The sequence below is a fragment of the Roseivirga sp. E12 genome, assembly GCF_017592825.1.
Taxonomy (GTDB): Bacteria; Bacteroidota; Bacteroidia; order Cytophagales; family Cyclobacteriaceae; genus Roseivirga.
Genome location: NZ_JAGFMD010000008.1, coordinates 1 through 114,526 on the forward strand (window position 1 = coordinate 1; position 114,526 = coordinate 114,526).

Annotated in this window: 127 protein-coding genes, 4 tRNA genes and 1 pseudogene (1 of these 132 cut by a window edge); 47 read left to right on the forward strand and 85 right to left on the reverse strand. The window is 41.1% G+C overall.

Annotated features, from left to right (window positions below; all coding sequences use genetic code 11):
- The 3 genes from J4E76_RS16100 to J4E76_RS16110 all read right to left on the reverse strand — a co-directional run.
- The coding region (locus J4E76_RS16100; RefSeq protein ID WP_208505824.1) for a hypothetical protein at positions 1-362 on the reverse strand (362 nt) is incomplete at its 3' end.
- A 201-nt stretch (positions 363-563) separates the two neighbouring features.
- Positions 564-1,448 carry a LysM peptidoglycan-binding domain-containing protein gene (locus tag J4E76_RS16105; protein WP_208505825.1) on the reverse strand — a complete coding sequence of 295 codons (885 nt, stop codon included), beginning with the start codon at positions 1,446-1,448 and terminating at the stop codon, positions 564-566.
- On the reverse strand, positions 1,438-2,205 hold the full coding sequence (locus tag J4E76_RS16110; protein ID WP_208505826.1) for a DUF4905 domain-containing protein: 768 nt from the start codon (positions 2,203-2,205) through the stop codon (positions 1,438-1,440). The genes J4E76_RS16105 and J4E76_RS16110 overlap by 11 nt, the downstream gene beginning before the upstream one ends.
- Before the next feature lie 52 nt (positions 2,206-2,257).
- Here J4E76_RS16110 and J4E76_RS16115 point away from each other — a divergent pair, with 52 nt between their 5' ends.
- From J4E76_RS16115 to J4E76_RS16175, 13 genes are all read left to right on the forward strand, one after another.
- Complete coding sequence (locus tag J4E76_RS16115) at positions 2,258-3,637, forward strand: nodulation protein NfeD (RefSeq protein WP_370592817.1); 1,380 nt, start codon at positions 2,258-2,260, stop codon at positions 3,635-3,637.
- Positions 3,637-4,893: an aminotransferase class I/II-fold pyridoxal phosphate-dependent enzyme gene (locus tag J4E76_RS16120; RefSeq protein WP_208505827.1), complete on the forward strand. Its 1,257-nt coding sequence runs from the start codon at positions 3,637-3,639 to the stop codon at positions 4,891-4,893. Before J4E76_RS16115 ends, J4E76_RS16120 begins: the two co-directional genes overlap by 1 nt.
- Complete coding sequence (locus J4E76_RS16125; RefSeq protein WP_208505828.1) at positions 4,893-5,264, forward strand: cyanoglobin; 372 nt, start codon at positions 4,893-4,895, stop codon at positions 5,262-5,264. The genes J4E76_RS16120 and J4E76_RS16125 overlap by 1 nt, the downstream gene beginning before the upstream one ends.
- Positions 5,265-5,287: 23 nt before the next feature.
- Positions 5,288-6,031, forward strand: coding sequence for a 1-acyl-sn-glycerol-3-phosphate acyltransferase (locus tag J4E76_RS16130; protein ID WP_208505829.1), 744 nt, complete (start codon positions 5,288-5,290; stop codon positions 6,029-6,031).
- Positions 6,021-6,317 (forward strand): Asp-tRNA(Asn)/Glu-tRNA(Gln) amidotransferase subunit GatC, encoded by a 297-nt coding sequence (gene gatC / locus J4E76_RS16135; RefSeq protein ID WP_208505830.1) that lies wholly within the window; start codon positions 6,021-6,023, stop codon positions 6,315-6,317. The genes J4E76_RS16130 and gatC overlap by 11 nt, the downstream gene beginning before the upstream one ends.
- Positions 6,318-6,348: 31 nt before the next feature.
- Positions 6,349-8,907 (forward strand): hypothetical protein, encoded by a 2,559-nt coding sequence (locus J4E76_RS16140; RefSeq protein WP_208505831.1) that lies wholly within the window; start codon positions 6,349-6,351, stop codon positions 8,905-8,907.
- A 164-nt stretch (positions 8,908-9,071) separates the two neighbouring features.
- Complete coding sequence (locus J4E76_RS16145; protein WP_208505832.1) at positions 9,072-9,806, forward strand: ABC transporter ATP-binding protein; 735 nt, start codon at positions 9,072-9,074, stop codon at positions 9,804-9,806.
- Positions 9,807-9,808: 2 nt separating this feature from the next.
- Complete coding sequence (locus J4E76_RS16150) at positions 9,809-10,366, forward strand: cob(I)yrinic acid a,c-diamide adenosyltransferase (RefSeq protein WP_208505833.1); 558 nt, start codon at positions 9,809-9,811, stop codon at positions 10,364-10,366.
- Positions 10,367-10,558: 192 nt separating this feature from the next.
- On the forward strand, positions 10,559-11,623 hold the full coding sequence (locus J4E76_RS16155) for a branched-chain amino acid aminotransferase (RefSeq protein WP_208505834.1): 1,065 nt from the start codon (positions 10,559-10,561) through the stop codon (positions 11,621-11,623).
- A 39-nt stretch (positions 11,624-11,662) separates the two neighbouring features.
- Positions 11,663-12,169 carry a hypothetical protein gene (locus J4E76_RS16160; protein WP_208505835.1) on the forward strand — a complete coding sequence of 169 codons (507 nt, stop codon included), beginning with the start codon at positions 11,663-11,665 and terminating at the stop codon, positions 12,167-12,169.
- Positions 12,170-12,265: 96 nt separating this feature from the next.
- Positions 12,266-13,343, forward strand: a protein-coding gene (prfB, locus tag J4E76_RS16165) for a peptide chain release factor 2 (protein WP_208505836.1) whose coding sequence is annotated in 2 segments (ribosomal slippage) — positions 12,266-12,325 and positions 12,327-13,343 — 1,077 coding nt in all. Because the reading frame shifts where the segments join, the coding sequence is not laid out codon by codon here.
- Between the two features lie 3 nt (positions 13,344-13,346).
- Positions 13,347-14,552 carry an MFS transporter gene (locus tag J4E76_RS16170; protein ID WP_208505837.1) on the forward strand — a complete coding sequence of 402 codons (1,206 nt, stop codon included), beginning with the start codon at positions 13,347-13,349 and terminating at the stop codon, positions 14,550-14,552.
- Positions 14,539-15,225: a lysoplasmalogenase gene (locus J4E76_RS16175; RefSeq protein ID WP_208505838.1), complete on the forward strand. Its 687-nt coding sequence runs from the start codon at positions 14,539-14,541 to the stop codon at positions 15,223-15,225. Before J4E76_RS16170 ends, J4E76_RS16175 begins: the two co-directional genes overlap by 14 nt.
- Positions 15,226-15,242: 17 nt before the next feature.
- Here the strand turns inward: J4E76_RS16175 and J4E76_RS16180 are convergent, their stop codons facing one another.
- The 3 genes from J4E76_RS16180 to J4E76_RS16190 are packed head-to-tail and all read right to left on the reverse strand — an operon-like array spanning position 15,243 to position 17,902.
- Complete coding sequence (locus tag J4E76_RS16180) at positions 15,243-15,932, reverse strand: head GIN domain-containing protein (protein ID WP_208505839.1); 690 nt, start codon at positions 15,930-15,932, stop codon at positions 15,243-15,245.
- A gap of 23 nt (positions 15,933-15,955) precedes the next feature.
- Complete coding sequence (locus tag J4E76_RS16185; protein ID WP_208505840.1) at positions 15,956-17,350, reverse strand: MATE family efflux transporter; 1,395 nt, start codon at positions 17,348-17,350, stop codon at positions 15,956-15,958.
- 3 nt (positions 17,351-17,353) lie between these two features.
- Positions 17,354-17,902: an NUDIX hydrolase gene (locus J4E76_RS16190; protein WP_208505841.1), complete on the reverse strand. Its 549-nt coding sequence runs from the start codon at positions 17,900-17,902 to the stop codon at positions 17,354-17,356.
- 60 nt (positions 17,903-17,962) lie between these two features.
- Here J4E76_RS16190 and J4E76_RS16195 point away from each other — a divergent pair, with 60 nt between their 5' ends.
- Positions 17,963-18,559 (forward strand): ribonuclease HII, encoded by a 597-nt coding sequence (locus tag J4E76_RS16195; protein ID WP_208505842.1) that lies wholly within the window; start codon positions 17,963-17,965, stop codon positions 18,557-18,559.
- Between the two features lie 55 nt (positions 18,560-18,614).
- On the opposite strand, the gene J4E76_RS16200 is transcribed toward J4E76_RS16195, so the two are convergent.
- A complete protein-coding gene (locus J4E76_RS16200; RefSeq protein ID WP_208505843.1) occupies positions 18,615-19,082 on the reverse strand; it encodes a nuclear transport factor 2 family protein in 468 nt (155 codons plus the stop codon).
- A 111-nt stretch (positions 19,083-19,193) separates the two neighbouring features.
- A complete protein-coding gene (locus J4E76_RS16205; RefSeq protein WP_208505844.1) occupies positions 19,194-21,575 on the reverse strand; it encodes an ABC transporter permease in 2,382 nt (793 codons plus the stop codon).
- Between the two features lie 182 nt (positions 21,576-21,757).
- Here J4E76_RS16205 and gcvT point away from each other — a divergent pair, with 182 nt between their 5' ends.
- Both gcvT and J4E76_RS16215 read left to right on the forward strand, forming a co-directional pair.
- On the forward strand, positions 21,758-22,843 hold the full coding sequence (gene gcvT, locus J4E76_RS16210; RefSeq protein ID WP_208505845.1) for a glycine cleavage system aminomethyltransferase GcvT: 1,086 nt from the start codon (positions 21,758-21,760) through the stop codon (positions 22,841-22,843).
- Positions 22,843-23,541 (forward strand): 2-phosphosulfolactate phosphatase, encoded by a 699-nt coding sequence (locus tag J4E76_RS16215; RefSeq protein WP_208505846.1) that lies wholly within the window; start codon positions 22,843-22,845, stop codon positions 23,539-23,541. Before gcvT ends, J4E76_RS16215 begins: the two co-directional genes overlap by 1 nt.
- Here J4E76_RS16215 and J4E76_RS16220 read toward each other — a convergent pair.
- From J4E76_RS16220 to dtd, 5 genes are all read right to left on the reverse strand, one after another.
- Positions 23,538-24,314, reverse strand: a complete 777-nt coding sequence (locus J4E76_RS16220; protein ID WP_208505847.1) for an aspartyl/asparaginyl beta-hydroxylase domain-containing protein — start codon at positions 24,312-24,314, stop codon at positions 23,538-23,540. The two genes, J4E76_RS16215 and J4E76_RS16220, sit on opposite strands and share 4 nt — an antisense overlap.
- 110 nt (positions 24,315-24,424) lie before the next feature.
- The gene (locus J4E76_RS16225; protein WP_208505848.1) at positions 24,425-25,285 is read right to left on the reverse strand and encodes a DUF6263 family protein; all 861 of its coding nucleotides are present in this window, start codon (positions 25,283-25,285) and stop codon (positions 24,425-24,427) included.
- Positions 25,286-25,302: 17 nt separating this feature from the next.
- Positions 25,303-26,160, reverse strand: coding sequence for a DUF6263 family protein (locus J4E76_RS16230; protein WP_208505849.1), 858 nt, complete (start codon positions 26,158-26,160; stop codon positions 25,303-25,305).
- 9 nt (positions 26,161-26,169) lie between these two features.
- Positions 26,170-26,511 (reverse strand): nucleotide pyrophosphohydrolase, encoded by a 342-nt coding sequence (locus J4E76_RS16235; RefSeq protein ID WP_208505850.1) that lies wholly within the window; start codon positions 26,509-26,511, stop codon positions 26,170-26,172.
- Entirely contained in the window at positions 26,511-26,963 is a 453-nt protein-coding gene (gene dtd, locus J4E76_RS16240; protein WP_208505851.1) for a D-aminoacyl-tRNA deacylase, read from the reverse strand. The genes J4E76_RS16235 and dtd overlap by 1 nt, the downstream gene beginning before the upstream one ends.
- Positions 26,964-27,184: 221 nt before the next feature.
- Between dtd and J4E76_RS16245 the strand changes: the two genes are divergently transcribed.
- Both J4E76_RS16245 and J4E76_RS16250 read left to right on the forward strand, forming a co-directional pair.
- Complete coding sequence (locus tag J4E76_RS16245) at positions 27,185-28,363, forward strand: hypothetical protein (RefSeq protein WP_208505852.1); 1,179 nt, start codon at positions 27,185-27,187, stop codon at positions 28,361-28,363.
- Between the two features lie 57 nt (positions 28,364-28,420).
- Positions 28,421-30,250 (forward strand): Xaa-Pro dipeptidyl-peptidase, encoded by a 1,830-nt coding sequence (locus J4E76_RS16250; RefSeq protein WP_208505853.1) that lies wholly within the window; start codon positions 28,421-28,423, stop codon positions 30,248-30,250.
- Positions 30,251-30,348: 98 nt separating this feature from the next.
- Here the strand turns inward: J4E76_RS16250 and J4E76_RS16255 are convergent, their stop codons facing one another.
- From J4E76_RS16255 to J4E76_RS16270, 4 genes are read right to left on the reverse strand one after another with little or no spacing between them, the layout of a single operon-like run.
- Positions 30,349-30,999 carry an NAD(P)H-binding protein gene (locus J4E76_RS16255; RefSeq protein WP_208505854.1) on the reverse strand — a complete coding sequence of 217 codons (651 nt, stop codon included), beginning with the start codon at positions 30,997-30,999 and terminating at the stop codon, positions 30,349-30,351.
- On the reverse strand, positions 30,957-31,592 hold the full coding sequence (locus J4E76_RS16260; RefSeq protein WP_208505855.1) for a thioredoxin family protein: 636 nt from the start codon (positions 31,590-31,592) through the stop codon (positions 30,957-30,959). Before J4E76_RS16260 ends, J4E76_RS16255 begins: the two co-directional genes overlap by 43 nt.
- A 41-nt stretch (positions 31,593-31,633) precedes the next feature.
- Positions 31,634-32,050: a YkvA family protein gene (locus tag J4E76_RS16265; protein WP_208505856.1), complete on the reverse strand. Its 417-nt coding sequence runs from the start codon at positions 32,048-32,050 to the stop codon at positions 31,634-31,636.
- Between the two features lie 10 nt (positions 32,051-32,060).
- Positions 32,061-32,582 carry a hypothetical protein gene (locus J4E76_RS16270; protein WP_208505857.1) on the reverse strand — a complete coding sequence of 174 codons (522 nt, stop codon included), beginning with the start codon at positions 32,580-32,582 and terminating at the stop codon, positions 32,061-32,063.
- A gap of 107 nt (positions 32,583-32,689) precedes the next feature.
- Here J4E76_RS16270 and J4E76_RS16275 point away from each other — a divergent pair, with 107 nt between their 5' ends.
- The 3 genes from J4E76_RS16275 to J4E76_RS16285 are packed head-to-tail and all read left to right on the forward strand — an operon-like array spanning position 32,690 to position 34,425.
- Complete coding sequence (locus J4E76_RS16275) at positions 32,690-33,004, forward strand: iron-sulfur cluster assembly accessory protein (RefSeq protein ID WP_208505858.1); 315 nt, start codon at positions 32,690-32,692, stop codon at positions 33,002-33,004.
- A complete protein-coding gene (locus J4E76_RS16280; protein WP_208505859.1) occupies positions 33,001-33,891 on the forward strand; it encodes a RimK family alpha-L-glutamate ligase in 891 nt (296 codons plus the stop codon). The genes J4E76_RS16275 and J4E76_RS16280 overlap by 4 nt, the downstream gene beginning before the upstream one ends.
- A gap of 36 nt (positions 33,892-33,927) precedes the next feature.
- Positions 33,928-34,425, forward strand: coding sequence for a hypothetical protein (locus J4E76_RS16285; protein ID WP_208505860.1), 498 nt, complete (start codon positions 33,928-33,930; stop codon positions 34,423-34,425).
- Here J4E76_RS16285 and J4E76_RS16290 read toward each other — a convergent pair.
- From J4E76_RS16290 to J4E76_RS16305, 4 genes are read right to left on the reverse strand one after another with little or no spacing between them, the layout of a single operon-like run.
- Positions 34,422-36,305 carry an AAA domain-containing protein gene (locus tag J4E76_RS16290; RefSeq protein ID WP_208505861.1) on the reverse strand — a complete coding sequence of 628 codons (1,884 nt, stop codon included), beginning with the start codon at positions 36,303-36,305 and terminating at the stop codon, positions 34,422-34,424. The two genes, J4E76_RS16285 and J4E76_RS16290, sit on opposite strands and share 4 nt — an antisense overlap.
- A gap of 22 nt (positions 36,306-36,327) precedes the next feature.
- On the reverse strand, positions 36,328-36,690 hold the full coding sequence (gene folB / locus J4E76_RS16295) for a dihydroneopterin aldolase (RefSeq protein WP_208505862.1): 363 nt from the start codon (positions 36,688-36,690) through the stop codon (positions 36,328-36,330).
- Position 36,691: 1 nt separating this feature from the next.
- Positions 36,692-37,576, reverse strand: a complete 885-nt coding sequence (locus J4E76_RS16300; protein ID WP_208505863.1) for a DivIVA domain-containing protein — start codon at positions 37,574-37,576, stop codon at positions 36,692-36,694.
- Positions 37,577-37,588: 12 nt separating this feature from the next.
- Complete coding sequence (locus tag J4E76_RS16305; protein WP_208505864.1) at positions 37,589-38,500, reverse strand: WD40 repeat domain-containing protein; 912 nt, start codon at positions 38,498-38,500, stop codon at positions 37,589-37,591.
- A gap of 71 nt (positions 38,501-38,571) precedes the next feature.
- Between J4E76_RS16305 and J4E76_RS16310 the strand changes: the two genes are divergently transcribed.
- Positions 38,572-39,195, forward strand: coding sequence for a 4'-phosphopantetheinyl transferase superfamily protein (locus J4E76_RS16310; protein WP_208505865.1), 624 nt, complete (start codon positions 38,572-38,574; stop codon positions 39,193-39,195).
- A 2-nt stretch (positions 39,196-39,197) separates the two neighbouring features.
- On the opposite strand, the gene J4E76_RS16315 is transcribed toward J4E76_RS16310, so the two are convergent.
- The 4 genes from J4E76_RS16315 to J4E76_RS16330 form a co-directional block, all read right to left on the reverse strand.
- A complete protein-coding gene (locus tag J4E76_RS16315; RefSeq protein ID WP_236017516.1) occupies positions 39,198-40,058 on the reverse strand; it encodes a transglutaminase-like domain-containing protein in 861 nt (286 codons plus the stop codon).
- 2 nt (positions 40,059-40,060) lie between these two features.
- Positions 40,061-41,689, reverse strand: a complete 1,629-nt coding sequence (locus J4E76_RS16320; protein ID WP_208505866.1) for an acyl-CoA carboxylase subunit beta — start codon at positions 41,687-41,689, stop codon at positions 40,061-40,063.
- 95 nt (positions 41,690-41,784) lie between these two features.
- On the reverse strand, positions 41,785-42,759 hold the full coding sequence (locus tag J4E76_RS16325) for an MlaD family protein (RefSeq protein WP_208505867.1): 975 nt from the start codon (positions 42,757-42,759) through the stop codon (positions 41,785-41,787).
- A 4-nt stretch (positions 42,760-42,763) separates the two neighbouring features.
- Positions 42,764-43,603 (reverse strand): N-acetylmuramoyl-L-alanine amidase, encoded by an 840-nt coding sequence (locus J4E76_RS16330; protein WP_236017517.1) that lies wholly within the window; start codon positions 43,601-43,603, stop codon positions 42,764-42,766.
- Between the two features lie 91 nt (positions 43,604-43,694).
- Here J4E76_RS16330 and J4E76_RS16335 point away from each other — a divergent pair, with 91 nt between their 5' ends.
- Complete coding sequence (locus tag J4E76_RS16335) at positions 43,695-46,388, forward strand: putative LPS assembly protein LptD (protein WP_208505868.1); 2,694 nt, start codon at positions 43,695-43,697, stop codon at positions 46,386-46,388.
- On the opposite strand, the gene lysS is transcribed toward J4E76_RS16335, so the two are convergent.
- Complete coding sequence (gene lysS / locus J4E76_RS16340) at positions 46,385-48,094, reverse strand: lysine--tRNA ligase (protein ID WP_208505869.1); 1,710 nt, start codon at positions 48,092-48,094, stop codon at positions 46,385-46,387. The genes J4E76_RS16335 and lysS overlap by 4 nt on opposite strands.
- A 149-nt stretch (positions 48,095-48,243) precedes the next feature.
- On the opposite strand from lysS, the gene J4E76_RS16345 reads away from it, so the two are divergent.
- The gene (locus J4E76_RS16345; RefSeq protein WP_208505870.1) at positions 48,244-48,603 is read left to right on the forward strand and encodes a BlaI/MecI/CopY family transcriptional regulator; all 360 of its coding nucleotides are present in this window, start codon (positions 48,244-48,246) and stop codon (positions 48,601-48,603) included.
- Positions 48,596-49,885, forward strand: a complete 1,290-nt coding sequence (locus J4E76_RS16350) for a M56 family metallopeptidase (protein ID WP_208505871.1) — start codon at positions 48,596-48,598, stop codon at positions 49,883-49,885. Before J4E76_RS16345 ends, J4E76_RS16350 begins: the two co-directional genes overlap by 8 nt.
- Positions 49,886-49,952: 67 nt before the next feature.
- On the opposite strand, the gene J4E76_RS16355 is transcribed toward J4E76_RS16350, so the two are convergent.
- Positions 49,953-51,131 carry a proline dehydrogenase family protein gene (locus tag J4E76_RS16355; protein ID WP_208505872.1) on the reverse strand — a complete coding sequence of 393 codons (1,179 nt, stop codon included), beginning with the start codon at positions 51,129-51,131 and terminating at the stop codon, positions 49,953-49,955.
- Positions 51,132-51,212: 81 nt separating this feature from the next.
- Here J4E76_RS16355 and J4E76_RS16360 point away from each other — a divergent pair, with 81 nt between their 5' ends.
- The 8 genes from J4E76_RS16360 to J4E76_RS16395 all read left to right on the forward strand — a co-directional run bounded on the left by J4E76_RS16360 (position 51,213) and on the right by J4E76_RS16395 (position 59,764).
- On the forward strand, positions 51,213-52,313 hold the full coding sequence (locus J4E76_RS16360; RefSeq protein ID WP_208505873.1) for a chorismate mutase: 1,101 nt from the start codon (positions 51,213-51,215) through the stop codon (positions 52,311-52,313).
- Positions 52,306-52,845, forward strand: coding sequence for a prephenate dehydratase domain-containing protein (locus J4E76_RS16365; RefSeq protein ID WP_208505874.1), 540 nt, complete (start codon positions 52,306-52,308; stop codon positions 52,843-52,845). Before J4E76_RS16360 ends, J4E76_RS16365 begins: the two co-directional genes overlap by 8 nt.
- 208 nt (positions 52,846-53,053) lie before the next feature.
- Positions 53,054-54,133 (forward strand): bifunctional 3-deoxy-7-phosphoheptulonate synthase/chorismate mutase type II, encoded by a 1,080-nt coding sequence (locus J4E76_RS16370; RefSeq protein ID WP_208505875.1) that lies wholly within the window; start codon positions 53,054-53,056, stop codon positions 54,131-54,133.
- 6 nt (positions 54,134-54,139) lie between these two features.
- Positions 54,140-55,174, forward strand: a complete 1,035-nt coding sequence (aroB, locus tag J4E76_RS16375) for a 3-dehydroquinate synthase (RefSeq protein ID WP_208505876.1) — start codon at positions 54,140-54,142, stop codon at positions 55,172-55,174.
- A gap of 1 nt (position 55,175) precedes the next feature.
- On the forward strand, positions 55,176-56,390 hold the full coding sequence (locus J4E76_RS16380) for a 3-phosphoshikimate 1-carboxyvinyltransferase (protein ID WP_208505877.1): 1,215 nt from the start codon (positions 55,176-55,178) through the stop codon (positions 56,388-56,390).
- 94 nt (positions 56,391-56,484) lie between these two features.
- Complete coding sequence (locus J4E76_RS16385) at positions 56,485-58,236, forward strand: ABC transporter ATP-binding protein (protein WP_208505878.1); 1,752 nt, start codon at positions 56,485-56,487, stop codon at positions 58,234-58,236.
- A 3-nt stretch (positions 58,237-58,239) separates the two neighbouring features.
- Positions 58,240-58,815 (forward strand): GDP-mannose pyrophosphatase NudK, encoded by a 576-nt coding sequence (nudK, locus tag J4E76_RS16390; RefSeq protein WP_208505879.1) that lies wholly within the window; start codon positions 58,240-58,242, stop codon positions 58,813-58,815.
- Between the two features lie 442 nt (positions 58,816-59,257).
- Positions 59,258-59,764 carry a hypothetical protein gene (locus tag J4E76_RS16395; RefSeq protein ID WP_208505880.1) on the forward strand — a complete coding sequence of 169 codons (507 nt, stop codon included), beginning with the start codon at positions 59,258-59,260 and terminating at the stop codon, positions 59,762-59,764.
- Positions 59,765-59,811: 47 nt separating this feature from the next.
- Here the strand turns inward: J4E76_RS16395 and J4E76_RS16400 are convergent, their stop codons facing one another.
- The 3 genes from J4E76_RS16400 to J4E76_RS16410 are packed head-to-tail and all read right to left on the reverse strand — an operon-like array spanning position 59,812 to position 63,260.
- A complete protein-coding gene (locus J4E76_RS16400) occupies positions 59,812-60,552 on the reverse strand; it encodes a helical backbone metal receptor (protein WP_236017519.1) in 741 nt (246 codons plus the stop codon).
- Positions 60,553-60,601: 49 nt separating this feature from the next.
- On the reverse strand, positions 60,602-61,672 hold the full coding sequence (locus tag J4E76_RS16405; protein ID WP_208505882.1) for a M42 family metallopeptidase: 1,071 nt from the start codon (positions 61,670-61,672) through the stop codon (positions 60,602-60,604).
- A 1-nt stretch (position 61,673) separates the two neighbouring features.
- A complete protein-coding gene (locus tag J4E76_RS16410) occupies positions 61,674-63,260 on the reverse strand; it encodes an acyl-CoA carboxylase subunit beta (RefSeq protein WP_208505883.1) in 1,587 nt (528 codons plus the stop codon).
- Positions 63,261-63,398: 138 nt separating this feature from the next.
- Here J4E76_RS16410 and J4E76_RS16415 point away from each other — a divergent pair, with 138 nt between their 5' ends.
- Entirely contained in the window at positions 63,399-64,340 is a 942-nt protein-coding gene (locus J4E76_RS16415) for an exopolyphosphatase (RefSeq protein ID WP_236017520.1), read from the forward strand.
- A 4-nt stretch (positions 64,341-64,344) separates the two neighbouring features.
- Positions 64,345-65,424, forward strand: coding sequence for an Ldh family oxidoreductase (locus J4E76_RS16420; RefSeq protein ID WP_208505884.1), 1,080 nt, complete (start codon positions 64,345-64,347; stop codon positions 65,422-65,424).
- Here the strand turns inward: J4E76_RS16420 and J4E76_RS16425 are convergent.
- The 55 genes from J4E76_RS16425 to J4E76_RS16695 all read right to left on the reverse strand — a co-directional run bounded on the left by J4E76_RS16425 (position 65,414) and on the right by J4E76_RS16695 (position 103,459).
- The gene (locus J4E76_RS16425; protein WP_236017521.1) at positions 65,414-65,980 is read right to left on the reverse strand and encodes a hypothetical protein; all 567 of its coding nucleotides are present in this window, start codon (positions 65,978-65,980) and stop codon (positions 65,414-65,416) included. The genes J4E76_RS16420 and J4E76_RS16425 overlap by 11 nt on opposite strands.
- Positions 65,981-66,036: 56 nt before the next feature.
- Positions 66,037-66,336, reverse strand: a complete 300-nt coding sequence (locus J4E76_RS16430) for a septum formation initiator family protein (RefSeq protein WP_208505885.1) — start codon at positions 66,334-66,336, stop codon at positions 66,037-66,039.
- A 47-nt stretch (positions 66,337-66,383) separates the two neighbouring features.
- A complete protein-coding gene (locus J4E76_RS16435) occupies positions 66,384-66,968 on the reverse strand; it encodes a hypothetical protein (RefSeq protein ID WP_208505886.1) in 585 nt (194 codons plus the stop codon).
- Between the two features lie 150 nt (positions 66,969-67,118).
- Positions 67,119-68,405: a phosphopyruvate hydratase gene (gene eno, locus J4E76_RS16440; RefSeq protein WP_208505887.1), complete on the reverse strand. Its 1,287-nt coding sequence runs from the start codon at positions 68,403-68,405 to the stop codon at positions 67,119-67,121.
- Between the two features lie 12 nt (positions 68,406-68,417).
- On the reverse strand, positions 68,418-69,530 hold the full coding sequence (gene carA, locus J4E76_RS16445) for a glutamine-hydrolyzing carbamoyl-phosphate synthase small subunit (RefSeq protein ID WP_208505888.1): 1,113 nt from the start codon (positions 69,528-69,530) through the stop codon (positions 68,418-68,420).
- Positions 69,531-69,676: 146 nt separating this feature from the next.
- Complete coding sequence (gene rplQ, locus J4E76_RS16450; RefSeq protein WP_208505889.1) at positions 69,677-70,330, reverse strand: 50S ribosomal protein L17; 654 nt, start codon at positions 70,328-70,330, stop codon at positions 69,677-69,679.
- 5 nt (positions 70,331-70,335) lie between these two features.
- A complete protein-coding gene (locus J4E76_RS16455) occupies positions 70,336-71,325 on the reverse strand; it encodes a DNA-directed RNA polymerase subunit alpha (protein WP_208505890.1) in 990 nt (329 codons plus the stop codon).
- Between the two features lie 31 nt (positions 71,326-71,356).
- On the reverse strand, positions 71,357-71,962 hold the full coding sequence (gene rpsD / locus J4E76_RS16460) for a 30S ribosomal protein S4 (RefSeq protein WP_208505891.1): 606 nt from the start codon (positions 71,960-71,962) through the stop codon (positions 71,357-71,359).
- A gap of 18 nt (positions 71,963-71,980) precedes the next feature.
- Positions 71,981-72,373 carry a 30S ribosomal protein S11 gene (rpsK, locus tag J4E76_RS16465; RefSeq protein ID WP_069844020.1) on the reverse strand — a complete coding sequence of 131 codons (393 nt, stop codon included), beginning with the start codon at positions 72,371-72,373 and terminating at the stop codon, positions 71,981-71,983.
- Positions 72,374-72,397: 24 nt separating this feature from the next.
- A complete protein-coding gene (gene rpsM, locus J4E76_RS16470; RefSeq protein ID WP_069844019.1) occupies positions 72,398-72,775 on the reverse strand; it encodes a 30S ribosomal protein S13 in 378 nt (125 codons plus the stop codon).
- A gap of 2 nt (positions 72,776-72,777) precedes the next feature.
- Positions 72,778-72,894, reverse strand: a complete 117-nt coding sequence (gene ykgO / locus J4E76_RS16475) for a type B 50S ribosomal protein L36 (RefSeq protein ID WP_045460160.1) — start codon at positions 72,892-72,894, stop codon at positions 72,778-72,780.
- A 6-nt stretch (positions 72,895-72,900) separates the two neighbouring features.
- Positions 72,901-73,119, reverse strand: a complete 219-nt coding sequence (gene infA / locus J4E76_RS16480; RefSeq protein WP_069844018.1) for a translation initiation factor IF-1 — start codon at positions 73,117-73,119, stop codon at positions 72,901-72,903.
- 1 nt (position 73,120) lies between these two features.
- The gene (gene map, locus J4E76_RS16485; RefSeq protein ID WP_208505892.1) at positions 73,121-73,894 is read right to left on the reverse strand and encodes a type I methionyl aminopeptidase; all 774 of its coding nucleotides are present in this window, start codon (positions 73,892-73,894) and stop codon (positions 73,121-73,123) included.
- Positions 73,894-75,222: a preprotein translocase subunit SecY gene (gene secY, locus J4E76_RS16490; protein ID WP_208505893.1), complete on the reverse strand. Its 1,329-nt coding sequence runs from the start codon at positions 75,220-75,222 to the stop codon at positions 73,894-73,896. The genes map and secY overlap by 1 nt, the downstream gene beginning before the upstream one ends.
- A 4-nt stretch (positions 75,223-75,226) precedes the next feature.
- A complete protein-coding gene (gene rplO / locus J4E76_RS16495; RefSeq protein ID WP_208505894.1) occupies positions 75,227-75,673 on the reverse strand; it encodes a 50S ribosomal protein L15 in 447 nt (148 codons plus the stop codon).
- Position 75,674: 1 nt separating this feature from the next.
- A complete protein-coding gene (gene rpmD, locus J4E76_RS16500; protein ID WP_208505895.1) occupies positions 75,675-75,854 on the reverse strand; it encodes a 50S ribosomal protein L30 in 180 nt (59 codons plus the stop codon).
- 6 nt (positions 75,855-75,860) lie between these two features.
- Positions 75,861-76,376, reverse strand: coding sequence for a 30S ribosomal protein S5 (gene rpsE, locus J4E76_RS16505; RefSeq protein WP_208505896.1), 516 nt, complete (start codon positions 76,374-76,376; stop codon positions 75,861-75,863).
- A gap of 5 nt (positions 76,377-76,381) precedes the next feature.
- Complete coding sequence (gene rplR, locus J4E76_RS16510; RefSeq protein ID WP_208505897.1) at positions 76,382-76,726, reverse strand: 50S ribosomal protein L18; 345 nt, start codon at positions 76,724-76,726, stop codon at positions 76,382-76,384.
- A gap of 6 nt (positions 76,727-76,732) precedes the next feature.
- A complete protein-coding gene (gene rplF / locus J4E76_RS16515) occupies positions 76,733-77,287 on the reverse strand; it encodes a 50S ribosomal protein L6 (RefSeq protein ID WP_208505898.1) in 555 nt (184 codons plus the stop codon).
- 13 nt (positions 77,288-77,300) lie between these two features.
- A complete protein-coding gene (gene rpsH, locus J4E76_RS16520; protein WP_208505899.1) occupies positions 77,301-77,696 on the reverse strand; it encodes a 30S ribosomal protein S8 in 396 nt (131 codons plus the stop codon).
- A gap of 153 nt (positions 77,697-77,849) precedes the next feature.
- Positions 77,850-78,119: a 30S ribosomal protein S14 gene (gene rpsN, locus J4E76_RS16525; protein WP_208505900.1), complete on the reverse strand. Its 270-nt coding sequence runs from the start codon at positions 78,117-78,119 to the stop codon at positions 77,850-77,852.
- A gap of 2 nt (positions 78,120-78,121) precedes the next feature.
- On the reverse strand, positions 78,122-78,685 hold the full coding sequence (gene rplE, locus J4E76_RS16530; protein WP_208505901.1) for a 50S ribosomal protein L5: 564 nt from the start codon (positions 78,683-78,685) through the stop codon (positions 78,122-78,124).
- Positions 78,678-79,016 carry a 50S ribosomal protein L24 gene (gene rplX / locus J4E76_RS16535; RefSeq protein ID WP_208505902.1) on the reverse strand — a complete coding sequence of 113 codons (339 nt, stop codon included), beginning with the start codon at positions 79,014-79,016 and terminating at the stop codon, positions 78,678-78,680. Before rplX ends, rplE begins: the two co-directional genes overlap by 8 nt.
- A 2-nt stretch (positions 79,017-79,018) precedes the next feature.
- The gene (rplN, locus tag J4E76_RS16540) at positions 79,019-79,387 is read right to left on the reverse strand and encodes a 50S ribosomal protein L14 (protein WP_208505903.1); all 369 of its coding nucleotides are present in this window, start codon (positions 79,385-79,387) and stop codon (positions 79,019-79,021) included.
- A gap of 2 nt (positions 79,388-79,389) precedes the next feature.
- A complete protein-coding gene (gene rpsQ, locus J4E76_RS16545; protein WP_069844403.1) occupies positions 79,390-79,647 on the reverse strand; it encodes a 30S ribosomal protein S17 in 258 nt (85 codons plus the stop codon).
- Between the two features lie 7 nt (positions 79,648-79,654).
- A complete protein-coding gene (gene rpmC, locus J4E76_RS16550; RefSeq protein WP_208505904.1) occupies positions 79,655-79,849 on the reverse strand; it encodes a 50S ribosomal protein L29 in 195 nt (64 codons plus the stop codon).
- A gap of 2 nt (positions 79,850-79,851) precedes the next feature.
- On the reverse strand, positions 79,852-80,274 hold the full coding sequence (gene rplP, locus J4E76_RS16555; protein WP_208505905.1) for a 50S ribosomal protein L16: 423 nt from the start codon (positions 80,272-80,274) through the stop codon (positions 79,852-79,854).
- A 24-nt stretch (positions 80,275-80,298) separates the two neighbouring features.
- Positions 80,299-81,027, reverse strand: a complete 729-nt coding sequence (gene rpsC, locus J4E76_RS16560) for a 30S ribosomal protein S3 (protein WP_208505906.1) — start codon at positions 81,025-81,027, stop codon at positions 80,299-80,301.
- Positions 81,028-81,030: 3 nt separating this feature from the next.
- Positions 81,031-81,429: a 50S ribosomal protein L22 gene (gene rplV / locus J4E76_RS16565; RefSeq protein WP_208505907.1), complete on the reverse strand. Its 399-nt coding sequence runs from the start codon at positions 81,427-81,429 to the stop codon at positions 81,031-81,033.
- A complete protein-coding gene (rpsS, locus tag J4E76_RS16570; protein WP_208505908.1) occupies positions 81,429-81,704 on the reverse strand; it encodes a 30S ribosomal protein S19 in 276 nt (91 codons plus the stop codon). Before rpsS ends, rplV begins: the two co-directional genes overlap by 1 nt.
- Positions 81,705-81,710: 6 nt before the next feature.
- On the reverse strand, positions 81,711-82,535 hold the full coding sequence (gene rplB / locus J4E76_RS16575) for a 50S ribosomal protein L2 (protein WP_208505909.1): 825 nt from the start codon (positions 82,533-82,535) through the stop codon (positions 81,711-81,713).
- A gap of 10 nt (positions 82,536-82,545) precedes the next feature.
- Complete coding sequence (gene rplW, locus J4E76_RS16580) at positions 82,546-82,833, reverse strand: 50S ribosomal protein L23 (protein WP_208505910.1); 288 nt, start codon at positions 82,831-82,833, stop codon at positions 82,546-82,548.
- Positions 82,834-82,838: 5 nt separating this feature from the next.
- The gene (gene rplD / locus J4E76_RS16585) at positions 82,839-83,465 is read right to left on the reverse strand and encodes a 50S ribosomal protein L4 (protein WP_208505911.1); all 627 of its coding nucleotides are present in this window, start codon (positions 83,463-83,465) and stop codon (positions 82,839-82,841) included.
- Between the two features lie 4 nt (positions 83,466-83,469).
- The gene (rplC, locus tag J4E76_RS16590; protein ID WP_208505912.1) at positions 83,470-84,102 is read right to left on the reverse strand and encodes a 50S ribosomal protein L3; all 633 of its coding nucleotides are present in this window, start codon (positions 84,100-84,102) and stop codon (positions 83,470-83,472) included.
- 131 nt (positions 84,103-84,233) lie between these two features.
- Positions 84,234-84,881, reverse strand: a complete 648-nt coding sequence (locus J4E76_RS16595; RefSeq protein ID WP_208505913.1) for a hypothetical protein — start codon at positions 84,879-84,881, stop codon at positions 84,234-84,236.
- On the reverse strand, positions 84,871-85,872 hold the full coding sequence (locus J4E76_RS16600; protein ID WP_236017522.1) for a DUF4221 family protein: 1,002 nt from the start codon (positions 85,870-85,872) through the stop codon (positions 84,871-84,873). The genes J4E76_RS16595 and J4E76_RS16600 overlap by 11 nt, the downstream gene beginning before the upstream one ends.
- A 122-nt stretch (positions 85,873-85,994) precedes the next feature.
- Positions 85,995-86,288 carry a hypothetical protein gene (locus J4E76_RS16605; RefSeq protein WP_208505915.1) on the reverse strand — a complete coding sequence of 98 codons (294 nt, stop codon included), beginning with the start codon at positions 86,286-86,288 and terminating at the stop codon, positions 85,995-85,997.
- A gap of 109 nt (positions 86,289-86,397) precedes the next feature.
- On the reverse strand, positions 86,398-86,703 hold the full coding sequence (gene rpsJ / locus J4E76_RS16610; protein WP_069835034.1) for a 30S ribosomal protein S10: 306 nt from the start codon (positions 86,701-86,703) through the stop codon (positions 86,398-86,400).
- An 18-nt stretch (positions 86,704-86,721) separates the two neighbouring features.
- Entirely contained in the window at positions 86,722-88,821 is a 2,100-nt protein-coding gene (fusA, locus tag J4E76_RS16615) for an elongation factor G (protein ID WP_208505916.1), read from the reverse strand.
- 13 nt (positions 88,822-88,834) lie between these two features.
- Positions 88,835-89,302 (reverse strand): 30S ribosomal protein S7, encoded by a 468-nt coding sequence (rpsG, locus tag J4E76_RS16620; protein WP_208505917.1) that lies wholly within the window; start codon positions 89,300-89,302, stop codon positions 88,835-88,837.
- A 14-nt stretch (positions 89,303-89,316) separates the two neighbouring features.
- Complete coding sequence (gene rpsL / locus J4E76_RS16625; protein WP_069843994.1) at positions 89,317-89,697, reverse strand: 30S ribosomal protein S12; 381 nt, start codon at positions 89,695-89,697, stop codon at positions 89,317-89,319.
- A 197-nt stretch (positions 89,698-89,894) separates the two neighbouring features.
- A complete protein-coding gene (locus J4E76_RS16630; RefSeq protein WP_208505918.1) occupies positions 89,895-90,218 on the reverse strand; it encodes a DUF3467 domain-containing protein in 324 nt (107 codons plus the stop codon).
- Between the two features lie 4 nt (positions 90,219-90,222).
- Entirely contained in the window at positions 90,223-94,533 is a 4,311-nt protein-coding gene (gene rpoC / locus J4E76_RS16635; protein ID WP_208505919.1) for a DNA-directed RNA polymerase subunit beta', read from the reverse strand.
- A gap of 50 nt (positions 94,534-94,583) precedes the next feature.
- The gene (gene rpoB, locus J4E76_RS16640) at positions 94,584-98,459 is read right to left on the reverse strand and encodes a DNA-directed RNA polymerase subunit beta (protein WP_236017523.1); all 3,876 of its coding nucleotides are present in this window, start codon (positions 98,457-98,459) and stop codon (positions 94,584-94,586) included.
- Between the two features lie 153 nt (positions 98,460-98,612).
- Positions 98,613-98,993 carry a 50S ribosomal protein L7/L12 gene (rplL, locus tag J4E76_RS16645; RefSeq protein ID WP_208505920.1) on the reverse strand — a complete coding sequence of 127 codons (381 nt, stop codon included), beginning with the start codon at positions 98,991-98,993 and terminating at the stop codon, positions 98,613-98,615.
- Between the two features lie 40 nt (positions 98,994-99,033).
- Complete coding sequence (gene rplJ, locus J4E76_RS16650; RefSeq protein WP_208505921.1) at positions 99,034-99,567, reverse strand: 50S ribosomal protein L10; 534 nt, start codon at positions 99,565-99,567, stop codon at positions 99,034-99,036.
- Positions 99,568-99,569: 2 nt separating this feature from the next.
- Positions 99,570-100,268: a 50S ribosomal protein L1 gene (gene rplA / locus J4E76_RS16655; RefSeq protein WP_208505922.1), complete on the reverse strand. Its 699-nt coding sequence runs from the start codon at positions 100,266-100,268 to the stop codon at positions 99,570-99,572.
- Between the two features lie 12 nt (positions 100,269-100,280).
- Positions 100,281-100,724 (reverse strand): 50S ribosomal protein L11, encoded by a 444-nt coding sequence (gene rplK, locus J4E76_RS16660; RefSeq protein ID WP_208505923.1) that lies wholly within the window; start codon positions 100,722-100,724, stop codon positions 100,281-100,283.
- 1 nt (position 100,725) lies between these two features.
- Positions 100,726-101,283: a transcription termination/antitermination protein NusG gene (gene nusG, locus J4E76_RS16665; RefSeq protein WP_069843987.1), complete on the reverse strand. Its 558-nt coding sequence runs from the start codon at positions 101,281-101,283 to the stop codon at positions 100,726-100,728.
- 14 nt (positions 101,284-101,297) lie between these two features.
- Positions 101,298-101,486, reverse strand: a complete 189-nt coding sequence (secE, locus tag J4E76_RS16670; protein ID WP_069843986.1) for a preprotein translocase subunit SecE — start codon at positions 101,484-101,486, stop codon at positions 101,298-101,300.
- Positions 101,487-101,507: 21 nt separating this feature from the next.
- A tRNA-Trp gene (locus J4E76_RS16675) sits at positions 101,508-101,580 on the reverse strand.
- Positions 101,581-101,793: 213 nt separating this feature from the next.
- Complete coding sequence (gene tuf, locus J4E76_RS16680; RefSeq protein ID WP_208505924.1) at positions 101,794-102,981, reverse strand: elongation factor Tu; 1,188 nt, start codon at positions 102,979-102,981, stop codon at positions 101,794-101,796.
- Positions 102,982-103,066: 85 nt separating this feature from the next.
- Positions 103,067-103,138: transfer RNA gene (locus J4E76_RS16685), tRNA-Thr, on the reverse strand.
- Positions 103,139-103,218: 80 nt separating this feature from the next.
- A tRNA-Gly gene (locus tag J4E76_RS16690) sits at positions 103,219-103,291 on the reverse strand.
- Between the two features lie 85 nt (positions 103,292-103,376).
- Positions 103,377-103,459, reverse strand: a tRNA-Tyr gene (locus tag J4E76_RS16695).
- A gap of 307 nt (positions 103,460-103,766) precedes the next feature.
- Between J4E76_RS16695 and J4E76_RS16700 the strand changes: the two genes are divergently transcribed.
- The 12 genes and pseudogenes from J4E76_RS16700 to J4E76_RS16750 all read left to right on the forward strand — a co-directional run.
- Positions 103,767-104,264 (forward strand): acetyl-CoA carboxylase biotin carboxyl carrier protein subunit, encoded by a 498-nt coding sequence (locus tag J4E76_RS16700; RefSeq protein ID WP_208505925.1) that lies wholly within the window; start codon positions 103,767-103,769, stop codon positions 104,262-104,264.
- 9 nt (positions 104,265-104,273) lie between these two features.
- Positions 104,274-104,981 (forward strand): UMP kinase, encoded by a 708-nt coding sequence (pyrH, locus tag J4E76_RS16705; RefSeq protein ID WP_208505926.1) that lies wholly within the window; start codon positions 104,274-104,276, stop codon positions 104,979-104,981.
- Between the two features lie 5 nt (positions 104,982-104,986).
- Positions 104,987-105,547, forward strand: coding sequence for a ribosome recycling factor (gene frr, locus J4E76_RS16710; protein WP_208505927.1), 561 nt, complete (start codon positions 104,987-104,989; stop codon positions 105,545-105,547).
- Between the two features lie 231 nt (positions 105,548-105,778).
- Entirely contained in the window at positions 105,779-106,111 is a 333-nt protein-coding gene (locus J4E76_RS16715; RefSeq protein WP_208505928.1) for a PadR family transcriptional regulator, read from the forward strand.
- The gene (locus J4E76_RS16720) at positions 106,108-108,732 is read left to right on the forward strand and encodes an ABC transporter permease (RefSeq protein ID WP_208505929.1); all 2,625 of its coding nucleotides are present in this window, start codon (positions 106,108-106,110) and stop codon (positions 108,730-108,732) included. The genes J4E76_RS16715 and J4E76_RS16720 overlap by 4 nt, the downstream gene beginning before the upstream one ends.
- Before the next feature lie 156 nt (positions 108,733-108,888).
- Positions 108,889-109,230 carry a PadR family transcriptional regulator gene (locus J4E76_RS16725; RefSeq protein ID WP_208505930.1) on the forward strand — a complete coding sequence of 114 codons (342 nt, stop codon included), beginning with the start codon at positions 108,889-108,891 and terminating at the stop codon, positions 109,228-109,230.
- Positions 109,227-111,902, forward strand: coding sequence for an ABC transporter permease (locus tag J4E76_RS16730; protein ID WP_208505931.1), 2,676 nt, complete (start codon positions 109,227-109,229; stop codon positions 111,900-111,902). Before J4E76_RS16725 ends, J4E76_RS16730 begins: the two co-directional genes overlap by 4 nt.
- A 116-nt stretch (positions 111,903-112,018) precedes the next feature.
- Positions 112,019-112,897, forward strand: a complete 879-nt coding sequence (locus tag J4E76_RS16735) for an RNA polymerase sigma factor (protein ID WP_208505932.1) — start codon at positions 112,019-112,021, stop codon at positions 112,895-112,897.
- Between the two features lie 45 nt (positions 112,898-112,942).
- A complete protein-coding gene (locus J4E76_RS16740; RefSeq protein WP_208505933.1) occupies positions 112,943-113,482 on the forward strand; it encodes an SRPBCC family protein in 540 nt (179 codons plus the stop codon).
- 141 nt (positions 113,483-113,623) lie between these two features.
- Positions 113,624-113,956, forward strand: coding sequence for a PadR family transcriptional regulator (locus tag J4E76_RS16745; RefSeq protein ID WP_208505934.1), 333 nt, complete (start codon positions 113,624-113,626; stop codon positions 113,954-113,956).
- Positions 113,917-114,147: pseudogene (locus J4E76_RS21220) on the forward strand (permease prefix domain 2-containing transporter); the annotation flags it as partial. The gene J4E76_RS16745 and the pseudogene J4E76_RS21220, both read left to right, overlap by 40 nt.
- Before the next feature lie 42 nt (positions 114,148-114,189).
- A protein-coding gene (locus J4E76_RS16750; RefSeq protein WP_208505935.1) for an ABC transporter permease crosses the window boundary here: on the forward strand, positions 114,190-114,526 show its beginning. It continues 2,036 nt past the right edge of the window; the window shows 337 of its 2,373 coding nt (coding positions 1-337); the start codon lies at positions 114,190-114,192; the stop codon falls past the right edge of the window.

Consider the following 114,526-nt stretch of genomic DNA (forward strand, 5'->3'; position numbering starts at 1 on the left):
TTGCCATGAACGTGATTTGTGCTACTCACCTCAGTGCCTTGATCATCGAATAAGGCTAGTCTATGGTATTGTCCATAACCTTCAGAACCATACGTCTTAACCTCTATCTCAACCGCTCCACTTGATGGAGCAATAAACTTAAACCATACGTTAGCATTGGGATCAGTAGACCAATTCGAGGGTCGAACACCATCTCCAGTGGCATCGATTGTGGTAAACTCAGCATTTACAGAGCGATATTCTCCATTGGAATCAAAAGTGATCAGATGAGCATTTACTTTATTGTCATTCGAAGGGGCCTGAAATGCTTTCAAACTAAAGGTGGTAAAAAGAATACAGGCGATGAATAAGCAACCTTTCATTTGTATGATTATTTAATGATATTATATATATAAATATACTCTTCATTTATTAAATCAGCAATGATTTAACACTAATCTACTCTAATTAAGTAATCACAGAGTCTGTATATCTATTTCACCTGATTTATAAAAGAATATTGATTACAACGACTCTCTTTCGATGACTAGAGTCTAAAGTAATTCGTAATCAAAATGAGTCATTTACTGAAAGTAGCTCAGCTCAACTCTGAAGCGTTTATCAATGGCCTTTAGATGATCATATGCCTTTTGATTGAGCTTGATGATCACCTTCTCATCAGTTACACTAGGCATGGCCCCAACAACCCTCACATAGACCGTGAGGTCATTCATTAAGTTTTTGACTTTGATCACAGTGCCCACTTTTGCCGTTCTATGTAGCGCGAAAAATTTGGTAGTAGGCTCTTCTTCATCAATCACTTCTGCTAAACCCTCCACCTTAAAAGGCTGCAACTTGGTGCCTCCATAGTCCTCAGGCTCTGGAGTTGCAACTGTTTCGGTTTTTGTAGTATCTACCACAACCACGGGTATCGGCTCAGTATCAGATGCTGTATTCACCGTAACAGGCACTACTACTTTTGCTGTCTCATTATCAGGTGTTGCGTCAACTTCACTTTGAACTTTCACCAATAACTCCTGCCCTAGAGAAAGCGAATTGGAGGAGAGGTTGTTCCAAGTTTTCAAATCCGTGATACTGACGTTATACTGTTTGGCTATCGCAAAGAGTGTTTCACCCGGAGCAACTTGGTGTGTCGCAGTGTTAGTGACAGTCAGTTTTAGTTCCTTCTTTTCAGTAGGTAGAGTACCCCCGAAAGGTATTTTTAGCGTTTGCCCTACTTGAAGACCATTAGATAATTCTGGATTGGCCTGATTGATTTCTGTGACTGTCGTTTGATACCTTTTGGCCAATGAAAAGAGTGTCTGCTTGGTCAATACTTTGTGTACCACAAACACTTGGTCACCTTTTTTCTCAATACCCAAAGAGTCGGTTTGGGCGAAACCCGTGGATGTTATCAAGAGAAAAATTACAAATACTCCGAAATACTTCTTCATATGCTTAAAAGCCATAGATCATTAAATTTCGCTTACCCCCAACAAATATAAGGTCTTGCTTAACTATAAAAAACGTGCCAGTTGCCAAGCCCTTCAATCCTCGATCTAAGGATTGATTCAACAGCAAGTCACCTTCCAAACTAAATACGAACAAATCAAGGTTATAGCCTCCGTCCTCCTTACTATTTACGGTAACTGCAAAATGATCCTTCCATTCGAGGTAGTCGCAACTCCCCTCTAATGTGAGGTTTTGCCTTTCTTTCAAAAATCTAGAGATAGTGGCGAAGTGAGGACTCTCACTATCATACTGGATCGGATAAGATGCTTCCGAAAGCGTAGGACTTTCTGAAACCTTATTAGATTCATTTGTCTCTTGGCCAGTCCGAATATCGATACTAAGCTGTGATTCTGGAGCTTCCATTGATGCTAATGTCAACACATCCGACCTCACATTAAACAACTTCACACCATCAACTGACCAGATGGCCTCCAGGCTTTCTGTATCAAAACCAAATACCGATCTGGCTTCAATATTCTGTGTATCATCATAGGTCTGGAAGACTACTATGCCATTAGTAAAATGATAAACACTAATCCACCAAGACTCTTCAAAACTGATCTCCTTCCAAAGAAATTTTTTAGTGACCAGATTAAATAGGGAAAAGCTAACAGTCAATTTTTCACTGTCGCGAGTGGTTATCAAGAGCTGATCGCCATGAGAAAGCACTTCCCATATATCAGCATCGAAGCCATGTGAAAAATCGTGTTGCAACTGTTTTGACAAGTCCTTTATTCGTAATTTGAAGCAAAAATAAGCTATTCAAGTGAGGATCAAAGGAATTAGAAACGTAGTCAGAGGAATTGTCTTAAGCAGTATTTTATTACTGGCCGTGGTCGCATTGGCCTCAGAGCAATCCAAATACCAAGAGGGCACCCTGAAAGTTTTCTTGATGGAAATACGCGATGACATTGACCCTAGGATGAACCGCTATGTAGACTTGGCGCTAGACCAAGCTACGGATGTCGGTGCCGACATTGTGCTTATTGACATGGACACCTATGGTGGCGCTGTCAATGATGCCAACGATATCCGGACGAGAATACTTGAATATGAGAAACCCGTGTGGGTCTATATTAATAACGATGCTGCCTCTGCAGGGGCATTAATCTCTATTGCCTGTGACAGCATTTATATGGTGCCTGGTGCTAACATTGGTGCTGCCACAGTAGTCAATGGTGCAGATGGCACGCAGGCTCCTGACAAGTACCAATCATATATGCGGTCCATTATGCGATCAACGGCAGAAGAGAATAATAGAGATCCACTGATTGCCGAAGGTATGGTCGATGACCGAGTGGAGATTGAAGGTGTAACAGAATCGGGTAAAATCATCACTTTCACTACTTCTGAGGCGATTGCTAATGGCTATTGTGAAAGAGAAGTGGCCAGTATTCAAGACATTCTGGAGAAGAATAATATTGTCGATTACGAATTGATCCGATATGAACTATCTGGTACGGAAAAGGTCATCTCCTTTTTCCTGAATCCTTTTGTCAGTGGTCTGTTGATTCTTGTAATCACCGCTGGAATCTTTTTTGAATTACAGACACCTGGAGTTGGCTTTCCCCTTGCGGCAGCTGGGATTGCACTGGTACTTTATCTGGTACCTTATTACCTCAATGGCTTAGCAGCCAACTGGGAGATTGCCGTTTTCTTTATTGGTTTTGCATTAATCGCGCTCGAGGTCTTTGTAATTCCTGGCTTTGGGGTGGCAGGCGTTGCGGGCATCATCTGTACCGTTGGCGCACTGATATTCATTATGCTCGGCAATGATAACTTCAACTTTGACAACGTACCTGTCGGTGAGATATCAACCGCGGCAGGAGTGGTCGGGGCGGGTGTAGTCGGCTCTATTGTCGTACTCTTTGTGTTTGGCTATCGGTTTACAAAATCAAAAATGTTCGATCGGGTTGCGCTTACTTCTAGCCAAGAAAAGGCGGATGGTTATGTCGCCACTTTCCATACTCAGGACCTTGTGGGTAGGCAAGGAACCGCAAATACTATTCTCCGACCCAGTGGTAGAATAGACATAGATGGAGAAATCTATGATGCCTATACTCGTGGAGAATATGTAGAAGCAGGCGAAAAAGTTGTTGTGATTAGTCAGGAAGGCAGCTCGCTGAAAGTCAGAGCCATCAAATAATGGATAAAAAAAATAGAGCAAAGTTTAGTGCCGAAAGCCTCGTAGTAGCTGACGGACACGATCCTATGGGGGTTTTAAACTCGTTGAAAAATCCGATTTTTCAGACCTCCACCTTTATGTTCAATACTGCCGAGGAGGGCAAAGCCTTTTTCGATCAATACAAAGGAGCGGATACGCTGGAAGAAAGAAACAGTAGCCTGATCTATACTCGGCTAAACCACCCCAACCTCACGGCTGCGGAATTTCGCTTGGCACAGCTCGATGGTGCTGAAGATGCAGCCTTCTTTGAAAGCGGCATGGCAGCCATCTCTACCACCATCATGACCTTCTGCAAGGCGGGTGACTTGATCCTGATGTCATCGCCACTTTATGGTGGTACCGATACCTTTATCAAGCGTACGCTCAATCACTATGATGTGGAGTGGATCGAGTTCGACTCGGAAAGTACGCAAGAAGACATCGAACAAAAGGTACTCAAGCACCCTAGAGCTGAGCAGCTCAAAATGATCTATGTGGAAACCCCAGCCAATCCAACATTATCGCTTACTGACATTGGGATGATCGCTAATCTCCGTGAAGATTTACGAACTAATGGAATAGAAGCTGTTATTGCGATTGACAATACTTATTTAGGACCCATCTTTCAGAAGCCGATCTCTCAAGGTGCAGACCTAAACCTCTACTCTGCTACCAAATATATTGGTGGCCATAGTGATGTGATTGCAGGTGCTTGCTCGGGCAGAGAAGACCTGATTCAGGCTATCAAAGGCCTAAGGACTACGCTTGGCTGTATGGCTTCTCCTTTTACTTCCTGGTTAGTAACCAGAAGCCTTGAGACAGTAGCGCTCCGCATGGAAAAGCAGGCTTCGAATGCCGAAAAACTTGCCGACTTTTTGAAAGGCCATTCCAAAGTGGAAAAAGTCTACTTCTTAGGACATTTAGAAGAAGGTACTGCACAACATGCCATCTACCAGAAGCAGCAGAACTCTGCCGGTGCCATGATGGCTTTTGAAGTGACGGGACTAGAAACGGAGGCTTTTAAGTTTTTGAACAGCTTGGAGCTCGCTAAGCTAGCCGTCTCCCTAGGAAGCACTGAAACTCTGGCTTCTCATCCTTATACCATGAGCAGTTCCAATATGAATGAGGAAGATCGGATTAAGAACAACATTACCGAAAGCCTGATTAGAATCTCTGTAGGTATTGAAAATCCTGATGACCTTATTTCGGACTTCGACCAGGCCCTGAATCAAATCTGATGGCTGAAACTCCCACCCTTTATGAGCGAATCGGTGAAGACAACATTCTTCAATTGGTAGATGATTTTTACGAAGGTGTTGAAGGTGATGAATTGATTCGAAAAATGTACCCCGAAGATCTTCTACCGGCTAAGAACAGGCTGAAGCTCTTTTTTATTCAGGCATTGGGAGGTCATCAGACCTATACTGATGAACGTGGGCACCCTATGCTTAGACGCAGACACTTTCAATGGAAGATTGGCCAAGATGAAGCTACGCACTGGCTACAGCATATGCACAATGCACTAGAGAAAGCCACTTTTGCTGAAAAAGAGAAAGATGAGTTTTGGGATTATGTGTACAAGGCTGCACTGCATATGATTAATAAATAGACTTGCTATATTCGCTGCCGTAAATGAAAAGGAGACTACTACTAATTTATTCTGTCTACGGGCTCATAGTTTTCGCCTTAGTATTCATTATTCTCCTTCCGTTTTTCTTACTAGCGATCTTCATTAAGCCTCTAGAAAAAATGGCTGCTACGCTCAACTACATTTGGGCCAGGGTCTTCTTTTTCTTCCTATTCTTAAACCGCACCAAAATTACTTTTGACCAAAAGCTTGATAGAAAACAACGCTATATTTTCTGCGCAAACCATACCTCATACTTAGACATTCCAACCATCGGTTTGATCGGTCATAACTTTAAATTTATCGGCAAAGCCTCGCTCAAAAAAGTACCCCTCTGGGGCTACATGTATAACAAGCTTCACATCTTAGTAGATCGTAAAAGCATGCGGAGCAAACACAATACATGGTTGAATGCTAAGGAAGCCATTGCTAGAGGGTTTGGTATCGTATTCTTCCCCGAGGGTGGAATTCTTTCAAAAGAGCCACCAAAAATGGTAGCTTTTAAAGAGGGCAGTTTCCGCATAGCGGTAGAAGAACAAATCCCAATCGTCCCCATCACAATTCCGTACAATCACATACTTTTGCCTGACGTCATGCCATTGACCATGCATCCAGGCAAGGTGCGAGTACATGTTCATGCACCCATTTGGCCGGAAGGTCAAAGTGACGAGGCAGTAAAAGCGCTTAAGCAAAAGGTGCGTAGCACAATGGAAGCTCAGATGGATAAATTCTATAACGATGAAGGTTGATAAGGAAAGCTTAGCCAAGGTGGCACATCTCGCCAGATTGAACATCAAACCTGAGCAGGAAGAGAAACTTCAAAAAGACATGACAGAGATTTTGGCTTGGGTTGACAAGCTAAAGGAACTAGATACGGACGGAGTAGAACCATTGACGCACATGACAAATGAAGTGAATGCATTACGTTCCGATATAGCCGAAAAGACCATCAGTACAGCTTCTGGATTAAAAAATGCTCCAGAGCATAACGATCAGTTCTTCAAAGTACCGAATGTAATGAAACGTAATTCATAGCTTTACATTAGTCTTACAACAATTCAACTCATTGAACAAACAAGTAATCAGTTCCTTTAAAATCCTCGGTTATACTTTAACTGCTGCTTGTTTTGTACTCTTTATCTACGCCTTGGTTGTTGGAGACAATCTGGCACTACCCTGGGAAATAGAAACCACCTTCAAGACGAGGCCTTTACTTCTTGAGTATTTTCAACTCAATGGTCAAGCCGCAGGCCTTTACATCGATCAGATCATCAGTTGGCAGAAATACGCCACTGGTGACATCGCCTATCTAGAGTGGCCGGAGACTGCCCTATTCATCGTTTTCTACTTGTCTCTGATCACTATTACGACCCTGGTCAGCTACTTTGACCGATTCTCCTATTTCATGGTATCAGGTGTGGTTGTCTTTAGTTTGATTCAATTGAGGCTAGAAGAACTCGGTATATCAGATCCCTACCTCACCTATGGTGCTATTGGAGGCTACTTTGTGCTCACCTATCTTTTTCAAAGCTTCTATCCACAAACCAAGCTTTGGGTGCGTCTAACGGCCAGTCTAGTACTCTATGGTAGCCTGATCGCCATTATTATGTTGCTCACAAATGCAGCCGACCCTCAGTTACTTAATATTTCTTATGGTGTTTTGAGTCCCATTATCTTTAGTACCATCTTTATCGTTTTCGTTGCTGGAGATAATATTTTCAGCCTTTTTAAACTTACCACACAAGGATCTTCCAATGGTAAAAATAGCCTGAAGCACTTCGCGATTATCGGAAGTATCTATGTACTCCTTGCGATTCTTCTTTTTCTACAAAGAACGGGTTATACCGAAATCGACATTTACTTTCTAAACCCGTATGTGTTGCTGGTCTTCTCAGTCATCTCCGGTTTCTTCAGCCTTGAAAAAAAATTGGAGGGTATGGAAAGCAATGTTGATCTCAAACTCATTCGATACTGGCTCTACCCGGTTGGTGCGAGTCTTTTATTTTGCTTGATAGCCTGGGCTCATTTAACGGTCAATGACTCCATTGTCAATGCTATTGAATGGGTAATCATCATCAGTCACATGACCTTTGGTCTGGCCTTTTTTGCTTATGCCCTGATTAACTTCATTCCTCCATTGCTATCAAACCTCGAGGTCTGGCCAGTATTCTTTAAGGGACTGCTCGCCCCCATTTTAATGGTTCGGCTATTCGCTTTTGTGCTCTTTTTGGGTGGTATCTTTTACTTAGAAAATAGACCATACTATCAAGTCAAAGCAGGTCAGTATTCCATGTTGGCCTCTCTAGCGAAGAAAATAGATAACGAACTATTAACCGACCAGTACTATAAGCAGAGCGTATACTTCGACTTCTATAACTTCAAGGCAAACTATTCTCTCACTAGAATTGCCGAAGGTCAACGTGAGCTTAATGAGGTACCAAGTCAGTTAAACAGCATACTGGAGGCTTCGACAAACCCGAAAGCCAGAATTGCTTATGCAAATTACTATGCCGATCGTGACCTCCTTTACCGCGAGTTAACTTCTCTAATGAATACGCCTGAGACACTGTCCAGTGGTCAGGTTAAAAACAACTTAGGTCTATCCCATTATCGATATAGTAATTACGATTCTGCCTACAGATATTTTGCCGGAAACAACGGTAAGTCTTCTTTGGTAAGCGAGGCCAATCTGGCGGCATTGAACTATGACCTTGCGGCCGATGTGAATTTTGACACTACCGTAACATACAATCACACGGACAATATCCATGTGATGATCAATCGTCAGGCACTTGCCAATGCCCAGGAAACTGACATACCGTTTGACTTAGTGCTTAACAAGGACACTTTGTTACTGAGAGAAGACTTATTCTATCTCTACAATGCTGCCCTGAATCAGTCTACTCAACAGGGATCAGAAATTCTGAATACCATCGACTACTACCTAAGTAGCGATAAAAATGGCATCTATTCTAGCTTTCTCTTAATTGCCAAGGCAATGGCTTTGTATAATAGTGGAGCGATCAATCATGCCTTTAAGACGATAGAGACTACTATATCTTCAAATCAAGGATCAGCAGGTTTCCCTTATTTTGTCAAAGCCATTTGGGCTTTTCACCAGGGGCAGGTCGAACTCACCATTGAAAGCCTTGACAGAGCACAAAAGAACGGCTACAGTGAACCACAGGTGAAGGAATTTATCGATGCCATAAAAAGTCTAACCAACTACACTGAGAAAGCTGACATTAGCGGATTACTAACAGCATTAGAGAATGAAAAGGCGGATTTAAACAACATCGAATATATCGAACGCCTGAAATCCATTGCACTGACTAACGCTTTCGATGAAGAAACCACATTAAAATCAATAGACCTTCTTGGCAACAGTGAAGTAGCAGAGAGCGAGATTTATGATTTGCTACTTGAGACTGTGACTGTGAATGCCAACTCCTCTAAGCTTTTGGAGGAGTATATCTACCAATGCGCCAAAACAGGCCTCAGCAACTTCGGAAGAACAGCTTTGTCAAGAATTAAGGGCATGGTAGACGCCACCGTTCATAATGAGGTCTCACTTAAGTTTAATAAACTAATGGATGCCAGAAGACAAGAGTTGCTCAATCGTTAGTCATGGTTTAATGGCTCAATGCGCCTATAATCCGTTAGGTTACCCGTTTACGTAAAGAGGTTTTAAACACTGTCTTCTTTTTGATTCTTTTGAAGTATTAAACCTTTTGCATAATTATTTAGTAGTGTATTAAACTTTTAGTCAATTACTGACGTCAAACGAGTATGAGCAAAACTGTAATTCAAACATCAGATATCTCAAAGATCTATCAAATGGGTAGTGAAACCATTAGAGCTTTGAAATCCGTGAGCATTAATATCAATCAAGGGGAGTACGTTTCTTTCATGGGACCTTCAGGTTCTGGTAAGTCTACACTCATGAACATGATTGGATGTTTAGATACGCCTTCTGGTGGACAATATATCCTGAACGGAAATGATGTGAGTGACATGACTGAAAATGAACTCGCTGAAATCAGAAATAAAGAAATTGGCTTCGTTTTCCAGACATTTAACCTACTACCAAGAGCCTCTTCTTTAGAGAATGTGGCGCTCCCTCTGATTTATGCAGGCTATAGCAAGTCAGAACGCGAAGAGAAAGCATTAGCAGCACTTACAGGTGTGGGGCTAGGCGATAGAGCTCACCACAAACCTAATGAGCTTTCAGGGGGACAGAGACAAAGAGTTGCTATTGCAAGAGCACTTGTGAACGATCCGTCCATTATTCTCGCGGATGAGCCAACAGGAAACCTAGATTCTAAGACTTCATATGACATCATGGAGCTATTTGCGGAACTTCATGACAAAGGGAATACCATTATTATGGTAACGCACGAAGATGATATTGCTCAATATTCTCACAGAATTGTAAGGTTAAGAGATGGTCTTGTCGAGAAGGACGATATCAATGAAAACCCTACCAAGGTGAACCCTATGAGATTACAAAGCGAAGAAGTTTAAGTTTGAAGATATATACAAAAACAGGAGATTCAGGCACCACCTCATTATTGGGTGGTGCTCGTGTTTCTAAGGCACACATCAGAATTGAAGCCTATGGAACCGTTGATGAGCTAAACAGCTACATAGGTCTGCTCCGTGATCAAGAGGTAAACGCCAGTCGAAAAGACTTGCTCAAAAATATTCAGGATCGACTATTTACGCTTGGAGCTGAACTGGCTACTGAACCTGGCAAAGACAAGGTAGTAAAACCCGATCTTTTCGAAGAAGATGTTGTCCAGCTTGAAGAAGCAATGGATCAGATGGACAGTGAACTTCCTGCCCTGACCAATTTCATTTTACCCGGAGGCCACCAGTCAGTTTCCTTTGCTCATATAGCAAGATGTGTTTGTAGAAGAACAGAAAGGCTCGTCATTAGTCTAAATGAACTTGAACCCATTGACGGGCTAGTCGTTAGATACCTTAATAGACTTTCTGACTACTTATTCGTGTTAGGCCGCAAAATGGCCCAAGACTTAAAGGCAGAAGAAGTACTTTGGGAACCAAGAAAGTCGAAAAAGTGAATTCCATAAATAATTGGGTTCGATAATTTTCTGACGAAACATTCCATTCCTAAAAAGCACATTCTCCTTAATATTATTTGGTCCTTAAGGATCATAAGTAGTTGAATACTAATATTTTACATTCTTGACAACGTTTGCAATTTGAGCGTTTTCGGTGTACCTTTGCATTCCAAAATTTAATAAACTGAATACATGATAGATACTCAGACCATTCGCATTCAACAGACTAATGAATCACGTGTAGACGAATTAGATGAAAGCAATATTCCATTCGGTCAACTTTACTCTGACCATATGTTTATTGCCGACTATAAAGATGGCGAGTGGCATGATCTCAGAATTGAGCCCTATCAAAACATTTCTGTAAGCCCAGCCAATAGTGCTTTACATTACGGTATTACAATTTTCGAAGGGCTGAAAGCCTACAGAAACCCTCAAGGTGAAGTGATGATTTTCAGGCCTGAGGCCAATGCAAAACGATTGAATGTTTCTGCTGAAAGAATGTGTATTCCTGAGGTACCGGAAGCACTCTTTATGGAAGCACTCACAGAGCTGATAAAGTTAGACAGTAGTTGGGTGCCTTCATCTCCAGATACGTCTCTTTACATTAGGCCATTTGTCTTTGGAACAGATGAATACATCGGAATTAGACCTTCCCAAAACTTCCGTTTTATGATCATTACCTGTCCTGTTGGTGCTTATTACTCACAGCCGGTCAATGTGAAAATCGAAACTAAATTCTCAAGAGCATTTGAAGGTGGAACTGGCTTTGCTAAGGCTGGCGGTAATTACGCGGCAAGCTTATACCCTGCAAAACTAGCACAAGAAAAAGGCTTTCATCAGTTGATCTGGACTGACGGAAAAACACACGAGTATATAGAAGAGTCAGGTACTATGAATGTCATGTTCGTGGTAGATGGTACCCTAATCACTGCTCCTACCTCAGGCACCATATTGAATGGAATCACACGAAATAGTGTACTGACCATTGCTAATGACTGGGGCATGACTGTCGAAGAAAGACCAATTGCGGTTAAAGAGATTATTTCAGCTGCCAGAGAAGGAAGAATTCAAGAAGCATTTGGTGTTGGAACTGCCGCCACCATTGCACCGATCGCTAAAATTGGTTTTGAAGACGAAGTATTCGAAATCAATCACCCAGCACAAGGAGAGTTTTCAGGGAAAATCCTGAAAGAACTTAATGATATCCGAACTGGAGTTATTGAGGATAGATATGGTTGGACTTACAAAGTTTAACATTACTTAACGAAGATTTTAATTTACTTAGCGGCTCATATGAATTTGAAAAAACTGTTTTTCGTTCTGGGGCTGCTTTTTTGTTTTCAAACAGTATCGGCTCAAGCTTACATGGTACTTCGGAAGAAGGGAACTACCCGTAGATATGAGTATCGTGTCGGCAACTATCTGATTTATAAGCAAAAAGGAGAGCTAGATTTTTTCACAGATCGTATTACCCAGTTTGCCGATAGTACAATAGTCTTGGAGAACAACATCATCACACTTGATCAGATAGAAGTGGTGAATGTTTCTAATGCCTTTTCTAACCGATCTCCCCTGCTCAGAAGTGCTGAAGACGTATTACCAGTGGCTGGTTATGGCCTATTAGCCATTGACTTATTTAACAATAGCGTTATTGAAGGAAATCCTTTCACATTCGATACAGGTACCACAGCCACAAGTGCGGCATTGGTGTTAACAGGTTATAGCCTAAGGTGGATGAGGCGTAAAAAGGTAGACCTTACCAACCCAAAATTCGAGGCATTCATTATAGGATCCTTTTAGTCTATTAGGCCCCAATTTCTTTCAAACATAGGTTCTCTCAGACCTTGAAATATCCGGCCCATTTCGCCACCTTTGCATCTTCAAAATTTCAACATCATGACAGCAGATCAGCTGAAGGATTTAAAGGCTCGTGTTTCAGCCTTGAGGGGGTATCTTTGACTACGATGTCAAGAAACGGGAAGTAGAAGAGGAAGAGCTTGTTACTGCTCAACCAGATTTCTGGAATGACCCTAAAGAAGCCGAAAAAGTACTAAAGGCCATTCGGACAAAGAAGGTATGGACCACCGGTTTTGAGAAAGCCAACGATGCAATTGAAGACCTAGAGACCCTCAATGAGTTCTTGGAAATGGGTGAAGGTGACACTGAAGAGGTAGAGAAGGAATTCCAAAATGCTACTACAATTGTTGAAGAACTGGAGTTCAAGAAAATGCTTAGTGGCGAAGAGGACCAACTCAACGCCATGATTGAGATCAACCCTGGAGCTGGAGGCACCGAAAGCAATGACTGGGCCGAAATGCTGATGCGCATGTATATCATGTGGGGCGAAAAGCAGGGCATGAAGGTCAAACAAGTCAACTACCAACCTGGCGATGTCGCTGGAATAAAGTCTGCCACGTTAGAGTTTGAAGGTGACTTTGCCTACGGGCAATTAAAATCAGAGTCTGGAGTCCATCGTCTGGTACGAATCTCGCCTTTTGATTCGGGAGGTAGACGACATACTTCATTTTCATCTGTTTTTGCCTACCCCATCATAGATGACACCATAGAGATTCATGTAAACCCATCGGATATTTCTTGGGATACCTTCCGTTCTGGCGGGGCTGGTGGTCAAAATGTGAACAAGGTAGAAACTGGTGTAAGAATTAAGCACGCCCCTACTGGTATAAGCATTGAAAACACTGAGACCAGGTCGCAGCTAGAGAATAGGGAACGCGCCATGTCAATGCTAAAATCAAGACTCTATCAATTAGAGATGGATAAACGCATGGAAGAACGCGACAAAGTAGAGAGCGAAAAGATGCGTGTAGACTTCGGATCTCAAATTAGAAACTACGTACTCCACCCTTACAAGCTCATAAAAGACAATAGGACTTCAGTAGAAAGAACTGATGTTCAGAATGTTTTGGATGGGGATTTAGATGACTTTATAAAAGCATTCTTGATGCAACAATAATTGATGACAGAGCAAAAGAATATTTTCTCACTTCAATTTTTCTTGCTCTGCCTCAGTTCGTTCCTCTTCTTCGCGAGCTTTAATATGATCGTGCCTGATCTCTATGACTACCTAACTTCAATGGGTGGCGGAGAAATGAAAGGTTACGTAATCTCGCTTTTTACCATAACGGCAGGCCTATCTCGACCCTTTAGTGGAAAACTAGCTGATACAATAGGTAGGATTCCGGTGATGATTCTTGGAGCAGTCGTTTGCTTTATAATGGGCTTCATGTATCCATTGGTTGGAAGCATTTGGGCATTCCTATTGCTTCGTTTTCTGCATGGATTTTCCACGGGATTCAAGCCAACGGGTACTTCTGCCTATATAGCCGATATTGTCCCAGCACACAGAAGAGGTGAGGCAATGGGTTATTCTGGTCTCTTTGGAAGTATAGGTATGGCGGCAGGACCTAGTTTTGGTCCTAAGATCACCGAGGCCTTCGGCTTAGATACCATGTTCCATACGTCATCAGCACTGGCTTTGCTTTCGGTACTCATTCTTATCGGTATGAAAGAGACCTTAACGAACAAGCAGCGCTTTCACCCACGTTTGCTAAAAGTCAAAAAGAATGAAATCTTCGAACCAAGAGTTTTCAATCCATCCTTATTTTTCCTGCTAACGTCATTCTCATTTGGCGCAGCGCTTACTTTAATGCCGGACTTGGCAATAGATGTCGGGTTCAGTCAGTCTAACAAAGGCATTTTCTTTGGGGTATTCGTACTCTCATCATTGATAATAAGAGTATTGGCAGGCAAAGCCTCTGACAAATTTGGGCGGGTGATTGTATTAAAATATGCCGCCATTGCTATTGTCATTGCAGATCTGATGGTAGCATTCACCACAACTCAGACAATGCTAATTGCTAGTTCTGTGGCCTTCGGTGTGGCGGTGGGCATGAACACCCCTACCATCTATGCATGGACGATTGATCTTAGCTTGGACAAAGCCCGCGGAAAGGGACTGGCCACCATGTACATTGCTCTGGAAATTGGAATTGGCCTGGGAGCCTTCATCGCAGGTTATATCTATAGTAATCAAATTGAGAACCTTAGAACTGCTTTCATAGTATGTGCAGGCGCTTCGCTCATTGGTTTTCTTTTCCTAACTTTTGGTTTAGATTGGTCCCAGAGGGTCTTTAAAAGATATCTGATCGATGAAACTTCATAAGTCCATTTTTCCCTTCATCGTTATCACCATTTTGGATTTAGCGGCTCGCTTGAATCACATGGATGAGTTGGTTGGTATTACGAAACCTCTACTTATGCCTGCGCTGATCTTCTACTTTTTCAAAAGCGCACCAACCACGCCCTTAAACAAGTTTGTATTTGCTGCGCTCTTCTTTTCATTCCTTGGAGATGTTCTCTTAATGCTAGTCCCTAGGTCGGAAACGTTCTTTTTGGCTGGGTTGATTAGCTTTTTGATAGCTCACCTCCTCTACATCATCATTAATATGAACGCAGTGACCACTGAAGACAGAAGTATTAAGCCTCAATGGTCGGACTTGATTTTCGTGGTTTATGGCTTTGCAATATTCTCAGTAATCAATGAGACGCTTGGCGACATGTACATCCCAGCACTGATTTACACTGTTGTAGTTTGTATGATGGCTGTCACAGCCAGAAAGCGTTGGACGAAAACTGACAAACAAAGCTTTTGGCTGGTAATGACTGGGGCCGCATTCTTCCTTATCAGTGACTCGATATTGGCATATAGTAAGTTCAACGAGAATTTCGCATCGGCCGACTTCTTCATTATGACCACTTATGTTCTTGCTCAATTCTTAATCGTTCAAGGGTTAATTGTCTTTATACAAAAAATCCGGCCTGGAGCCGGATCTTAGATTCTAGTGATATTCTCTTAATTGATCCTTCTCACTTTACCACTCCCAGCAACGCTAGAATTGACTGAAGGTCTTCCGCGGTAATATACGCTTCCACTACCTGAAATTCTTACATCTAGCTTCTCCTGAGCATTAATTGAACCCCTTCCGGAACCAGAGATAGAAATCTCGTAATCGTCAACCTTCATCTCTTCTGCTAGATACTTTCCTGAACCACTGATATTCAGTTTTGCGTATTGCGCGGAGCCCGATAATTCGATGTTTCCTGAACCTGAAATTCTTGAGTCTACGTCTTTGGCATCAAGCTCTAATTCAATATCACCCGAACCTGAAACCGAAACCCGAAAGTCATCTGATTTAAATGCGGTCTGACCGATAATATCCCCGGAACCACTTATAAAGGCTCCGTTTAATTCTTTAACCGTTATGTATACATTGAGTTTTGTTCTTGACCTTCTCCAGCTCCACCTGCTTCTTCCTTCTTCTCCGATAGACAACCTTCCTCCTCGTACGTCAGTTTCTACTCTCTCCAGAACATCCTCATCTCCCTCAAGAATAACCTCGTTCTTATCGCCTATCTTGATGTAGACCTTCCCTGATAGTCTCATTACGACCTCATCAAAGTCCGCAACGTCTCGCGTTTCTCTGTTTTGCGAGAAGGCTGACAATGTAACCAGCATTAAGAATGTAGCGAATAGTGTTTTCATTATCGTAGTATTTTTATTTCATGTTAAAGACTAACTGAAAGGTCAAGGGTTGCATTCTCTTCACCCTTTTTGACAAAACTGGCTGCCTTTTTCTTTGCCAACCTTTTAAATCTAATAAACAAGGCGATGGCCGCCACGGTAAGGCCAATTAACAGACCATACCAGATACCTTCAGGACCAAGATCAAACGTAAAACCAAGTACATAGCTCATAGGTATGGCAAGGCCCCAATAAGCTATTAATGTAATGATGGTTGGTACTTTCACATCAGACATCCCCCGCAAGGTTCCTAGCCCAACAACTTGAATACCATCTGACAACTGGAAAAACCCAGCCACAATAATCAATGTTGTGGCAATTGAGATTACTTCAGGCTCATCAACGTACAATGTTGGGAAAAAGCTACTCAAACTTACAAATACTAAGGCACAACAAGCCATGAAGATGAGTGACATTAAGAAGCTCGTATTGCCCACTCTTTGAAGGTTAGAGCCATCCCTAGCACCCATTTGATTTCCAATACGGACAGTAGAAGCAGCAGAAATCCCAGAAGCCATCATATAACTTAAAGATACCAGGCTTATCGCAATTTGGTGGGCAGCCAATGGCCCTGTACCTAACCAACCCATCATAATAGCTGCCATAGTGAAAGCACCTACTTCAAAAACAAATTGAATCCCACTAGGTACTCCAATCTTAAGCATGGGTTTAAAAAAGTCTGCCTTTATTTTAGAAAATTGGAATGCTGACCTGTATGCCTTGAACTTCTCATATTTTATCACAAAGACATAAAGTCCAATAGCCATTAAGACTCTAGAAATAAATGTAGCCCAACCCGCTCCATTCAAGCCAAGTTCTGGTAAACCCAGCTTACCATATATTAGAAGGTAGTTCAACAAAACATTCAGCAGGTTGGCCGCAATAGTGATATACATCGTGGGCTTAGTCACGGAGAGTCCCTCAGCAAACTGTCTGAAGTTCTGAAAGACCATTAGAGGGATTAGGGAAGCAGCAATGATCAGCAAATACGGAGTGCCAAGCCTGATCACTTCTTCTGGCTGCTGCAGGTAAGGGAACAGGTATGTGGATCCGAATAAGATAAAGAACAATAAAACTCCTACTATACCACATAGGATCATCCCATGTCTTAGCAGTCTCGTAATCTTACTATCATCGTGTTGGCCATCTGCTTGTGCAACTAGTGGGGTAATTCCATAAGAAATTCCAATCCCAAACATTAGAAATACAGCAAGAAAGCCATTGGCAAAGGAGGCTGCCGCCAGAGGAGTCTGTCCAAGCTGGCCGACCATAATACTGTCAGCCATACCCACCATGATATGCCCCAACTGACTCAGCATTACAGGGTATGCCAAATTGAAGGTCTTATTAAAATGTACTTTATAGGTAAGCGGCTTCATTCTTTATATGCCTATTTCTCGGGCGTATCTTAGGATTCCCCCCACAGACAAGCTGTCGGTAATTCTTCCATCTAACACCCAATCAAGAGCTTCTTTAAATGGCATTTTTTTAACAACTATATCTTCAGTGTCATCAAACTCCGTTTCTCCTTGAATAAGTTCCTTGGCAAGATATACCAATCCAACTTCATCAGTAACAGAATTAGAGGTATGAATTTTACACAAAAACTCAAGCTTATTAGCCATCAAGCCTGTCTCCTCCTTCAATTCTCTTAAAGCACCAGTTTCAGTGTTTTCTCTCATTGGAACCCCTCCCATAGGGATCTCCCAGCTATACTCGTTCAGAGTGTATCTATATTGACCCACTAACCATGTATTCCGATCCTTATCAATAGGAATGATTCCAATAGCCTTGTTCTTGAAGGATACCTTACCATAAATACCTCTACCTCCAGAAGGATTGATTACTTGGTATTCATCAAGTTTCATCCAGGGGTTTTCATAAATCTGTTTCCCGCTGAGGGTTTTCCAAGGATTATCTTCATTCGGCATGGTCCAAAATTATAGAAAGGTTTCAAGTTCTTAAGGTTAGTGCCTAAGTTTATCATCACCATGTTAAAATCAAGTTTTGGATCTGGAAAAATTGAAGCTGGCTGTGACGAAGCAGGAAGAGGACCATTGGCAGGTCCTGTTGTGGCCTCTGCAGTAGTCTTACCGGCTGACTATGTAAATCCTTTGCTAAATGACTCTAAAAAACTGACCAAAAAGATCTTGGAGCAACTTGAAATTGAGATTAAGAAGGATGCAATCGCCTGGGAGGTAATAGAAGTCAGCCACACAGAAATTGATGAAATAAATATTCTTAACGCTTCCTTCGTAGCTATGCATAGGGCAGTTGATAAACTTCAAGTGAAACCTGAGCTTCTACTGATTGATGGCAACCGATTCAAGCCTTATTCAGGGGTTCCCCATGAATGTGTGGTTAAAGGTGACGGCAAATATATGTCTATCGCTGCAGCCTCGATATTAGCCAAGACACATCGGGATAGATTTATGACCAATGCAGCGCAGCAATACCCCGGATATGGCTGGGAAACGAATGCTGGATACCCAACCAAAAAACATCGCGATGCCATTAGAGCACTCGGTGTTACTCCTTTACATAGGAAATCTTTCAGGCTGCTACCCGAGCAATTGGATCTATTCTAAAAAACAAAGCCGCAGTATTGGAAATACTGCGGCTTTGTTTTTAGTTCTATAAATTCTATTTGTGCTCGTGATAGACCTTAGCAACAATTCTCCATCCACTATCAAATTTCAACAAACTGAGATAATCAGTATAAACATGTTTGCCTTGGTTGTGTAATTCAATCTTGACCTGAGCAGCATTTCCTGTTACATCAACTGATGCAAAATTGTGATCCCATTTATTCTTTTCTGCACTTGCATCATAGCCATTGGCTTTTCTTTTGGCCGTTCCATTAACCCAAGCCTTAATTGGGTACTTACCAATGGCCTCACCCTTTGGTGAGTATATAGCAAAATCCTCATGAAAGCCCTTACGCATAGCATCAACATCTAATTCGTTAAATGCTCCATTAACGTAAGCTTTAAGGACCAATTCTTTTACTTCTTCTTTTGCAGCTTCGTCTTCATAAGGTTTAAAAGTGAAGGCAAGACTTGCAGAAACAAGTACGATTGCTGCGATTAGGGTGATTTGAGTTTTCTTCATAATTCTAGTTTTTGTAAGCGGTTACATATTAGAGACTTGAATATACAGCTATAGGTTACAAAAAAAGGAGTCAACCTAAGGCCGACTCCTTGTAAATACCTTCAGATCAATCTACTCGTATCTTAATGACTCCACAGGATTTCTTCTTGCCGCCTTCACTACTTTCCCTGAAATTGAAAACAATGATATTAGCAACATTCCAATAATTGGAAGTAAGAAACTGAATAGGTTTAGATCCATATGATACTTCCATATCATATCCATTAGCATACCGGTTAATAAATATGCTGCGACTGCACCCAAGACAGCCGCGATTGCCACGATTATTAGAAATGGTCTGTTTATTATGGCGCCTATTCTGGATACCGAAGCACCAAGCACTTTTCGAATCCCAATCTCTTTCGTTCTGCTCTGAATATTAATTGATACTAGTGTAAAGAGGCCGATAGCCGAAAGGACCACTGCAATTATTGCAAGGAACAAGAATATGGCAACAATATTATCATTTACTGTTCTGGCCTCACCCAACACATCCTGTTCATGGATCATTATCTCCGCTGGACGATCAGTGATTAACTCACCCCACTTGCCTTCCATATAAGACTTAACTTCTTGTATCTCATCTGGCGAAACTCTCACAACTAATCTAGAAAGTTCACTATCATCTCTTAACCTAATCATCATCGGATCAAGCTCTTCCCAAAGTCCGAAGATGAAGAAGTCTTTCACCACGCCCACCACATTGTAGCGGATGGTATCATATAGTGTCACTTGCTGACCAATGGCATTATCCCAACCATATTGAGCAGCCATTTTCTCATTAACTAGGATGCTATTACTTCTATCCGTTTGACGATTTTGCTCATTAAAGCCTCGACCGTCAATAACTTGGAACCCGGCTACCTCGCTATAATTAAGGCCAATATCCATAATGGATACCTCATACTCTTGGCCTCCACTTTTAATAGCTGCGCCATTAGCACCCCATCCAACGTGATGACGAGTCAATGATATCTCTTCAATAGCTGGGTTCTCCATAATGGCTGCTTTGAAGCGCTCCGCTTCAAGTGGAGAACTCAAAAAGGCAAGCACCATGCTCTCCTTATCATAACCCTGATCGATGGCTTTCTGGTAGGCTGAGTTTTGTAGGAAAGCGAAACCAGAGATCAAAGCCAATACAGAAATCATAAACTGAAAGCCGAGAAGGACTTTGGAAAGTATACTTGAGCTTCCAACCTTTAAAGTTCCTCTTAGTATTGCCACAGGCTTAAACCTGCTCACAAAGAGTGCTGGATACCCTCCAGCTAGGAGTGCGGTTGCTAAAAGTACGCCCGTCAAGAATATTACAAGCTTTGGATTCTCCTTTAGACTCAAAAGTATGTCCATATTAGGCCACATATCACTGTACTTAGGCACTAACCACATAGCACAAACAAGACCCACACCTAGTGCCAATAAGCAAAGCAAAAGATTCTCTCCTAAGAATTGAAATACCAACTGCCCTCTGGTTCCTCCTACAGTTTTTCGAATACCAATTTCTTTGAGGCGCTTGTTTGACATGGCAATTGCCGTGTTAGTAAAGTTAAAACAGGCAAGCAAGAGTATTAAAATCGCCATAATACCCGGTGCCATCATGTGTGCAGCATTCAGGGCTTCAGCCCCCATGCTTCTACCATTCATATCTCTTTGATTGAAGGGTAGGTCCTTCATGTCTTGTAGCCAGAAGCTACTTACCTGAAAATCTTTGCGCGCCTCATTCTGGATTGCTGCATACTTCTCAATCAAAGCAGGAGCGGTATTAATGACATTTGAATCTTCTGTTTGAATAAATAGTCCATCTAAGAAATGGCCCCAATCACCTTTTTCAACTCCAAAGAATCGATGATAATTCTCAAAATCAGCAATCAGCTGAAATTGCATTGTACTCTTTCGAGTAACATCTTCAAAAACACCTCCAACAGTAAGAAATAGGTTAGCACCTTCGCCTTGCACTACTTCCAATGTTTCACCCACGGCATCTTCCTTTCCAAAAAGAGATATAGCTGTTCGAGCAGAAATAAGCACACTAGAAAGTTCTTTGTAGGAATCTTTATCACCATGAATCAACGGGAAAGTGAACATGTCCAGAAAGTCATCATCCACAAAGGCGACTCTTCGATCGAAGACGTTCTGATCCTTTTTAATTGTTATACCCGCTCTATGAAAGCGTGAAACTCCTTTTAAGCCTGGAATATCAGACTTCAAGTTAGCCCCAAGAGGCATAGGCACCATGGTGAATGGAATATTGGCCCCTGCCTGATCGCGGTAAATTGAGATGGCGTAGAGTTCATCATAATTCTCGTGTTGCTCATCAAATGAAGTTGCGAAATCGTAGTTCAAAAAAGCAACTATACAGCATGCTAATGCTAAGCCTAAACCTACGATATTGATGAATACAAAAAGCTTGCTCTTCAGCAAACTTCTTACAGTTACTTTGAAAAAGTTCTTAAACATGATATGACCTTTTGGTTTGAGTTGTTAAAGAGTAGATACCAATTTGGCCCTAAAGGTTGCTTAAATTCAAACATTAAACAACTAGTTATTTAGTTCAAATAATAGGGACTCAAGTTTTTTATTGGAAGACCCCTAATTATTAACGGCTATGGTTACTTTTGTCAGCAGAAACTTATGGAAAGATGGAATTAAAAAAAGTAGCATTAAACGATCTTCATGAAACACTTGGAGGCAAAATGGTCCCTTTTGCTGGATACAATATGCCAGTGCGTTACTCTTCTGATATTGAAGAACATAACACTGTAAGAAATGGTGTTGGTGTGTTCGATGTATCCCATATGGGAGAGTTCGTTTTACATGGTCCTGATGCACTTGATTTAATTCAACGAGTTACTAGTAATGATGCTTCTAAACTTGTCGATGGGCAAGCGCAGTACTCTTACTTTCCAAATGAGAACGGTGGCGTAGTAGACGATCTACTTGTCTACAGATTCAATGAGGAGAAGTATATGTTGGTTGTCAATGCCTCCAACATTGAGAAGGACTGGAATTGGGTGTCAAAGTTCAACACTAAAGGTGTTGACATGAAAAATGTATCCGATTCTTATTCTCTGTTTGCCGTTCAAGGGCCGAAAGCCTCAGAAGCACTACAAAAACTAACGTCTGTAAACCTTTCTGAAATTAAGTATTACAACTTCGTTGTTGGTCCTTTCGCAGGTGTTGAGCACGTCATCATTTCTGCCACTGGTTACACAGGTGCTGGTGGTTTCGAACTCTACTTGCATAATGATCATGCAGAAGCAGTCTGGAAACAGATTTTCGAAGCTGGTGAAGAATTCGATATCAAGCCAATCGGCCTTGGTGCTAGGGATACCCTAAGAATGGAGATGGGCTACTGTCTTTATGGAAACGACATCACTGATGAGACCTCTCCTCTAGCTGCAGGCTTAGGGTGGGTAACAAAGTTCACAAAAGAATTCACTAACTCTGCCGCCCTTCAAAAACAAAAAGAAGAAGGAGTAACTACTAAATTGGTCGCCTTCAAAATGATAGACAAAGGCATTCCTAGAAGTCATTATGAATTGTTAGATGGTGATGAAAACACTATCGGGGAAGTTACTTCGGGAACTATGTCACCATCCTTGGGCTATGGCATAGCTCTCGGCTATGTAACCAAAGAAAATAGCAAAATCGGCACCGAAATATTCGTAGCCGTTCGTAACCGAAGACTGAAGGCTGAAGTGATCAAACTTCCTTTCTATAAGTAATGAAGATAGACATTTGCTACACTCCCGAACTTATACATCAGTTTGATGTTTCGGATAAATGCGTGGTAGTCATTGATGTGCTAAGAGCTACCTCATGCATGGTTGCCGGGCTTGGCTCTGGTGTCAAGAGCATCAAACCTGTGGCTACAGTAGAAGAATGTGAAGCGCTTGGAGCTCAGGGCTATGTGATGGCAGGTGAAAGAGGTGGTAAGAAACTCGATCAGTTTGACATTGGCAATTCACCTTTTGACTATATGCAGAGTCAATTCAAAGGCAAAGATATAGCCGCCACTACAACTAATGGTACCCGAGCCATTGAGCTTTCAAAAGAAGCTCCTGAAGTAATTATCGGCTCATTTCTTAATCTATCGGCAATTGTAGACCACTTGGCATCTCAGAGCAGAGATATACTTCTATTTTGTGCTGGATGGAAAGGCCGTTACAACTTGGAAGATAGTCTCTTTGCAGGCGCCATTTGTGATGGATTGAAGAAGCATGCTGAATTCACCTCCGATGCGGTAACCGCTGCCTTCTACTTGTATGAGTCCATGCAAAAAGATCTTTTCTACTATATCAGTAGAAGCAATCATGCGGCTAGGCTCTCCAAATTCGGAATTCTGAAGGATATTGAATACTGCTCTAGAACGGATGAATTTGAGGTGGTTCCAAAGCTTAATAATGGAGCTTTGACCATTTAACCTTGACGAGCTTCTAGGTCTACTTGAACCTCAGCATTCTTAATTACACTTTTGAGACGTTTACTCTTTTCTCTCAAGCCGTATACCCACCGATTGATTGGTTGAAAAACTTTCGGCATATCAGTTCTGAAGATATCGCAAAAGAGGACCACCCTTGTCTCCTCCGTTTTATTCCACACCGCATGCTTATATGTATCATCAAAAAGAATATCCTCTCCTTCTTTCCAATCGTAACGTTGACCGCCATTAACAATATAGCACTCTCCCTCTTTCGGAATCACCAGACCTAGATGATATCGATAGACACCCTTATAGAATCCATTGTGCGGAGGTATATGCTTATGAGGTCCAAGAATGGAGAACATAGCTGTTGTAATACCAGGGATTTGCTTTAGCAATTCGGCAGTCTTTGGAGCCCTGGCACAATTCTCTTCCTGCCAATTGCCATAGGCCATAAACATGAAAACCCTCCAGGCTGATTTATCTCCATCATTGATGAACCTTTGAATCTTATCTACTTCGTGGAACTTGGGTATATCTTTTTCAACCCGCATCACCTCAGTAAGTTCATCCCTAATAAGCTCCCAGTTATCTCTTAATAATTCATGTGCTTTGAAGTGAGTATCCAAATCTACAATAGGGGGGTTCTTGTTGAACAACCTAAGGATGAGAGAGAAACTTATCGCGATTAAGCTAGGTTCAATAAAATATAGGACAACGTTTAGGAGGAGAAAGACTACTATAATACTCCCCAATACCTGAAGAATAATCATTTTGGTCTGCTAAGTTTAGTTTGTGTTTAATGTGTAACTCAACAGCAAAACGAAAGAAAGCCCATCACAGTTCATGCGATGGGCTTTCTTTTAGTCAAAATTTTACGCGTCTATTGCTTTACAATTGTCGTAGTCGTTTCTGATACAATGGTCATCGGTATTGTCAATCCCTGCGCCTCAATATTCCCTTTAACAGTTTGTACAGCCTGAACTTTTGTCGGCATACCTGTGGCAACATCCAAATCAATTATGGTTTGTTGGTCGCCAGCCATTGCTGACTTAACCTGCGTCCCCATAGTTTCCATGGTACCGTTCATATCAATCTTGGCTTCTGCCAGAATGGTCTTGTCGTCATCCCATCTGAAGTTGTTGACCAACTCAACTGGAATATTATTCACAACTGAAGCAGTTGCTACGGTCCAATTATCGCCCTTAACTTCATCATAAATGCCCATTTGTGATGTCATTGAGTTCATCAACAGATCGTCAGTGAGACTAGCCAGCATCTGATCAGCTATTGCCCCCATACCTGCATTTGAAAACTCACTTTTCATAGCCTCTCTCATCTCTGAGCCACCAGCAACATTAAGAACTTTACCAAGTCTATTCATTTCAACTGTATAAGACTTTCCGTTCATAATTCTCAGAGGCATATTAGCAGCGTCATCCTTGTCCGAATCCATATCAGTTGACCCCATTGGCGACCGTAAATTTACAGCCCTCCTGATACCAGTAATCTTAATGGTATACACATCTCCATTCACCGCTAGTACTTCTAGTCTATCAGAATTAATCAACGTCTGATCGGTTGATAGCGATTGGCCTTGAACCTCCTGCTCAATATCCTGTTTTATATTCGCTGTCATAATAAAGACATCACCCTTCTTCAGGTTATATCCCGTTGGCTTTTGAGCATATGCCCCAATGGTACTTATCATCAAGGCTACTAAAACTATTCTTAATCTTTTCATCTGTTCAATTATGTTGACTATCTAATAATTCTTACCGTCACTTCAGTAGTAAAGGACATTGGTATCGATGTATCCTGAATACTTAAGGAACCTTCCATTTTTTGAACAGTCGAAATATCTGTACTTAATCCAGTCTGACTGTCTAGAGAAAAGACACTTTTTTGGTTACCAGCCATTTCAGCACTCATCTGCTGTCCCATAGTTTCAAAATCACCGCTTAACGTCATATCTCCTTCAGCTGTGATTTCCGAATCTCCAGAGTAAGAAAAATCGTATGTGATATTAATTGGCAGGTTGTTAACGACCATATTGGTCTCCCGATTCCAACGTTTGCGAGGTTCTTTATAGATATAAAACTGACCGTCAAAAGCACTTGTGAGTGTCTTTACATCATATGCGGTCAATAATTGATCGGCAGATCCTTCTAACACAGTACCTTCAAGGTCATTTTTAACAGCCGTGCTTAATTCATCTAGCCCCTCAATTGACATCACTTTCCCATATTTATTCATTCGGATGTAATAACTCTTTCCACTAAGTGCTCTAAAGGCCAAATGTTCATCTCCCTCTAAATCAGAATCCATACTCATTGATCCTTGAGGTGACTCTGTCAGTAATGTCCTTGATAAACCTGTAGTTTTCAATAGGTATTCATCGGAATTAGCCTCGACCACCTCATACAAATCTGTAGAAGTGATTTCTTGCGTAGTGGTTACGGTCTGACCAAACATATTCTGCTCAATATCTTGCTTCACAACCACTGAAACCTTGAATTGATCACCTTTCTGTAGCTTATATTCTGTCGGTTTTTGGGCTGAGATATTCAGCGTTATTAAAAGGCCTACCAAGGCCAAAAATTCTCTTTTTAATCTCATATCACTCAATTATTGGAGTTTTTCATTGTTCTTATGTCTGTCCTTATCCCTTGAGGTTTTGCTCATCATTCGGTTCTCCCAAGCTGTTTGAAGGTCTACTCCCGTTTGATTAGCCAAGCAAACCACTACAAACAAAACATCAGCCAATTCTTGACCAAGGTCCTTCGACTTGTCAGATTCTTTCTCCGACTGCTCACCGTATCTTCTGGCAATAATTCGTGCTACTTCACCAACCTCTTCGGTCAACTGTGCCATATTGGTCAACTCATTGAAGTAACGCACTCCAAATTCTTTAATCCAAGCATCTACTTCGGCTTGAACAGATTCCAAGGGTTTGCTTTCTATCGTCATTATTTCTTGTCTTTAGAGTCAATAATTATGGTCACTGGACCATCATTGACTGATGAAACTTGCATATCGGCCCCAAATTCTCCCGAGCCTATATCCTTACCTAAATCTGATACCAATTGTTTTTTAAAAGCCTCATAAAGCGGAATTGATATCTCAGGTTTTGCCGCTTTTATATAAGAAGGACGATTGCCTTTTTTCGTACTTGCGTGAAGGGTAAACTGGCTAATAACCAGGGCCTCTCCATCGATGTCCAAGAGGCTTTTGTTCATCACACCCTGATCATCCGGAAATATGCGCATGTTGACGATTTTTCTAGCCAACCACTCGATATCCGAATGATCATCTGAATCCTCAATACCTAAAAGTATCATTACGCCCACACCAATACTGGCCTTAACTTGCTGATCAATGCTTACCGAAGACTCTTTAACACGCTGAACTACTGCGATCATGGGGATGCAAAAAACCCGATAAATAATTTAGGATTCAAGTTATACCCTATTGAATATAGTATGGCGTTAATATTCCGTTTGCAATTTCTTTTTTGAAAAAGGCGAGAAACGCAGTTATAGCATCGCTATAACGAGTATCATCAACACCTTTCAAGGAGAAATTGGTAGAAAGAGAGCGTCATAGTATGTTCGATATGGTATTAATTGCATATTTTCACTTCATGCGAATTCGGCTTTATTGGCTGTTTATTTTTTTAGGTATAACCGCTGTTGCTTTCTTTGGCTACCAGCATTTTCAGGAACCCATTAGCTATGATTTTGCTTCTGAGTTCGATGGCAACGATTACAGGAATATCTATGAATATTTCACCGGCATGCAAAGTGAATTTGAAGTGGCATTTCCATTCCACCAGCGTATTCTAGTTCCAGTGCTAGCTTCGTTGATCAACTCAGGGGATGTTCTTTTCGATTTTCAGGTAGTGAATTTAATATTTACGCTACTCTCTGTATGGATCACATTTCTTCTTTGGAGACAATTGGGTTTCGAGTTAAAATGGTTCATTGCTGGCTTTATCTGGCTGTTATTTCACTGGACTGGTCTTATTAGGCTAAATGCCTTTGACCCCATTACGGTAGACGTCCCTCTATACTTCTTTCAAGCCCTTTTTATATGGCTTCTATTGAAAAGAAAATTTATCCACTTGTTGTGGCTAGCTCCGATTGCTGCGGTCCAAAAAGAATCATTTATCGCTCTATTGATTGTATTAATGGTCTATGCCTGGTGGCATAATCTAAAGACCCAGGAGGGTTTTTATGACCTGCCATTAATTGCTGCCTCCTTGGTTTTATCGGTAGTCGCCAACTCATTGGTTAATGGAAACCTACCTCCCACTGAAGCGGGAAAGGGTGCTCTAATTACACTAGGCTATCATGCGAAAGAGGCCATTCTCAACCCTTTTGAACTTGTTCGATGGCTAGCTGCAATGGCCATGGCTTTTGGACCTGCATTATTCATTGCCTTTGGACGTTATACGCGAAGTTTTAGGTATGACAATACCAGAAACTTGCTAATACTTTTCAGTTTGGTTTACCTCGCCTTTGGTATTCTGGCTGGTGGTGACATGACTCGAATCATCTATTTAGGTTTCCCATTTATCGCTACTTGGATCATTTATGAGCTTCGGGAAGTTCGGACCAAGCAATTGCTGATCATCGGTCTTTTCTCACTGCCACTAATGATGCTCTTTAGCAATATTCCCAACCCTGCATTTGAATGGGATGCCTGGCAAAGCTGGTATCCGGAGTTTACTGAGTCGGGTATTGTGTTAGTAGTTCTAAGTTATGTATTAGTCATGGCCTTTATCTTAAACAGGATGATGAGATCAAGTGTAAGCAAGTGATATGAGAGTCTTTTCTTTCTTATCTTAGTCATTAAATATCAACCGTAAATAATCCATATGAGGCGTTCTGCTCTTCTTTCCGCAATTGTTATTATCTCTTTCGCACTAACTCCCGCATTTGCTCAGTCAGGGGCAGTTCCCGTCTTCAAAGATGGGGAGGCTCAGATTGTTGAAGCTTTCAGCAAATCGGAAGATTGGATACGTCATGATCTTTGGGTAGAAACAGAATTTGACACAGATGGAGATGGTAAAATGGATCGTGTGCATGTGGCGGTTACAAGGCCCAAACAAACCGAAACTGAAGGGCTAAAACTGCCTGTGGTCTACGAATCAAGTCCCTACTATGCAGGCACAGCCGGCTCCGCACCTGGGCTATTCTGGAATGTGAAACATGAGCTTGGAGCCACACCTCCTCCTAGAAGTCATGTAGAGGTTCAAAGAAGAGGAGTAAGACCCATCATATCAAATTCACAGATAAGCATCTGGGTACCTAGAGGGTACATTGTTGTCCACTCTTCATCTCCTGGCACCGGCCTTTCACAAGGAGCACCTACCGTTGGAGGCGACAACGAATCATTAGCGCCAAAAGCGGTGATCGAATGGTTATCTGGTAAGGACAACGGTTATGTCACACCTGACGGAGATGAGAAAATACAGGCCTATTGGTCTACTGGAAATGTTGGTATGACAGGCACTTCTTATAACGGAACACTACCACTCGCAGCAGCTACTACTGGTGTAGATGCCCTTAAGGCCATCATCCCCATAGCACCAAATACTTCGTACTATCACTATTACAGATCAAATGGCTTAGTTCGTAGTCCAGGAGGATACCTAGGAGAAGATATTGACGTACTATATGACTTTATCCACTCTGGTGCGGAAGACAAGAGACCTTATAACAACAAGACGGTCAGAGACACTGAAATGGCCAATAATATGGATCGTATTACTGGTGATTATAATGACTTTTGGGCTGGCCGAGATTATATCAATGACATGAAACCCATGAAGGCTGCTCTTCTTATGTCTCATGGATTCAATGATTGGAATGTAATGCCAGAACATAGCAACCGTATTGCTCAGGCTGCTAAGAAAAAAGGAATTCCTACACAGATTTACTACCATCAAAATGGACATGGTGGACCTCCACCAATGAAAATGATGAACCGTTGGTTTACACGCTACCTGCATGGTGTACAGAATGGTGTTGAGAATGACCCGAAAGCTTGGGTCGTTAGAGAGTCAGATTCAAGAACCAAGCCAACCCCTTATGCCGATTACCCGAATCCTGCCGCTAAATCTGTAAAGCTATATTTAGGTGGAAACGCACCTAATATTGGAAGCTTGACAACGTCAAAACCAAAAGCTAAGAAGACAGAAACTCTGGTTGACGACTATAACAAGTCGGGTACAGAGTTGGCAAAAGCCAAGACTTCTGAAAATCGCTTACTATTTGTGACTCCTACTCTGAAGGAAGATCTACATCTTTCAGGCCTTTCAACCTTAACTATCAAAGTGGCCAGTGACAAAGCTGCTGCTAACCTTTCGGTGTGGATGGTTTCCTTACCATGGAATGAGGGAGACGGCACAAAAATCACTGATAACATTATCACTCGCGGTTGGGCCGACCCTCAAAACAGCAAATCGCTACGCAAGAGCACTCCACTTACTCCAAGCAAGTTTGTTCAACTCAAGTTCGATCTACAGCCAGATGATCAAATCATTCCTGCAGGTCAACAAATTGGCTTGATGATTTTCTCCAGTGACAGTGAATTTACCCTACATCCTGAACCGGGCACAAAGTTGATGATTGATCTAAATGGCACATCGATTTCCATTCCAGTCGTTGGAGGAAAGGCTGCACTAGAAAAGGCGATTAAGTGATATAGAACGATTCCTGAAAAGTGAAAAACGCCATCTGAATTAACTTCAGATGGCGTTTTTCTAGAGTTCCCTCGACAAGCTCGGGATAGAAAATGGGATTACATTTTCTGCATGATTTCTGACTGATAGAAGTAACAGCCTTTGTCTTCCTGTTGGGCTACCTTCATCATAGCGTCAGCTACCTTATCGGCATGAATAGGCCTGTACTTTTTCCAAGGGCCAATAAAGGGAACAATCCGTGTAATCGCTTGAGCAAACTTTTCCCCAGGACGATTTTCCTTCCTATCACCCCTTAAAAGGGAGGGTTTAAAAATGTAAATAGTCCTGTAATTAAGGAACGAGATTTTATCTTCCAGCTCACCTTTCACCCTGCTATAGAAATTACGAGAGTTGAGCTTAGCCCCCATAGCAGAAACGAGGAAAAACCGACTTGCTCCTGACCTCAAGGCTCGTTTGGCCAGTTCCATTGGATAGGTAAAGTCTACCTTATAGAATGCATCTTGAGAACCGGCATTTTTGATGGTAGTCCCAAGTGTGCAGAAAATATCATCGGCCTGAGGAAATTCTTCCATCTCAGCCAAATGATCAAAGTTTACAGTTAATTCTTTCAGCTTATCGTGCTGGATTCCGAGTGGTTTTCTCACTAGCGCAATGACTTGACCGTAGTCTTTGCTATTAAGTAACAATTGAGTTAGTGACTTACCAATCAGCCCGCTTGCACCGGCAATGATTGCAGTTTTTGATTCCATACATCTAAAATAGCCAAAAATTCATTTTGGAGTGTAAGTCCTTTGTCTTTGGCATACCAGAGATGCAAGTATTCAGTAAATTCTTTGCCTGTTCTTTCCTGACTAACCTTATTAGCCAAAAAAGCTTTTTGCACTGGCTCAGGTCTAGGCCCCCAAGTTCCGAGTACATCGAGAGAGTCATCCAAGGCAATTAATTTGGGGATCGACCTACCTCCATTAGTAAGGAAGGCGTCTATCAATGGCAAGTTCTCATCACGCAGAACAAACCTCAAATCAATATTGGAGTTCAGTTCCGCCATTTTATTTAAGAACGGAAGGTTCTGTGCAGCATCGCCACACCATCCTTCTGTAATTACCAACCAGGTCATTTTTTGATCAATAGACCTCATCTTTTTCATGAGTTCGGGAGTGATTTTTCCAATCTTCTCCCACTTTTTCATACGCCTCTGGTTAAGTGTGGCGTAGTTAATCATACTCTCTGATTGGTTTGCTCCGGTAGTCTTCCCCTCTTCAAGAAGATTATCTAAAAACTCTCGATATGAAGCATAATCATATGCTTCGTTGATAAGTGAATGATTGATCAAAAGTGACATATTGCTTTATTCAATGTTGTAACACTGAGTAAACACAATTGTTATTCAGAAAAGTTCGCTTGTTCCCAAGTTTTATAATTTTCGAGATCTTCGCGGAAGCATTTTCCTAGCCAGACCAGAATTGTAGCATCATCTAATAGGCCTGCAATAGGGATAAAATCTGGAAGGGCATCTAGAGGAGCAATGAAATAAAGGAGTCCTGCTATAATCATCACAAAAGTCTGCCAAGGCATATCTTTGTAAGAACCACTCACTGTGTTTGTTACCATTCTGGAAACAAGCTTTAGGTATTCTATTAGTTTTTCACGCAGAGAATCGTCCTTTTCTGAGTCGTCCAATTTAGCCTTTAGCTTGGTCAAAAGGTTTTTCAAAGACTCACTGTCATTGACAATATCGGTTGCCTTCGTCTTGAAACGATTGAAATATTTCTTTTCTCTAGCAGATGGTTCTTTGGCCATGTATACAGTATTAGAATAGTTGTCTTGTTTCCTCTTTGACAAGCTTTAGTGCCTCGCCCACCGGATCTCTGTCCAATTTAATCATATAATCAAAAATGGCCTCAGCTAAATCTATAGCATTTTTCTTTTCATCCATCTTTTGAGCAGACTCTTGCACCGCTGTTACAATATCGTTCACTGTTGCCCTCACCTTGGTCCAAGCCAAGTCCGACATGTAAACTTGCTGTGACAGGTTATGATTGAATTCTTCTCTAATTTCTTTGAGCAATAATTGTTGAAAGTCATAAGCACTTATAGACGGGTCGCTCAATCTAAGCAGCATGTTATTAGGAGATATTCTCTCTAACAATAAAGCAATGCGCTCATAGGCCTGAAGACGAATCGGCAGAACAGTTTCGTTGTTTTTAACCTTTAGATCTAGTAATCTGTGATCAAACTGCTTTTGCAAGAAGTTTCGGGTTACCAAATACATGGCATACATCACCAAGGCAGCAGGAACTAATAGTTTTAAAAATTCGGTTACATAATCCATAAATTGACTTTACAGCTTCGCGTTTTTCATTTAAAAACTGAAATTAGTGAGAATCTCGAATAGGTATTTAAGTTTACATCTGAAAACGTGAAATAATTCTCATTCTTATGACCATTGAACCGGTAAGCCTTTCTGAAAAGGCTATTGAGGAAGTAAAAAACATCATGAATAACAAGGGCATACCTGAGGGCTATGGCCTACGCATTGGTGTTAAAGGTGGTGGAGGCTGTGGTGGGCATGGTTTTATGCTTGGTTTCGATAAACCAAAAGATGGGGACATTACATATCAGATAGAAGGCATCACTGTCCACGTTGAAAAACGCCAGACCATGTACCTTGTTGGGCTCCAAGTAGACTTTTATGAAGGTAGCGATGCTCGAGGGTTCACTTTTGTAAACCCTAATAGCGTACCGTCAGAATGAGTCATTATACCTATGACGTAGTGGTGCTCACAGATGATCGCTATGTTAACCCTCTCCCGACCACCACTAATGTCAAAAACATTTTGACTGAGGACGGCCTAGTAGTAGATGCCTTAGCAGCCAATGGCTATAGGGTTACTCGAAAAAGTTGGTCCGATCCAGAATTTGATTGGTCAAGCACAAAAGCAGTGCTCTTCAGAACTACATGGGATTACTTTGACCGTTTCGAAGAATGGAAAAACTGGCTAAATACGACAAGTAAGCTTACGAAAATGATCAATCCATATGAGTTGATCAACTGGAACATGGATAAGCACTATTTGGGTGATCTTGAAAGAAAGGGCGTGAATATTCCTGCTACCAGATACATTGAAATCGGAGAGCGCACGAGTCTAAAAGGGCTCATTGACGAAACAGGCTGGACCAACTGCATTCTAAAACCCTGTATTTCAGGAGCTTCAAGACACACCTACAAACTCAACTTAGGTAACATTGAGGATCACGAGTCAATCTTTCAGGAATTGATTGCCGTGGAAGCTATGATGCTTCAGCCCTTTCAAAAGAATATTGTTGAGAAAGGTGAAGTCTCCCTGATGGTAATGGGTGGAGAGTTTACTCACGGAGTTCTAAAAGTTGCCAAACCTGGGGACTTCAGAGTTCAGGATGACTTTGGCGGAACAGTTGAAGTTTATCACCCTTCTCCAGAGGAAATCTCTTTTGCCGAAAAAGCTGTAGTAGCCTGTGACCCACATCCTGATTATGCTCGAGTAGACATTATCCGAGATAATGACAACAAACTTGCCTTAATAGAATTAGAGCTAATTGAACCAGAACTTTGGTTTAGGTTAAACCCAAAGGCGGCTACGGTTTTGGCAAAATCGCTTTAGGTATCTAATTTCAATTCAAGCCCGCTGAAGAACTCCATGAGGTATAGAGACATAATTATCTTGACCATTAAGCTAAGTGCCACTTACGCTATGTTTCAATACCTAGTCTATGCCATACCTCAACAAGTAATGTTTAATCATACAATAAACATTGACTCAACTGGGTACGGTCATCTAGTTTTAGGCGCATTATCCGTCCTGTTAGTTTTTTGGTTAATCATCTATTTCACACCATGGTTTGTGGACAATTTAAGACTTGCGAAAGGGTTCAAGGAAGAGAAAATTGACCTTGCAGGGATGAAAGAGTCAAGCATTTACAGAGCTGCACTCATCATTATTTGTCTTTTCATTCTTATGACAAACTCACCTGAACTCATAACTCAAGTCTATTTTAGATTTAAAGCCGATGTCAGCGTAGATAATATCACCTACAACAATGACGAGAATCTCTTCTACTATGTGGTCCAAGTGCTAATGAGTATCATAGTTCTAGGCAATGCGGGTAGGATTGCTCGTTGGTTTGCTAAAGTCTAGTAATCCAAAAACTCAAAAGCACTCCTATAACCGCCTACTTCATTCGCGTAATCGATGACTGAATTGTAAAAGGCATCTCGACCTAGGGTTGCCGAGTCTCCTATAATTACCAACTGTGTCTTAGCGCGAGTCATCGCTACATTCATTCTGCGATACTCTTTTAGAAACCCAATCTCATTCTGCTCATTACTCCTCGTTAGGCCGATATAAATGACGTCTCGCTCTTGTCCTTGAAAGGCATCAACTGTATTAATTGAGATCTGATCACGGACAGCATCAAAAGAAGGGTTCTTCATCACCAAGTCCTTCAATAATTCAATTTGTGCTTTGTAAGGCGCTATGATGCCCACAGACTTCTCTGGGGTAAGATTGTTGACTACATGCTTAATTAATAAGTCTGCTTCCTCTTCGTTGTAGGTACTCAAGGTTTCCTTGTTCACTTTTTCGTGAAACCCACAACCTGCAGTATCGATAAACAAGAAATGATCAATCTCATTAACTTCCTCTCGTAACAAAACCTCCTCGGCTGTTTTCAACTTCCCATCGTAGAAGTAATCGCCTGAGAACTTCATGATATCTGGGTGCATGCGATACTGGGTTTCGAGCATGACAGATTCTTCAATGTTACCAATGGCTTTTTCGAACAATGTATTGGCAAGCCCATCTTTTGCAGCTTCACGAGACTTGATGGTTGGTGGCAATTGCAAATGATCGCCAGCCATAATCACACGATAAGCCTTCTGAATGGCAATCCAGCAAGCTGGTTCCAACGCCTGAGATGCCTCATCAATAAATACAGATTTAAAAGTTCGGCCTTGAAGCAGTCTGTGTGTAGATCCGATCAAAGTACATGCGACTACCTGTGTCTGATCGATCAAATCTTCGGTAATCTGAGACTCTATGCGATTGGCATCGTTTTTCAGCATTCGGGCTTCTTGCATCACCAACTTCCGCTGCATGCGTTCTTCATACCCGAAGTTCCGTTTATACTTCTGCCCCATTTTTCGATACTCATCGGCACGCTTTCGAATGTCTTTGAGCTCTTTGAAAAATGGATGTTTCGAAATCTTAACATCAAGGCTATTCTCAATTACCTCCGGAGTCAGTCTTGCCGGGTGACCGATTCTCAATACCTCAATACCCAAACTATCCAGCTTTTCAACCAAGAGATCAACTGCGGCATTGCTCTGCGCACAAACCAGCACTTGCTTTTCCGTTTTTACCACCTCTTTGATGGCATTAACTAGCGTAGTGGTTTTTCCTGTACCCGGAGGTCCATGAATAATCGCAACATCCTTAGCATTGAAGATCTGTGTTAGTGCATTATTCTGGCCTTCGTTAAGATTAATCGATTGAAAGTCGAAGCCCTTTTTAAATGATGCTTGCTTAGCCCCATAGAGTATCTCTCTTAAGTCAGCAAGTCGTCCTGTTTCCGCACCATGCACTTCTTTGAGAGCCTTTTGCATTTCGCGATAGCCACCTTCATCAAATAGAAGGTTAACTCCCAGCTTACCATCTTTAAGCCAGTCAGGCACCTCAGAATTCAGAACCACGCGAATTTTATCTTTGCGCACGTAGCTGATTACTCCTGAAACGGCATCAGCATCCTCTCCATGCCCTGAGAATACACTTGCAATGGCGCCTACCTGAAAGGCATGATTCTGCTCTAAATGAGATGTTCTGTCAAGCTCTAGTGTGTAACGGTCTCCAGTGCTAATGTATCTGTTGATCAGCTGAACCGGATACCAGGTGACACCCTTCTGCCTCCGTTCATCAATAGATGAATGAAGCATCTTTCGTTGGTATTGAGCATAATCTTCGTCTTTTTCAATTCGAAGTAACTCTTTAAGACGATGAATGGTGGCCTGCGCTTCGGTCATTAGAAAGTAGGTGGATGCAGTACTATTTGTGACGGATCATGGTTATTCGAGATTGCTTCACCTGCCCGCCTACAGGAGGATTCTTCTTAGCAACAGAAATCTCAATGGAAGAGATGTCATGGAAAGCTTCAAAAAGCCTATCCAGAATTCTTTGTGCCACACGTTCCAGAAGTTTCGTGGGGACGGCCATCTCCTCTTTGGTGATGGCATAGATGGTTTCATAATTGACTGTACCGTCAAGGTCATCATGTTCTGAAGCTATCGTGAAGTTGGTGGTGACATGAACATCAACCACAAATTCATTTCCTTTCTCCCTTTCCTCCTCATAAAAACCATGAAAGGCATAGAATTCCATGCCTTCCAGTGAAACAATATCTTTGTTCATTTTACTCGAACTTATCGAAGAAGGAACTCTTCTCTTTATCTTCTTCTGTGGTCGCCTCAGCTTGTGGCTCTTCTTCAGGGGTTTCAGTCTTCGGCTCTTCTTCGGCTTGCGGTGCTTCCTCAACTACTTCGGAAACAGGTTCCTCAACAGGCTCTTCAGAAATCACCTCTTCTACTTCGGGTGATGCTTCAGCAATTGGCTCAGTTTGAACTTCATTAGCCGTAGCATCGACCATTTCGTCAATACTCTCTTCGGCAGCTTTCTGCTCGTTTTCAACTAGAATACTTTCAACATCAACAGGTTTAGAGGTATTGTCATTTACTTCTCGGCCTAAGTCCCGTGCTTTCTTTAAATGAGGTTTAATGTCGCTGGGGAAATCTTGGTGCCTTTCAATTTTACCCAAAATGTCCTCTGCAAGAAGTTTAAGATCAGACATGAGAGATGATTTACTCGCATCCATGCTTCTAAAGACCTGCTCTAGTTGACGAATTTCGTCTTCCATATCGTCAATGATAATCCTAGACTTATTTTCAGCTTCTTCAATAATAGACTTAGCCCTGGACTTAGCTTCACTCATTAAAGCATCCGCTCTCATCTCGGTCTCTTTCATATGAAGTTCGGCTGTTTTAGTTGCCTGCTCCACCATGTTGGCACCCGTATCTTCGGCTGTCTTGAGTGTTTTGAACAGGGAGTTCTCCACCTCACGTAATTTCTTCACTTCATTTTCTGAAGCTTCGAGTTTATACTTTAGCTCTTTGTTTTGGTCATAGAGTCTTTCCCATTCAATGGAAAGTGAGTTCAAAAATGCGCTGACCTCATCTTTGTCATAACCACGAAAGGCTTTTTCGAATTCTTTTTGCCTTATCTCAAGCGGTGTAATGTTCATACTTACCGAAAATTAAAATTTGATATCCCAGATTGATATACTCCGGTCGTCACTGGCCGACAATAACAGGTTGTTGAAGTTTGTCCAAAGCACCTTATTGATTGAGGTACCATGGCCTGCGTGTCTTGCCTTATCTATGACTTTCAGGAGTTGGAAAGTCTCGGCATCCCAGACCTTTATGGACTTGTCCATGCTACAAGTTACAAAATGTTTGCCATCAGGGCTAAAAACCAAATGGTTAATTGCAAACATATGGGCCACTATGGACTCATGTAATTCATAACCTTTTTGAGTATCCCAGATTTTTAAGTGAGCGTCACGGCTTCCACTGATTAAGTAACGCTGATCGGGTGAATATTGTACAGTGAAAACCGATATTTTATGTGCCTCGAATTCCTTGACCAAACTGAAGTCAATTAGGCTATAGATACGGATATAATTATCGCTAAAGCCCACCGTCAGGTGTCCTAAATCTTCTGAAATGGCAATGGTTCTGGCACTTTTCTCTGATGCCTGAATGACATGAATGGTTTCTAGCGTGGTGATATCAAGTATATGCACTTCACCATTTGCTAAGGCAGCAAATATTCGATCCTTGATTACTTTGACGTCAAAAATGGCGCTGGTGCCTAAACTGATCGACCCTACCTCTTCTTTTTTAGCAAGGTCGACCAGATGGATACCATCAAAATTTTGACCTATCACAAGCACATTTCTTTCTGCATAATAAAAGAGGGCATAAACCGAACTCGGTACCTTCACTATCATGCGACCATTATCCATTTCATTGAGATCCCAAAGTGCCACAACACCATCGCCTCCTGACGAGAAAAACTGGTTGGTTTCGGGGCCTTTTTCAAGTGTATAAACACAGTCAGAGTGCCCTCCTACGGTATTTACTTTATTGACTTCGATTTTAGGCATCAATGAAAAAGCTAGTATCTTCGATTTGAGGTAAAATTAGTCAATCAATAACCAGCATTCATTAATTATTCATGCCAATTGCTCACAAATCTTCGATCACTCCTGAAGTCGCATACATTGTGTGGAGCATCACTGAAACAGAAGATGAATTACTTCAACATTTGAACCTGAATGATGAAGAATTTGATGATTTGAATACTGTCAAGGCTCCTTCAAAACGACTAGAGTGGCTGGGCGCCAGAACGGCACTAAAACACTTGGTGAATGAACATGGTCAATTTTACATCTATAAGGACGAGTTTGGAAAACCTCATCTAAAGGAAACAAGCATTGGTATTTCGATGTCACATGCGCGGGGCTTTGGTGCAGCGGCAATCAATTTAAAAGGAGAAGTAGGGATAGATATAGAAACTGAAAGAGCACAAATCCACCGGATTGCACATAAGTTCTTACATCCTTCTGAAGAGGCCTGGGCCAAAGGACATGGAGAAAAGCTCACTAAAATCTGGTCTGCAAAAGAGGCCCTCTATAAACTTCATGGTAGAACTCAACTCACCTTTGCCGAACAACTCATCGTTTCAGATTTTTCGAATGACAATCAGGTGATTGGTCAAATTCTAGAAAATGGTATTACTGAAGATTACAAGCTGATCTATGATCACTTAAGTCCTATACATCTCTGCTGCGCCTATTAAATCTATTCGACTCCTTTTTCAACAATGTTTAGTAACAACCTGATCTCTTCTACCCTTTCAGTATGCCCCAGCTTTTCATGAGAATTGATTAGGTTTCTTAGCATACGCGCCACAATATCTACATGTGAACAAGGTTCATAAAACCGATCGTTGGGTGAGAGTTTAAGATTGGCAATGTATTCGTCAACTTCTTTCTTAGAAAATACTAGTCCCCGATTGAATGCATTGATGTAAAACTGGACTTCGTCCTGCTTGTACGTCATCACAAAGAGATTGGGCAAGTTGACCCCAAACACTGGCATCTTTAGCTTCTGGGCCACCAGCATATAGACAATGCAAAGCGATATAGGGTTACCTTTCTTCGTCTGCAGCACCACGCTCAGCATAGAATTTCCAGGGGAATGGAAGTTTTTCGTGTTAGCACCAAAGTGGAGCTTTCCAAAGAGCACCGAATTAAGAATCTTGATTTGATCTACAGGATGAATATCGGCCTTGAACTCAAGCCAAGCTTCGTAGTATAGCTGCTCAAGTTCTTTACTCAGTTGTTCGTATTCAAGGTCTGGGTACTGGTAAGTATTCACAAGCCATACCCCTTCCAAAAGATCCTTGCCGCCATTAATTCTCCAGGCATAAAGCTTCTCTTTAAGCAACTCAAACTGAAGATTGTGTACTAAGTCTTCTATCCGTTTCTGCACCACTGGGTTGAAGCTGTTCTCCCATTCAAATTCTAAATAGGGAATGATATAGGTACCCATCTCTTTGATCTTGTCTTCGATGTGTTGAACGATTTCGAAATCGTCATCATCGAGCAACGAAACCATTGCCTTGAGTTCTTTATTATTCAGGTGTTCTTTCTCTGACATACTTAGGTCTGGATCACGCCAACATTGAACTTCTCAGTTATTGGGGCCTGATTGGCCACTTCAATACCTTTTGAAATTACTGTTCTCGTCTCCAGAGGGTTTATAATCCCGTCCACCCACAACCTGGATGCAGCATAGTACGGGCTCATTTGTTCATTATAGCTGGCAGTGATATCGTCCAGCAGCTTTTTCTCATCTTCTGCAGAAATCTCCTTGCCTTGGGCTTTTAGAGTGGATACTTTAATTTGGAGCAATGTCTTAGCTGCAGATGCTCCACTCATTACTGCAATTTGCGCGGTAGGCCATGCATAGATAAGTCTCGGGTCATAGGCCTTACCACACATGGCGTAATTGCCTGCCCCGAAGGAGTTACCTGTAATGATCGTAAACTTCGGCACAACTGAATTGGCCATGGCGTTCACCATTTTTGCACCATCCTTAATGATACCGCCATGCTCGGCACGACTACCCACCATAAAACCACTTACATCTTGCAAGAAAACCAATGGTATTTTTCGCTGGTTACAGTTCATAATGAAACGAGCTGATTTGTCAGCCGAATCCGAATAGATGACTCCGCCCATTTGCATTTCACCTTTCTTGGACTTGACAACTATGCGTTGGTTAGCAACAATGCCTACAGCCCAACCATCTACCCGGGCATAACCACAAACAATCGTCTGACCGTATTTCTCTTTATACTCATCGAATTCAGAGTCATCTACAAAGCGCGTAATGATGTCTCGCACATCATAAGGCTTTGTCCTATCCAGTGGCATCAGGCCAAGAATATCCTTCGGATCAAGTTTCGGGACTTTAGACTCCACCCTGTCGAAACCAGCCTTTTCGAAAGCTCCTATTTTATCAAAAATGCTCTTGATATAGTCAAGGCAAGCTTGATCATTAGGAAACTTATTATCGGTGACTCCAGAGATTTCACAGTGTGTGGTAGCACCTCCCAGAGTTTCATTATCTATATCCTCCCCAATGGCAGCCTTCACAAGATAAGAGCCAGCTAAAAAGATAGAACCCGTCTTATCTACAATGGCAGCCTCATCACTCATGATAGGCAAGTAGGCACCTCCGGCAACGCAACTTCCCATGATCGCGGCTACTTGTATAATGCCCATAGAAGTCATCTTAGCATTGTTGCGAAATTGTCTTCCAAAGTGCTCTTTGTCAGGGAAAATTTCGTCTTGCATTGGCAGGAAAACTCCAGCACTATCAACAAGATAGATGATAGGCAACCGATTCTCCATAGCCACCTCTTGGGCACGCATATTCTTTTTGGCCGTGATTGGAAACCATGCACCTGCTTTAACAGTGGCATCATTGGCCACAATGACGCATGACCTTCCTTTCACTTTACCGATCCCGGTAACAACTCCGCCTGAAGGACAACCGCCATATTCTTTGTACATGCCGTCTCCGACAAAAGCGCCTATTTCCAGAAAGTCTTCAGGATTATCTATTAGATAGTCAATACGTTCGCGGGCAGTGAGCTTCCCTTTTTCATGTTGCTTAGCAATTTTCTTCTCACCTCCACCCAGTTCGACTTTTTTGAGCTTTGTATCTAACTGAAAAATCAGTTGTTGTAATTCGTCTTGATTCTTATTGAATTCAATATCCATTAAGTCTTATTTATGCCAATTGAACTGGCAATTCCTCATAGTTTACTTGTGACTAAAATTAGACCCTAGAAGCGGACTTTTCAAGCTTGAAAAGCCTATCGGTTCTTTTTCTTTTTGTCAGCAGTGCTTCTTCCATCTGCAGGTGGGCGATTCTTTCTGCCGAATACAGAGAAGTGCATATAGCGCTTAGGATTGTATCTCAAATCGATAAACAGACTGTCTAAATCGGCCATACTTTGGGTCAGGGTATTATAGAGTGAATCGTCAGACATCAACTTACCAAATGTGCCTTCATTAGAATTCAATTTCTCTAAGAAAGAACGTGTGCCCAGTAACAATGAATCCATACTTACCAACCGTGATTCTATATCAACAGCATTTAACTTTTCTCCCAACTTAGTATACTCATCTGTCAATGGTTTTAAACCGCTCATTGCGTAAGTAATGGAGTCGGTTAACCAAGTGATACGATTTTCCACAAGGTCCAGGGAGCCCTCAAGCCTTCCAGTTAAGTTCTTTACATTCTCGGAAGCAGCAGTAAAGTTGTCTATCGCTTTTCCAATGCTATCTGATTTTTCAACGAATGGTTCAAGCACATCATTAATTTTATTGACAAGTGCTGAAAGTGAATTTGCTGCTGAAAGGCCTTCCTCGGTCAGTAGTTCTGTAATTCCACCATCTATATCACTAATCAATGTCTCGAATGGTTCGAGTACACGTGTGCCTGGGTTCATTACAAGTTTAATCTCTATTCCTCCTAGAAAATCCGGTTTTGTCAATCTTGCGATGGTACTATCTGTCAGATTGATTGTATTGTCAATCGCTAGGGTAACAAGAATTTTGTTATAACTCTCATCGCTGAAACCTCTGTCGATCACGCTCCCCACATCAAGTCCATTGAGAATGACTCTATCTCCTTTTTTTAGTCCACTTACATTTTCATACTCAACATAGTAAGTAGTCAATGGAGAAAATACATCGAGCCCTCTCAAATAATTAAAGCCAATATATAGCGCACAAGCTGTTAGCACTACAAATAACCCCACCTTGAATTCTTTACCTCTTGCCACTTGCTTAGTTTCCTGTTGACTCTAAATATTCAAAATAATCTCTAATTGCCCTAAAAACAGCAGATGCTAAATAGTCCTGTACCTCAGGGTTTCCCAAGTCTTTTTCTTCTTTAGGGTTCGTAAGATAGCCTAATTCCACCAAAACACTAGGCATATAGGTACTCCAGAGCACCCAAAGACTAGATTGCTTTACGCCTCGGCTTTTCCTTCCTGCCCTTTTTTTAAACTGTTCATCAATATTTGAGGCCAGTATAATACTGTTCTCTTGATAGGCCTCTTGCTGAATTGAAAACATGATATCTACTTCAGGGGCATTTGGATCAAACCCTTGATAAATCTCTTCGTAGTTGTCCTCAAGCAAGATTACAGAGTTTTCACGCTTAGCTACTTCGAAATTCCGCCCTTCATTTTTAGTACCCATTACAAAGACTTCCGTTCCCGAAACAGACTCATAACCTGGGTTCATTGCATTGGCATGAATAGAAACGAACAAATCAGCCTCTGCATCATTGGCCATGATGGCACGAACTTTGGGGTGACTGTACTCATCATTTTTACGTGTATAAATAACCTCAATGTTATCTGTAAGTGTTTCTAGGTATTTACCAACCAGTAAGGTTACAGGCAGCACAACGTCCTTTTCTTTAAGGTTCTTTCCACGAGTACCTGGGTCTTTACCACCATGCCCTGCATCAAGTACAACCTTATATTTTTTCTTACTTCCGCCATTTGGATTCTGCATGGCATTGACTTGCAAGCAAGAAATAATCAGAAAGATGACCAGAAGGCTATAATTTTTCACTTTGATGCGAATGAACCGATCGATTAAAATAACTTTACGCAAAAATCTTAAAATTTCCGAAAAACCGAAAAATAGCGTGTTTTCAAAACGGATTATATTTTTTTCGTTCTGTTTCTTCATTTTAGTTTTCAATGTGAAGGCACAAGTGAATGCCGTAAAACTAGATTCGCTTAATACCCTTCAAAATCGTACCAATTCTTTAAATACTGAATTGGCCCTAGAGAATGATACCCTTCCGGGCATCCAAGATTCAGCGAAGGTAGTCGTCAATGGCATTGAAACAACAATTAAATATTTCGCCAAAGACTCAATCATCACCAAGACTCAATCTAACATCACCTATCTCTATGGTGATGCTAAAATTGAATATGGAGCGATTAACCTAAGAGCTGAACAAATCATTATCGATCGAAATACTAACGAATTGACTGCCCGTGGAGTTCAAGATTCTACAGGTTTATGGAAAGGAAGGCCGATTTTTAAAGATCCGGGAGGTGTTTACGAAACTGAAGAGATTCGCTACAATTTCGAAACACAGCGCGCCAGGATCAAGGGCGTGGCTACAGAACAGCCTGATGGGCAGCTCACTGGAGATATTATCAAAAGAAATGCCGATCAGTCCGCCTATATATCCGAGGGTAAATATATTCCCTGTCTGGATGATCCAAATGCAACAACTTATATCAAAGCAAAGAAGATAAAGGTGATTCCTGGAAAGAGTGTTATCACAGGACCATTCCTGCTCTATGTAGGAGATATCCCCACACCATTGGGTTTACCCTTTGGCTTTTTCCCAGACACGAATGAGTCTAACCTCTCTGGTATTTTATTTCCAAAATATGGTGATGAGCAGCGAAGGGGTCTTTTTCTAAGAGAAGGCGGCTGGTATCAAGCTTGGAACGAGAAGATTCATACCGCCATTACCGGAGATATCTACTCAAAAGGTAGTTGGGGTCTCAAACTAAGAACAGCTTACAACAATAGATATAAGTACAGTGGATCGTTGGACATCACATATAATCGGAACAGAACACCCGAGACAGACGAAGTGCCACTTGATTCGAGAGATTTTTGGATATCATGGTCGCACAGACCGGATTCTAAAGGTCGGAATTCAAACTTCTCTGCCAGTGTAACAGCTGGAACTAGTACGTTCAACCAAAACAACCTTTCGACTGTCAACTTTCAAAACAACGTTCGTTCAGAGTTTAGGTCGAATGTGAATTTTAGTGGTGTCATTCCTCGTTCTCCTTTTAGTTATGCCATTAGTGGTAGGCACAATCAAAATGTGCAAACTGGGGTCGTAGATATTTCTTTGCCAGAATTCTCGCTGACCATGAATCGGGTAACTCCATTTAAAAGAGCAAAAGGTGAAATACTTAAAAGGTTGAATTTGGGTTGGCGTTTTAATGCTTCCAACCGTGTTACCAACGTTGTTCAACCTGGAACAGCCGGCTTCAACATTGCCAATAAAGCCGTTACCACGGATACAATAGCCGTTACTTTCGGCAGTCTTTCTGAGCTGCTTGACAATGCGAAAAATGGAGCACGTCATAATTTCGACTTATCTACTTCTTTCTCCTTCTTGGACAACTTGACTTTCACCCCATCTTTCAATGTGGAAGAACTCTGGTACCTAGAAGAACTTAACTATGAATTTCTACCGGATGAAAATGCGGTAAGGATCGATACGCTCAATGGATTTAGCCGCGCTATGACATATAGCACTAGCATGGGTTTATCTACTCAGATCTATGGAATGTTTCCTTTCAAAGAAGGAAAAAAGATAGAGGCCATCCGGCACATAATGACTCCGACCATTTCATTTACTTATAGACCAGACTTTAGCGATCCTAAGTTTGGCTACTACCAGACAGTTCAGACTGATACTACCGGAGCTGGTACTTTTAGACAGTTATCCATCTACGATGGCTTCCGCTTTGGGTCGCCCTCGCTTGGTGAGTCTGCGGCACTAAGTTTTGCAGTAAGCAACAAGCTTGAAATGAAAGTCAGGAGCGATACAGCTAAGTCGAGAAAAGTGACCATTCTTGACAACCTTTCTTTCACGGGTGGTTACAATTTTTTGGCTGACTCTTTTCAACTTTCCAATATCAATATCGCTGCACGAACGTCTCTTTTCGACAGAAAACTGAATATTATCATGAATGCCTCGCTCGACCCATACACCTATATAACAACTACCACTGAAGGTGTGAGTACAACAGAGAGGAGAGCGACTCTTGCGATTAAATCAGGACAGGGTCTAGGTCGATTGACGAGCGCCAGGTTTTCATTAAGTACCAACCTGAATTCAAGAGCAAACTCTTCAGGTAACCAGAGAAGCAATACGGCCATTGGAGGTGAGGGCTTGAACGCCTTGGGAGATTTTCCCGGAGAAGACCCCAATCAATTCGGAGCTCTGAACAACGGAGGTAATAGCATTTTGCCAGAATACTATTATGACCCTAACTCCTATGTTGACATCAATATCCCGTGGAACATCCGACTAAGCTATGACTATAGTTATCGTTGGTCAACCACAGGCACAACAACGAGACAATCCGTGCGGGCCAATGGGCAATTGCAACTGACGCCTAAGTGGCAGGTAACCTATAACACGGGTTATGACTTTGATGCCAAAGACTTCGTGCAGACTTCGATAGGCCTTTATAGAGATTTGGGATGTTGGGAAATGAGGGCCAACTGGATTCCTTTTGGCACTTTCACCTCTTACACGATAGATATTCAAATAAAAGCTTCTGCGCTTAAAGACCTTAAGATCAGTAGACGCAGAAGCCAGTTTGATACAAATATCTCAGCTAACTAGATAGCTTCAATAAATAAGCCTTCTTCAGTTTTTTCGACTTTTGCCAGTCCATTTTGAGTCAGCTCCTTTACGGACTTATCCCACTTTTTATTAGACAGACCAGCATTCTCTTTAAGAGCTGGTAATTCGGCCCTTCCAGACTTGGTTAACATTTCCAGAATTCCTTTTGCCTCATCACTCAATTCAACAGTAACAGCCTTCTTCTCTGGTTTCATTTGAGGAAAGAACAGGACATCCTGAATGGAGTTAGAGTTTGTCATGATCATCGACAATCGGTCAATCCCAACACCCAAACCAGCCGTTGGAGGCATACCGTATTCTAGGGCTCTTAGGAAGTCTTCGTCCAACACCATGGCCTCATCATCACCACGCTTACCTAGTTCCAGTTGTTCTTCGAATCGTTGTCTTTGGTCAATCGGATCATTGAGCTCAGAGAATGCATTGCATATTTCTTTACCATTACAAATGGCTTCGAATCTTTCAACAAGGCCTTCCTTATCTCTGTGCTTTTTAGCCAAAGGAGACATCTCAACTGGATAATCAGTAATGAAAGTCGGCTGGATGAGCTTCGCTTCACAATGCTCTCCGAAAATCTCATCGATCAACTTGCCTTTGCCCATGGTCTCGTCAATCTCCACTTTTAGGTCCTTGGCAGTCGCTCTCAATTGATCTTCATCCATTTCTGAAATGTCCACTCCAGTGAAGTGCTCAATTGCCTCAAACATAGTGAAACGCTTCCAAGGTCTTTGGAAGTTAATCTTATGCTCTCCTACTTGTACTTCAGTGGTACCATGTAGATCCATAGCTACTTTTTCAACCATGGCTTCTACTAAGTTCATCATCCAATCATAGTCCTTGTAAGCAACATAGAGTTCAACCTGAGTAAATTCAGGGTTGTGGAACCTAGACATTCCTTCATTTCTGAAGTCCTTAGAAAACTCGAAAACACCATCAAAACCACCAACGATTAAACGCTTTAGATAGAGCTCATTTGCGATTCGCAAATACAAAGTCATATCTAAGGTGTTGTGATGCGTTTTGAATGGACGAGCTGCTGCCCCACCATACAGTGGTTGCAAAATTGGTGTCTCTACCTCTAAATAGCCTTTATCGGCCAAGAAGTTTCTCATTGAATTCACCAATTGAGTTCTTTTTACAAAAGCGTCTCGAACATGTGGATTCACCACCAAGTCGACATAACGCTGCCTATACCTTTGCTCAGGATCAGTAAATGCATCGTGTACATTACCATCTGCATCCGTTTTTGGAAGTGGTAATGGCTTAAGTGATTTTGATAGAACTTTCAGTTCAGTAACATGTACAGATATTTCTCCTACCTGGGTTTTGAAGGCATAGCCTTTGATTCCGATAAAATCGCCAATGCCTAAAATCTTTTTGAAGACAGTATTATAAAGCGTCTTGTCTTCCTCAGGACATAGGTCATCTCTTCTGAGGTAGATCTGAATTCGTCCTTCAGCATCTTGCAGTTCAGCAAAAGAAGCAGAACCCATGATTCTTCTGCTCATGAGTCTTCCGGCTAAAGTCACTTCCTTGTAGCGCTCAGGTTGTGCATCAAATTGATCTTTTATCTCCTTTGAGAACGCAGAAACCTCAAAAGTTTCTGATGGATATGGGTTTATCCCTAGCTTTTCAAGTTCAGCCTTTTCTTGCCTTCTTAGTAATTCCTGTTCGCTTAAAACCTGCATTTAACGATTTTTTTGAAGTGCGCAAAGATAGTGATTAGAAGAGATTAATTAAACATTTCTACCCTCACATCTACATACTCTAAAATATTTTCTCCTAAACTTTTAGGATTAGTCCGAAATCTTTAGGACATTTCCGAAAATATTAGGAGATGAAAGAATTAACCAAGGCAGAAGAACAAATAATGCAAGTAGTCTGGGAGCATGATCAGCTCTTCATAAAAGACATTGTCGATCACATGCCCGACCCCAAGCCTGCTTATAATACTGTTGGTACATTTTTAAAGATTCTAGAAGCCAAAGGATTTGTCACCCGTGTTAAGATTGGCAACACCTATGCCTATTCGGCTTCGGTAAAAAAGAAGGCTTATACACAAAGCTTTATGAATGGCTTTTTGAGTAATTATTTCGAAGGTTCAGCTGAAAAACTCTTCTCATTTATGGTAGAAGAGAAGAAGCTAAACCTGAAACAGGTAGAAGACTTAATGAAAAAACTGAAAGACAATGATTAATTACATAGTAGAAGCATCGGTTTGCCTAGCATGCTTTTATAGCATCTATTGGCTTTTTCTCCGCAGGGAGAAACTCCTGTCACTCAACAGGTTTTATCTCTTGTCAACGGCAATTATTTCCCTGATCATTCCATTGCTGAGCTTTGATATTGGCTTGAACTTGTTTTCGCCAGCTTCAACGACTGGTCAGCCTGCCTTGATACAGGGTGGACTGAATAGTGCCGAAGTCACAGGTCAATCTCCCATAGTATCCATTGGTTTGATCTATACGATCGGCTTAGGCATAGCCATGGTACTATTGGTAGTAAAGTTTGTATATGCCAAAAGGCGAATAGGTAAAAAGATATCGCTTAAAGCCAAGCCCATTGAGATTACAGAAACGGAGGGCTTGGGAGCATACAGTTTCTTAAACACCATATTCATCGGCAAAGAACTGAGCAAAAACTCAGAACTCAAGGAGCATATCATAGCGCATGAGTCAGCTCATATAGAAGGGATGCACTCTTTAGACTTGTTCTTCTTTGAAGTACTCAAATGTGTCTTTTGGTTTAACCCTTTCAGCTATCTCTATGCCAGGTCTATCAAGCTGCAGCATGAATATATAGCAGATCAACATGCCTTGGAAATGACTACTCCTGCTAGTTATCAAAGATCATTGCTCGAATTGACGCTATCACAAGTTAATAGCAGCCTGATCTCCAATTTTAATGAACACCCTATAGAAACAAGATTAAAAATGATTCAAAAATTAAACTCAAATGTTATGAAAAAATTCAAAACACTATTTGCCCTACCCGTACTCGCCTTGTTGGTTATTGGCTTTGCTTGTACTGAAACTGCAGAACCTGAAGCGGAACTATTGGATATTATCGAAGAAGTACCTGCCGGTTCTGGTATTGTCAGTCCTTTGACTGATAGGATGCTAACCATCATTGACTCAATGAGAGTTATTAAAGGCAATGCTTCAGGTATATCAAGGTATGAAGTAAAGTCACACTTTGATGGAGCAATTGTGGAATATGAAGAGCGTGAGATTGAGCTTACTGAAATCGATAAGGCGAGGTTTATACTTAAAAGTCTAGAGGAGGCCAAAGGAAATAAAGCCAATGTTTTTGCAGAATATATTGATGAAAGCGCTCCAAACTTAAAAAGAGACCTACACGAATCTTATAAGAGAAGTTACAACACATTTGTTGAAAGGCTCCCAGAGGATGAATCTTCTAAGAAAGCCAAAGAAGCTTTAGAAGTTATTGTCGAGAGGAAAGACGGTCGCAAAAACTAAATCTAAGAGCAAACAAAAAGAGCCAAGTGAATATTCACTTGGCTCTTTTTGTTTATAGTAAATCACCTTATGCCCTTCGTCTTTTCAACTCATTAGTCACTAAAGTTAGTTCACGCCCGCTCTGGCCTTTTACTGAAGTGTTCTCAGCCGCCCTTCTGATCAGGTAAGGAATTGTAGCCTTAATGGGTCCGTAAGGAACGTATTTGATCACATTGTAGTCACCATGCGCAAGATTGAAAGAGATATGGTCACTCATTCCATATAGCTGACCAAAATAAACTTTATCATCATTTGGCTTCAAGCCATATTCGTCCATCAATAAGGTTAGCCTATAGTTTGACTCTTCATTGTGCGATCCAGCGAATAAACCGATCTCTCCAATATGTTCTATGCAATAACTGCAAGCGGTATTGAAGTCACGATCTGTTGAAGGCTTATCGGGTTGAATAGGATTAGAATAATTCATTTCCGCTGCTCTTGCACTCTCTTTCTCCATGTATGCACCTCTCACTAATTTAGCCCCGAGTATATAGCCCTCGCTTTTTGCCTTAGCATGGAGTCTCTTTAAGTTCTCTAACATCGCGTGGCAATACATCTGGAAAGTATAGTAAACCACCGCTGTTTCCTTATTGTGTTTCTCCATCATTGCGATGGTCAGGTCATCGATTGGCTTCTGAATCCAGGTCTCTTCGGCATCAATCAATACTGTAACACCCAGTTCCGCTGCTAGGTCACAAATTCTGGCAACTCTATTCTCGACACGCTGATAGGCCTCTGCCTCTTCAGGACTTAGGGTCTCATCTTTATGAATTTTCGCTAGCAAGTCAAAGGAACCAATCCCAGTGATCTTAAAAGCAGCAAACTTCATTACATCCGACTTAGCGGCTGCCTTAATCGTTTCAATCACTTCACTCGTTGTAGCATCGAAACCCGTTTCGGTCTTTTCTCCCTCTACTGAGTAGTCAAAAATAGCCCCAATTCCATAAGCTTCCAGCTCATCGCAAGTCTCAGAGCAGGTCTCCAATGTTTCTCCACCGCAGAATATGTCAAATATTGTAGATTTGACTATGCCTTTGACTGGCAAACCTATTCCCAAGCTGAATTTGGTAAGAGAAGTGCCTGCTGAAACCATCCAGGGCCACTTCATGGTAGAAAAGATAAAATGTCTTTTCTTTAATGCTTTGTCCGACTTAGCCTTGAAAGCGATTTCTATCTGATCGAAATCAACAAACTTTTTTAGATCCATAGGATGAATTAGAGGGGCAAATATAATTAACAAACCGTAAGTGGTTTACATTTGTTACACCAAAGATTAAGCAAAGAGGAGATGCAAATAACAGCACCAAAGGATTGGATAGAAGAGTATAAGAAACCATTGGTTTTGGCTGGCCCCTGTAGTGTTGAAAGCGAAAAGCAATTTCGCGCTTCGGTACTCCCGATTGTCGATAATGTAGACATTATCCGTGGTGGCATTTGGAAGCCAAGAACGCGACCTGGCTCTTTTGAAGGTGTTGGGGAAAAAGGACTTCAATGGGTAAAATCATTGAAGGAAGAAGTCTCCTTTAAGTTCGCTACTGAAGTTGCCACTCCAGAGCACGTAGAGTTAGCCCTTAAGTATCATGTAGATGTGCTATGGATTGGTGCACGAACTACCGTGAACCCTTTTAATGTAAGCGAACTCGCTTCTTCCCTGAAAGGTGTAGATATTCCCGTCTTTGTTAAAAATCCGATCCACCCAGAACTTTCCTTATGGAAAGGTGCTTTAGAGCGTTTTTCAAAAGCCGGCATCACTAAGCTGGGTGCTATTCATCGTGGCTTTCATACTTATGAGAAAAAGAAATACAGAAACGCTCCATTCTGGCAGATACCTCTGGAATTGAAAAGCGAATTCCCTACCCTTCCGCTTATCTGTGACCCTAGCCATATTGGAGGTTCTAGCGATTCAGTTGAGCCTTTGGCACAAAGAGCACTTGATCTAGACTATGATGGTGTAATGATTGAGGCACATTGCGACCCATCAGCAGCACTCAGCGATGCAAAGCAGCAAGTGAGTACGGCTTCATTATTAGAGATTATCAGTAGGCTCAGTCCTAGAGATGCCAGCTTTACAAAAAAGAGTTATCTCGATCAATTGGAAATTATCCGAGAGCAAATCGATCAAGCAGACAGAGAGCTACTAGAGGCGATCGCTGTCAGAATGAGTCTGGTAGAAAAGATTGGTGAATTTAAAAAGGAAAACAACGTTGCTATTTTTCAGATCAGCAGGTGGAAAGAAATATTCAAATCCAGACCTGATTGGGGAAAACAATTGAATCTTGATGACGATTTTATCGTTGACCTATTAAGATTATTGCATCAGCAGTCAGTGAAAAAGCAAACTGAGGTGTTTAATACGATAGAAGAAGAACAAAACTACTCCAATGACTAATCTAGGATTACTGGGACCAGAAGACACCTATCATGATATTGCCAGAAAGCGGTATTTACCGAATGTAAACCCCACTTTTTACAAAAACTTTGATGAAGTATTTTCAGCCTTAAAGGAAGGCAAGATCAATAAGGCGCTCGTGGCTATTAAGAACAGCACCTCAGGTTTTGTGAGCAACAACTTGGAGAAAATCAAGAAAGGTGGTTTTAAGATTGTAGAAGAGTTTGACCTACCAATTCACCTTTGTCTTGGTAGTATACATCCCAACTCTCTAAACTCTATAAAGAAAATCTATTCTCATCCGATGGCGATAAAGGAGACACAGCGTTTCTTTAGAAAGTATAGCCATATCACTTTTATATCAAGTACCAGTACAGCTGGGGCTATTGATGAATTGAAGAACAATAGAGACCCGCATGGCGCAGTAATCTCGAGTTTGGAGGCTATTGAGAACAATGCATTACATGTTATTTCTCAGAACATCGAGGATGAGCCAAACAATTCAACAACTTTCAGTCTGATCGAGAAGTAATTCAATCGATTTACTAAATTTTTCAGTAGAAAATTTTTGACTGCTGAATAAGATACATATGTTTAACACGTGAAAAGAACATCAGCAGCTTACTATTACTTTTTTTACTTTTTCAACTGGAACAAAGTGAGCCGCTGCTTGTAAAGAAATTTAACTATCTAAAACATAAGCCCGGTTCACAAGAATCGGGCTTTTTTATTGCAAAAGAATGGAAATTGTAGACATCAAAGACTGGGGACTTGGCTTATCGGAACATGTTCTGATTGCCGGACCATGTAGTGCGGAAAGCCCGCAACAGATCGAAAGCATCGCAAAAGGACTTAGGGGCAGTAACATTGAAATATTCAGGGCCGGTGTATGGAAACCCAGAACAAGACCCGGTTCTTTTGAAGGAGTCGGCTCTGAAGCACTTGGTTGGTTAGACAAAGCCAGAGAAATATTGAATGTCCCTGTGACGGTCGAAGTGGCGAACACGGCTCATGTAGAAGCTGCTTTGAAAGCAGGGGTTGATGTACTTTGGATAGGTGCCAGAACTACGGTCAATCCATTCTCGGTTCAAGAGATTTGCGATGCTCTAAAAGGGACGGATATTCCAGTGATGGTCAAGAACCCGATCAATCCTGATCTGCAATTATGGCTTGGAGCTATTGAGAGATTGAACAAGGTTGGAATCAATAAGATCGCAGGCATCCACCGTGGATTCTCGGACCCATACGAAAAACGCTACAGAAACAAGCCTGAATGGAGTATGCCAATTCACTTGAAAAGGATGCTCCCCGGGATCTCTGTTATTTGTGATCCTAGTCACATTGCCGGAACAAGAGAAATCATCGCATCCGTAAGCCAAAGAGCTATCAACTTCGGTTTGGATGGATTGATGATAGAAACTCATCATGATCCAGATAATGCCTGGAGTGATGCTAAACAGCAAGTCACACCCGATACCTTAAAGATCATCTATGAAAACCTCAACTTCAGAGAAACGCTGGACAAGCACCCTGAGGCCATAAGTGAGCTAGATGAATTCAGACAGAAGATTGATCTGGTAGATACCCAAATCATAGAACTGCTATCCGATCGTTTCCAAATGATCAAGCAGATTGGTGAATATAAACGAGAGCATAATTTGGCCGTTTACCAACCCAATAGATGGCATGACGTTATGGAGTCAAGAATCAATTCTGGTGTTAAGAAAAACATGACTGAAAAGTTCATGAAAAGCTTTTTATTTGCCGTACATGAGGAATCTGTTAAAATGCAGGAAGCCCAGCTGAAAGAAAAGGTATAAGCCAAGATGAGTCAAATCACTATCGATGATATACAAGTAAGCCTCAAGCAATTCTTTGATACGAGCAGTCACAGCAAAGTGGCCGTATTGGTTGATGAAAAAACGCGCGAGTTCTGTTACCCAGTTATTCAGGGTTTGCTCCCTGAGCACTTGGTGATAGAAATTACTTCTGGTGAAATCAATAAGACGCTTGATACTTGTCAGATCATATGGCAAGCTCTTACAAATGCCAGTTTCGATAGAAAATCTCTTTTAGTCAACTTGGGAGGCGGTGTTATTGGCGACATGGGAGGCTTTTGTGCGGTTACCTACAAACGTGGCATTGACTTTATCAATATACCAACCACCCTATTGGCAGCTGTAGATGCTAATGTAGGAGGCAAACTTGGGATTGACTTTCAGGGTTTTAAAAACCATATCGGATTCTTTAAAGATCCCAATGCCGTATTGATAGACCCTATTTTTCTCGAAACACTCCCAGATAAGGAGTTAAGATCAGGCTTTGCTGAAGTCATTAAGCATGGCTTGATAACCGATAAGGATTATTACGAAAAAGTGGCGAAAGTGGGTCTCGATCAAGACAATTGGCACGCTGTCATCGCCCATTCGGTGGAGATCAAAAACCAAGTGGTAAAGCAAGACCCAAGAGAAGCTGGCTTGCGAAAGATTTTGAACTTTGGACATACCATTGGCCACGCTATTGAAAGCCATTATCTCGATACTGATAATCACCTATTGCATGGTGAAGCTATAGCCATTGGGATGATTTGCGAAGCCTATGTGTCCAAAAAGTTATTAAGCCTTCAAGAAATCGACCTCAAAGAAATTTGTGAGACGATTCTAAACATTTACCCTGATATTAACATTCACAAGAAAGACTTTACGGCCATTATCAAATTGATGTATCAGGACAAAAAGAATGTCAATAATTTTCTTAATCACTCGCTAATCTATGAAATAGGGAGAGCAGGATACGATGTGGCTGTAGATGAAAAAGATGTGATGGATGCCTTGTTCTTTTATCTAACCCTAAAGCAATAAATTGGAAAGTATAACGCTGAAATACAGTCCGGTTATTCAAAGCTCACAGGTTCAACTCGAAGCTTCTAAAAGTGAGAGCAATCGAGCGCTGATCATCAATGCGCTTTCTGGAAATCTGTCAACCCTCAAAAACCTCTCTAATGCTCGAGATACTCAGACTATGCTCCGCCTTTTGGCGAGTGAAGAAAGTACACTTGACGTTCTAGATGCGGGTACTACTATGCGTTTTCTAACCGCATATTCCATTCTAGGTGATGAACCTAGAACTTTGACTGGTACAGAGCGGATGCAACAGCGACCAATTAAGATTTTAGCCAAGGCTTTAAAACAAATTGGTGCTAAAATTAAATTCTTAAAGAAAGATGGGTACCCTCCACTAAAGGTCCATCCCCTATCTTCTCAAAAGAAGGACCTTATCAGTATAAAAGGTGATGTAAGCAGCCAGTTTATTTCCGCTCTTTTGATGATTGCCCCACGTCTTCCCGATGGATTGACACTGAATCTTCTTGGAAAAATTGGGAGCCGCCCTTACATCCAAATGACACTTGACATGATGCGTTTATTTGGAATTAGTGCCTCATGGACGAACAATACCATCGAGATTAAACCGCAGGCATATAGCACCTATGATTATGTGGTTGAATCAGATTGGTCGGGCGCTAGCTATTGGTACAGCTTTGTGGCTTTGGCTGACCAAGCCAGAATCAAACTTCTTGGTCTAAGACAAAAATCACTTCAAGGTGACATTGCCATTGTGAGGATAATGAATCAGCTCGGAGTTATGAGCACTTTCGAAGAAGATGGCGTCATTTTGGAGAAGATTCCAGAGCAAAAATCTGTCGAGATAGATTTCTCCGACTGCCCTGATCTCGCTCAGACGGTAGCCGTTGTTTGTGGTGTCAAAAAGATTGAAAGCCGCTTTACAGGACTGGAGAGTCTCCGCATCAAAGAAACTGATCGGATCAAAGCCCTAAAAAAGGAGTTAAAGAAGTTTTCCATCAAGCTAAAAGAAGGCGAAGAAGGGGTTTGGGAAGTGAAGTCCAAGTTCGAACCAGGTCAGGAAGCAGTGAGCATTCATACCTATGAAGATCATCGTATGGCCATGGCTTTTGCTCCACTTTGCACGCAGCAAGAAATCATTATTGAAGACCCTAGTGTGGTCAATAAGTCATATCCTAGTTTCTGGGATCATGTTTCCGATGCCATAGGGGGCTAAATTGACTCAAATCAAATGTCGGCTAAATTACTTTCCATATCTTGGAATCAATTCAGTGTGCTCATCGTTTAGCCTTCATTGATCTTACTCTAACATGTCGAAAAAGAAAAAGCTTAATAATATTACTGTTGGTCAGGTATTTAAAACTATCATTTGGCCAAAGCGGGGATTGCTCCTAATCGGATTAGTTCTGATCCTACTCAGAAGTGCAGCCAGCCTGGTCTTACCTGGAGCTACTCGTTATTTGATAGATGATGTAGTCGTCAATAAAGACATGCAGAAGCTATGGCTGGTAATCATCGTCACCATTGCCGCCATCATTACTCAAGCAGGTACCTCGTTTGCTCTTACTCGATTACTCAGTGTACAGGCTCAAAAGCTTATTGCCCAACTTCGAGTGAAAGTTCAGAAACATATTCTTTCCTTACCTATCAATTACTTCGACAGCACAAAGTCCGGGGCACTTGTATCAAGAATCATGACTGATGTGGAGGGCGTAAGGAACCTGGTGGGTACAGGACTAGTCCAATTATTAGGTGGACTTCTGACATCAATAGGTGTATTGTATATACTTATCGACATGAACGCTAAGTTGACTGCATTCGTGATCGCTCCTGTGGTAATCTTCGGTTTGGTTGCCATGAAGGCTTTTGCTTATCTGCGCCCAATCTTTAGAAAAAGAGGTCAACTGAATGCAGAAGTAACTGGGCGTTTGACAGAAACGCTTAATGGAGTGCGTGTTATCAAGGGTTTTGGTGCTGAAACTCAAGAGATCGAAACATTCGAAAATGGTGTTGATGAACTCTACCAGAATGTAAAAAAGACACTGACCGCTACTGCCATTGTCACCAGCTCAGCAACCTTCTTGTTGGCAGGCGTTGCCAGTACAGGTATTCTCGGTATTGGAGGCTATTATATAATTCAGGGCAACATGACCGCTGGAGAATTAGTCGCCTTCATAGCCTACTTAGCAGTAATGATTGCACCGATTGTTCAGATGTCAAATATTGGTAGCCAAATCACAGAAGCCTTTGCTGGCTTAGACCGAACGGAAGAGATCATGATGACGCCTACCGAGGATGAGGACCCCAAGAGAACAGTTGAGCTACAAGGAATCAAAGGAGATATTATATTCGATGATGTGAGTTTCGCGTACGAAGAGGACAAGGAGGTATTAAAGAATATTAGTTTTGAAGCACCTTCGGGTAGTGTAACTGCCCTCGTTGGAACTTCCGGTTCTGGCAAGTCTACTATTGCCGGACTATCAGCAACCTTCTTGAATCCACGAGAAGGTAAGATTACACTCGATGGTATAGATCTTTCTACCGTCAATCTGAAGAGCTATCGCCAAAACCTGGGTGTCGTGCTTCAAGATGATTTCCTTTTTGAAGGCACAATTAGAGCCAACATTCTATTCCCAAGACCTAATGCTACTGAGGAAGAACTCAAAACTGCCGTGGAGAGCGCTTATGTACACGAGTTTACGGACAGATTTGAAGATGGCCTTGACACTTTAATAGGAGAGCGAGGCGTGAAACTTTCTGGAGGACAAAGGCAAAGGATTGCTATTGCCAGAGCTGTACTTGCCAACCCTAAAATCTTAATATTGGATGAAGCTACTTCTAACCTCGATACAGAGAGTGAGACATTCATACAGAGAAGTTTGTCCACACTAATGGAGGGTAGAACTACATTCGTAATTGCCCACAGGCTAAGTACCATTCGCCAAGCGGACCAGATATTAGTAATCGAAGAAGGACGTATCGCTGAAAGAGGAACGCATGACGAACTTATTGCCAAAGAAGGACGATACTATCAATTGTACACCTACCAAGCCCGCATTTAATCGATGAGTAAGCGAATTAATATTATTGACAAACAGGTTTTATCAGATAATTGGTACACCCTTCGAAAAATCACCTTCGACTATACGAAAAAGGATGGTTCTGTTCAGAGACAAGAACGAGAAGCCTATGACCGTGGTAATGGTTCAACCATTCTTCTATATAATAAGGACAAGGGCACCATCGTATTAACAAGGCAATTCAGAATGCCTACTTATCTAAACGGTAATGAAGATGGCTTTTTAATCGAAGCCTGTGCCGGACTTCTGGAAGAAGACAATGCCGAAGATTGTATTCGCAAGGAAACTGAAGAGGAGACCGGTTATAGAATCGCTAATGTGAGAAAGGTTTTCGAAAGCTATATGTCACCAGGCTCTGTTACAGAAATCCTATACTTTTTTGTAGCCGAATATGAGGACAATATGAAAGTCAATGAAGGCGGTGGTTCGGATGAAGAAGAAGACCTCGAAGTTTTGGAATTAGAATTTGAAAGGGCCATTCAAATGGTAAGTTCAGGCGAAATTAAAGATGCCAAAACCATAATGCTCATCCAATACGCTCAGCTTAATAAGCTCCTATAACAACAGTACCAAACTTTTTGCCCGAAAGCCTTATTTTAGAATTATGTCAAAATTCGGGCTTGCTTCCCTCCTAGTATTATTATCACTTGCATGCTTTGCTCAAGACCCAAGTAGGTTTGCTGATAAAATCGAAATTTGTAGATGTACAGTTAACTATGTTCAATGAAGATTGACTACTAAAAAAGGGTCAGCTTATTGAAGGTAGACTGCACGTGAATAGTGATGGTTACGACATCTGGATTGAGCAAATTCGACCATTTCTTATTAAACCTTAATTTTTTTCAAAACTTTATTCAATCATAAAATACACTTCTGAATGCCCTAAGAGGCATTTTTAGCACCATTCTTGTATTCAATTGTTGAGAGGTAGATAATTTTTTATGAATATATGTTGAATATTTCATATATGTTTTTCATCTTTAGGTACATTTAACCTAAACAGATGAAACCGATAGCAGTATACGTACTGTTCTTGGGCGGCATGATGGCTACTTATTTCTCTCAAAAAGAGGAAAAAAGGCCATCGTACTTTGCCCAGCTGGAATCGATAGAACTCGAATCTCCAGTTCAGCTCACCGGCTACTACTCATTGCCTGGTGAGCGCACCGGTTTCAATTCAGAAGCACCTAAAAAAGCATACCATATATATTTTGAAAACAAGTCTTCAGCGCCACTAAAGGTAGCCATCCGTTATAAGGCATTCGATGGAGACTGGTCTGTAGATGGTCTAGTTAAACTGGCCCCTGGTGAAAGAAAACTCATGGGGAAATCAGACGAAAAAACATATTTCTATCACGTTGCCAAGAAGGACAAATCAAGAAAAGTGCCTTCGGACTCCTTCAAATTTCCACTCAAGTCTAAATCAGGCAAAAAATATCCTTTTAAGAAAAAAGAGATTTGGGAGTGTTACGACATGCAAGTGTGCAACGCATTTGCCGTGTTTAGGTAACGTAAGGACGGGGAGGCTGCTGGAGCCTCCCCTATGTCCGTTTCTCTCTATTCAACAATAACTTCCGACAACAACTTTTCAAAGTAGAGCGGTGATTGTAATAGGCGACTACCATACCAGCTAAAAAGCTCTCCATCTGCTAAAAGCACTCTAGTATCAGGCAAATTTTCTTTCAATTCCATTACATGTTTCTCCTTAAATGGGTAAGGTTCTGAAGACAAGAGCAGCACTTCAGGTCTTAGTTCAGCGATTTCTTCAATACTCAAGATTGGATAACGCGATTGGCTTAGGCAGTTTTCAAATCCAACCAAGGTCATCATATGATCAATAAATGTGCTGCTACCCGCAGCCATAAATGGATCTTTCCAAATTAAGTATAATGCTGAAATTGATTTTGACGAGAGCCTAAGGTTGGAAAACCTCTCTTCGATGTCATGAACCATTTGGATCGCAGGTTCTGAACGACCTACTAGGAGTCCCACTTTTTGGATCATATCAAGTGCTTCGCTCAAATCACTGATATCACTCATCCATACAGGGTATTCAGCCGCTAAGGCTTTGATCCCCTCCTGCTCATTCTCCTCTTTGTTACCAATGATTAAATCTGGTGCTAAGCCTCTAATTCTATCGAAATGATACTGCTTAGTGCCACCGACAATCGTCTTTTCCGAACGCCACTGTTTGGGATGAATACAAAACTTAGTGATACCCACTACACGATCGGCCAAACCAAGATCATATAGCAGTTCAGTCTGTGAGGGAACTAGTGAAACGATGCGTTGAGGCAATTTCGGGACGTTTACATGCCGCCCCATTTGATCAATCACCTCTACCATACTACTTCAAATAACTGAAATCATGATCATTCGGTAGTTGTACAAGAAACTCGTACATCAAATCGATCACTTTTTCAATGTCCTTTTCATGAGCCGTTTCAACAGTAGTGTGCATGTACTTCAGCGGAAGCGATATCAATGCTGATGGTACTCCTTCGTTCGAGTAAGCAAAAGCATCAGTATCAGTACCCGTAGACCTTGAAGAAGCAGACCGCTGAAAATCGATCTTCTTATCATCAGCCACTTCCATAAGCATCTTGAGCAAATTGTTATGCACAGCTGGCCCAACGGTTAGCACCGGCCCTAGGCCAGCTTTCTGATCGCCATCAAACTTCTTGTCGTACATCGGGGAATGAGTGTCATGGCAGACATCGGTGACAATCGCCACATCAGGCTTGATTCGAGCAGCGATCATTTCAGCGCCTCGAAGTCCAATTTCCTCCTGCACCGCATTTACTACATAAAGCGAGAAAGGCAATTGCACATTATTCTCTTTAAGTCTCCTGGCAACTTCGGCAATCATAAAACCACCAATACGGTTGTCAAGTGCCCTTCCACACCAGTACTTGTTATTCAGCTTGAATAACTCGTCCTCGAAAGTGATGACTGTGCCCACGTGAATACCCATATCTAAAACCTCCTCTTTGGAAGAAGCTCCCACATCTATAAAGATGTTTTTCAGAGTAGGTGCTTTCTCACGCGCTTTATCTCTTACATGAATTGCTGGCCAGCCAAAAACTCCTTTGACCATACCTTTTTCTGTATGAAGATTCACTCGTTTCGAGGGAGCAATTTGGTGGTCAGAACCACCGTTCCGAACGACATAGATATAGCCGTCATCCCCTATATAATTAACGAACCAGCTGATCTCATCGGCATGGGCTTCGATAACCACTTTATAGGGTGCATCAGGATTGATAACTCCTACGGCTGTACCATACTTATCAGTAAAATATGAATCGGTAAAAGGTTTGATATAGTCTAGCCAAATCTGCTGTCCTGAACTTTCAAATCCAGTAGGAGAGGCATTATTTAAATATTTTACAAGGAAGTCTTCGCTCGTCTTATTCATCTTATAATGGTATGTTACCGTGTTTCTTTTTAGGTAAAGTATCTACCTTGTTTTCCAGCATACTGAAAGCTCTTATTAGCTTTAAGCGGGTAGTCTCTGGTGTGATCACTTCGTCAACATATCCCCTTCTCGCTGCTCTATAAGGATTGGCAAACTTAGCCGTATATTCATCTACTTTCTCTTGAAGTTTTGCTTCAGGATCGTCTGCCGCAGCAATTTCTCTTTTAAAGATGATTTCTGCAGCTCCCTTTGCTCCCATCACCGCAATCTCTGCCATTGGCCATGCATAGTTCATATCAGCACCAATATGCTTTGAGTTCATTACGTCATAAGCACCTCCATATGCCTTTCTGGTGATTACCGTAATTCTCGGTACAGTGGCTTCAGCAAACGCGTACAACAACTTGGCTCCATTAGTAATAATCCCTCTCCACTCTTGGTCAGTTCCTGGCAAGAACCCAGGAACATCTTCGAGCACTAATAGTGGGATGTTAAAGCTATCGCAAAAACGAACAAATCTTGCACCCTTCACACTGGCATCAATATCCAATACACCTGCTAAGGATGCGGGTTGATTACCAACAATACCTATCGATCTTCCACCAATTTTAGCGAAGCCAACAATAATATTTTCTGCATAGTTCTTATGCACCTCAAAGAACGTATCCTCATCAATCAAGTGCTCAATGACCTCATGCATATCATAAGGTTGATTCGGATTGTCAGGAATAATGTCATTGAGTTTTGTACGAATCTCATTATCTGCACTATAGCTATAAACTGGCGCATCTTCCTCGCAATTCTGAGGAATATAGGAGATCAGCTTCTTAATATCGTTCAAACATTGTACCTCGTTGGCAGAGGAGAAGTGCGTAACTCCACTTTTAGTACTATGGGTACTGGCACCACCTAGTTCTTCAGCAGTCACATCTTCTTGCGTAACGGTCTTCACTACGTTAGGACCAGTTACGAACATATAGGATGTGTTCTCTACCATAAAGATAAAATCCGTAATGGCTGGGGAATAAACAGCGCCACCAGCGCATGGCCCCATAATAGCAGATATTTGAGGAATCACTCCTGAAGCTCTTGTGTTCCGATAGAATATATCGGCATAGCCACCTAGCGAAACAACTCCTTCTTGGATACGAGCACCACCCGAATCGTTCAAACCAATTATTGGGGCGCCATTTTTCATGGCCAAATCCATCAGCTTGCAAATCTTTTCAGCATGCGTCTCAGACAGGGAACCACCAAATACAGTAAAGTCCTGAGAATAGACGTAAACCAAACGGCCATTGACAGTACCATAGCCAGTGACGACACCATCTCCCAAGTAAATTTCTTTGTCGAGCCCGAAATCAGTCGCACGGTGCTCTACAAACTTTCCAATCTCTTCAAAAGTGCCCTCATCTATTAACAGCGTAATACGCTCTCTCGCGGTAAGTTTACCTCTCTTATGCTGTGCCTCTATTCGCTTTTCTCCACCACCGAGCATCGCTTGGTCGTTCTTTGATTGAAGCAAAGCATATTTCTCTTCTTTGCTTAAAATCCGTGCTTCAGATGGCCCGTTTTGCTGATCTCCCATAGGTACTTTGTTAAGTAGCCAAAGATATATAGATAGACTCAAAAAAGAATTTTCAGCACTAGTAATTCCACAATCGGAAGATTCATTATTTATCAATATGCCTTATATTCGGCCATCCTTATAAAAGGCCTACTGAGTATGCGTAAAGCAGTTATTGATCTTGGAACAAACACCTTTCATCTCTTTATCGTGGAAATCGATCAAGGGACGATCAACACGCTTTATAAAGAAAAAATCGCAGTTAAAATTGGGCAGAATGGTATTAGTAAGGGCAAAATCGCCAATGATGCCATCAAACGAGCCATACATACACTGAAAATCTTTAAAACCGTCATCGATCAGTTCGAAGTAACCGATGTGAAAGGTGTCGCCACAAGCGCAATTCGCAGCGCAAGGAATGGCCAATCGGTGATTGACGAGATTGAGCAAGAAACAGGTATTCGTATCAACGTTATTTCAGGAGACTTAGAGGCCGAACTGATTTTTGGAGGTGTGAAGGCCGCTCTGAATCTGACCAATCAAAACCAGCTGGTGATGGATATTGGTGGGGGCAGTGTCGAATTCATTATCGGTAACAATCAGCAAATATCTTGGAAAAGAAGCTTTGAAATAGGAGCTCAACGTCTACTGGACAAGTTTCACAAAAGTGATCCTATGCCAGCTGAGAATGTCGATCAAATGTTTGACTGGCTTTCCGAAGAGCTTCTAGAACTTAAAGAAGCACTAGAAACCCATAAACCAATAGGCATTATTGGTTGCTCAGGTACGTTTGACACGCTCTCTGAGATATACCTTCAGCAAATTAAAAAAGAACGGAAGGCTACGAGCACGACTTTCAAACTGCCGATTAAGGACTACCACGATATTCATCGTTCTTTACTCATTAAAGACAAGGCAGAGCGATTAGCAATTCCGGGCATGGTAAGTATGCGAGTCGATATGATTGTAGTTGCTAGTTGTTTGATCTCCTTCGTGATTGAACATTTAGATGTGAAAAACATCACCGCTTGCACATATGCCCTAAAAGAAGGTTTACTCTTTTCAGACAAAGCCTTAAACGAAACTTCAGAAAGTAATTAAGCTCATGGCCATTTATACTCATAAAGCGCTTTACGATTTCGCTCATGCCATTTTCATAAAAATAGGTTGCTCTGAAACAGATGCAACCATCGCATCAGATACCTTATTGTCAGCAGACCTTAGAGGTGTTGATTCGCATGGAGTGGCAAGACTAAGCGGATACGTCAGGTTGTGGGATAAAGGAAGAATCAATGCTACTCCCAACATTAGGATTGTACATGAGTCTCCAAGTACCGCAGTGGTTGATGGGGATGCTGGACTTGGTTTGGTAGTTGCGCCTTTTGCAATGCAAGTAGCCATTGAAAAGGCTAAAAACGCTGGAACAGGATGGGTTGCTGTAAAAAACTCCAACCATTATGGTATAGCTGGTTATCATGCTATGAAGGCTCTAAGTCATGACATGATTGGCATGTCAATGACAAATGCTAGTCCTTTGGTAGCTCCTACTTTTTCCAAAGAGCGACTCTTAGGAACTAACCCGATAGCCGTTGCCATTCCTGCTAACGAAGAACCTCCTTATGTAGGTGACTTTGCTACTACAACGGCTGCAAATGGTAAACTCGAGATTCTACAAAGAAAAGATGAACCTGCACCTGAGGGTTGGATTCAGGATGAGGAAGGCAATGTGACCACCAATGCTTATGGGGTAAAACAAGGTGGTGCTTTGAGACCACTCGGTGGAGATAGATCGAATGGTAGTCACAAAGGATATATCCTTGGATCAATGGTTGATATTTTCTCGGCTGTACTCTCCGGAGCCAACTACGGTCCGTGGGCACCTCCGTTTGTCAGCTTTATGGATCCTGTAAGCGATCCTGTTGGCGAAGGTTTAGGTCATTTTTTTGGCGCCATGCGTGTGGATGCTTTCAGACCTGCTGATGACTTCAAAATACATATGGACAAATGGATTAGGCGATTCAGAAATTCAGAACCTGTTCACAAAGAAGAACCTGTACTTATTCCTGGTGATCCAGAACGAGCGATGGAGAAAGAGCGTGAAGCAAACGGTATTCCTATCCTAGATGCTGTAGAGAATGATCTTAAAGAACTTGGAGATCGATTTGGTGTAAGCCTTAAAGGGTAATACCCCCACGAATTACGATCGCACTGTTATAGGGAGATCTGAGGTCATCATGCAATAGGTTGAGGAGTACCGTCAAATTAACACCACCTCTACCGAAAACTGGTTGAAACACACCACCACCTATAAACAAACCTGGCACCCACTCTCTCACTGTTCCTTGGGATCCATCAAATGATGGGAATTCAGTATTCAGCGTTTCAAACTCAGCATGGGCGAAGATATTATCGAATACTCTATGTCTCAAAAATGTCCTTCCGCCATAGACGCTATTGGTTACTTTAAATTGGTTGCCTGAGGGTCTAGCCAGGAATTCTCTCGATAAGTAGAGATACGTAGTTCCAACGCCCACAGAAAAGTCATCATTAATCATATAACCAGCCAGTGGGGAAACATCAATAAAGGTGAATCTGTTGCCCAGGTTGAAAGAGAAGTTTCCTCCAAAATAGACTCTTTCTTTAAAGCTTAGAGATTCAGGTTCTTCTTCGAAATAGACCTGAGCATTTGATAGTGAAACAAGTCCAAATGCCAGCGTTAGTGTGAGTAAAAGCTTCTTCATATGCACTGTAAACGAAAAAGTCCTCGAAAGAGGACTATAATTCTTGAATATTTTTCTTAGTCTTCGCTGACTACGATGTACAAATCTTCTGAGGGCTTTTTCATGAGATAATTCTCCCTTGCAAACTTCTCAAGGAGCTCCTTATTTGTACTCAACTCTTCCTTGTCCTTTAACACTTCGACCTTCTTATCTATATAGAAGGCTTTTTGGGCTTTCAGCCCGTTTAACTTTTGTGTCATTTTAATTTGAGAAACTACATCGTTGGAGTCAACAAAGAGCATCCATACGATAAAGAAGGTTCCGAAAAGGAAATAGTAGTTCTTAAAGAATTTTGGAATCTTGGCGAAAGGATTCATTGTATAAAAGTAATCAACTTTTCACCAAGATTCCAAAAAGAGTATTCTTAGTTGTTTGGCGCACCACCGTCAACCCATGCAAGAATACTTGTAATCTGAGCATCAGACAAGGCTGGAGACCCGCCTGGAGGCATTGTTCTACCGGCCACTCTGTTTCTGATTGCAGCAGCTCTAGGTTGCACATCACCAAAACCGTTGATCGCAAAAGGCGCATTACCACCATCCACATGACAACCTGAAGTTGCACATCTCGCTGTAAAGATCGGTGCTATATCATTTGCAAATGAAGGCACTGAGGCTGGAGAATCAACAATAGTCACTTGTGTAGTTCCAGAACAACCTTGGCTGGTGCGTGCAGTTACTGTGTATTGTCCTGCAGCTAAACCAGTGAATGTGCCTGAAGATTGGAACGTATTTCCATCAATACTATATTCAAAAGTACCACTCCCTCCAGTAGCTGAAGCAGTGAAGCTACCATCGGATTGACCGCTGGCCGCATTTGTGTTATTTGAAATAGCAATTGCAACGGCTACAGCGCATGGATCGGGTTGATCATCGCCTCCTCCATCACTACCACAGGCAGAGACAATGAGGGCAAGTGCTAAGAGCGAGTAAAGAAGTTTAGTTTTCATAATCAATCATTTGTAGCCTATACCTAGTCAAGCGAAAAAGGCTGCGATGATTTCATAAATAATTCTCAATTAATCGAAAGATGTCAGTCAAACAACAAAAAGCCCCTTCTGTGCTTTACAGAAGGGGCTCCGTTTCTTGTAAATTCTGCTCTAGTAAGCGTTTCTGAAATTGCTTCCAGGAAACTTTCCTACTTCACCTAATTCTTCTTCAATTCTTATCAATTGATTGTACTTGGACATTCTATCAGAGCGAGAAGCAGAACCTGTTTTAATCTGACCCGTGTTTAAAGCAACAGCTAAGTCAGCTATCGTATTATCTTCAGTTTCGCCTGACCTATGCGACATCACAGCTGTATAGCCATTTCTGTTGGCAAGACTCACTGCTTCAATAGTCTCAGTCAAAGTACCAATCTGGTTTACTTTAATTAAGATTGAATTGGCAATGCCATTGTCAATTCCTCTTTGAAGTCTGGTTACGTTCGTCACAAATAGATCGTCACCGACAAGCTGCACCTTATCACCAATCTTAGTGGTCAATGCCTTCCATCCTTCCCAATCATCTTCAAACATTCCATCTTCGATAGAAATAATTGGATATCTCTCACTTAGATCGGCCAAATAATCGGCCATCTCTACAGGAGAAAGCTTCTTGCCAGTTGAATCTTTGAAGTAATACACTTTTTCGTCTTCCAAATAGAACTCAGAAGAAGCTACGTCCAGCGCATATACGATATCTTCTCCAACCTTATAACCTGCGTTTTCCACAGCTTCTGAGATTACTTGAAGTGCCTCATCATCAGAACCAAGGTTAGGAGCAAAACCACCTTCATCGCCAACGTTTGTCGCTAAACCTCGGCTTGAAAGTACCTTCTTCAAGTTATGGAAGATCTCTGCACCCATTCTGATCGCATCAGAGAAAGTATCAGCACCTACAGGCATGATCATGAATTCCTGAAAGTCGATGGAGTTGTCAGCATGAGAACCTCCATTGATAATATTCATCATAGGCACTGGAAGTGTATTAGCACTTACCCCACCAACGTATCTGTAAAGTGGAAGTCCTAACTCAGCAGCAGCAGCTTTAGCAACAGCTAAAGAAACACCAAGGATCGCGTTGGCTCCCAGCTTACTCTTGTTATCCGTACCGTCTGCTTCGATCATGATTTTGTCAATCAGGTTTTGTTCGAATACAGAAAAGCCAATCAGCTCATCAGCCAAGATATCATTTACATTCTCGACCGCTTTCTTAACTCCTTTACCAAGGTATTCATTACCGCCATCGCGTAGTTCGACAGCCTCGTGTGCTCCTGTAGAAGCGCCCGAAGGAACGGCAGCACGACCAAGAACTCCGTTTTCAGTGATTACATCTACTTCAACTGTAGGATTACCTCTAGAGTCCAGAATTTGTCTGGCGTGAATACTTTCTATTAAACTCATAATTTGTTTGTCTTACGATTTGATAAGGTTGATAAATTGATCGAACAAATAACGTGAATCGTGAGGACCTGGTGATGACTCTGGGTGATATTGTACGGAAAACGTTTTCTTACCTTTTACTTGAATTCCTGCGCAAGTATCATCATTTAAGTTTATATGCGTCAACTCAACTACATCTGAATTTTCAACGTCTTCTCGGCTTACGGCAAAACCGTGATTTTGAGAGGTTACTTCGCTCTTACCAGATACCAAATTCTTTACCGGGTGATTTAACCCCCTGTGGCCATTGTGCATTTTGAAAGTAGAAATACCGCATGCCAATGAGATAATTTGATGCCCTAGACAGATCCCAAATAATGGCCTATCAGCCGCCATGATATCTTGAGCTGTCTTGATGGCATAATCCATAGAAGACGGGTCTCCAGGACCATTAGACAAGAAGTAACCATCGGGGTTCCATGCTTTCATTTCTTCGAAAGGTGTTTTCGCATTGAAAACCTTCAAATAACTACCTCGACTTGCCAAGTGATTAAGAATACTGGTTTTTACTCCCAGATCAAGCACCGCAATTTTATGACTGGCATTTTCATCGCCTACGAAATATGGTTCTACTGTACTGACAAATGATGATAGCTCTAGACCTTCCATAGAAGGTACTTCTGCCAACCTTCTTTGTAGCTCATCATCAGACAAATCTTCTGAAGAGATGATGGCGTTCATTGCACCTTTACTTCTGATATGGCGTACCAACAAACGGGTATCTAATTCGGATACTCCGACAATGTTGTTGTTCTCAAGGTATTCTTGCAGAGAACCGTCAGCCATACTTCGGCTATAGTCTTCTGAGAAAGTATTGACAACAAGTCCAGTGATCTTTGGTGAGTCAGACTCATTTTCAGAATCTTCAACACCATAGTTTCCGATGTGAGAAGTGGTGTTTACAACGATTTGACCGTAGTAAGAAGGGTCCGTGTAAATTTCCTGATAACCTGTCATACCTGTATTAAAGCAGATTTCTGCTCCTACAGTCCCTATTTTTCCGATGGCAATTCCTTCAAAGCGAGATCCGTCTTCTAGCAAGAGGACTGCTTTCTTTTGAGATAAATTCAATGTGTTATGCGACATATGTTGATGGGCGTGCGACTTTTCGCATCGTGCAAAAATAAGCTCAAAAGTTTACCGAGCAAAACTGATTTTGTCAGAGTGAACATACGTCACAAAAAAAGGGATTGAACTTCCGCTCAATCCCTTTTAAAATTTATTAGAATGGACTATTCTCCGTCCTTCTTTTCTTCTTCAGAATCATCAGCAGAAGCTTCTGGCTCAGTAGCCTCATCTGCTTCTGCAGCTGGTGCTTCTTCCTCAGTTGCAGCTTCAGTAGTTTCTTCTACTTCTGCCTCAACTACTTCTTCTACCTCAGGAGCTGCCTCTTCAACAACCTCAGCTACTTCCTCTACTACAGCTTCTTCAACTACAGTTTCGGTTGCAACAGCCTCAGCTGCCTTCTTCTTACCACCTCTTCTTCTCGTGCTCTTCTTCTTAGGTGCTGCTTCTTCTAACAACAACTCGTTGTAGTCAACCAACTCGATGATACACATATCAGCATTATCACCTAACCTGTTGTTAGTTTTGATAATTCTTGTGTATCCACCTGGACGTGTAGCTACTTTCTCAGCGATCTCGTTGAAAAGTGTAGAAACAGAATCCTTGTCTTGTAGGTAAGAGAAAACAATTCTTCTAGAATGTGTTGTATCATCTTTAGCCTTCGTGATCAATGGCTCAACATATTTTCTCAACGCCTTTGCTTTCGCTACAGTAGTTGTGATTCTTTTATGCTGAATCAAAGAAGAAGCCATGTTAGACAGCATTGCCTTTCTGTGAGGCGCTGTTCTACTTAAGTGATTAAATTTCTTCCCGTGTCTCATTTCTCTTACTCCTCTTCGAGTTTATATTTTGCCAAGTCCATTCCGAAAGTCAGGTTCTTATCAGCAACAAGTTGCTCTAGCTCAGCTAAAGACTTCTTACCGAAGTTTCTGAATTTCATCATGTCTGAAATTTCTAATCTTACCAAATCGCCCAATGAACGAACGTCAGCAGCTTTCAAGCAGTTGTAAGCTCTAACTGAAAGATCAAGATCATTCAAATTAGTTTTCAATAGCTTACGCATGTGAAGCATTTCTTCATCTACTTGCTCTGGCTCATCTAGTGCTCCAGTTTCTAAAATCATGTTCTGATCAGAGAATAGCATGAAGTGCTGAATCAAAATGTGAGCTGCACCTTTCAATGCATTTTCAGGGTGGATAGAACCATCAGTTTTGATATCCAACACAAGCATTTCGTAGTCAGTTTTCTGCTCTACCCTTGTGTTTTCCACACTGTACTTAACATTTTTGATTGGTGTGAAGATGGCATCGATCGGAATGTATCCGAACACTTGCTCAGAAGGTCTGTTTTCTTCCGCTGGAAGGTAACCTCTACCCTTCTCGATTGTCAATTCAATCTCGAACTTGATACCGTTATCTAAGTAACAAACCACATCTTCTGGATTCAGAATCTCAAAAGCACTAGTGAATTTTCCAATGTCACCAGCTGTGAATTTGTCTTGACCTTCGATCACTACATTTATCTTGTTGTCAACAGTGTCAGAAATCTTTTTGAATCTTACTTTTTTAAGGTTCAAGATGATCTCAGATACGTCTTCAACTACACCCTCAATTGTAGAGAACTCATGCAGTACGCTAGGAATCTTGATTCCTGTGATTGCATAGCCTTCTAAAGAAGAAAGTAAAATTCTTCTTAGTGCATTACCAACTGTTACCCCGTAACCTTTTTCCAATGGTTTAAATGTGAACAGACCGTGAAAATCGTCTGCCTTCTCCATCACCACCTTCTCCGGGATTTGAAATGCTAGTATTGACATATATCTTAAATTTAAAAGGTTCTTAAATGTATTATTTAGAGTAAAGCTCGACAATAAGCTGCTCTTTGATATTCTCAGGAATATCTTCTCTTGCAGGCGTATTGATTACCGAACCAGTCATTTCTGACTTATTCCACTCTAACCAAGGGTACTTCTGTACAGAATTAGCGCCTAAGCTATCAGTGATCAACTCAAGAGATTTTGACTTCTCTCTTACACCAATCACGTCAGTTGACTTCACCTGGTAAGAAGGGATGTTCAACACTTCACCGTTGATGGTGATGTGCTTGTGAGACACTAACTGTCTCGCAGCTCTTCTTGTAGGTGCAATACCTAGTCTGAAAACGATGTTATCTAATCTTGCCTCCAATAACTGAAGTAAGATCTCACCGGTAATTCCCGACTTTGCCGAAGCTTTATCGAAAAGGTTAGCAAACTGCTTCTCTAAAACACCATAAGTGTATTTAGCCTTTTGCTTCTCCATCAATTGGATTGCATATTCAGATTGCTTTCTTCTTCTACTCCTGCCATGCTGGCCTGGAGGATAAGCTTTCTTTTGTAATGCTTTGCTGTGACCAAAAATAGGATCATTAAATCTCCTTGCAATTTTAGCCTTTGGACCTCTATATCTTGCCATTACTAATAATTTCTAAAATTAAACTCTTCTTCTTTTTGGAGGACGACATCCATTGTGTGGTAATGGAGTCACATCTCTAATGAGTGTTACTTCGATACCAGAGTTCTGGATAGTTCTGATAGCAGATTCTCTACCTGCACCAGGTCCTTTTACAAAGACTTCTACTTTTCTTAAACCCAATTCATATGCCTTTTGAGCACAATCCTGAGCTGCTTGTTGTGCAGCATATGGGGTGTTTTTCTTTGAGCCTTTGAAGCCCATCTTTCCTGCCGAAGCCCAAGAGATCACTTGACCTTGTTGGTTGGTCAAAGAGATGATGATGTTGTTGAAAGACGCCTTAATGTGCGCCTGTCCAAGTGCATCCACCTGTACTACTCTCTTTCTTGCTTTATCTTTTCTTTTCTCAGCCATCTTTATAATATTATTAAGCTGTTATTACTTAGTAGCTTTCTTCTTGTTAGCAACCGTCTTTCTCTTACCTTTTCTGGTTCTAGAGTTGTTCTTAGTATGCTGACCACGAACAGGCAAGCCTCTTCTATGTCTCAAACCTCTGTAGCAACCGATATCCATCAATCGCTTGATGTTCAATTGTACTTCAGACTTAAGCACACCTTCGATTTTGAACTCTTCACTAATGATAGTTCTTATCGCTTTCTGCTGGTCATCGTCTAGCTCACCAATTTTGGTGTTGACATCAATACCTGCTTTGTTCAGCACATAGTTAGCCGAGCTACGACCAATACCGAAAATGTATGTTAAACCAATTTCGGATCTCTTGTGATCTGGAATATCTACTCCTGCAATCCTTGCCATAATTATCCTTGTCTTTGTTTGAATCTAGGATTCTTCTTGTTAATCACGTACAACTTTCCGTTTCTGCGGATTACCTTACAATCAGCGCTACGCTTCTTGATGGACGCCTTTACCTTCATCGTTAGTTATTTATACCTGTAAGTAATTCTACCCTTTGTTAAATCATAAGGCGACATTTCAAGCTTTACTTTGTCACCTGGTAATATTTTGATATAGAACATTCTCATTTTTCCTGAGATGTGCGCTAGCACTACATGTCCATTTTCCAATTCAACACGAAATGTCGCATTGGGCAATGCCTCAATGATAGTTCCGTCTTGCTCTATAGATCCTTGTTTCGCCATATTAAAGTTTTACTACTTCTTCTATGTATTTATGCGTTGTCAATATTTCTGTTCTATCCTTGAAGATGGCCACCGTATGTTCATAATGTGCCGATGGCTGACGATCTCTCGTTCTAATAGTCCATCCGTCACTTTCTTGAACAATGTTTCTAGTTCCCAAATTGACCATCGGCTCAATGGCTATCACCAAACCTTCATTCAATTTCGGGCCCCTTCCACGTTTTCCGTAGTTTGGTACTTCTGGTCCTTCATGTAGGCTTCTGCCTAAACCATGACCTACCAACTCTCTCACCACTGTATAACCTCTGTCTTCCACATACTTCTGGACGGCATAGGCTACATCTCCTATTCTGTTACCAAACTTGGCCTCTTCAATACCTTTATACAACGACTCTTTCGTTGCTTTAAGAAGTGATAATGTCTCTGGGGAAATTTCTCCTACTGGGTACGTATAAGCGGAATCGCTATGAAAACCTTTGTAGAAGACTCCACAATCTATAGAGATTATATCACCGTCTTTCAATTCGTATTCGCTAGGAAATCCATGAACGACTACTTCGTTCGTAGATATGCAAAGCGTTGCTGGAAATCCATTGTATCCTTTAAAGGAAGCTTTGGCTCCATGATCTGCGATAAACTCTTCAGCTATCTTGTCCAGATCTTTTGTTTTTACGCCAGCCTTTACATGCTTGGCTACTTCTCCGTGTGCTTTCCCTAAAATTTGGGCACTTTCACGAATCAGTTCAATTTCTTCTTCAGTCTTATAAAAGATCATTATGCAACAGCTACACTCTGAGATCTTCCTCTCATCTTGCCTGACTTCATCATACCTTCATAATGTCTCATAAGAAGGTAGCTTTCTATCTGCTGCAAAGTATCTAATATTACACCTACCATAATAAGTAGGGACGTTCCTCCGTAGAACAACGCAAACTGATCACCAACACCAGCATTTCTAGCAAACACAGGAAGTACTGCAATGATTGCCAAGAAAATAGATCCTGGTAATGTAATTCTATCCATTACATCTCCAATAAAGTCTGAAGTAGGCTTTCCTGGTTTGATACCTGGAATAAATCCGCCATTTCTCTTCAAGTCATCAGCCATACTCGATGGATTCACCGTGATGGCAGTATAGAAGAATGTAAATGCTATAATCAATATGCCGAAAACGACATTGTATTGCCATGAATATGGATTAGCAAAAATCGTTGTGACTTTCAATGCAAAGTCGTTTGTATCTGCCCACATCTGACCAAGCAATGTTGGAAGTATCATTAGTGCTTGTGCAAAAATGATAGGCATTACACCTGAGGCATTCACTTTAAGTGGAATGAACTGACGTTGTCCGCCATATACCTTACCACCTACTACTTGCTTTGCATATTGTACCGGTATTCTTCTTGTTGCCTGTACTAGTGCAACTGTAACCACCACTACAAAGAATAACACGATCAATTCAACAACTGTAAATAAAGCTCTGCTGATTCCGTTGGTCTCTACAAACTCAAACCAAGCAGCGCCTGGCAAGCTTGAGATAATACCAATCATGATCAACATTGAGATACCATTACCAATACCCTTGTCAGTGATCTTTTCACCTAACCACATACAGAACATTGTGCCTGAAGTCAATAGGATCATTGAAGAGATCAAGAAAAGTGTAGGGTCCACATTTGGAGAAACTGCACCTTGCTGAATGATGGTCACTTTGATATAACCAAAACTCTGAGCTAGTGTCACCAATATGGTTAGTACTCTTGTAATCTGAGTAATCTTCTTACGACCAGATTCGCCTTCTTTTTGCATTTTCTGGAAGCTAGGAACTGCCACTGTCATCAACTGAATTACAATTGAAGCAGATATATAAGGCATAATACCTAATCCAAAAAGGGACGCTCTACTAAAAGAACCTCCTAATAATGTATTCAAAATACCTAGTATACCACCATCTGTATCACTCAGCGCTGCTGGGTCAACTCCAGGAAGTACAACGAAAGAACCAAGTCTGAAAATGATAAGGAACCCTAGCGTAGCTAGGATTCTATTTCTTAGTTCCTCGATGGAAAAAATGTTCTTTATGGTGGTAAAGAATTTCTTCATATGATTAAAGGTTTGTAACTGTTCCTCCTGCTTTTTCTATTGCCGCTGTAGCAGCTGCAGAAAACTTATGGGCCGTTACTTCTACTTTAGCTTTTAATTCTCCTCTTCCGAGTACTTTGATCAAGTCATTCTTTCCTGCTAAACCATTAGCTATTAATAACTCATTGGTTATTGCAGACTCTCCTGTCTTCTCAGCCAAATCCTGAAGTGTATCAAGATTAATTGCTTTGTACTCTACTCTGTTAGGACTTGTGAAACCAAACTTAGGTACACGTCTCTGTAAAGGCATTTGACCGCCTTCGAAACCAGACTTACGTGAATAACCTGATCTTGACTTAGCACCTTTGTGCCCTCTTGTAGAAGTACCACCTCTACCAGAACCTTGACCACGTCCTATTCTCTTACTACTCTTAGTAGAACCTTCTGCAGGTTTTAATGTATTCAGTCTCATCTTATGCTTCCTTTACAGATACAAGGTGATTTACTTTATTTACCATTCCAGCAATCTGAGGAGTCAATTCAACTTCTACAGATCTGTTGATCTTACCTAGACCTAAAGCTTGGATAGTTCTCTTCTGCCTTTGCGGTCTGTCGATGGTACTTTTTGTTTGCGTGATAATAACCTTTGCCATGATCTCTTAACCGTTAAAAACTTTACTCAATTCAACGCCTCTTTGCTGTGCAACAGCATAAGGATCTCTCATTTGCAATAGGGCATCAAAAGTCGCCTTCACCACGTTGTGTGGGTTAGAAGAACCTTTTGATTTTGCTAGTACGTTATGAATTCCTGCGCTTTCAAACACAGCACGCATTGCACCACCAGCAATTACTCCTGTACCTTCAGAAGCTGGCTTCACCAAAACAAGGCCTCCACCATATTTACCAAGTACTTCGTGAGGAACTGTTCCTTTGAATACTGGAACTTTCACCAAGTTTTTCTTAGCATCATCTATTCCTTTGGTAATCGCATCTGTTACCTCATTGGCTTTACCCAAACCATAACCGACAACACCATTTCCGTCACCAACAACAACAATTGCAGAGAAGCTAAATCTTCTACCACCCTTTACCACTTTGGCAACTCTCTTTATTGCTACAACCTTCTCTTTCAAGTCGATTTCACTAGCCTTAATTGCTTTCATATTCTGTGTCATCTCGATTAAAATTTAAGACCGCCTTCTCTTGCTCCATCAGCTAACGCCTTCACTTTACCGTGGTAGATATATCCGTTTCTATCGAATACTACCTCAGTAATTCCATTCGCAACTGCCTTTTCTGCTAACTTCTTCCCTACTTCTTTAGACATTGCAACGTTGGTGTTTTCTTTCGCACCAAGCTCAGTCGATGAAGCTGCTACTAAAGTATGCCCTTTCTGATCATCAATGATCTGAGCATAAATTTTCGCATTACTCTTGAATACAGAGATTCTAGGTCTTTGACTAGTACCAGAGATCTTTGCTCTAATACCTTGTTTGATTCTAAGTCTACTATTTCTAACAGCCATGATCTCTTATTTAGCAGCAGTTTTACCAGCTTTCCTTCTAATTTGCTCACCAACGAATCTGATACCTTTACCTTTGTAAGGCTCAATTTTTCTCAGTGATCTTATTTTTGCAGCAACCTGACCAATCAATTCCTTATCGGTACTTGCCAAGGTTACGATAGGGTTCTTACCCTTTTCCATTTTAGCAGCAGTCTGAACTTCTGCAGGCACTGACATATAAATGTTATGTGAGTAACCCAAGTTAAGTTCTAAAACGTTGTTTGAAACTGCCGCTTTATATCCAACACCTACTAGCTCTAGTTCTTTTGTATAACCATTGCTTACACCCTCTACCATATTGTTCAATAAAGAACGGTAAAGACCATGAAGTGCCTTATGTCTTTTTTGCTCAGTGGGTCTTTCAACTTTAACCACACCCTCATTTACTGAAACCTTGATCTCTGGATTAACTTCCTGAGTCAATTCTCCTTTTGGTCCTTTTACAGTTACCACATTCTCAGCAGAAACTTCTACAGTTACACCAGCAGGAAGATTTATCGGTTGATTACCAATTCGTGACATTCTTTCTCAGTTTTTAGTATACGTGACACAAAACTTCACCACCAATATGCTCAGTTCTAGCTTCCTTATCGGTCATAATGCCTTTAGAAGTAGAAACGATAGCGATACCAAGGCCATTTAAAACTCTTGGCATATCATTCGCACCAACATACTTTCTTAAACCAGGCTTGCTAATTCTTTCAAGCTTAACGATTGCTGGTTGTTTAGTAGAGGGATTGTACTTCAATGCAATCTTAATGTTGCCTTGAGGTCCAGTCTCTTCAAACTTAAAGTTCTGGATGAACCCTTTTGAATGAAGCACCTTTGTGATTTCCTTCTTCACCTTCGAAGATGGAACTTCGACTATTCTATGATTCGCAGTGATTGCGTTTCTTAGTCGCGTTAAATAATCTGCTATTGGATCAGTCATTTTAAATTTTTTGTGAGTTCTAGATCACTCTAGAACACTTTGTACTTCTGGCGATATCTCCCAGAAAGCAATATTTTATAAAAGTTAAATACCTTCCGCCCGAAAGCGGGCTGCAAAGGTATTAAATTAATTTAGTTATTAAAAGAAAAGTAATTACCAACTTGCCTTGGTCACACCTGGTATTTTACCAGCTGAAGCCATCTCTCTGAACGTTACCCTAGAGATACCAAATTTTCTCATGTATCCTTTAGGACGTCCTGTCAGCTTACACCTATTGTGAAGTCTTACCGGTGAAGCGTTTCTAGGTAGTTTATCTAAACCTACGTAGTCACCTTCAGCCTTAAGTCTTGCACGCTTAGCTGCATACTTTGCTACAAGTCTTTCTCTTTTTCTTTCTCTAGCTTTTACTGCTGCTCTAGCCATTTCTAGTCGTTATTTTTTTTACCACCTGCGAAAGGCATACCGAATGCTTTTAACAATTCGTAGCTTTCTTCATCTGTATTTGCAGTCGTAACAAACGTTACATCCATTCCTGAAATCTTGTTAATCTTATCGATTGAGATTTCTGGGAAAATGATTTGCTCTTTGATCCCTAATGTATAGTTACCTCGTCCGTCAAAGCCTTTGTCTTTAACACCTCTGAAGTCTCTTACTCTAGGAAGTGCAATATTCAAAAGACGATCAATGAATTCAAACATTCTATCACCTCTCAATGTAACTCTTGCACCAATTGGCATTCCTTCTCTTAACTTAAAGTTTGAGATTGAATTTTTCGCTATTGTAGCTACAGCTCTTTGGCCTGTGATTGTTGTTAATTCTTCAACACCAATATCTACCAATTTCTTGTCTGCTACAGCAGCACCAATACCTTTGTTGACTACCACTTTAGTAATCTTTGGTACTTGCATTACAGAGGTGTACTCGAATTTTTCCTTTAAAGCCGGAACAATCTCTGCGTTATATCTTTCCTTTAATCTCGGACTAGCCATTGTTGATTACCTCCCCAGATTTTTTAGCGTATCTAACTAATTTACCTTTGTCATCAGCCTTACGACCTACTCTTGATGCTTCTCCACTTGAAGGATCTACCACCATAAGATTTGACAAATGAATGGAAGCCTCAGTTTTGTCGATGCCACCATTTGGATTGCTTGCTGAAGGTTTGATGTGTTTAGAAACAACATTAACACCTTCTACAATCGCTCTATATTTTCCAGGCTGTACTTCTAGTACTTTACCTGTTTTGCCTTTAGAGTTTCCAGAGATCACCTTAACGGTATCTCCTTTTCTCACGTGAAGCTTTACTGTTGATGTAGCCATGATTATAGTACTTCAGGAGCTAGTGAAACAATTTTCATGAATTGCTTTTCACGCAATTCTCTTGCAACTGGACCGAACATACGAGTACCTCTCGGCTCATCGTTCTGGTTCAGCAATACAGCAGCGTTATCTTCGAACCTGATGTAAGAGCCGTCTTTACGTCTTACTTCTTTTTTGGTTCTAACCACTACCGCTTTAGAGACAGTACCTTTTTTAAGGCTACTTGAAGAGTGAGCTGCTTTTACAGAAACTACAATCATATCTCCTACGCTGGCGTACTTCCTTTTAGTACCTCCTAGCACACGGATACAAAGCACCTCTTTGGCACCACTGTTATCCGCTACATTAAGTCTTGATTCTTGCCTGATCATAATTACTTAGCTCTTTCAATAACCTCAATTAGTCTCCAACGCTTATTCTTACTCAGCGGACGAGTCTCCATGATCTTTACAGTATCACCGATACCACAATCATTTTTCTCGTCATGAGCGGCAAACTTGGAAGTTTTCTTAACAAACTTTCCATAAATCGGGTGCTTCTCTCTTCTTTCTACAGCAACAGTAATGGTTTTATCCATTTTGTTACTAGTCACAATCCCGACTCTTTCTTTTCTAAGATTTCTAGTCTCCATGCTCATCTTATTTAGCTAATTCCTTAGCTCTTAATTCTGTTTTCAATCTTGCGATCAATTTCTTCGCCTGTCTGATCTTCATAGGATTTTCGATAGGAGAAATAGAGTGAGCAAAATTCAATTTCTGAAGGCTTTCTACCTCAGTTCCGATTTTTTCGTTTAGCTCCTCAACAGAGAGGGCTGCTATTTCTAAATTCTTCATAACTATCCTCCTACGTAATCTCTACGAACAACAAATTTTGTTGAAATAGGAAGCTTTTGGGCTGCAAGCCTCAATGATTCCTTAGCTAATTCAACACTAACTCCTGAAGATTCGAACAATACGGTTCCAGGCTTAACACATGCTACCCAATAATCAGGTGCACCTTTACCCTTACCCATTCTTACTTCAGCAGGCTTCTTTGTAACTGGCTTGTCTGGAAAAATTCTAATCCAAACCTGGCCTTCTCTCTTCATCGCTCTTGTCATCGCGATACGAGCAGCTTCTATTTGACGGCTTGTGATCCAACCTGGCTCAAGCGACTTAATACCAAACGTTCCGAAAGACAAAGTGTGACCTCTCTGTGCGATACCACGCACACGGCCCTTTTGCATCTTTCTAAACTTAGTTCTCTTCGGCTGTAACATCTTCTCTCTTGTTTAAAAAGGTGATTACTTCTTCTTGTTTCTATTAGGCCTTCTTGCTCCTCCGCCTCTTCTATCTCTGTCGCCACCCATTTGATTGCTGGCGCCTACATTAGGAGAAAGGTCCCTTTTACCGAATACCTCACCTTTGAAGATCCATACTTTGATTCCGATCTTTCCGTAAACAGTATCTGCCTCAGAAATAGCATAATCGATATCAGCTCTTAGTGTATGCAAAGGAATTCTACCATCCTTGTACATTTCAGTACGTGCCATTTCAGCACCACCTAATCTACCAGAACATTTGATTTTGATTCCTTGAGCACCAACTCTTACAGCGGAAGCAATTGCTTGCTTCATGGCTCTTCTATATGAAATTCTTGCTTTCAGTTGTTGAGCGATTGACTCACCTACCAACTTTGCATCTAGTTCAGGGCGTTTAATCTCGAAGATATTGATCTGAACATCTTTGCCAGTCAATTTTTTAAGCTCTTCCTTAATACGATCAACTTCCTGACCACCTTTACCAATAACAACACCTGGTCTGGCAGTGTGTACCGTGATAGTGATTCTCTTGATAGTTCTCTCAATGATTACCTTAGAGATTCCTCCCTTTGGAATACGAGCCTCTATATACTTTCGAATCTCTTGATCTTCCACTAATTTATTTGGGAAGTCTTTGCCACCGTACCAATTGGAATCCCAACCTCTTACGACACCTAACCTGAACCCAATAGGATTTACTTTCTGTCCCATCTGTTATTTATCAGTTTCGTTATTTACTTCTTCTACTACTTCAGCGGTAACGTTGGTATCGTTCTTAGAAGCGATGACCATAGTCACATGATTAGATCTCTTTCTGATTCTATGAGCTCTACCTTGTGGAGCAGGTCTCAATCTCTTCAGCATACGGCCACCATCTACTCTGATTTCTTTGATATAAAGATCTGCATCTTCAAGTCTCTCATCTTCGTTTTTAGCTTGCCAGTTGGCAATAGCGGAAAGCAACAGTTTTTCAAGTCTTGCAGCACCTTCTTTAGCCTCGAACTTCAACATGTTCAATGCTCTGTTTACCTGCTGGCCTCTGATCATATCAGCAACCATTCTCATCTTACGAGCTGAGGTAGGTACATTATTTAGTTTTGCTATTGCTTCCATTATCTTCTCTTATCCTTTTTAGCAATGTGACCTCTGAAATTTCTAGTTGGTGCAAATTCTCCGAATTTGTGACCTACCATGTTTTCAGTTACAAAGACAGGGATGAATTTGTTTCCGTTGTGTACAGCGAAGGTATGACCAACAAAATCAGGGGAGACCATTGATCTTCTGGACCATGTTTTGATCACTGATTTCTTGCCAGAGTTATTCATAGCATCGACTTTGTTTTCAAGTCTGAAATCGATATAAGGTCCTTTTTTTAATGAACGTGCCATTGTTGATTATTTCTTCTTTTTACCAATTATCAATTTGTTCGAGTACTTCTGAGGAGTACGTGTCTTCTGACCTTTGGCAAAAATACCATTTCTAGATCTTGGGTGACCTCCAGAAGATTTACCTTCTCCACCGCCCATTGGGTGATCGACAGGGTTCATCACAACGCCTCTTACTCTTGGTCTTCTACCTAACCATCTCTTGCGGCCAGCTTTACCAAGTCTTACGTTCATATGCTCTGCATTACCAACAGACCCGATAGTCGCCATACAAGCAGTAAGAATGTTTCTCATTTCGCCTGAAGGCAATTTAAGAGTCGCATACTTTCCTTCTCTAGCAACAAGCTGCACATAAGAACCTGCACTTCTCGCCATAGCTGCACCTTTACCTGGCTTGAACTCTACATTGTGTACAATTGTACCCAATGGAATCTTAGCTAGTGGTAGTGCATTGCCTACTTCAGGAGCTACATTCTCTCCAGACACTACTGTCTGTCCAACTTGTAAACCTGTAGGAGCAATGATGTATCTTTTCTCTCCATCAGCATAGAATAACAAAGCTACCCTTGCTGATCTTGATGGATCATACTCAACACTTTTTACAGTTGCTGGTACATCAAACTTTTCTCTTTTGAAGTCGACAATTCTCAACTTCCTCTTATGACCACCACCCATGTAGCGCATGGTCATTTTACCGCTGTTATTTCTACCACCAGATCTCTTAAGAGGAGCTAACAACGACTTCTCAGGAGTTGCCGTAGTTACATCTGCGAAATCAGGCGCAATTCTGTGCCTGGTTCCTGGTGTCATTGGTCTTAGTTTCTTAACGCCCATTGCTCTCTAATTAAATGCCGCTGTAAAAGTCAATTACTTCACCATCAGCAACAGTTACGATGGCTTTCTTGAATGAATTCTTTCTACCAGAAATGATTCTGGACTTAGTGTATCTAGACTTCATTTTGCCTTGATATCTCATAGTGTTTACATTTTCTACTGTAACACCGTACATATCTTCAACAGCTTTCTTGATCTCGACCTTGTTGGCGTCCTCATCTACGATGAAGCCGTACTTGCCGCTCTCATTAAGCTCTGATACTTTCTCCGTTACTAAAGGCTTCTTTAAAATACTCATGTCGCTTACTTTAGTAGGTTTTCTATTTTCTCAACTGAACTCTCGCTGATCAACAAGCTATCTGCATTCAATACATCGTATGTACTTAATGTGTCTGCAGTGATCACCTTAGTGTTTTGTAAGTTACGTCCTGAAATGACTACGTTCTTGTCCTCATTAGAAACCACGAAGAGTGTTTTCTTGTCGGCAACAGAAAGGCTATTCAAAACATTTACAAAATCCTTAGTTTTTGGAGCATCGAAAGAGAAGTCTTCCAAAACCATTAGGCTATTATCCTTGGCTTTATAAGCCAATGCTGATTTTCTCGCTAAAGCCTTAAGTTTCTTATTCAACTTAAAACCATAGTTTCTTGGTCTTGGACCGAATACACGACCTCCACCTCTGAAAATAGGTGACTTGATACTACCAGCTCTGGCGGTACCAGTTCCCTTTTGCTTCTTTATCTTTCTAGTAGAACCAGAGATCTCTGCTCTTTCCTTCGACTTGTGAGTACCCTGGCGTTGGTTAGCTAGGTATTGTTTCACATCTAGGTAGATCGCGTGATCGTTTGGCTCGATCGCAAAGATATCATCAGAAAGGCTCACCTTTCTTCCTGTATCTTCTCCGCTGTTTTTTAATACTGCAATCTCCATCTTCTTATTTCTCTAGTACTACGATTGAATTCTTAGCGCCAGGTACAGACCCGCTCACTACAATAAGATTCTTCTCAGGTACAACCTTCATTACTTCAAGGTTAATAACAGTTACTCGATCGTTACCCATTCTACCTGCCATACGAGTACCTTTAAATACTCTTGCAGGATATGAAGCACCACCGATAGAACCAGGAGCTCTCAACCTATTATGTTGACCGTGCGTAGCTTGTCCAACACCAGCGAAGCCGTGTCTCTTTACTACACCCTGAAATCCTTTACCTTTTGAGGTTCCGATAGCGTCAACAAAATCACCTTCTTTGAATACATCTCCGACAGTGATCTGGTTACCCAACTCTACCATTCCTTCAAATTCCTCACGGAAATCTCGAAACTCAACTACCTTTTGCTTTGGAGTTGTATTGGCCTTTTTAAAGTGGCCTTTCAACGCATTGGGAGTATTTTTCTCCTTACGCTCTCCATAAGCTAATTGAACAGCTTGGTATCCGTCTGTTTCCTCATTTTTTACTTGCGTTATCACACAAGGACCAGCCTCTATCACTGTGCATGCGACATTACGTCCATCGGCACTGTATACGCTAGTCATTCCGACTTTTTTTCCGATAATTCCAGACATCTTTCAATTCATTTTAAGCACCATAAATACAGTGCTCCCGCGAAACGGACTGCAAAGATAGGGATTTAATATTTTGTTACAAGACGTCTAATTAAAAAAAGGACTAATATTTTCAGCCCAATTCTGAAAGCTCACATTCTGAAGTTTATGAGGACTTTCCCTGCTTTTTTCCACCTGATAAAGCCAGCAGGACCGGAAGAATTCACTCTTGGGTCATTACACTTAGACAGGTCATGACGGACTTTTATCCAATCACCTTGAATATCCATTAAATTAAGACAATCGTTAGAAGATACACTGGTAGATTTCGATGACCCACTAGGTGATTTATAAATTCTATTGTCAAGACTAATTAAATGATGAACGGAGTAAAGAAAATCTTCCCAACCCTCAACGTCCTTCTCAGTACCGTATATCCAGCCCTCCTCCAGGGTATCTTCATTAACAATGACCTTTAACTTATTTCCATTTATCTTAATTACTCTTAAGGTCATAAAACCTCTTAGCTGTCCGTAACGGAGAGGTCTGAAGTCCATTAAGTCTCGGGCACGAGAAGAAAGGTAAAGCCTGCCTTGACCATCACTGAATTGAGCCCTTACATCATATAAAGAACTTTTTAATTCTGTGCTTTCGTAAACCTTAATCGAACTTGACTGATCAGGTGAGAAATGAAAAACTCCCATTCCAATGCTTAAATCCTCCTGGCTACAAGAATTAAGAAATACTACAATAAATAGTAGGTAAAAACACCAGGAGCAATTAACCTTCTTATTTTTCATAAGGTTCGAACTTATAGCTCAACAATTCGAGTTTGTCATCGTGTTTATTAAAAGCAACAAACATCAAACCTTCGCGTGAAACAATAGGGTAGATATAATAATTCTGAGGAAATTGAATTTCCCTTACCTTTTCAAAATTCGAATCAGAAAAAATTAAGTAAAAGACCGGATCATCATCTACACTTAGGACTTCACCTCTATGTAAACGATAGTATAACTTCCTGTTTGGGTCAAATATTACTGGATAGAATGTTAATGACTTTATTTGGTGCTCAACCCTAGACATATTAAACCCTGAAGAAAAGTCCTTGATTGGCTGGGCGAAATTTTGAGTATAAGCACTTTCTAACTTATACCCCGTCTTATTAGTACTTAGAAAAACATCGGACGACATTTCGAAATTATACACTATATCTTGGCCCTTCCGATAATAACCTATACCTCCCATAGCCCCGTAGTCTCCATCCAGTCTAGAGTAATCTAACGGAAAACCTATATCAAGAGGAACGATAAGCCTTTTATCAAGATACACTTTAGCTAGCTTGCTTCCCCTATATTTTTGTGGCTGCACCCTCTCCAAAGAATTTATCTCCATCACAATAGAACTGTCAGACGGAGAGTACTGAAGTCCTGTGTATTGATTTCCTCTAAGTTCGAAAACACCCTGATCTAGTCCATTCATGTCTCGGCTTTGGCTATTAATCGATAACCGCTGCAGAACAGTTCCTTCAATGTTTATTTTTGTTAGATAGTTATGGCTCTCAACTAATACAACACTCTCAGTCAGAAATGTCATGCTTCTCACATCAGATATGAAATTCGGTCCCTCCCTAGTAAGATCAATTTTCTTTACATACTTCCTTTTTGAAAGATTGATGAGAGACAAACTATGATCCAGCCGATTATAGAAAATCAAGTATTCCACCCCCTCAACTTCAATCAAAGCAGGCCTGCTCAAAGTTGATGAAGTACTCTTTGGTAATTCAATCAATATAGTATCCGTTTCAATTGAATCAGATAGGTGAGCACGTTGATTACTGCAAGAGCCAAAAAAAAGAACTATAAAAACAAACAACGCTCCTTTTATAGAACCCAGAAAACTTACGGTAAACACTAGATACGATTAAAACAACCAGGACCACCACCTAGAATTTCAGAAGTCGTTTCATCGGGTGAGCATACGTCAATAATAGTTCTAAGAACAGCACCGCATATAACCGGCCCGTCACAATTGCTGTTCCAATCAGAATGTGCTTGTAATATCTGATTTCTACCACACACCCACATTTCTCCCCCTGCCTCACAGCTTTGGTTTCCAGTTTGCCCCTGAGTGACATTGCTAATTAAAATTATGAGCGTAGCTACTACAGTTAAACTCAATTTTTTTACATAAATTATATTTTTCATAGTAATTATATTTATTTATTTATTAAATAATATAATGAACTTTAACCTCATTGACAACAAAAAAGGCTCACTTTTCAGTGAGCCTTTCCATTTATGATTTTAGGTTCTATTAAACCTTGATTTCTACATCAACACCTGAAGGCAATTCAAGCTTCATAAGGGCATCAACAGTCTTAGCACTTGAAGAGTAGATATCTACTAATCTTTTGTAAGTACAAAGCTGGAATTGCTCACGAGCTTTCTTGTTCACGTGTGGTGATTTCAACACTGTAAATTTCTCTTTCACTGTTGGCAATGGAATAGGACCACTCACTACAGCTCCAGTAGTTTTTACTGCTCTCACAATCTTCTCTGATGACTTATCCACCAAGTTGTGATCGTATGACTTTAATTTAATTCTAATCTTCTGTGTCATTATAGTAAAATTTACAGCTTATTCTCCTTTTGATTTTTTGATCACCTCTTCGGCAATGTTATTCGGTACGGCTTCATAGTGAGCAAATGTCAATGAAGCAGTAGCTCTACCTGAAGACATTGTTCTCAAGTCAGTTACATAACCGAAAAGTTCTGAAAGTGGCACATCTGCCTTAACTACAGTAGAAGTACCCTTAGTATCCATTCCTTTCATGATACCTCTTCTTCTGTTCAAGTCACCAGTAATACTACCAGTATACTCGTCAGGAGTTACCACATCAACAGCCATAATTGGCTCCATCAATTTAGGAGTAGCTTTTCTAGCAGCTTCTTTGAAACCAAGTCGAGCAGCCAATTCGAAAGAGAGAGAATCTGAATCCACATCATGGAAAGATCCGTGATATAATTTCACCTTCATTCTTTCTAGAGGATAGCCAGCTAAAGGACCATTGGCCATAGCCGATGCAAAACCTTTTTCAATTGCAGGAATGAATTCTCTTGGAATAACACCACCTGTAATTGCATTCACGAATTGAAGTCCTTCTTTTTCGTAATCCTCGTCTTGTGGACCAAGTTCGAATACGATATCAGCAAACTTACCTTTACCACCTGATTGCTTCTTATAAACCTCTTTGTGATCAACTAGTGAGTTGATAGATTCTTTGTAAGCTACCTGTGGTGCACCTTGGTTCACCTCAACCTTGAATTCTCTTCTCATACGATCCATGATAATGTCAAGGTGAAGCTCACCCATTCCTCTCAAGATCGTCTGACCAGTTTCTTCATCTGTATGTACTCTTAGCGTTGGATCTTCTTCCACTAGTTTGGCAATGGCCATACCTAGCTTATCAACATCCGCCTGAGTTTTAGGCTCAATAGCGTATCCAATTACTGGATCAGGGAAGTCCATTGATTCGAAAACAACTTTGTGTTTCTCATCACATAGAGTATCTCCCGTTTTGATATCCTTAAATCCAACAACCGCTGCAATATCTCCTGCATGAAGGCTATCAATAGCATTCTGCTTGTTAGCATGCATTTGGAAGATTCTAGAGATACGCTCTTTCTTGTTAGTCCTGGTATTATATACATAAGAACCAGAGTCTAACATTCCTGAGTAAGACCTTACGAAGCAAAGACGACCTACAAATGGGTCAGTAGCAATTTTAAATGCTAATGCAGCGAAAGGCTCATCTGGAGAAGGTTTTCTAGTAGTCTCTTCTTCAGTATCAGGATTTGTTCCAACAATATTATCTCTGTCCATAGGAGATGGAAGTAATTCCATCACATAGTCAAGAAGCGTTTGAACACCTTTATTTTTGAAAGCAGAACCACACATCATTGGAACAAAGTCCAAGTTGATAGTTGCTTGTCTTAAGGCCGCAAGAATCTCGTCCTTAGTAATTGAATCAGGATCTTCGAAGAATTTCTCCAACAAAGAATCGTCATACTCAGCAATTGCTTCCAGAAGACCTTCTCTGTACTCAGCAACCTCATCGACCATATCCGCAGGGATATCAATCTCTTCGAAAGTCATTCCTTGATCAGCCTCGTTCCAAACGATCGCTTTGTTTTCAACCAAGTCAACAACTCCTCTAAATCCTTCTTCTGCACCGATAGGTAATTGCAAAGGCACAGCTTTAGTACCTAGCATTTCCTTTACCTGACCACAAACCATTAAGAAGTCTGCACCTGCACGGTCCATTTTGTTAACGAATCCGATACGGGCAACTTTATAGTTGTCTGCAAGTCTCCAGTTAGTTTCAGACTGAGGCTCAACACCATCTACAGCTGAGAACAAGAAAACCAAACCATCAAGTACCCTTAAAGATCTGTTTACTTCAACTGTGAAGTCAACGTGACCAGGAGTATCGATAATATTGATATGATATTCGTTGTCTTTATAGGGCCAGAAAACAGTAGTAGCTGCAGAAGTAATTGTAATACCTCTTTCTTGCTCCTGCTCCATCCAGTCCATGGTAGCGGCACCATCATGTACTTCACCTATTTTGTGAGATACACCTGTATAATATAGAATACGCTCGGTGGTAGTTGTCTTACCCGCATCAATGTGGGCAGCAATACCAATGTTCCGAGTCAATTTTAAATCTCTTGCCATTTTAGTTTAGGAATTAAAATCTAAAGTGTGAAAATGCTTTGTTTGCGTCTGCCATTCTGTGAGTATCGTCTTTCTTCTTAACGGCAGCACCCTCACCCTTTGAACCGGCAATTATTTCTCCAGCTAGTTTTTCAGTCATGGTTTTCTCACCACGCTTACGCGCGAACATGATCATCCATTTGATGCCAAGTGATGTCTTACGACCTGGTCTTACCTCGATAGGCACTTGAAAAGTAGCACCACCTACTCTTCTACTCTTCACTTCGACTGACGGCATGATGTTACTCAATGCTTTCTTCCAAGTTTCAAGACCATTCTCACCAGTGCGCTCCTCTACCAAAGCAATTGCTTTGTAGAATGCATTGTAGGCAATACTCTTCTTTCCATCGACCATTAGGTAGTTCACAAACTTTGTCACCAAAGTATCATGGAACTTAGGATCGGGAAGAATATATCTCTTCTTTGGTTTAGCTTTTCTCATTACTTATTAATTGTCTATTTTTTGTCTTTTGGTCTCTTAGCACCATACTTTGATCTTCTCTGAAGACGACCACTTACTCCTGCAGTATCAAGTGCACCACGGATGATGTGATATCTCACACCTGGAAGGTCTTTTACTCTACCTCCTCTGATCAATACAATTGAGTGTTCTTGAAGGTTGTGACCTTCACCTGGGATATATGCGTTAACTTCTTTTCCATTAGTCAACCTTACCCTTGCTACTTTTCTCATAGCTGAGTTAGGTTTCTTTGGAGTAGTCGTATACACCCTTGTACAAACACCTCTTCTTTGTGGGCAGCTATCTAATGCTGGAGATTTTGACTTTGAAGTCAATTTCTTTCTGCCCTTACGTACTAGTTGGTTTATAGTAGGCATTTACAATTCTTTAGATTTATTAATTCCTAGTTAAAATTTCGGACTGCAAAGGTAGCAAAAGAAGTTTTCGAAACAAACACCACATCTCAAATAAAATGTCGCTCATTTCGAGGGCTTCTAAGGTATAGACCTTTGGGCCTTTACAATAAAAAAGGGCTGCCGAAGCAACCCTTCTAATTCATGATATTTATTCTTAGCTAAGCCTCGCCAACAGTACCTCCAAAATTCATTGGGAATTTCGGTGGCTCCTCGCTTTGCTTAATTGGTCCAAAGTTATTTTCGAACTTGTCGATATTATCCTTTAGTGCAAATAGCAAACGCTTGGCGTGCTCAGGCGTAATTACTATTCTCGACTTCACTTTTGCCTTAGGAACCCCAGGCATCATTTTAATAAAGTCGATCACAAATTCACTGTTCGAATGAGCGATCATTGCCAGGTTCACATATTGTCCTTCCGCAATTTCTTCCGAAAGTTCAATGTTCAGTTGGTTCTGATTTTCTTGCTCGTTCTGCTCAGCCATTTGCTTATAGTTCTACGCTTTCTTCTTCTGATTGTGTCTGATAAGCCTCTCTTGCGGCAACAAGCTTGTCATATTCCGCTTGGTTACCTACGATTAGATCATCATACTCTCTCATACCTGTACCTGCTGGAATCAAGTGACCTACGATCACATTTTCCTTCAAACCATTCAGTGTATCTGCTTTACCTCTGATAGAAGCTTCACTCAATACTTTAGTGGTCTCTTGGAAAGATGCAGCAGAAATAAAGCTTTCTGTACCCAATGATGCTTGAGTAATTCCTTGAAGTTTTGGTTTAGAAACTGCAGGTTGTGCATCTCTAACTTCCACTAACTTCATATCCTTTCTTCTCAAGCTTGAGTTTTCATCTCTAAGCTCTCTTGGAGATACAATTTGACCTGGCTTCAAGTTCTCAGACTCGCCTGCTTCAGTCACTACTTTCATATCAAGCATAGCATCATTCTCTTCTCTGAAGAAGAATTTGTCTACCACCTGACCTGGAAGGAATTGTGTATCACCAGCATCCATGATCTCAACTTTCTGCATCATCTGCTTCACAATCGCTTCAATGTGCTTATCGTTGATTTTCACACCCTGAAGTCGGTATACTTCCTGAATCTCGTTCACTAAGTATTCCTGAACTGCAGTTGGTCCTTGAATATTCAAGATGTCATTTGGAGTAGTCGCTCCATCAGACAACTGGTATCCAGCTCTTACAAAGTCATTGTCTTGTACCAAGATGTGCTTAGACAATGGCACCATGTATTTCTTCTTCACACCATCTTTAGATTCGATGAAGATTTCACGGTTACCTCTCTTGATACCTCCGTAAGTCACCACACCATCAATTTCTGACACTACTGCCGGATTCGATGGATTACGTGCTTCGAACAATTCAGTTACTCTTGGAAGACCACCTGTGATATCCCTTGATTTACCCATTGTTCTTGGAATCTTAGCCAATGGCTGTCCAATTTTCACTTTATCACCTGCATCTACGGCTAAGTGAGCTCCTACTGGAATGTTATAAGCTTTAGACTCAGACTTAGCGTTTACTACCACTGCTGGGTTCTTCGCCTTATCTTTTGTATCTGTGATTACTTTCTCTCTGTGACCAGTTTGCTCATCAAACTCTTCTTTGTAAGTCACACCTTCTTCGATAGCATCAAACTCGATAGTACCGTCAAATTCTGAAAGGATAACCGCGTTATACGGATCCCACTTACAAAGCTGATCGTCTTTCTCTACCTTTTGTCCTTCCTTCACTTCAAGGATGGCACCGTAAGGTACGTGGTTAGAGATAAGTACTTTTTTCGTTTTCGGATCAATAATCTGGATTTCACCAGTTCTACCCATCACGATATTTATCTTATTGCCATCATTGTCTGTAGTAGGCAATGATCTCAATTCTTCAAAGGCAATTACACCTGCAAACTTAGCTTTCACTGTGGCGTCTACTGCAATGTTTGAAGCAGTACCCCCAACGTGGAAGGTTCTTAATGTAAGTTGTGTACCTGGTTCACCAATTGACTGTGCTGCAATTACACCAACTGCCTCACCTTTTTGTACCATCTTATTGGTAGATAAGTTTCTACCATAACACTTAGCACAAACACCTCTCTTAGTTTCGCAAGTCAATACAGATCTGATTTCAACATCATCAATTGCTGTTTCATCAATTTGCTCAGCAATCTTCTCAGTGATCTCTTCTCCAGAAGCAACAATTAGTTCTTCAGAGATTGGATCGTAGATATCATGTACAGATACTCTACCCAAAATTCTCTCAGATAATGGCTCAACTACTTCTTCATTGTCTTTCAACGCTGAAACTGTAAGCCCTCTTAGTGTACCACAATCTTCTTCGTTGATCACACAATCCTGTGCAACATCAACAAGACGTCTTGTTAGGTAACCTGCATCCGCAGTTTTCAATGCTGTATCAGCAAGACCCTTACGTGCACCGTGAGTAGAGATAAAGTACTCCAATACATCCAAACCTTCTTTAAAGTTTGAAAGAATTGGGTTCTCAATAATAGCTCCCACAGAACCTGCAAGGTTCTTTTGTGGCTTAGCCATCAAACCTCTCATACCACCTAACTGACGGATCTGCTCTCTAGAACCACGAGCTCCTGAGTGCATCATCATAAAGATAGAGTTGAAGCCTTGATTGTCTTCTTCCATCTCTTGCATCAATCCGTTGGTCAAACGTGTATTTACACGTGTCCAAATATCAATTACCTGATTGTATCTTTCATTATCAGTGATAAGTCCCATCAAGTAGTTTTGCCATACAGCATCAACTTCCTCTTTAGCACTCTGCACTAATTCATCTTTTACATCTGGAATGTGAATATCATTCAATCCCATTGACAGACCACCTTTATAAGCCATCTGGAAACCAAGCTCCTTAATATCATCCAAGAACTGAGCAGTCTTTGCGATACCGCAAATAGTCACTACACTCTGAATAATCTTTTGAAGTTTCTTCTTAGTAAGTAGTTCATTTACATAACCTACTTCTTCAGGAACACTTTCGTTGAATAATACTCTACCCGCTACTGTCTCAATTACTTTTTCAACTAATTCTTCGTTTTCACGAACCATAGTCTTCACATGAATGTAAGCGTGCTTAGAAAGTACACCTTCATTCATTGCAATCAATACTTCTTCAGAAGAGTAGAAACGCATTCCTTCTCCAGCTACTTTATGATCGTCAGTAGATCTTCTACCCTTGGTCACATAGTAAAGTCCCAATACCATGTCTTGAGATGGTACTGTTACCGGTGCACCATTGGCAGGGTTCAAAATGTTGTGCGAAGAAAGCATAAGCATACTTGCTTCCATTACTGCATCTTGCCCTAGTGGTACGTGAACAGCCATTTGGTCACCATCAAAGTCAGCATTAAATGCTGTACATACTAATGGGTGCAATTGGATTGCCTTACCTTCAATTAGTTTCGGCTGGAAGGCCTGGATACCTAATCTGTGAAGTGTAGGAGCTCTGTTCAATAGTACTGGATGTCCTTTCAATACATTTTCAAGGATATCCCAAACTACTGGATCTTTTCTGTCAACAATTTTCTTTGCAGACTTCACTGTCTTTACAATACCTCTTTCAATCAGTTTTCTGATAATGAAAGGTTTGAAAAGCTCAGCAGCCATATTCTTAGGCAAACCACACTCGTGCAGTTTCAATTCAGGACCTACTACGATCACTGAACGACCAGAGTAATCAACCCTCTTACCTAATAGGTTCTGACGGAATCTACCTTGCTTACCTTTAAGCATATCACTCAAAGACTTCAATGCACGGTTTCCATCCGAACGTACTGCGTTAACTTTTCTTGAGTTATCAAATAGTGAGTCAACAGCTTCTTGAAGCATACGTTTCTCATTTCTAAGAATCACTTCAGGAGCTTTAATATCGATCAATCTCTTCAAACGGTTATTTCTGATGATCACACGTCTGTAAAGATCATTTAAATCTGATGTTGCGAATCTACCACCATCAAGAGGAACCAATGGTCTCAATTCTGGTGGAATAACTGGCACCATCTTGATAACCATCCACTCAGGACGATTTTCGATTCTAGTTTTTGCATCACGGAATGCTTCAACAACTCTCAAACGTTTCAAAGCTTCTGCTTTTCTTTGCTGAGAAGTATCAGTAGCTGCTTGGTGACGCAAAGCGTATGACATCTCATCCAAATTAAGTCTCGCTAATAACATTTCGAGTGCTTCAGCACCCATTTTAGCGATGAACTTTTCCGGATCATCATCATCAAGCATTTGATTCTCGCGAGGAAGTTTGTCAAGAATGTCTAGGTACTCGTCTTCTGTTAAGAAGTCCATGTAGCTAATACCTTCTTCTTCCTTGATACCTGGTTGGATTACAGCATATCTCTCATAGTAGATAATCTGATCCAATTTCTTAGTCGGTAAACCAAGAAGGTATCCTATTTTATTGGGAAGTGACTTAAAGTACCAAATGTGTGCAACAGGAACCACCAATTCGATGTGTCCCATTCTCTCTCTTCTAACCTTCTTCTCGGTTACTTCAACACCACATCTGTCACAGATGATACCTTTATATCTAATTCTTTTATACTTCCCACAATGACATTCCCAGTCCTTTACAGGTCCGAATATTCTTTCACAGAATAAACCACCCATTTCAGGCTTGTAGGTTCTATAGTTAATGGTTTCCGGTTGTGTAACCTCTCCATGAGAAGACTCAAGGATAGATTCCGGAGAAGCCAAGCTAATAGTGACTTTGTTAAAGTCGTTGTTAAGTTTTCTATTCTTTTTAAATGCCATAGCTTTTTTTGATTCTTAATTGTGGCCTAAACCAAACTCAAATTTTGTAATTAGTCTAAAGTGATTTCTAATGCGAGACCTCTAAGCTCGTGAACCAATACATTGAATGATTCAGGAATATTTGGCTTAGGAATAGAATCTCCCTTAACAATCGCTTCGTAAGCTTTCGCTCTACCGATTACGTCATCTGATTTTACTGTCAGAATTTCTTGAAGAACGTGTGATGCACCGAATGCCTCGAGTGCCCATACTTCCATCTCTCCAAAACGCTGACCACCGAATTGTGCTTTACCACCAAGTGGTTGTTGAGTAATCAATGAGTAAGGTCCAATAGACCTTGCGTGCATCTTATCATCAACCAAGTGGCCTAGTTTCAGCATGTATGCGATACCTACAGTTACAGGTTGGTCGAAACGCTGTCCGCTCAATCCGTCATTTAGGTATTCACGTCCTGCACTTGGTAAGCCTGCTTCAGCCAATTCAGCTTCCACTTCTTCCATGCTTGCCCCATCAAAAATCGGAGTAGCATATTTTCTACCAAGTTTCAAACCAGCCCATGCCAATACGGTCTCATAAATCTGACCGATATTCATCCTAGAAGGTACACCTAGTGGATTCAATACGATATCCATTGGAGTTCCATCTTCTAAGAATGGCATATCCTCTTCTCTTACAATTCTTGCAACAACACCTTTGTTACCGTGACGACCCGCCATCTTATCACCAACTTTCAGCTTACGCTTCTTAGCAACATAGACTTTAGCCAACTGCACGATACCTGTTGGCAACTCATCACCTACTTCGATTGTGAAACGCTGACGCTTAAACTCACCAGTGATTTCATTACGTTTCAGGTTATAGTTTTTAACCATCTTCACGATCAGGTCGTTCGTCTTCTTGTCTTCTGTCCAACCATCAAGGTTAAGGTCAGAGATCAAGTTTACTTCTTCCTGAACGCTATAGTTACTCTCATCTCTGTAGATATTCTTTTCAGGGAAAAGGTTCTGAGAGATGTTATTCTTATTGAACTTCACTCCTTTAGAGATAATCTCATCTCCAAATTTGTGCGTTACGCCACTACATCCTTTACCGTCAAGTAACTGAGACATTTTTTCAATGATCTGAGTCCTAACAGCTAGTAAGTCTTTACTGTATTGTGCTTTTAGTACTTCTACTTCTTTCTTAGACTTAGCACGTAGATCTTTATCTTTCTTAGGACGAGAGAACAATTTCGTATCGATCACCACTCCTCTTAACGAAGGAGAAGCTTTCAATGAAGCATCTTTAACATCACCTGCTTTATCACCGAAGATTGCTCTTAAAAGCTTCTCTTCTGGTGTTGGATCAGTTTCTCCCTTTGGTGTGATCTTACCAATCAGGATATCTCCTTCTTTGATTTCAGCACCAATTCGGATAATACCATTCTCATCAAGGTTTTTGACAGCTTCCTCACTTACGTTAGGAATCTCAGAAGTCAATTCTTCTTGACCACGTTTTGTATCTCTTACTTCCAACTCATACTCATCGATGTGAATCGAAGTATAGATATCGTCTCTTACTACTCTTTCAGAAATTACGATCGCATCCTCAAAGTTGTAACCTTGCCATGGCATGTAAGCCACTCTCAAGTTCTTACCTAGTGCCAACTCACCTTTTTCAGTAGAGTAACCTTCACAAAGGACCTGGCCTTTCACAACCTTCTCACCCTTTAGCACAATTGGCTTCAGGTTAACAGTTGTGTCTTGGTTAGTTCTTTGGAACTTAATTAGATCGTAAGTTTTGTATTCAGTATCGAAATTGACCAATTGATCGTCTTTCGACTGATCGTATTTGATCACAATTTTCGTAGCATCAACAAAGTCAACTACTCCAGTTTCTTCTGCAATAATCAAAGTTCTAGAGTCACGAGCTGCTCTTGCCTCTAAACCTGTACCCACAATTGGAGCCTCAGGCTTCAATAGCGGCACAGCTTGACGTTGCATGTTCGATCCCATCAAAGCACGGTTCGCATCATCATGCTCCAAGAATGGAATCAATGAAGCAGCAACCGAAACAATCTGGTTAGGTGCAACATCCATATAACTAAGCTCTTTTGGCTCTACTACAGGGAAGTCACCTTCGTATCTCGCTTTTACTTTATCGTTTAAGAAGTTACCCGCATCCTTAATAGGAGCATTTGCCTGAGCAATATTGTGAGTATCTTCCTCTTCAGCCGTTAGGTAAATCACATCGTCAGACATGTTAACCTTACCGCTTTCTACTTTTCTATATGGCGTCTCAATGAATCCCATGCTATTTACTTTAGCATGTACACAAAGAGATGAAATCAAACCAATGTTTGGACCTTCTGGTGTCTCAATAGTACAAAGACGACCGTAGTGAGTATAGTGAACGTCACGTACCTCAAAACCAGCTCTTTCTCTTGAAAGTCCACCGGGACCCAAAGCTGACATTCTTCTTTTGTGAGTAATCTCGGCTAGTGGATTTGTTTGATCCATGAACTGAGATAACTGGTTGGTTCCAAAGAAAGAGTTAATTACAGAAGACAAGGTTCTCGCGTTGATCAGATCAACAGGTTTGAAATCCTCATTATCACGAACGTTCATTCTTTCTTTGATTGTTCTAGCCATACGAGCCAGACCAACACCGAACTGAGCATAAAGCTGCTCACCTACAGTTCTTACCCTTCTGTTAGAAAGGTGATCAATATCATCCACAATTGCTTTTGAGTTGATCAAACCGATCAAATACTTCACAATAGAAATGATGTCTTGAGTAGTAAGAACAAGCTTCTCAGAATCAATATCAAGATCTAGTTTCTTGTTGATTCTGTATCGTCCTACTTCACCAAGGTTATATCTCTTATCAGAGAAGAAGAGTGACTGAATAATGTCACGCGCAGTTTGCTCATCTGGCGCATCAGTATTTCTCAACTGACGATAGATTTGCTCTACAGCTTCTTTTTCTGAGTTAGAATTATCTTTTGAAAGCGTATTGTAGATAATCGTGTAATCAGCAATATTGATATCTTCTCTGTGAAGAATCACAGAATCAACATCTGCTTCGATAATCATATCCACATGCTCTTCAGCAAGTACTGAATCTCTTTCCAGCAACACTTCATTTCTATGGATAGACACTACTTCTCCAGTATCCTCATCCACGAAATCTTCTACCCATGTTCTCAGCACTCTTGCCGCCAGTTTACGACCAATTGCTTTTTTCAAAGTGGCCTTCTTTGGCGAGATCTCTTCAGATAAACCGAATAGATCTAAAATGTCTTTATCAGTTCCGTAACCGATCGCTCTTAAAAGAGTGGTTACTGGGAACTTCTTCTTTCTATCGATGTAAGCATACATTACGCTGTTTACATCAGTAGCAAATTCAATCCACGATCCCTTGAAAGGAATAATTCTCGCTGAATACAATGGAGTTCCGTTGGTGTGCTTGCTCTGCGCAAAGAATACACCTGGAGATCTGTGTAATTGAGATACAATAACTCTTTCGGCACCATTGACAACGAAAGAACCTTTCTCAGTCATGTAAGGGATATTCCCTAAGAATACCTCTTGCTCAATAGTTTCGAAATCTTCGTTATCCTCATCATTACAAGTCAAGCGAAGTTTAGCCTTCAAAGGCACAGAATAGGTTAGTCCTCGATCGATGCATTCTGCAACGTCATATTTTGGAGGATCAACCAAATAATCTACGAATTCAAGAACGAAATTCTCTCTTGAATCGGAAATAGGAAAGTTCTCAGAGAAAACCTTGAACAAACCATCCTGTGTTCTTTTATCTGCGGGTGTTTCCAATTGGAAAAAGTCTTCAAAAGACTTTACCTGCACATCAAGGAAATCAGGATAATCTAAGATTGATTTAATCGAAGAGAAGTTTATTCTTTCTGATTGATTTGCTAGAATAGCCAAGGCCTTATATTTTTTGTTATTGAATAATTCTTGATTGCATCCTAAGGATGCAGAAAAAGGGATTGCTCCCTAAATTGATACAAACAGGAAAAGACCCGTGATCTCGAGAGACCAGGGCCTATTCCAAAGCCATTTTAAAAATGGCTAATCAAATTACTTAAGCTCTACTTCAGCGCCAGCTTCTTCAAGCTGCTTTTTAAGTGCTTCAGCTTCATCTTTAGCTACACCTTCTTTGATTGCTTTAGGAGCGCTATCTACGATTTCCTTAGCGTCTTTCAGTCCAAGACCAGTTAATTCTTTAACTAGTTTCACAACTGCTAGTTTAGAACCACCAGCTGCAGTAAGAACTACATCAAACTCAGATTTCTCTTCAGCACCACCTTCGTCTCCGCCACCAGCAGCAGGGCCAGCAACAGCAACAGCTGCAGCTGCAGGTTCGATACCGTACTCATCCTTAAGGATGTCAGCAAGTTCGTTAACTTCTTTTACAGTTAAGTTCACTAACTGTTCTGCAAATTCTTTCAAGTCTGCCATTGTATTATTTGTTATAAAGTGTTTTAAATCTTGTTAATTATTAGTTTTCACGCTCAGACAAAGTCTTGAGAATACCAGCCAATTTGCCACCAGAACCTTTAAGTCCTGAAATAACATTCTTAGCAGGTGATTGAAGTATTGTTATTACTTCGCCAATTAGCTCAGCCTTAGACTTAAGCTTACTTAGCATATCGAGATTCTCGTTTCCAATAAAAAGATCTGTATCGATGGAAGCGCCTTTTAATATTGGAGATTCTCCGCCTGATTTTTTTCTGAATTCCTTGATCAATTTTGCAGGAGCATTAGAATCCTCACCTGAGAACATAACGCCTGTAAAACCTCTCAATACACTGTCGTCAAAAGGCACGTAGTCAGTATCTAACTGAGCCAATGCTTTTTGTACCATAGTGTTCTTAACTACTCTGTACTCGATTCCTCGCTCGAAGCACAATCTTCTCAAATCGTTGGTCTGAGCAACCGACATTCCGGATGCGTCAGTGATATAAAAGTTGTCGTTAGCCGAAAACTTCTGTACCAACTCTTCAATTAAAGCTGCTTTTTCTACTCTATTCATGATTATAGTCCGGAAATTGAGTTCTTATCTATTTTCACTCCAGGGCTCTGCGTAGTAGAGATGTTGATACTCTTGAAATAAGTACCTTTTGCAGAAGCTGGCTTTAACTTAGATATAATCTGAAGTACCTCATTAGCATTCTCAGCGATCTTCTCCGGAGAGAAAGATGACTTACCAATGCTTGTATGAATAATACCAGCTTTATCTACTTTAAAGTCGATCTTACCGCCTTTAACATCTTTTACTGCCTTTGCCACATCAAGTGTAACAGTTCCTGCTTTCGGGTTTGGCATAAGGCTTCTAGGCCCTAAAACTCTACCCAAACGACCAACTTTGGCCATTACAGTAGGCATAGTGATGATTACATCAACATCAGTCCAACCACCTTCTATTTTAGAAATGTAATCGTCTAACCCAACGTAATCTGCACCTGCGTCTTTTGCTTCTTGCTCCTTATCAGGAGTACAAAGCACAAGCACCGTTACCTCTTTACCTGTACCATGGGGAAGTGCAACTACACCTCTTACCATTTGGTCAGCTTTTCGAGGATCCACACCTAAACGCACATCGATATCGACTGAAGCATCATAAGAAGCACCGTTAATTTCCTTAACAATGCCTGCTGCCTCGTCCAATCCATATTGTTTGGCTGGATCATATTTACTAAAAGCTAATTTTTGCTTTTTTGTCAACTTTGCCATTTGTACAAATCTTTAGTTATTCCAAGGTGCTTTACCACTCACCCTTAACCCCATACTTCTAGCTGTACCAGCCACCATTTTCATAGCAGACTCGATAGTAAAAGCATTCAAATCCGGCATTTTAACCTCTGCGATCTCTTTTACCTGATCCCAGGTTACGCTACCCACTTTAACTCGGTTAGATTCAGCTGAACCTTTCTTTTGTTTAGAAGCTTCTAGTAGCATTACTGGTGCCGGAGGTGTTTTGATAACAAATTCAAAAGACTTATCACTGAAGATTGTAACAAGTACAGGTAATACCTGACCCATCTTATCTTGAGTACGTCCGTTGAATTGCTTACAAAACTCCATGATATTAAGTCCTTTCGAACCTAATGCCGGACCTACCGGTGGAGAAGGGTTGGCTTGGCCACCCCTGACTTGCAACTTCAGATAACCAGCTATTTCTTTAGCCATATTAATCTTGTTTTTCTACTTGCATGTAACTTAATTCAACAGGTGTATTTCGGCCAAAGATCTTAACCATAACATTAAGTTTTCTTCGTTCCTCAAATACCTCCTCTATAGTTCCTGTAAACCCACTGAAAGGACCATCCATTACTTTTACGGTCTCTCCCACTATGTATGGAGAATCTAGTTGTTCGTCAAAATCATCAATCTCTTCAACCTTACCTAAGATACGGTCTACTTCGCCTTGACGTAATGGGACTGGCGGTGTGGAAGCTTGGCCAGCCTTTTGACCTAAGAACCCTATGATTCCAGGAATATTTTTGATCATGTGAACGACTTCACCATTGGCAAGATTAGCTTGTACCATGATGTACCCAGGAAACATGTTACGGTCACGAGATTTCTTTTTTCCATTACGGATCTCGTACACTTTCTCCGAAGGAATCATTACTTGAGGAATCTCTTCCGTGAATTGCTCACGGTCAATCTCGTTTTCAAGATATTCTTTCGCTTTTCTTTCCTGGCCTGATACGGCCCTAACCATATACCACTTTAGTTCTGACATCGTTCGATCGTTTCTTATAGCTTGTAAAACCAGTCCATTATTTCATCGAACCCTAAATCAATCACACCAATAAAGAGTGCGAAGATTAAAGAGGCTACTAATACTAACACAGAACTACTCTGAAGATCAGAATATTTTGGCCAGCTTACTTTATGCCTCATCTCGTCATAAGAAGCGGTAATAAAGGACTTTAATTTACTCATCGGTTTTACTTCTTTTTTTTGCACGGGTGGTAAGATTCGAACTCACGACCTTTGGTTTTGGAGACCACTGCTCTACCAACTGAGCTACACCCGTATTCAACTCCATCCAGACTCCTACTGAAACCCCTTGACTGTCAAAGAGTTAAAACACTATTTCGAAGGATGAAAAAATCTTCTAAAAAGCGCTTCAAATGCAACAGAAGCCCGAAACGGGCTGCAAATGTAGAAAATTATTTATAACGAAACAAACGCGCTTCCGAAAAATCGAAAACGCGTTTGTAATAAAAATCTATAAAGACTTTAAGTATTAGTCTAGGATTTCAGTTACCTGACCAGCACCTACTGTTCTACCACCTTCTCTGATCGCGAAACGCAGTCCAGGCTCAAGTGCTACTTTGTTAATCAAATTAACATCGATAGTCACGTTATCACCAGGCATAACCATTTCGATATCTGCAGGAAGCATGATCTCACCAGTTACGTCAGTTGTTCTTAAGTAGAACTGAGGACGGTACTTGTTAAAGAATGGAGTGTGACGTCCACCTTCTTCTTTTGAAAGCACATACACTTCAGCTTTGAAGTGAGCATGTGGATTCACAGAGCCAGGCTTACAAATGATCATTCCTCTTTTGATATCAGCTTTCTCGATACCTCTAAGCAATAGACCTACATTGTCACCAGCTTCACCTCTATCCAAAATCTTACGGAACATCTCAACACCAGTGATTGTAGACTTCATGTCTTCAGCACCCATACCGATAATGTCAACAGGATCTCCAGAGTTAATTACACCTCTTTCGATTCTACCAGTAGCAACAGTACCACGACCTGTGATCGAGAATACGTCCTCTACAGGCATCAAGAAATCTTTGTCAGTCAAACGCTCAGGAAGTGGAATGTAATCATCCACAGCTGCCATCAACTCTTTGATTTTATCTACCCACTTACCTTCGTTGTTCAATCCACCTAAAGCAGACCCTTGAACAACAGGAATGTCATCACCAGGGAATTCGTAGAAAGAAAGCAATTCTCTTACTTCCATTTCAACTAGCTCAAGAAGTTCTTCATCATCAACAAGGTCAACCTTGTTCATGAAAACAACCAAAGCAGGAACACCTACCTGACGTGCCAAAAGGATATGCTCTCTAGTTTGAGGCATTGGACCATCTGTAGCCGCAACTACAAGGATAGCGCCATCCATTTGTGCAGCACCCGTAACCATGTTTTTCACATAATCCGCGTGACCTGGACAGTCAACGTGTGCATAGTGTCTGTTTTCTGTTTGATACTCAACGTGAGAAGTGTTAATAGTAATACCTCTCTCTTTTTCCTCAGGAGCGTTGTCGATCGCAGAGAAATCTTTTACTTCAGCAAGCCCATCATTTGCCAGTACTGTAGTAATTGCAGCAGTTAATGTGGTCTTACCGTGGTCAACGTGACCGATAGTACCAATATTAACGTGCGGCTTGGAACGGTCAAAGGTTTCTTTAGCCATGATTAATTTTAGTTAATATTAATGTTATAATCTATTCTTAAGCCATGAACCGTACTTCGGTTCAACGTATTAATTCTTTTATTAGAGCCAATGACGAGATTTGAACTCGTGACCTCTTCCTTACCAAGGAAGCACTCTACCCCTGAGCTACATCGGCTTTTAAGTTAACATTCCAAAAGCCCTTAATTCAAGTGACTACTTGTAGTGCTGAACTTTTAACTTGTAACTCAAATTCAGAGCGGGTGACCAGGTTCGAACCGGCGACCTACAGCTTGGAAGGCTGTCGCTCTACCAACTGAGCTACACCCGCTTGTGCACCTTAACTTCAACATCAGTGCAAGCACCTGTATTCGCTAAGTTGCGACTTCCTCTGCTAAAAGCTTCGGAAGCCATTGTGGGGGGAGCAGGATTCGAACCTGCGAAGTCATAAGACAACGGATTTACAGTCCGTCCCAGTTGGCCGCTTTGGTATCCCCCCTTGATTGTCAGAACGTTAAAGAGCGCACAAAAAACCCTCTCTGCGAAAGGGACTGCAAAATTAGACCCTTTTTTATTTTATTCAAATAATTGCAATAAAAAGATGAACCTTTTTCTCTGTGGCCGAAAATAGCCCTCACAAGGGTGCTATTGCCCTTTTAATACATTCATCTTCTTTTTTAGACTCTAGTAAAAGTAGGCTCTCTTTGACACCAAACGATTCAAAATAGTTCTATATATTTGCGTGATTTCGAGCGAGGTGTTTATCATTAATTCCTCTAAACAATCAAAGCAATAAAATCTACTGAATGTATCAGACCACATCCTCTTCTGGAGACACTGTTTCAATAGCATTTGAAGGCGATCAATTGATTTATAATAACCAACCCTTCAACTGGTCTCTCAATCAAAAAAGCAACAGCACTTTCTTAATATTAAAAGATCATAAGAGCTTCCGTGCCGAAATCTTAAATATCAATGCTTCAACCAAGACGGCTACTATTAAAATTGAGAAATCAATTTTTGAAATCGAGTTGAAAGACAAGATGGATATGCTATTAGAGAAAATGGGGATCTCTAACCTCGATACTGCTCAAGTAAATGAAATGAAGGCCCCAATGCCTGGTTTGATTTTAGATATCCTAGTCACGACCGGTCAGGAAGTAAAGAAAGGCGATCAACTCTTGATCTTAGAAGCAATGAAAATGGAAAACGTACTTAAGGCACCAGGGGACGGTACTGTGAGTTCAATAGAAATTGAAAAAGGAAATAGTGTAGAAAAGGGTCAAATCCTGATAAAATTTTAGAAAGTGGAAATGGGTTATAAAAGAGTATTGTTAAAGCTGAGCGGTGAAGCCCTAATGGGTGAACAAAATTATGGTATTGACTCGGCTAGACTAGAGCAGTATGCTTTGGACATTAAAAGAATCCATGATACTGGAGTGGAAATTGCCATAGTCATTGGCGGTGGCAATATCTACAGAGGTGTTCAGGCAGAAGCCTCTGGAATAGATCGAGTACAAGGCGACTATATGGGCATGCTTGCAACAGTGATCAATGCCATGGCCATTCAAAGTACGCTCGAAAAACATGGGATGTACACCCGCTTAATGTCTGGCATTAAGATGGAAGCCGTTTGCGAACCCTTCATTAGAAGGCGTGCCGTCCGTCACCTAGAGAAAGGACGAATAGTCATCTTTGGAGCCGGCATAGGTAATCCCTATTTCACCACTGATTCAACCGCAAGCTTAAGGGCTATTGAAATCGAAGCAGATGTAGTGCTTAAAGGAACTCGTGTAGATGGTGTTTACTCAGCAGATCCTGAAAAAGATCCTAATGCCAAAAGATTCGAGAAGCTCAGCTTCGAAGAAGTTATCCGCAATGGATATAACATAATGGATATGACGGCATTTACTTTATGCCAGGAAAATAATGTGCCAATCATTGTCTTCGACATGAATAAAATTGGCAACTTAGAAAAGCTAGTTAATGGAAACGAGCAAGTTGGTACACTTATAAGCTAACCCCAATGGAAGAGATTGAGATTTACTTAGAGACAGCTAAAGAAATGATGGACAAGGCCATTGTCCGTAGCAAAACAGAATTAGCCAAGATTCGTGCAGGCAAAGCCATGCCTAGTATGCTTGACGGCTTAATGGTTGAATACTATGGCACCCCAACTCCTATTAATCAAGTGGCTGCTTTGACTACGCCTGATGCACGAACCATCTTTATCAAGCCTTGGGAAAAATCCACAATTCAAGAAATAGAGAAGTCTATTATTAATAGCGGATTAGGCTTCAACCCCCAAAGTGATGGTGAAAACATCATTATAAATGTTCCTCAACTAACAGAAGAGCGTAGGATTCAATTGGTAAAGCAGTCAAAAGCTGTAACCGAGGATGCTAAGGTCAGTGTCAGAAATGCTCGAAAAGAGGCCAATGATGAGCTCAAGAAACTTTTGAAAGAAGGAGTTTCTGAAGATGCTGTCAAAGGAGCCGAAAGTGACGTCCAAACTTTAACTGATCAATACGTAAAACAGCTGGACGATCTGCTTGAGCTTAAAGAGAAAGACATTATGACGGTTTAAAGACTTGTCAACTCTAAAAGAGCATTCAAAAACTGAATGCTCTTTTTTTATACCCAAAATCGAACGGTTGACTACAACATAATCCCGATTCAAGTCCAAACACTTTCGCAAGGAAAATTCTGGTTGTAACCTTATCCTACGAAATGTACTCTAAGTATATATTCATGTTTTGTATAATAAATGAGTCCTTCTGTATCTATTTCTTATACATTTAGAGAATAAATCAATTTTATGAAAGGAACTAACCTAGGAGAATTCGAAGAAGTGGTACTGCTAACCATTGCCGCTTTAATGGAAGATGCCTATAGCGTATCCATTTGTGACGAGATAGAAAGGGTCACAGAAAGGAAGGTAAAACTTAGCGTAGTGCATGCTGTGCTCAATCGATTGGACAAAAAAGGATTTGTTAAGTCGCATCTGGGAGACCCGACTAGCACAAGAGGCGGTCGAAGAAAACGATTCTTCACCGTTACTCATGCAGGCAAGGTGGCTCTTACCAAAGTAAAACAGCAAAGAGACCAGTTCTGGAGCGTCATACCAGAATTCAATCTGAAGTTTATATGAAAAACAAAAGTGTTCATCCACCCAAGTGGGCCAATAGGCTATTGGAATGGTACTGCAAGCCAGAACTATTCGAAGACCTTCAGGGTGACTTATATGAATACTTCGAAAGAAATCTCGAAGCGAAAGGTAGCCGTAGGGCTCGCTTCAATTATGTAATGGATGTCTTAAAATTCTTTAAGCCCTACACAGTCAGAAAACTAGAAATATTAGGTCAACTAACTCAATTCATCATGTTTAAAAACTATTTCAAAACATCAATTAGAAGTATCGGTCGAAACAAACTCTTCTCCGCAATCAATGTCTTCGGACTTGCTATTAGCATGTCGGTATGCCTCTTAATGATCACCATGTTTTCCGAGGTCAAAAACTATGATCGCTTTCATGCCGATCATGACAGGATTCATAGAGTGACTAACGCACAAAAGTATTTGAACAACGAACCTAACCTATTCGCTTCTACCTCCATTCTCGCAGGTCGCAGGCTGAAGGAAGAAGTCCCAGGTTTAGAAGCTGCTACCATCATCACAAGAAGCTTTAGCGCAGATGCAAAAATTGGCGACAACACTTTCCCATTTAATGCCCCATGGGCAGACAACGATTTCTTTAAGGTCTTTTCCTTCAACCTTTTAAGAGGTGACGCGACAGCAGCACTTTCAGAACCTTATTCGGTCATTTTAACGGATGAAACTGCTGAGAAATTCTTCCCTGGTCAGGACCCGATGGATCAGACCATACTAATGAATGAACAAAGCTATCGTGTAACAGGTGTAGTAGAAAAGCCTCCATTTAATTCTCACTTTAAGTTTTCAGCACTTATTTCATTCAGCACCTATGAGCAACAGCAGAAACAGACGGAAGAAGACTGGTGGTTAAATTGGCATAACATGTGGTCCAATTATGCTTATTTCAAACTAGATAAAAACACAACCATAGATCAGGTACAAGCCCGCCTTACGTCAATAGCAGATGATGAGAATTCAAGACAGGGTCAAACAAAAATATTTTTGAGCACTCAGGCTTTAACCAATATCATGTCGGGTCCAGATTTGAGTAATCAACTTGGAGAAAGCATTGGAAACGAAGCCCTTTGGATTCTAGGCGTCTTAGCATTTATTGTTATTCTGTCAGCAGGCTTTAATTACACCAATCTATCAATAGCCAGATCACTAAGAAGAGCCAAAGAAGTTGGAGTGAGGAAAGTAGTAGGTGCTAGTAAGAAACAAGTCTTTACACAGTTCACTATCGAGGCCTGCATCATCTCTGTTTGTTCCTTAATACTCGCCTACCTGCTCTTCTTCTTGTTGAAGCCATTATTCCTCAATCTGAGCCCTGAAATGCAACGCAGTTTAAAGCTTGAACATGAGCCTATCATGCTGCTGTACTTCTTGTTGTTTGCGATTGTGGTGGGTATTTCCGCTGGGTTTATTCCTTCTTTATTTCTCTCACGACTCAGAGCCATCCAAGTATTAAAAGATGCTTCAACTACTAGGTTATTCTCGAAAATCAATCTGCGAAAAGTCTTGATTGTGGTGCAGTTTACCTTGTCTTTGGCCTTTATCATTTCAGCAAGCATAGCCAATAGACAATTCAAGTATGCATTAAATTTTGATCTAGGCTTCGATACAGAAAACGTACTCAACATAAGTCTTGCAGGTAACGACCCTTATTTAACAAAGGCGGTTTTCGAACAGATTCCAGAAATCACCGACATATCAATGTCGTCACACGTACTAAGTACAGGAAACAGATATGCCAACCAAGCTAAGAGTGAAGACGGTCTTGACTCAGCAACCGTGTATCTATCTCAAATAGATCACAAATACATACCCTTAATGGGTCATGAATTACTGGCGGGAACCAATTTCGTGGCTAAAGACAGAGTTGAAAAGGAAGAAACAGTAATTGTCAATGAAACAATCCTGAATAAATTCAAACTAGGAACTCCAGAAGAAGCTATAGGTAAAGTGTTGAAATTTGGACCTACCAATTCCCTTATTGTACAGGGTGTTGTCAAGAACTTCCATTACGCTACGCTTGATTCAGAAATTGAGAGCTTTGCTTTTAGACATCAACCTCAAAACGCGCAGATGCTCAACCTGAAGATCATGAGTGAGAACATCATAGATACAAGACGCAAAATTGAGGAAGCCTGGTTAGAATTTGACGAAGTGCACGAATTTAGAGGTAGTTTTTATGATGATCGCATTGAAGCTGCCTATTCAGAATTTGAAGTAATGTTCACAGTAGTTGGCTTCTTAGCGTTCATAACCATCACCATCTCTGCACTTGGCTTATTGGGAATGGGTGTATATACCGCTGAGACAAGGCTCAAAGAGATAAGCATTCGCAAAGTGCTAGGTGCGAGTGAAGGTAGTCTGATAAGACTCTTATCAAGAGGTTTTATGTGGCTATTGCTAATTGCGTCCCTAATAGCCATACCGAGTACTTACTATTTATTCGATAGTGTATTGCTGTCAGATCAAGCCCATAGGGCAGACATTGGAGTGATGGAACTCATACTAGGAGTAATGGTCATCTTCGTTATTGGCTTTACCACCATAGGCAGTCAAACCTGGAAGGCGGCTAAATCCAACCCAGCCCAGACACTGCGTTCAGAATAATCTTTATGAAAAGCCTGTCCTTAACTGACAGGCTTTTTCTTTTCTATATCAGGTTCAGTACAGAATTCTAACGGTTCAGTTACAAATCTGGACCTATTATATCGTCAAATACGAATTTAATTAATAATATTATCGTCAAATGCGAATTATATAACTATGAAAGGAACGAACCTCGGTGAATTTCAAGAGCTGGTCTTACTCACAATTGGCACCCTGTATCCCAATGCCTATGGAGTAGGGATCAAAGATGAGATTAGAGAAACTACCAGTAGGAAGGTGACATTGAGTACAGTACATGCAGCCCTCAATCGACTGGAGAAAAAAGGTCTTATCACCAGCAGCTTCGGTGAAGCCACCAAAATCAGGGGTGGTAAGCGAAAGCGCTTTTTTACCATCACCGCCTACGGTCTTAAAACCCTACAGGAAACAAGACAGCAGCGTGAACAATTGTGGAATGCCATTCCTGAGCAAGTTTTTAATGTAAACTGGCAAGTTTGAAAGGCGCTTCACAAAACTATATACCCCCAAAGTATGCCAAACGGTTCCTTAAGTGGTACTGTAAACCTGATTTATATGAGGACATTTCAGGAGACATTGAAGAAGACTTTAATCAAAGATACACGTCACATGGGTCAAGGTCGGCCCGGGTCAAGTACACCCTAGATGTGATCAGGTTCTTTCGGCCCTTCGCGGTTCGAAAATTATTCAAAACTCAAATCAACATTAGTATGTTTAGTATCAACTCAAGAATTGCTCTAAGGAATTTAGGCAAGCACAAGCTTTATTCTTTCATTAATATCAGTGGCTTAGCACTCGGCATTGCCGCTTGCCTGGTCATTGCACATTATGTCGCCTTTCAACTTAGCTTCGATACCAGCTTTCAGCATTCCGATAAGCTATATCGGGTGCACATGACCCGTCACCAAAGTGGGGTGAATCAAGGAACCGACCCCAATGTAGGCTTTGGCTTAGGCCCTGCAATTACAGAGGCAGCTCCAGAAATTGAAAAGGCGTCACTCATTCATTTTTACTACGATGGTGCCATTGTGAGTAAGGTAAAAGACTCTATTGCCTCTACCCCATTCCAAGAAACTGACCTTATCTTCGTAGAGCCTGCTTTCATAGATATGTTCTCGTTGGAATTCTTATCAGGAAACCCAAAAACAGCTTTAGACAATCCAAATTCTGTTATCATAACAGAGTCAATTTGGAGGAAGTACTTTGGAGAGAACGCCTCATTGCCTCTAGGCGAAATACTAAATATTGATGGCTCATGGGGTGAACGAGGAGCCTTTACCATATCTGGAGTCATAGCGGACTTTCCCGACAACTCTCATTTAGCAGTGGACATACTTCTTCCCATGAGCAATCTGATGAAAGACAGTCAATACAAGTCAGATGGAGCAGCTTGGGGATGGAGCAACTTCGAACTCTATGTCCAATTAATACCTCAGACAACCGAAGGTCTGGTCGAGGAAAAAGTATCTGGGCTTATGCAAAAATATGTGGGTGAGGAAATGGAGCAAAACAGCGAAGAGAGGGTTCTAAGTCTACAATCCATCCAAGACTTACACCTAAGATCAGATGTTACTGGAGAGGAAGGTGCTATGAATTCCATCTATTTTCTAGTCCTTATCGGAGCCTTTATTTTGGTTATTGCATGGATTAATTTCATTAATCTCTCCACTGCCAAGGCTGCCGAAAGGAGCCGGGAAGTTGGTGTAAAAAAGGCTATGGGTGCCCTTAAGAAACAGATTATACAGCAATTTCTTACGGAGTCCTTTTGGCTAAACCTGTTTGCAACCATATTAGGAGTATTCGTGGCTTTCTTGCTGCTTCCAAAGATGGGTAACATCATTGGAGAGGAGTTCAAACTTGATTTAACAAACCAGGTCACATTAATCCTTATTGGCAGTATGATATTCATCGGCCCACTCCTGGCAGGTATCTATCCAGCTTTTGTTATGTCAGCCTTCAAAACAACTGATTCACTGAAAGGCAACAAGAACCTCGGCACTAGCAAAGTCCCGTTGAGAAAGGTGCTCGTAGTATTTCAGTTTGTCATATCCACACTGATGATTGCGGGAACCTATGTGGTATCAGAGCAGCTCGACTACATGCGTAACCAGTCTACTGGTTTCGAGATGGAGAAGATACTCATCGTTCAAGGGCCTAGAACAAGGGTACAGTTTGAGAGTTTTCAAAAGTTTAGAAATGAAACCTCAGCACTAGCTGCCGTTGAAAGTTTTGCCTCCTCTAGAAGCATTCCAGGAGCTGGATATAACTGGGGTACTGAAATGTACAAGTTTGGAGCAGACAAGTCGAGTAGAAAGAGCGTAAGTGTAACCTGGGTAGACTCTGAATTTATACCCACCTATGAACTAGAAATGATTGCCGGCCGTGACTTCTCAGACCCCATCAACGAGGCGGAGGATGTTAATGTGGCTAATGGTGCCATCATTAACGAAGCCACTCTAGAAGCATACAATTTAGGAACGCCCGAAGAAGCACTCGGTGAGAAACTAGTAATCAGCGGTACGACTATGCCAATCAGAGGCGTTACGAAAGACCATAATTGGAAGTCACTACACAGCAAAATTACGCCAAGTGTTTTTATGTATACGGTTGCCTCAAAAGACTACTTCTCTATAAAACTCAACATGCAGAACACGGAGGAAACCATTAGTGCTATTAGTGGTTTTTATGCCGAAAACTTTCCTGGTAATCCAATTGAATATCATTTCATGAATGATTTCTTCAATGAACAATACAAAGCAGATCGAGAGTTTGGTCAAATCTTCAACAGCTTTGCTGTATTTGCCATTGTTGCCGCGTGCCTGGGTTTATTTGGACTAACCGCCTTCAGCATGCTACAAAAGGCTAAGGAAATTGGCATAAGGAAGGTTCTAGGGGCCAAAATGAGCCACATCACTTACCTTTTCTCTAAGAATTATCTTGTACTCATTCTGGTTGCTAACGGACTAGCAATACCACTATCCTACTTTAGTATCGAGTATTGGCTTCAAGACTTTGCTTACAAAATCCCTATCACGGCCAAGTTATTCATCATTCCGGTTGTATTGTTAATGTTCATAGCCCTTATAACCATTACTTTCCAAACCATTAAAGTGGCTAGATCCAATCCTATTAAAAGCCTGAGGGCTGAGTAAATTAGAAAATGGAATAAAGAAAAGCCCAATTCACATTTGAATTGGGCTTTTTATTTACTTTCACAAAAGCTGTAACACATCCATTGTTTTGCCATCATAGCTTAAAGCAAAAAGCGATGAACCCATTCCTGACAGACTACACAACAGATGAAAACGACAAAGTTCTTATCAAAAAAGCCCTTTCTGGGGACAAGCGTGCATTAGAGAAACTACTAAAAAAGCATCAGCCATACATATACAATATTGCCTGGAAGATGGTACAAATGCCCGATGATGCTCAAGACATTACTCAGGAGGTAATGGTAAAAGTGATTACCAACCTTTCGAAGTTTAGAGGGGAATCTCAATTCAGGACCTGGCTATACAGAATCGTGACTAACCACTTCCTTCAAATGAAGAAGCAAAAAAGAGAGACCCTTGTCAATGAGGGTTTTGGCGGGTTTACTGAAAGACTGGATAGCATCGCGGATGTTGAAATGACCATCCTAGAACAGGAAGAGAAAGCCAGTGAAATTCGTGAGATGAACTTGGCCTGTATGTCAGGCATGCTATTATGTCTAACTAGAGAGCAGAGACTAGTTTATATACTCGGAGGCCTCTTCAATGCCGACCATACCCTAGGTGCCGAAATACTCGGGATTAGCAAAGGAAACTTCAGAGTAAGGCTTTCTAGAGCTAAGAAAGACCTTTTCAACTTTATGAACAATCAGTGCGGTCTTGTCAACAAAGCCAACCCATGCCGATGCCATAAAAAGGTGACCGCAGTGATTGAGAAAAAGATTCTTGATAGCAAAAACCTGCTTTTCAACAAAAAGGAATATGCCACATTCCAAGAGCACATCGCTGAGAACCCAGACAACTTGTCGGAATTGATGGAAGAAAAATACATGCAGCTCCACAGTCAATTGCCATACAAGCAAGAATTCAGCAAAAAGGAGTTTCTGGATGATTTTATCAATGATGAACGAGTAATTGCTCTACTGAATTTGAACTAAGCTGTAACACCTTCACCCTATCATTATCTAAAAAGAAAAAAGAAAATGAAAAAGGTCCAGAAATTTGAAATCTCCAAAGTCATACCTTTTCCAGCTCAAAAGGTATGGGCTTTGGTAGGTGAGGACTATGGTGCAGTCGCCTACTCACACCCCAAAGTTATTGAGTCCGAGTTTATAAACGGAAGTTTAAAAGCCGGTGAGGGGGCGGAAAGAATATGTTACTTCAATGAAAAACACACTCAATATTTACAGGAGAAAATGGTGGACTACTCACCAGAAACCATGTCATTCACAAACGAGATTTCGCAAGCAGGAAGGTTCCCAGTAAATCCTGAATACACCAAAGCTGTATACAATGTGGACGATCTAGGAAATGGAACAAGTATGCTGACATTTACAATGCAATACCGCACGAAACCAGCCTTTATGGGGCCAATTGCAAAAGGCAGTTTCAAGACACTTATCAGTGATTACTTTATAGCTATAGAACATCACTTACGTACAGATGAAAAGGTTACTAAGAATAACTTTAAGCAAGTGAAGAAGGAAGCAAAAGCTCGGGCAAGACAAGTTGCTTCAAGATAATACGCGCAATTCCTCCCAGTGAAAAAGCCCTTTCATACTACTTAGAGGGCTTTTTATATATCCGTGTAATAATATTTCTTCTATTTCGTCTCCATTTAAGAATTAAATAAATAGATTAGGTCTTCATTTAAGTAACAAATTATGAAAGGCACTTACTTAGGAGAGTTTCAGGAGATAGTACTCTTAACCATTTTGGTTCTTGACGAAAACGCCTACGGCATCACAATTCAGGATGAGATTGCAAAACGCACAGGTCGAGAAGTAAGCCGGGGTGCTTTGCACACTGCGCTAACTCGTCTTAATGAAAAAGGCTTTATATCATCAGAATACGGTGGCGCCACTGCTGAACGCGGTGGACGTAGAAAACGATACTACCAGGTCACCAACCTGGGTAAGAATGCTCTTCAAGAAGCTAAGTCGGTGAGAGATGATCTATGGAATTCTGTACCAAAAGTCACACTTCAAAGATCATAGCATTGAATAACTCATCCCAACCACCCAAATTTTGGACAAGGCTATTTCAATGGCTCTGTAACGATACATTCTATGAGGAACTCCAAGGTGATCTGGAAGAGAGATATGTGATGAATGCCCAGGAGAAAGGGTCAAGAAAAGCTAAATGCATATATAAAAAGGAAGTGATCAAAATGATCAGGCCTTCAGTACTCAAAAAAACTCGAACTCGAACTCGTTTAAACAACATTGCCATGTTCAGAAATTACAGCATCGTTGCTTTTCGCACTCTTTTAAAGAACAAACTTTTCTCAACCATCAATATTGTTGGGCTTGCCATCAGTATGGCTGTTGCACTCATAACCATTGCCTTTGTTACTGAAATCAATAATTATGATACATTTCATGAAAAAGGAGATCGCATCTATCGGGTGAACAACGACCGCCTTTATGATAACCGAGATCCTGGTCATTATGCAACTTCCTCAATACTGGCCGGACAAAGATTAAGAGACGAATTTCCAGGTATTGAAAAAGTTGTATCTGTCTATAACAGCCTCAACGGAGACATAATAAGTGACGGCCAAACAC

Bases quoted from the DNA above. Each gene is read 5' to 3' on its own strand.
- J4E76_RS16105 (WP_208505825.1), bottom strand. From the start codon at position 1,448: ATGGCTTTTAAGCATATGAAGAAGTATTTCGGAGTATTTGTAATTTTT.
- J4E76_RS16120 (WP_208505827.1), top strand. From the start codon at position 3,637: ATGGATAAAAAAAATAGAGCAAAGTTTAGTGCCGAAAGCCTCGTAGTA.
- J4E76_RS16125 (WP_208505828.1), top strand. From the start codon at position 4,893: ATGGCTGAAACTCCCACCCTTTATGAGCGAATCGGTGAAGACAACATT.
- J4E76_RS16130 (WP_208505829.1), top strand. From the start codon at position 5,288: ATGAAAAGGAGACTACTACTAATTTATTCTGTCTACGGGCTCATAGTT.
- gatC (WP_208505830.1), top strand. From the start codon at position 6,021: ATGAAGGTTGATAAGGAAAGCTTAGCCAAGGTGGCACATCTCGCCAGA.
- J4E76_RS16145 (WP_208505832.1), top strand. From the start codon at position 9,072: ATGAGCAAAACTGTAATTCAAACATCAGATATCTCAAAGATCTATCAA.
- J4E76_RS16155 (WP_208505834.1), top strand. From the start codon at position 10,559: ATGATAGATACTCAGACCATTCGCATTCAACAGACTAATGAATCACGT.
- J4E76_RS16160 (WP_208505835.1), top strand. From the start codon at position 11,663: ATGAATTTGAAAAAACTGTTTTTCGTTCTGGGGCTGCTTTTTTGTTTT.
- J4E76_RS16170 (WP_208505837.1), top strand. From the start codon at position 13,347: ATGACAGAGCAAAAGAATATTTTCTCACTTCAATTTTTCTTGCTCTGC.
- J4E76_RS16175 (WP_208505838.1), top strand. From the start codon at position 14,539: ATGAAACTTCATAAGTCCATTTTTCCCTTCATCGTTATCACCATTTTG.
- J4E76_RS16180 (WP_208505839.1), bottom strand. From the start codon at position 15,932: ATGAAAACACTATTCGCTACATTCTTAATGCTGGTTACATTGTCAGCC.
- J4E76_RS16185 (WP_208505840.1), bottom strand. From the start codon at position 17,350: ATGAAGCCGCTTACCTATAAAGTACATTTTAATAAGACCTTCAATTTG.
- J4E76_RS16190 (WP_208505841.1), bottom strand. From the start codon at position 17,902: ATGCCGAATGAAGATAATCCTTGGAAAACCCTCAGCGGGAAACAGATT.
- J4E76_RS16195 (WP_208505842.1), top strand. From the start codon at position 17,963: ATGTTAAAATCAAGTTTTGGATCTGGAAAAATTGAAGCTGGCTGTGAC.
- J4E76_RS16200 (WP_208505843.1), bottom strand. From the start codon at position 19,082: ATGAAGAAAACTCAAATCACCCTAATCGCAGCAATCGTACTTGTTTCT.
- J4E76_RS16205 (WP_208505844.1), bottom strand. From the start codon at position 21,575: ATGTTTAAGAACTTTTTCAAAGTAACTGTAAGAAGTTTGCTGAAGAGC.
- gcvT (WP_208505845.1), top strand. From the start codon at position 21,758: ATGGAATTAAAAAAAGTAGCATTAAACGATCTTCATGAAACACTTGGA.
- J4E76_RS16215 (WP_208505846.1), top strand. From the start codon at position 22,843: ATGAAGATAGACATTTGCTACACTCCCGAACTTATACATCAGTTTGAT.
- J4E76_RS16220 (WP_208505847.1), bottom strand. From the start codon at position 24,314: ATGATTATTCTTCAGGTATTGGGGAGTATTATAGTAGTCTTTCTCCTC.
- J4E76_RS16225 (WP_208505848.1), bottom strand. From the start codon at position 25,285: ATGAAAAGATTAAGAATAGTTTTAGTAGCCTTGATGATAAGTACCATT.
- J4E76_RS16230 (WP_208505849.1), bottom strand. From the start codon at position 26,160: ATGAGATTAAAAAGAGAATTTTTGGCCTTGGTAGGCCTTTTAATAACG.
- J4E76_RS16235 (WP_208505850.1), bottom strand. From the start codon at position 26,511: ATGACGATAGAAAGCAAACCCTTGGAATCTGTTCAAGCCGAAGTAGAT.
- dtd (WP_208505851.1), bottom strand. From the start codon at position 26,963: ATGATCGCAGTAGTTCAGCGTGTTAAAGAGTCTTCGGTAAGCATTGAT.
- J4E76_RS16245 (WP_208505852.1), top strand. From the start codon at position 27,185: ATGCGAATTCGGCTTTATTGGCTGTTTATTTTTTTAGGTATAACCGCT.
- J4E76_RS16250 (WP_208505853.1), top strand. From the start codon at position 28,421: ATGAGGCGTTCTGCTCTTCTTTCCGCAATTGTTATTATCTCTTTCGCA.
- J4E76_RS16255 (WP_208505854.1), bottom strand. From the start codon at position 30,999: ATGGAATCAAAAACTGCAATCATTGCCGGTGCAAGCGGGCTGATTGGT.
- J4E76_RS16260 (WP_208505855.1), bottom strand. From the start codon at position 31,592: ATGTCACTTTTGATCAATCATTCACTTATCAACGAAGCATATGATTAT.
- J4E76_RS16265 (WP_208505856.1), bottom strand. From the start codon at position 32,050: ATGGCCAAAGAACCATCTGCTAGAGAAAAGAAATATTTCAATCGTTTC.
- J4E76_RS16270 (WP_208505857.1), bottom strand. From the start codon at position 32,582: ATGGATTATGTAACCGAATTTTTAAAACTATTAGTTCCTGCTGCCTTG.
- J4E76_RS16275 (WP_208505858.1), top strand. From the start codon at position 32,690: ATGACCATTGAACCGGTAAGCCTTTCTGAAAAGGCTATTGAGGAAGTA.
- J4E76_RS16280 (WP_208505859.1), top strand. From the start codon at position 33,001: ATGAGTCATTATACCTATGACGTAGTGGTGCTCACAGATGATCGCTAT.
- J4E76_RS16285 (WP_208505860.1), top strand. From the start codon at position 33,928: ATGAGGTATAGAGACATAATTATCTTGACCATTAAGCTAAGTGCCACT.
- J4E76_RS16290 (WP_208505861.1), bottom strand. From the start codon at position 36,305: ATGACCGAAGCGCAGGCCACCATTCATCGTCTTAAAGAGTTACTTCGA.
- folB (WP_208505862.1), bottom strand. From the start codon at position 36,690: ATGAACAAAGATATTGTTTCACTGGAAGGCATGGAATTCTATGCCTTT.
- J4E76_RS16300 (WP_208505863.1), bottom strand. From the start codon at position 37,576: ATGAACATTACACCGCTTGAGATAAGGCAAAAAGAATTCGAAAAAGCC.
- J4E76_RS16305 (WP_208505864.1), bottom strand. From the start codon at position 38,500: ATGCCTAAAATCGAAGTCAATAAAGTAAATACCGTAGGAGGGCACTCT.
- J4E76_RS16310 (WP_208505865.1), top strand. From the start codon at position 38,572: ATGCCAATTGCTCACAAATCTTCGATCACTCCTGAAGTCGCATACATT.
- J4E76_RS16315 (WP_236017516.1), bottom strand. From the start codon at position 40,058: ATGTCAGAGAAAGAACACCTGAATAATAAAGAACTCAAGGCAATGGTT.
- J4E76_RS16320 (WP_208505866.1), bottom strand. From the start codon at position 41,689: ATGGATATTGAATTCAATAAGAATCAAGACGAATTACAACAACTGATT.
- lysS (WP_208505869.1), bottom strand. From the start codon at position 48,094: ATGCAGGTTTTAAGCGAACAGGAATTACTAAGAAGGCAAGAAAAGGCT.
- J4E76_RS16345 (WP_208505870.1), top strand. From the start codon at position 48,244: ATGAAAGAATTAACCAAGGCAGAAGAACAAATAATGCAAGTAGTCTGG.
- J4E76_RS16350 (WP_208505871.1), top strand. From the start codon at position 48,596: ATGATTAATTACATAGTAGAAGCATCGGTTTGCCTAGCATGCTTTTAT.
- J4E76_RS16355 (WP_208505872.1), bottom strand. From the start codon at position 51,131: ATGGATCTAAAAAAGTTTGTTGATTTCGATCAGATAGAAATCGCTTTC.
- J4E76_RS16360 (WP_208505873.1), top strand. From the start codon at position 51,213: ATGCAAATAACAGCACCAAAGGATTGGATAGAAGAGTATAAGAAACCA.
- J4E76_RS16365 (WP_208505874.1), top strand. From the start codon at position 52,306: ATGACTAATCTAGGATTACTGGGACCAGAAGACACCTATCATGATATT.
- J4E76_RS16370 (WP_208505875.1), top strand. From the start codon at position 53,054: ATGGAAATTGTAGACATCAAAGACTGGGGACTTGGCTTATCGGAACAT.
- aroB (WP_208505876.1), top strand. From the start codon at position 54,140: ATGAGTCAAATCACTATCGATGATATACAAGTAAGCCTCAAGCAATTC.
- J4E76_RS16385 (WP_208505878.1), top strand. From the start codon at position 56,485: ATGTCGAAAAAGAAAAAGCTTAATAATATTACTGTTGGTCAGGTATTT.
- nudK (WP_208505879.1), top strand. From the start codon at position 58,240: ATGAGTAAGCGAATTAATATTATTGACAAACAGGTTTTATCAGATAAT.
- J4E76_RS16395 (WP_208505880.1), top strand. From the start codon at position 59,258: ATGAAACCGATAGCAGTATACGTACTGTTCTTGGGCGGCATGATGGCT.
- J4E76_RS16405 (WP_208505882.1), bottom strand. From the start codon at position 61,672: ATGAATAAGACGAGCGAAGACTTCCTTGTAAAATATTTAAATAATGCC.
- J4E76_RS16410 (WP_208505883.1), bottom strand. From the start codon at position 63,260: ATGGGAGATCAGCAAAACGGGCCATCTGAAGCACGGATTTTAAGCAAA.
- J4E76_RS16415 (WP_236017520.1), top strand. From the start codon at position 63,399: ATGCGTAAAGCAGTTATTGATCTTGGAACAAACACCTTTCATCTCTTT.
- J4E76_RS16420 (WP_208505884.1), top strand. From the start codon at position 64,345: ATGGCCATTTATACTCATAAAGCGCTTTACGATTTCGCTCATGCCATT.
- J4E76_RS16425 (WP_236017521.1), bottom strand. From the start codon at position 65,980: ATGAAGAAGCTTTTACTCACACTAACGCTGGCATTTGGACTTGTTTCA.
- J4E76_RS16430 (WP_208505885.1), bottom strand. From the start codon at position 66,336: ATGAATCCTTTCGCCAAGATTCCAAAATTCTTTAAGAACTACTATTTC.
- J4E76_RS16435 (WP_208505886.1), bottom strand. From the start codon at position 66,968: ATGAAAACTAAACTTCTTTACTCGCTCTTAGCACTTGCCCTCATTGTC.
- eno (WP_208505887.1), bottom strand. From the start codon at position 68,405: ATGAGTTTAATAGAAAGTATTCACGCCAGACAAATTCTGGACTCTAGA.
- carA (WP_208505888.1), bottom strand. From the start codon at position 69,530: ATGTCGCATAACACATTGAATTTATCTCAAAAGAAAGCAGTCCTCTTG.
- rplQ (WP_208505889.1), bottom strand. From the start codon at position 70,330: ATGAGACACGGGAAGAAATTTAATCACTTAAGTAGAACAGCGCCTCAC.
- J4E76_RS16455 (WP_208505890.1), bottom strand. From the start codon at position 71,325: ATGTCAATACTAGCATTTCAAATCCCGGAGAAGGTGGTGATGGAGAAG.
- rpsD (WP_208505891.1), bottom strand. From the start codon at position 71,962: ATGGCAAGATATAGAGGTCCAAAGGCTAAAATTGCAAGGAGATTTAAT.
- rpsK (WP_069844020.1), bottom strand. From the start codon at position 72,373: ATGGCTGAGAAAAGAAAAGATAAAGCAAGAAAGAGAGTAGTACAGGTG.
- rpsM (WP_069844019.1), bottom strand. From the start codon at position 72,775: ATGGCAAGGATTGCAGGAGTAGATATTCCAGATCACAAGAGATCCGAA.
- ykgO (WP_045460160.1), bottom strand. From the start codon at position 72,894: ATGAAGGTAAAGGCGTCCATCAAGAAGCGTAGCGCTGATTGTAAGGTA.
- infA (WP_069844018.1), bottom strand. From the start codon at position 73,119: ATGGCGAAACAAGGATCTATAGAGCAAGACGGAACTATCATTGAGGCA.
- map (WP_208505892.1), bottom strand. From the start codon at position 73,894: ATGATCTTTTATAAGACTGAAGAAGAAATTGAACTGATTCGTGAAAGT.
- secY (WP_208505893.1), bottom strand. From the start codon at position 75,222: ATGAAGAAATTCTTTACCACCATAAAGAACATTTTTTCCATCGAGGAA.
- rplO (WP_208505894.1), bottom strand. From the start codon at position 75,673: ATGAGACTGAATACATTAAAACCTGCAGAAGGTTCTACTAAGAGTAGT.
- rpmD (WP_208505895.1), bottom strand. From the start codon at position 75,854: ATGGCAAAGGTTATTATCACGCAAACAAAAAGTACCATCGACAGACCG.
- rpsE (WP_208505896.1), bottom strand. From the start codon at position 76,376: ATGACACAGAATATGAAAGCAATTAAGGCTAGTGAAATCGACTTGAAA.
- rplR (WP_208505897.1), bottom strand. From the start codon at position 76,726: ATGGCTGTTAGAAATAGTAGACTTAGAATCAAACAAGGTATTAGAGCA.
- rplF (WP_208505898.1), bottom strand. From the start codon at position 77,287: ATGTCACGAATTGGTAATCAACCGATAAATCTTCCTGCTGGTGTAACT.
- rpsH (WP_208505899.1), bottom strand. From the start codon at position 77,696: ATGACTGATCCAATAGCAGATTATTTAACGCGACTAAGAAACGCAATC.
- rpsN (WP_208505900.1), bottom strand. From the start codon at position 78,119: ATGGCTAGAGCAGCAGTAAAAGCTAGAGAAAGAAAAAGAGAAAGACTT.
- rplE (WP_208505901.1), bottom strand. From the start codon at position 78,685: ATGGCTAGTCCGAGATTAAAGGAAAGATATAACGCAGAGATTGTTCCG.
- rplX (WP_208505902.1), bottom strand. From the start codon at position 79,016: ATGGCTACATCAACAGTAAAGCTTCACGTGAGAAAAGGAGATACCGTT.
- rplN (WP_208505903.1), bottom strand. From the start codon at position 79,387: ATGATCAGGCAAGAATCAAGACTTAATGTAGCGGATAACAGTGGTGCC.
- rpsQ (WP_069844403.1), bottom strand. From the start codon at position 79,647: ATGGAGACTAGAAATCTTAGAAAAGAAAGAGTCGGGATTGTGACTAGT.
- rpmC (WP_208505904.1), bottom strand. From the start codon at position 79,849: ATGAAGAATTTAGAAATAGCAGCCCTCTCTGTTGAGGAGCTAAACGAA.
- rplP (WP_208505905.1), bottom strand. From the start codon at position 80,274: ATGTTACAGCCGAAGAGAACTAAGTTTAGAAAGATGCAAAAGGGCCGT.
- rpsC (WP_208505906.1), bottom strand. From the start codon at position 81,027: ATGGGACAGAAAGTAAATCCTATTGGGTTCAGGTTAGGTGTCGTAAGA.
- rplV (WP_208505907.1), bottom strand. From the start codon at position 81,429: ATGGAAGCAATAGCAAAACTAAATAATGTACCTACCTCAGCTCGTAAG.
- rpsS (WP_208505908.1), bottom strand. From the start codon at position 81,704: ATGGCACGTTCATTAAAAAAAGGACCTTATATCGATTTCAGACTTGAA.
- rplB (WP_208505909.1), bottom strand. From the start codon at position 82,535: ATGGGCGTTAAGAAACTAAGACCAATGACACCAGGAACCAGGCACAGA.
- rplW (WP_208505910.1), bottom strand. From the start codon at position 82,833: ATGAGTATTTTAAAGAAGCCTTTAGTAACGGAGAAAGTATCAGAGCTT.
- rplD (WP_208505911.1), bottom strand. From the start codon at position 83,465: ATGGAGATTGCAGTATTAAAAAACAGCGGAGAAGATACAGGAAGAAAG.
- rplC (WP_208505912.1), bottom strand. From the start codon at position 84,102: ATGTCTGGAATTATCGGAAAAAAAGTCGGAATGACTAGCGTATACAGT.
- J4E76_RS16595 (WP_208505913.1), bottom strand. From the start codon at position 84,881: ATGAAAAATAAGAAGGTTAATTGCTCCTGGTGTTTTTACCTACTATTT.
- J4E76_RS16605 (WP_208505915.1), bottom strand. From the start codon at position 86,288: ATGAAAAATATAATTTATGTAAAAAAATTGAGTTTAACTGTAGTAGCT.
- rpsJ (WP_069835034.1), bottom strand. From the start codon at position 86,703: ATGACACAGAAGATTAGAATTAAATTAAAGTCATACGATCACAACTTG.
- fusA (WP_208505916.1), bottom strand. From the start codon at position 88,821: ATGGCAAGAGATTTAAAATTGACTCGGAACATTGGTATTGCTGCCCAC.
- rpsG (WP_208505917.1), bottom strand. From the start codon at position 89,302: ATGAGAAAAGCTAAACCAAAGAAGAGATATATTCTTCCCGATCCTAAG.
- rpsL (WP_069843994.1), bottom strand. From the start codon at position 89,697: ATGCCTACTATAAACCAACTAGTACGTAAGGGCAGAAAGAAATTGACT.
- J4E76_RS16630 (WP_208505918.1), bottom strand. From the start codon at position 90,218: ATGGCTGAGCAGAACGAGCAAGAAAATCAGAACCAACTGAACATTGAA.
- rpoC (WP_208505919.1), bottom strand. From the start codon at position 94,533: ATGGCATTTAAAAAGAATAGAAAACTTAACAACGACTTTAACAAAGTC.
- rplL (WP_208505920.1), bottom strand. From the start codon at position 98,993: ATGGCAGACTTGAAAGAATTTGCAGAACAGTTAGTGAACTTAACTGTA.
- rplJ (WP_208505921.1), bottom strand. From the start codon at position 99,567: ATGAATAGAGTAGAAAAAGCAGCTTTAATTGAAGAGTTGGTACAGAAG.
- rplA (WP_208505922.1), bottom strand. From the start codon at position 100,268: ATGGCAAAGTTGACAAAAAAGCAAAAATTAGCTTTTAGTAAATATGAT.
- rplK (WP_208505923.1), bottom strand. From the start codon at position 100,724: ATGGCTAAAGAAATAGCTGGTTATCTGAAGTTGCAAGTCAGGGGTGGC.
- nusG (WP_069843987.1), bottom strand. From the start codon at position 101,283: ATGTCAGAACTAAAGTGGTATATGGTTAGGGCCGTATCAGGCCAGGAA.
- secE (WP_069843986.1), bottom strand. From the start codon at position 101,486: ATGAGTAAATTAAAGTCCTTTATTACCGCTTCTTATGACGAGATGAGG.
- tuf (WP_208505924.1), bottom strand. From the start codon at position 102,981: ATGGCTAAAGAAACCTTTGACCGTTCCAAGCCGCACGTTAATATTGGT.
- J4E76_RS16700 (WP_208505925.1), top strand. From the start codon at position 103,767: ATGTATCAGACCACATCCTCTTCTGGAGACACTGTTTCAATAGCATTT.
- pyrH (WP_208505926.1), top strand. From the start codon at position 104,274: ATGGGTTATAAAAGAGTATTGTTAAAGCTGAGCGGTGAAGCCCTAATG.
- frr (WP_208505927.1), top strand. From the start codon at position 104,987: ATGGAAGAGATTGAGATTTACTTAGAGACAGCTAAAGAAATGATGGAC.
- J4E76_RS16715 (WP_208505928.1), top strand. From the start codon at position 105,779: ATGAAAGGAACTAACCTAGGAGAATTCGAAGAAGTGGTACTGCTAACC.
- J4E76_RS16720 (WP_208505929.1), top strand. From the start codon at position 106,108: ATGAAAAACAAAAGTGTTCATCCACCCAAGTGGGCCAATAGGCTATTG.
- J4E76_RS16725 (WP_208505930.1), top strand. From the start codon at position 108,889: ATGAAAGGAACGAACCTCGGTGAATTTCAAGAGCTGGTCTTACTCACA.
- J4E76_RS16735 (WP_208505932.1), top strand. From the start codon at position 112,019: ATGAACCCATTCCTGACAGACTACACAACAGATGAAAACGACAAAGTT.
- J4E76_RS16740 (WP_208505933.1), top strand. From the start codon at position 112,943: ATGAAAAAGGTCCAGAAATTTGAAATCTCCAAAGTCATACCTTTTCCA.
- J4E76_RS16745 (WP_208505934.1), top strand. From the start codon at position 113,624: ATGAAAGGCACTTACTTAGGAGAGTTTCAGGAGATAGTACTCTTAACC.